The sequence below is a fragment of the Litorimonas sp. genome, assembly GCA_029936425.1.
Classification (GTDB): Bacteria; Pseudomonadota; Alphaproteobacteria; order Caulobacterales; family Maricaulaceae; genus Litorimonas.
On sequence record JAPYSU010000009.1, the window covers coordinates 1 to 115343 of the forward strand.

Below are 115343 nucleotides of genomic sequence, written 5' to 3' on the forward strand. Positions count from 1 at the left end.
CGTCCACTCATATGCCGAAATTTAACTCCATCTCGATTTCCGGATATCACATGCAAGAGGCCGGCGCGTCCGCCGATATTGAGCTAGGCTATACGCTTGCGGATGGTTTGGAATATGTCCGTACAGGCCTCAACGCCGGGATGAAAATTGACCGCTTTGCCCCGCGTTTGTCTTTCTTCTGGGCAATAGGCATGAATTATTTCATGGAGGTCGCAAAGATGCGGGCGGCGCGCCTCTTATGGGCACAGCTCATCAGTCCGTTCCAACCTAAAAATCCGAAATCGACTATGCTCCGCACCCATTGCCAGACCTCGGGCTGGTCTTTGACGGCGCAAGACGTATTCAACAATGTCGGGCGCACCGCCATTGAGGCCATGGCCGCAGTGGACGGAGGAACGCAAAGCCTTCATACAAATTCTCTGGATGAGGCTCTGGCCTTACCGACAGACTTCTCGGCCCGCATCGCCCGAAACACTCAAATATTCCTTCAGACCGAAGGCGGACATACGCGCCAAATCGATCCCTGGGGCGGGAGTCATTATGTTGAAAAACTAACGCATGATCTCGCGCAAAAAGCCTTGGGTCATATCCGGGAAGTTGAAGAGCTGGGCGGCATGGCCGCGGCTATCGAAGCCGGCATCCCCAAGCTCCGGATTGAAGAATCCGCCGCGCGAACTCAGGCCCGAATTGACAGCGGCGCGCAAACAGTTGTCGGCGTAAATAAATATCTCTCTGATGAAAAAGACGACATTCCGATTCTGAAAGTCGATAATGATACCGTCCGCAAAGGCCAAATAGCCCGTCTTAACAAATTAAAAGCGGAGCGCGATACAGAGGCCACTATGGAAGCACTCGACGCCCTCACACGCGCGGCAGATAGCGGGGAAGGCAATCTGCTAGAGCTGGCTATCGACGCGGCGCGAAAAAAGGCCACAGTCGGAGAAATGTCGTCTGCGCTGGAGAAAGTTTATGGCCGCTTTGACGCAAAACCGGCTGGCGTCACCGGCGTCTACTCTTCTTCTTTTGATGAAAATAATCCAGCCTTCAAAGACGCCAAGTCCAGGATCGACGCCTTTACGGAGCTTGAAGGCCGGAAGCCAAAAATCCTGATCGCCAAAATGGGGCAGGACGGGCATGACCGCGGCCAGAAAGTTGTCGCCACGGCATTTTCCGATATGGGCTTTGAGGTTGTTATTGGCCCTCTCTTTCAAACGCCCGAGGAAGCAGCCGAGCTTGGCATTAAATCCGATGTCGATGTCATTGCGGCCAGCTCCTTAGCGGCGGGGCACCTAAGTCTTGTTCCAAAGCTCCGTGACGCGCTCAGCGCTCAAAACCGCAAGGACATTATGATAATTGTCGGCGGCGTCATCCCGCCCGAAGATGTCGAAACGTTAAAAGAGATGGGCGCGAAGGCTGTCTTTCCTCCGGGGACAAATATCCCTGAGGCCATTCTCGAAGTGTTGGAGGTTGTGAACAGACGCGTGAGTCAGGGAAGCTAAACCCAAGAGGACATTGGTGCCCTTCGTATTTATTGCGAGCCTGAAACCGCCTCTTCTGAAATGGCGTTCAGAGTCATGTCGATTTTCTGGATCCGTTTCTCCTGATCCGTCAAGTCATATTGAGCGGCCAGAGCCTTTATATCGGTGCGGCGCAAACCAATTTCCCCTCGTCCGTTTTCAAAAATCAATATTTTCATTGGCAACTCCACCCCCATCTCGCGATTTGCCACCATTAACGGGGTGCCGGATTTCGGATTACCGAAAATAAAAAGTTTTGACTGACCTATATCCATCCCAACTGACTCTGCTCCTTCACCGTGATCGACAACGGTAAACAGTTTTAAGTCTCGCTTTTGTAAGGCTTGGCGAAGATTTTCTTCTACAGTTTCGAATGACATATTTTCTGTCATGGTGACCGCTGAAACAGATGTTGCCTTCGTCTGATATTTTCCATCAGACGGTGAGCAAGCCGAAACCAACGTGGTAAGGCAGAGTGTTGTAAACAGGTTTTTCATAAATCCTCCGAGTAGATCGCATCAGATTTACCCTCTTCACTTTGTTCTGTTCCCAACAAAAAACCCCGCCAAGGCGGGGCTTAATTTTAGTGTCTTTGGAAGTGACTAACCGCGAATGGTTAGCTCAAGTCCAATAACCCGACCTTTTTTGAGCGGGCTGAGCGTCCCGACTGCTGGGAAACGATCATAAGGACGGTTCAAACCGTTTGCGAGGTTTTGGGACCCCGGAATGAGCGCGCTAAGATTACCGCCAAAGGGAAGCTGTGTATCGTTACCGGCCTGGACTTCATCCAAGAGGTTTTGACCGTATAGTGAAAGCGATACGCCTTGGACGGGAGTATCCCATGTGAGGTTCGCATCCAGAATGTCTGCGGCCTGAATATAGCCGAAGTTTGTGTCTGTATAAGCGAACTCGTCACGGCGTTGGAAATTCACACGGGTTGTGAGCGCGCCTGATGCGCCCAAATCCAAGTCATGAATGACGCCTGCTCCGAAAGTAATGGGCGAGACACGCGGAATATCTAATGCTAAATCAGCCTCATCGACTACGCCGTCACCCGAAATATCGAACAGGACAGAGTCATAATCCCCGTCGAGCAAGCCGATATTACCTGTAAACAGAATGTTATCCGTCGCCTTTAAGCGGCCTTCAACTTCAAGGCCTTTTACAGTCGCGTCGGCTGTATTGATGATTGTCTGAAGAATACCTGAAACTGGATCCGAGAGGTTCAATTCCCGCTGCATATCCGAGATATCGGTTAAGAACACAGACGCATTAATTTGAGCCCGCCGGTCGGCAAAGTCTATTTTTGTGCCCAATTCATAAGAATCAACCTGCTCTTCATCTGTTGCCCGGTCTGATCCTGGCGGGAAAAGCGCCTCGAAAGGAGCTGGCGCCGTAATCCGGAAGTTATAACCGCCGGAGCGATACCCGCGGGTCCAATTTCCGAAGAACTGAGAATTGTCATTTGGCGTGTATTGGAAACCCACTTTAGGAGACCAGTTGGTCCATTTGTCGCTATCCGTAAAACCATTGTTTTGACCAGGGACAAAGGGGTTTGTTCCCGTTACCGGACATGTGCCGCCAACAACGCTACATTGCGGGCGAGGCTGGATATATGTAATTCCAGCATCTTTCTCTTCTTCTGAATACCGAATTCCCAAAAGAATTTTTAGTTTTTCAGTTAGGCTATAATCAACCGCGCCAAAAATACCTAATACTGTATGATTTTGAAAACCCCCGCCATAAAAGATAGGCAAAGGTGTAGGAAGGAGGTCGCGTTGAAGCTCTCGCGTCTCAGTGTAGGCCACATCCTGTTCAAAATAGAAAACGCCCGTTGTCAGATCAATTTTCCCGAAAGTACCGTTATAACGAAGCTCGTTTGAAATCTGATCTTGCGCGTATTCAGTCGTAGAGTGGAAGAGATTCAGCGGAGTGGAGTCAATATCGCCAATTGTAGAACCTTCTGTGTCCCGATAGCCAAAGATGTTTGTGATTTGGCCGTCTCCGAACGCGACATCAATTTCGGTTCTCAAAGTCCCGAAATAGGCTTCGGATTTATAATCGCCTTCTTCATCAATCGCAAAATCAAATGAGTCCCGTTCATATAAACCCCGGTTTTGGCCTGCGGGGCCTTGGCCATCACTATCGAAATACTCTCCTTTGGCGAGGAAACGAATATTATCAGACGGTGTAAAATCCAATGCACCACGCAGGATATAAGTTTCCGCTTTGCCGAAATTATTTCCTGTTGCGAGATTTTTGAAATACCCGTCATCATTATTATAGTAGGCGGCAATTTTACCGTTGAGTTTGTCTTCAACCAACGGACCAGACACAACGGCCTGCGCGAAAGTATTAATGCCGCCTCGGCCCTCGTCAACTGGACCTTCAACCGCAAATCGCGCGCTGTACTCGAACTCGTCGGTAGGATTACCTGTGTTGAGCAAAATTGCGCCGCCTGTTGTATTCCGGCCAAAAAGAATGCCTTGAGGACCACGCAAGACCTCAACACTGTCTAGGTCGAATACATCGAACACAACGCCGGTATTTGTCCCCAAATAAATGCCATCTACAAAAACACCGACAGTCGGATCAATCGACGGAATAGAAGAGTTTACCCCCAGGCCTCGAATAGAGAAGTTTGCGCCGCCTCGGGACGTCCCAATATCATCAAGGGACACGTTCGGAGCGGAAAAAGTCAAATCTTCAAGTGTCCGAACCTTTAAGGCTTCAAGGGTTTGTCCATTAAAAGCTGTAATAGAAATCGGAACGTCCTGGACGTTTTCAGCGTCGCTTTTCTTTGTGGCCGTTACGACGATTTCATCTGTAAGAGCATCAATTGCAGACTGGCGCTCTTGCGCATGAACTGCGCTCGTCGCGAGTAGTGAAGCCGTAATTGCAAGTACACTGGTTGTAAAAACGGAATGTTTGAACATGATTTCCCCTTATGATTTTGTTATAAACTTAGTTAAACTCATTTATTATTATCAAGCGATTAAAAAATGAAATGACCGTCTCTTTCTAAAAATTAGTGACAAATTCGCAACGGTTACAGTCAATTATGTTGCCATATAAGCTTAAAATTTAGGCGAAATAAACTTTGTGAATTGCCTCCATTCAATTTTATGCGGCCTAATTTAGTTCTCAGTTTAATTTCAATTTCAAATTCTTATCGAAACAGAAGGTTCAATCTTACAAGAAACTCTCTCTATTTCTGGTACAAAGGATGTTTGAGAAATTAAAAAAGCCCGCCCTGGGAAGGGCAGGCTAAAAACACATAATTCTTATAAAATCCGATTTTCTTGGCAAACCGCCAAATTACATCTGCATCGCCCAGCCCTCGATATCCATAGCGGCCTGACGGACGGCTTCAGATACTGTTGGGTGAGCATGACAGGTCCGAGCGAGGTCTTCGGAGGCGGCTTTGAATTCCATCGCTACGCAGACTTCGTGGATCATATCGCCGGCCAAGGGACCGATGATGTGGGCACCGAGAATTTCATCCGTTTCGGCATGGGCCAGAACCTTGGCAAAGCCGTCTGCTTCGTGATTACAGCGCGCGCGGGAATTGGCCGTAAACGGGAATTTCCCTTTTTTATATGGAATGCCCGCTTCTTTAAGCTCCTCTTCCGTCTTGCCGACCGTGGCAATTTCCGGATGCGTATATACGACCCCAGGGATAACGTCATAATTCACATGCCCGGCTTTGCCTGCAATGAGTTCGGCCACAGCAACAGACTCTTCTTCGGCTTTGTGGGCGAGCATTGGACCTGTTGTACAGTCGCCAATGGCCCAGACATTTTTGGCTGAGGTTTTGTGACCTTCTGTTTCGACAAATCCGCGCTTGTCCGTTTTGATGTCCAGAGTTTCAAGACCCAGCCCTTTGGTAAAAGGACGACGCCCGATGGACACGAGCACCACGTCAGCTTCAAAGCTTTTGGCTTTCCCGCCTTCAGAGCTTTCCGTCTCGACTTTCAATCCGGATTTGGACTTCGTAACTTTTGTCACTTTGCGGCTCAGCTCGAACTTCATCTTCTGTTTCTTGAAAGTCCGCAGAGCTTGTTTCTGTAACTCACTATCAGAGCCGGGCATAATAACATCCAGAAACTCAATGACGGTCACTTCTGCGCCAAGGCGGCGCCAGACGGAGCCAAGTTCGAGACCGATAACGCCGCCGCCAATAACGATCATTTTCTTGGGCGTTTCTTGTAGATCAAGCGCGCCGGTAGATGAAACAATCTGCTTTTCGTCAATTTCGACATTCGGAAGCGTGGCCACTTCGGAGCCCGTCGCGATAACGATATGTTTCGTCTCGTAAACTTTGCCGTCAACGTCAACTTTGCCTTCACCCGCGATCTTCCCGAAGCCTGTAATGTGATCGACATTGTTTTTCTTAAAGAGATATTCGATTCCTTGCGTCAGGCCGCCGACAATCTTGTTCTTGGCTTCAATCATGGCCGGCACGTCGGCTTCGACGGTGGCTTTCATGCCCATGGCCGGGAAGTCTTTTTGCGCGGTCTCATAAAGCGCCGTAGCGTGAAGAAGGGATTTTGACGGAATACAGCCGACATTGAGGCAGGTTCCGCCGAGGGTTTTACGGCTCTCAACGCAGGCTACTTTCAGACCGAGTTGTCCGGCGCGTATCGCGCAATTATAGCCGCCCGGCCCGCCGCCGATTACAATGATATCATACTTGTCTGACATGGATAACTCCGCACTTAAATCTGGTCTCCGTGACTTAGGGGCGCAAAGCTTTCAGGTCAATCAGACTTAGTGCAATAGACCTTTCTGAGCGAGGCTTCTGGAGACAAAATATTGCACGATACCCATAACGGCAACGAAAACCATGATGCCGAGATAGGCCCCGCCTAATATGGCAAAAGTTCCGCCAGTTATGTCTATGATCAGCGACAGAATTATAAAGACCAGACTAAAAAGAAATGCCTTGGCCGCCCAGGCTTTGCGAAGCAAAAACAACACGGCCCCGATCACACCCGGCCACACAGCTAAAGCGAATACAGCTGTATAATAGGCGGGCGCTTCCATCAGGAAGGCAATCTGCTCTTCCGTATAGCCTTGCGCGGCATAGCTTTCAGGATCTGCCATAACGCTCGTCAAATAATTCATAGCCCCCATTAGGTTCCAAAGCAGAAATACGACGCCCAATATCCAAAACCAAATCGGTGTTTTTGAAGTCTTATTCATAATTCCCCCGTTTTTCGAACTTTAAAATACCATAAAATTGAAATTTGAACAATTACGGAAAGACTCACTAAAAAAGGCCGCCAAAGGCGACCTTTTCGAAAATTATAAATCCAGAAGCAGTCGTTCCGGGTCTTCCAGACATTCTTTCACCCGCACGAGGAAGGTGACCGCTTCTTTGCCGTCAACAATACGGTGGTCATAGGACAGCGCCAGATACATCATGGGGCGGATAACAATCTGGTCATCTACCACAACAGGGCGTTTTTCAATCTTGTGCATGCCAAGTATGCCGGACTGCGGCGGGTTGAGAATCGGGGAGCTCATCAGAGAGCCGTAAACGCCGCCATTTGAAATCGTAAACGTACCGCCGGACATATCATCCATGGAGAGTTGACCGTCGCGAGCTTTTTCGCCCAATTTACCGATGGCTTTCTCAATTCCACCCAGCGACAGCTCATCGCAATCGCGCAAAACGGGCACAACAAGGCCTTTATCCGTGCCGACAGCAATCGAGATATCATAATAGTTTTTGTAAATGATATCTGTGCCATCAATTTCCGCATTGACGCTCGGGACGTCTTTAAGCGCCTGAACGCAGGCTTTGACGAAGAAGCTCATAAAGCCGAGCTTGATGCCGTGTTTCTTCAAGAAGAGCTCTTTATAATCGGAGCGCATAGCCATGATCTGGGTCATATCCGCTTCGTTATAGGTGGTGAGCATGGCCGCCGTGTTCTGCGCGTCTTTCAAACGGCGGGCAATTGTCTGGCGGAGGCGCGACATGCGAACGCGTTCCTCGCGCTCACCGACTTCACGAGGAGCAGACGGCGTCTTTGGCGCCGCATCCGATTTTTCAGAGGAAGACTTTTTCGCCGGCGGATTCTCCTTGGCCTTGAGCGCATCCGCTTTGGTAATGCGTCCGTCTTTGCCTGTGCCCTCAACGTCACCGGCGTCAATTCCGCTCTCTTTAAGGATGCGGGCTGCGGATGGCATGGCAACGGCGTCTGATGATCCAGAGTCTTTGTTCACAGACGGCGTTCCGCCAACCGCGCCCCCTTCATCCCCCTTGGAGGGCGCGTCAGGCGTGCCTTTGGCAGGCGCAGAATTGCTCTCGCCAAGGCGAGCAATCGTCTGGCCGACTTTTGCCGTATCGCCTTCGGCGACCAAATGCTCGACAATAACGCCGGAGCGCGGCGCGACGAGTTCCTGAGCAGCCTTATCCGTTTCCAGCTCTACAATAGGTTCGTCTTTTTCAACAGTGTCGCCCACCTGTTTCATCCAGGACGCGATGGTCACTTCCGAAACGGATTCGCCCACATTCGGCACATCAATATCCAGAGCTGGACCAGAATCACTGGCGTCATCAGAAGACGGCGCTTCGGTTTGCGATTTCGTTTCCGCATCACCCTTTTCGGCCTCATCCGACGTGTCTGCTTTTTTCTTATCTTCTCTTTTGGATGTCTCTTTCTTCGCGCCCTTACCGGAACCAAGCTTGGCAATCACTTTGCCAATTTCAGCGACATCCCCTTCCGCCACCAGAATTTCTTCCAGCACGCCGTCTTCGGGTGACACCAATTCCTGAGAGGCCTTGTCCGTTTCCAGCTCTACAATAGCTTCGTCTTTCTTGACGCTGTCCCCGGCTTTTTTCATCCAGCTCGCAATTGTGACTTCCGAAACACTTTCGCCGACATTTGGAATTTTAATATCTGTCATAATTTTCGTCTTACCTTTTAAGGAGCCGCCTATTTGGCAAACGCCCCGTCAAGAATGGCTTGTTGTTCTTTTTTGTGTTTAGCGCTGATACCGGTCGCCGTCGAGGCCGCAGCGCCGCGCCCGATATATCGAGGGCGTGTGTTCTTAGCGCCGATCGCCAAAAGGCTTTCCTCAAGAAATTCATGAATGAAAGACCAGGCGCCCATATTTTTAGGCTCTTCCTGACACCAAACCATATCGGCATTTTTGAACCGTTTTAGTTCTTCCTGAACGGCGTCATCCGGATAGGGGAATAATTGTTCCACCCGTAGGAGATAAACATCATTGATATTCTGCTTTTCGCGTTCTTCGAACAAATCGAAATACACTTTACCGGAGCAGATGATAACGCGTTTGATTTTAGAGTCAGAGACCAGTTTGATTTCTGTTGTCCCCGGACGGTATTCGGCATCATCCCAAAGCACGCGGTGGAATTCCGTATCCTTTGCCATTTCTTCCAATGTCGACACACAAAGCTTGTGGCGCAATAGGCTTTTCGGACTCATATTAATGAGCGGTTTGCGGAATTGACGTTTTACCTGACGCCGCAGGGCATGAAAGTAATTGGCCGGCGTTGAAATATTCGTCACCTGCATATTATCTTCGGCGCACATTTGAAGATAACGCTCCAAGCGCGCGGAACTGTGTTCCGGCCCCTGCCCTTCATATCCATGCGGCAAGAGCATGACGAGGCCCGACATGCGTAGCCATTTTTGCTCAGCCGAGGAAATAAACTGATCCACCATAACCTGGGCGCCATTGGCAAAATCTCCGAACTGAGCCTCCCAAATCGTCAGCGCTTTGGGCGCCGCCGTTGAGAATCCATATTCAAAGCCAAGAACCGCTTCTTCGGACAGATGCGAGTTGAGCACCTGATAATATTCCTGATCATCGGACAAATTATTGAGCGGGGTATATTTATGCCCGTCCGATTGATCGATGAAATGCGACTGACGCTGTGAAAATGTTCCGCGTTCCGAGTCCTGACCGGACAAGCGAACCGGATGACCTTCGAGGATAAGCGTCCCGATGGCAAGGTGTTCTGCAAGGCCCCAATCGATATTTTCGCCGGTTTCAATTTTTTCGGCGCGGGCTTTGATAATTCGTTTCAGCGTTTTATGAATATTGACGCTATTCGGAATAGTCGTGATTTTCTTGCCGATGTCCTTGAGAGTCTCCAAAGGAACATCCGTATCGCCGCGGCGCTTTCCGTCTTTTTTAGTCGGAAGGCTCAGCCCCTGCCAGACGCCCTGCAGCCAATCGGGCTGTTTGGTTTCATAGGTTTTGGCTTTTTCAAATTCTTCATCCAGATAGCCGTAAAAATCCTCAACCCGTTTTTCGTGATCTTCTTTGGTCAGGTCGCCTTGTTCGATTAGGCGCTCAGCATAAATCTCGCGTGTTGTCGAGCAATCCGCGATGGCTTTATACATGAGGGGCTGGGTAAAGGAGGGATCATCACCTTCATTATGGCCGTAACGGCGGTAACAGGTAATATCCAGAACCACGTCCTTGCCGAATTTCTGGCGATACTCCGTGGCGATACGGGCGGCGTAAACCACGGCTTCCGGGTCGTCACCGTTTACATGGAAAACCGGCGCTTCGACCATAAAGGCCACATCCGAACAATATTGACCGGAGCGGTATTCCCCGGGAGTGGTCGTAAAGCCAATCTGATTGTTGACAATAACGTGGATCGTCCCGCCGGTACGGTATCCAGTGAGTTGAGACATCTGGAAAGATTCCATGACGACCCCTTGGCCCGCAAATGCTGCGTCGCCGTGGAGTATAACTGCCATGACTTCTTCGGGTTTGTGGGAACGGTATGTGCCGGACGCCATTTGCTGCTTGGCGCGGGTTTTCCCGATAACCACCGGGGCCACCACTTCCAGATGAGACGGGTTCGGAGCGAGCGAGAGGTGAACGGAATTTCCATCGAATTCGCGGTCATCCGAAACGCCCAAATGATATTTCACATCCCCGGAGCCGAAGTCTTCGCCGCCGGCCGCAACGCCGCCCAGGAATTCATAAAAAATCGCGGAATAGGGTTTTTGCATGACGGACGCCATGACATTGAGACGTCCCCGATGCGGCATACCAAAATTAATGTCTTTGAGGCCAAGCTGACCGCCGCGTTTGATGATTTGCTCCAACGCGGGGAGAAGGCTTTCGGCGCCGTCCAGACCAAACCGTTTGGTGCCGGGGTAGCGTTTATGCAGGAGCTGTTCAAAGGCTTCGCCTTCAATCAGTTTTTGTAAAATCGCCAGACGGCCCTCTTTGGAAAAACTAATTTCTTTTTCAGGGCCCTCGAGGCGTTCTTGAATCCAGGCTTTTTCGTCCGGATTAGACACATGGGTAAATTGAACGCCGAGAGTTGAACAATAGGTACGTTTGACGACATCGATGATTTCGTTAACGGTCGCGTACTCCAGCCCCAAAACGCCGTCGATAAAGACCTCTCTGTCCCTATCTGATTCCTCAAACCCGTAAGTCGAAGGGTCGAGCTCGGGATGGTCGCCCGGCTCGGCAAGACCCAAGGGGTCCAGATTGGCAATACAATGTCCGCGAACCCGATAGGCCCTTATCAGCATAAGCGCGCCGATGGAGTCTTTGGCCGCCTGCTGAACTTCATCCTTGCTGAGATTTGGATTGGCGTGAGCTACCGCTTTTTCGGCGGCTTTGGGGTCCGCGCCCCAATCCCCGGTCAGAGCCGATGTCAGCTCGCCATTTTCCGCAACAGGCCAGTTCTTTTGTTTCCAGGCCGGGCCTTCCGCAACGTGCCGGGCGTTTTCGCTCTCCTCGCCCAAATCGGCGAAGTAAGCGCGCCAACTTGGATCGACGCTTTTCGGGTCGCGTGTATATTGGGCTTGTATCTGTTCCAGATAGGCGGCGTTTCCGCCGTCTAGGAAGAGGGTGTCCAGGAACTCCTGGTTTTGTTCGGAACGGCTCTTGTCCGCCATAGGTCGACCTCTGGGTCAGGTTAAAAGGCTCAAATGAGTTACGTCTGAGCCTTACATAAGTATCCGTAACTAACTGTTTAAGACGTCCATCATGGTTTCACCCAGTCTGGCCGGAGAGTCAGAGACGCGAATGCCAGCTTTTTCCATGGCCGCAATCTTGTCATCCGCGCCGCCTTTGCCGCCGGAGACAATCGCGCCGGCGTGACCCATGGTCCGTCCGGGAGGAGCGGTGCGGCCCGCAATGAAACCAACCATCGGCTTTTTGATGCCTTTTTTAGCCATATGCGCGATATATTCCGCGGCTTCTTCTTCGGCAGAGCCGCCGATTTCGCCGATCATGATGATTTGCTTGGTTTCGTCGTCATGCAGGAACAGCTCCAGACAATCGATGAAGTTGGTCCCGTTGATCGGGTCGCCGCCGATACCGATCGCCGTCGTTTGGCCAAGGCCGACCTGAGTGGTCTGGAACACAGCTTCGTAAGTCAGCGTGCCGGAACGGGACACAACACCGCATGTGCCTTTTTTGAAGATCTTGCCGGGCATAATCCCGATTTTGCACTCATCCGGGGTAAGAACGCCGGGGCAGTTCGGGCCGATGAGGCGGGATTTGGAACCTTGAAGCGCGCGCTTGACCGGGATCATGTCAGAGACAGGAATGCCTTCGGTAATCGCAATAATAAGTTCCATCTCGGCGTCAATCGCCTCAAGGATAGAGTCCGCTGCGAAGGGCGGCGGTACGTAAATCACAGAAGCGGTCGCGCCGGTTGCGTGTTTGGCCTCGGCCACCGTGTCAAAGTTCGGCAGATCCAGATGGGTCGTGCCGCCTTTACCGGGAGTTACGCCGCCCACCATTTTCGTACCATAGGCAAGGGCCTGCTCCGTATGGAACGTGCCGGTCTTACCGGTCATGCCCTGCGTAATGACTTTGGTGTCTTTGTTAATTAATACTGACATTTCGAGGTTTACCTCTTTTCCAATAGATTTCTGATGGCTTTCATCTCTGAAAGCATGTTTTTATTCAATTCGAGCGTTTCGCGACAAATCCGCATAGCTTCTTCTTGCTCTCCCATCGCCCGCTTCTGCATTTCAATGGATGTATCCATTCCAGTATGGCTCTTACGAAGCAAAAACCTAAGCCCAAAGAACATCAGCACCAGGAAAAGGATTAATGGTAGGAATCTCAAAGCAACTTCTACGAGTTGATCTGACATGACTACCCCTTCACCGCAGCAACAATCTTCTGTGCCGCATCATCCAAATCATCGGCGGCGATCACGTTCAGGCCGCTTTCATTGATAATTTTCTTACCGGCTTCGACATTTGTGCCTTCGAGGCGGACGACGAGCGGCACTTCAAGGCCTACTTCTTTGACCGCGTCCACAGTCCCTTGGGCGATGACGTCGCATTTCATGATGCCGCCAAAGATATTGATGAGGATGCCTTCGACTTTATCGTCGGAGGTCAGGATTTTAAACGCGGCCACAATATTTTCTTTTGTCGCGCCGCCGCCGACGTCAAGGAAGTTGGCCGGCTCTGCGCCGTAAAGCTTGATGATGTCCATAGTGGACATGGCCAGACCCGCGCCATTGACCATACAGCCAATATTGCCGTCGAGAGCCACATAGGACAGATCAAATTTCTTGGCCTGCGTTTCTTTTTCATCCTCTTCGGTGATATCGCGAAGTTCCTGAATATCAGGGTGACGGAAGAGCGCGTTTTCATCAAAGCTGATTTTTGCGTCGAGGCAATGCAGGCGGCCATCTTCGGTGACGATGAGCGGGTTGATCTCGAGCATGCTCATATCTTTGGCAAGAAAGCCTTCATAAAGCGTCTTGCCGAGCTTACCGGCTTGCTTTGCGAGATCGCCGGAGAGATCAAATGCTTTGGCCAAAGTCCGACCGTGATGCGGCATGAAGCCTGTCGCCGGGTCAATGTCGAAATTGACAACTTTTTCGGGCGTGTCATGCGCAACCGCCTCAATGTCCATGCCGCCTTCGGTGGAGACGATGAAAGAGACGCGAGAGGTTTCGCGGTTGATGATGATGGAGAGGTAAAGCTCTGTTTCAATGTCGGAGCCGTCCTCGATGTAAAGACGGTTAACCTGCTTGCCCTCATCATCTGTCTGGGCCGTGACCAAATGCGCGCCGAGCATTTGCTTGGCATTTTCGACGACGTCTTCCACAGAACGGGCCAAACGAACGCCGCCGGCCTCGCCCGCGCTTTCTTCGATAAACTTCCCCTTGCCGCGTCCGCCGGCGTGGATTTGGGATTTGACCACCCAGAGCGGGCCGCCAAGGGCCTCTGCTGCCTGTTGGGCTTCTTCCGGTTTGAAAATGGCAATACCTTTGGAAACTGGCGCGCCAATCTCCTTGAGGACAGCTTTGCCCTGATATTCGTGAATGTTCATGAAGTCGTGTCCGCTTTAGCTAGGGTTCCTGGACTTGGCCCCGTAAGAGGCCAAAAATCTCATACCGTATAGTCAGTGCAAACGGCCCCCGCAACCGTGGATTCTGCATAGCGGCGTTGAATTATTTTGCAGTGCAGGCGGAAATTGGTGCTCCAAAAGCGGTAAGTCGGCGTTAGGCCCCTTTCCAGGCGCCGTGAAAACCCAGAGGTAAAGCGTAAGGCAGTTCAAACACGGCGGTCGGGCCGTCGGATATCCGATCGGCGCGGAGCACGTTCAGACGGGTCACTTTATCTTTATAATCCAGACAAGTCCCGATGAGATAGCCATCATCTTCCGAGCTAGGATTTGCGGCGGAAATAAAGACGTGCTCCTCGACCAGGCAGTCTGGGCCGTAATCATAGAAGTCTATCTCGCTGGTACTCAGATCGTGCCTCAATATAGCGGTCTCGCCCGGGCGTCCGGCCACTGAATTCCCAACTGTATAGAGATAGCGTGCAGCCTTCCCTCCAAAAGCTGGATTAAACTGCGGGAAGTCATGACTGGCGAGATTATCGGTAACGGCTGCGAGAGACGCTTTTCCGTCAGCCTTCAAGATGACTTCTGACAAAATAGTCGGGCCGTGCTCCGGCAGGTCACCGCGCATCAGAGCCTTGGCGCTATGAGAGACAAATTCGTCCGCCTCCGTTTTGCAAAGCGTAAATCGGATATCGCCAGAGGTTTCCTGATAGGCATTGCCAAAATGAAACTGAAAGCCGGGCGGCAATTCGTAATCGCGGCGGTTGTCCAGATTATCCATATCCAGAACCACAACGCGCTGCGGGGCGTCCTTCTGATAATCGAACCGGCCCAAATAGGTCAGATCCTTTCGAACGGCGCGGAACGAATTGGCCACAAAGATGAGGTGCCGATCCGTGATGCAGAAGTCATGTATCATTCCGGGCGGCACATCTTTAATCAGCTTCGCCTCAAGCAAGTCTCCTTTTGGGTTCAGCTTGTAGATAATCAGAGCTTTCATATCCACGCTCTGACCGAAATTCCAGATATGGCCTTTTTGATCCACTTTCGGATGCGCCGAAAAGGGCATGCCATGTAACTTATCTGTCCATATTTTTGGCCCATAGGTTTCCAGAGTCTCTGAATCCAGACGATAGGCAGACCCGCCTTCCCAGAGGGCCCAGACCTCGTCCCCAACAGGAAGCACGCTCGTATTGGCGGCGTTAGCACTGTCCGGCCCGTTCAATGGATAGGGATCTGCAACACGTGTCCCAAACCCGCCGACAGTGAAACGACCCGCTTTTTCGTTTCGTTTGTAAAGCGCGGTCTCAACCGGACGGCCGATATGAGAGACTTGTCCCCCGCCGATCCGAAACGCCTGAACCATTCCGTCGCCGTCAAACCAGTGCGTCATCCGGACGCCGCCGCGTTCATGAATGGCCGGGCCATTGCGGTAAAACGTACCTGACAGATCAGACGGCAATGTCCCGCTAACCAATTTCAGTGACTCTGTCTGCAATTGTCGGCGGGCAGGGTTCTGCCATCCGATATGCCAGTCCGGCATTTTGGGGGCTTGAGCAAAAGCAGATTTCGGCAAGGCGGCTGTCGCTGTCAACGCGCCAAAGGCCTGAAGTATATTGCGTCGATTCAACTGGGGCATAGCGTCCTCCGGGGTTTGGGTCGGTTGGATTAAAAGGTGATGTCTTGAACAGCGCCGTCTTCGGTGACATCGAACTTGGCTTTGGACCACGGGGCCGGACCCATCGTGCCTTTCGCGTTATTTGAAAAAGCATAAGGTTCTGTCGGAATGCCGAAAACATTCATGTTCATTTCGCCGTTGCCATCTATGTCGTGATACATCCGGATGGCATAGGTTCCGACGGGCAGATTTTCGAATGTCAAAGTGACAGTGTCGCCTTTTACGGGTTTCATCGCGCCGCGAACGGGCTTGCCGCCGCCATAGCTTGCCTCATCCGACAAGGCGGCCATCACCGCACCTTGCTGAACTTCAAAGCCGGATACATTCACTGTCAATAGACTGGAAGCCGCGCTCATATTAGAGGGCGCAGTCTCGGCGGAAGAGGCGGCGACGGGGTCGGCTTTTGCCTCCGTCGTCGAACACGCATTCAACGCCAAAGCGCCGACTGCCGCGCTGATGAGAAATGTGTTTTTGATGAGATATGTCATGTTTAATCCTTTGAAATTTTGCGTCACGACCCGTTTGGGTATGAGCGAATACTGCACGGTAAGAGGGGGCAGGAAAGCTGAAATTCGTGAAGCGGCAAGCCTGCGTCGTGAATAGACGCGGATTTCGTTCACGGTCCGTCAAATGCACGGTTTATGTCTTGAAAAGCCCCGATGAACCGTTCACGATACGTCAATGACCGCCGATGTTTAAGGGATAGTCCACGTGAAAGCCGTGCTGAAACACTTTATTCCAATGATCATAACCTCGGCAATTGCGGGTGTAATCCTGTCCATTCTCGGCCCTTTCGGCACTATCCACATGCCTTTTACCGGGCGCTTTCTTTACTGGGTCGGACTGTGTGTCGCCGGAGGATTTGGCGCAGGAGCCGTCGAATTGATATCTCACAAATTCGGCCGGAATATAAAAATATGGCAAGAGGCCATAGGTCAATCCATAGGCGCAACGCTTTGCGTCGCGGCTCTCATCTTTATTCTCTTCCCGCCCAATAATTGGCAGAACATTGTTCTTACCTTTTTCTATGTCTGGCTGATTTCCATCATTCTATGCTCGATCGGCCTTTTACTCGGGAAGCAACGGTCGGAAAGCCGCCTCGAGACGCAGGCAACCCGGCCCCCGCTTCTCGACCGCCTCCCGCCGAAACTCCGCCACGCCGAAATTTACGCCATCAGCGCCGAAGATCATTATGTCCGGGTGCACAGCTCCGCCGGTGACGAAATGATTTTAATGCGGCTCTCTGATGCGGTGCGCGAAGCGGCGGCGCTTTCGGGGGTTCAAACACACCGATCCTGGTGGGTGGCCGAAAAAGGCGTTGAAAGCATCAACAAAACGGGCGGTAAAATCGACCTTGTCCTGAAAAACGGGCTCAGCGCTCCTGTCAGCCGATCCGGTCAAAAGCAGGTTCGCGACGCCGGCTGGATTTAATCCTTTTTTCGCGCGCCCCAATCTGCGCGGTTTTGCGCGTAAACCCAGCACAATTCGTCAGTAATGGCGGGAATGCCTTGCAGGGAATAGTCGCGTTTAGAGCCCAACGCCTCGGCGGTTTTCATACTCGCAATATTACCGTCCTGAATCGTGTGAATGACGCGGTCCCAGCCCAAGGTTTCAAACGCGTAGTCAATACAGGCCGCCGCCGCCTCTTTAGCGAAGCCTTTGCGCCAGTGGTTTCGGTGGATGGTCCATCCGATTTCCGGCTCGGGCCATTCTTCGGGATACCACGGACCGACACGCCCGACCCATTCCTTCGACGATTTTTCAATAACCGAGAAAAAACTATATCCCCTTATCTGTTGGTGACCGATCGCCGTTGCCATACTGCGCCAGGCTTGCGCGCGGTTATATCCCGGCCCGCCGCCAATATAGGTCATGGTGGATTTGTCCGCGAAACAATCCGCCCACGCCTCAAAATCTTTCTCGGGGTCAATGAGTCGGAGAAGGAGACGGTTCGTTTCGAGGGTAGTTTGGGTCATGAATACCTCATGCAGGGAAATGTAAAATCTGGCAAGTTTAGGTTTTCGCACGCGCAAGCGCTCCGCCAAGACGCGCTCGGCGGAGAGCGGTTTTTGGTGAGCCTCGGATACGGGGCGGCGCACGTGAGGCGTAGGCTTTTCCAGTGTCAGCTGGAACATTGTCATTTTGTGCCGGCTGAATGGGGGCGGGCCTTCGGTGGTATTGTATCCGCAGCGTGGCGAGGGCTCTCGGATCGGTGTCCGGAGCGATATGTTTCGGAGTTTCCTCCTCTACATAAGGCCGCACCTCGGCGGCCGCTCTGAACTCTTCCGGCCAGACGGTGATGGGGGTTTTAATACCTCTGAAATCGGCCATGCGTCTGGGATCGAAATCATAGTCGTAATCCGGATCGGCGATGGGATTTACCAATCGGGCTTGCGGGGGCAGCCGGAACCATCCGTCAAAATCCATGCGGCACGGGTCGCGCAGGATGAGCGGGTGGGCATTGGCTTTCATGAGCTCGCGCATATGGGCGCGCCGCGCCGTTTCTTCTTCGTCCGCCGCGGGGTGGCGTATTGTTTGATAGGTTTTCTCCGGCGGAGCCGCGTCAATCACGGCCTGGCGCTTTGTCCAGCGCCTTATCCGCTTCCATCCGCCGAGATCGGCAATCACCCGCTCCCGCCACTCGGGACGCAGGAGCATGGCTATTTTCTGGCGCCGCCGGAAATGGGCCTGCGAAGCTAGCACCATGACGCGGACATGCCGGCAGAGCTGACGCGCCAGAGAAAGCGCCGCCTCAGGACGGACAATGGCGGCGAGCAGCTGCGCGCAGAGAAACACGTAGTGCGTCCGAAGGGGCGCGAGGTCGGGGAGTGGTTCCCGTTGCGATATGCGGTCTTCAAACGTCACCAAGCTGAGTATAGGCCCGGTTTGGAGAGCGGGGACGGGATTGTTGAAAGCGGCGTAAAGTCAGAAGGTTAGGCAAGTATGAGAGGCGATCATTATCCCCTTTCACATAGTGTCATTCCGAGAGTGATCACCCAGCAACAAAAATAGGAACCACACCACCCCGTCATCCCCCGGCTCGACCGGGGGATCCATTTGGTGTCCTTGCCGGGATGGGAATTTACTCGTTAGGTACAATCTTTCAGATCAGGGGCATTCGCGACCTGACCAAGGGTTGGAGAAGCGCCGCATGGATTACCCGGTCAAGCCGGGTAACGACGTTATTTAGAAAGGTAAAAACAAACCCGCATAAAAAAACGGGCCCGGAGGCCCGCTTTTCACATTGGTTTTATCCGTCACGGCGAGCCGCGACGACGCTTATGGAAGATTAATCCTTAAGCTCCGGTTCCATCTCTTTACAATCGGCGATGATTTTCTCGACCGCTTCGACGGAGTTCATGAACATTTCGCGCTCGTCCTGTTTGAGACGGATATTCATGACCTTTTCCACGCCGCGCGCGCCGATCATGGCCGGGGCGCCGACATAGAGGCCGCGAACGCCGGCAATCTGGCCGGAGAGACGCACCGCGCAAGGCAGGATGCGTTTCTTATCGCGCAGATAAGATTTCGCCATTTCAATGGCGGATTCTGCGGGCGCGTAAAAGGCCGAGCCATTTCCGAGAAGGCCGACGATTTCGCCGCCGCCCTTACGGGTGCGCTCGACGATGGCGTCAACGCGTTCCTGCGTTGTCCATTTCATTTTAATCAGATCCGGCAGAGGCACTCCGTTGACGGTGGAGTAGCGTACGAGCGGCACCATTGTGTCGCCGTGGCCGCCCAGAACAGAGGCGTGAACGTCTTCGACAGAGCAGCCGAATTCATCGGCGAGAAAATAACGGAAACGGGCGCTATCCAACACGCCGGCCATGCCGACGACTTTGCGCGGCTGAAGGCCGGAGAATTTCTGCAAGGCCCAGACCATTGCGTCGAGAGGGTTGGTAATGCAGATGACAAAGGCTTTCGGCGCGTGTTCCTTGATGCCTTCGGCGACCTGTTTGATGACGCCCAGATTTTTGCCGATCAGCTCTGACCGGTCCATGCCGGGTTTGCGCGGGAAACCGGCCGTGATGATGCAGACGTCTGCGCCCGCGATATCGGCATAGTCATTTGTGCCTTTGAGGTTGGAGTCCTTGCCGAAAACCGGCGCGGCCTCGGAGAGGTCAAGCGCCTTGCCTTTGGCGGTGCCTTCGAAAATATCAAAAAGAACAACGTCCCCCAGCTCTTCGCGGGCCGCGATGTGAGCCAAGGTTCCGCCGATCATACCGGCGCCGATAAGGGCGATTTTTGCGCGTGCCATAGGGATCTCCGTTCAGGCGAGTGAATTTGGGCGTGGTTTAGCGGGGCGCAGCGGGCGTTGCAATGGCAAGTAAGCTGCTGAAAGCTTACGAATTTGCATATTAACTGTACCAATAGAAATCACAGCATCGAGACATTATACGCCTCGTGTAGAAAAGAAGGATAATAAAAACTCCACGGGAAACGTGTGACTCGTTTGCGCATGGACTTAAAGTGAGGTTCAGCTCGCTCAAAATCGTCTCGGTCAGCGAAGAATGCAGCCATCGCATTATGAGCAAAGACGTTTTCAAGTGCAGCGGTCTGTTTCAAGGCTAAAAGCCGCTCACTCTGCACCAAAACTTCATTCAATACAGATTTGTCAGCTCTGTAGGCCTCCCCACCAATCTTATCTTCGTCAAAATTGTCAAAAAATAATTGTCGTTCAAAATGTGCCAAGGCAATGAGCCCGCCCATATGCGGGTGCTGGTCGTAGTGTTTAATAGTTGCTCTTGCGAACTCGAACATTTCCTGATGAGATCCAGACCATTTTTCGCACACAGCCACCATATAATTATGCTCGCCGAACATGTGTGGACGCTCAAATTCTCTCAAACGTTTCAGATAAATTTGAGTTTGTTCAATTGGCTCTTCCAAGCCCATTGATATACGGATCAATCTGGCAGCAGCATTTTGGCCATAATCTGGTAGCTCTAAAAGTGGCAATAAAGAGCTTTCTGCCGCTTTGAGAGTTTCGTGCATTTTCTCTCCGGCAGCCTGATCCACATCCTCACCCCTTCCCCAACCACGATAATGCCAAGCCCTAACCAACAATAAAGACCCCCTGAGAAGGCATATCTCTTCCGGGCCATTACTATTATCGAACCACTTGTCATAAAAGTCATCCTCCGTAACAAGATCGCTTAGAGCTTCAACTAGATATGGCCGGTCTTCAGGAGTCACTTGTTGGAAAAGGCTTAATGCCGATTTCAAATCACCCGCATTCAAATGCGCAAGAAATGGAAGCGCCTGTCGATGAAGGTTTTCTGGATAGTAACCATACCTTTTCGGCGTTAGGAGCTCTGTAATTTTAGTGAAAAAATTCATGCCGACACTTTTTTACTCGGCTTCCTCTTCCCCCAGGCCCAGCGCCGAGAGCTTTGCCTTGTCCCATCTTTGCGCGCTAGAGTCGTAGAACGGGAAGGTGGCCGTGAAATTCCAGACGCACCAGGCGATACCCGCCTCTTCAAAAGCCTGTCTGGTATGTTTGGTATAGTTCACAACGTCTTCATAAGGCGCTTTTTCATAGGCGCCGGTTTCGCCCAGAAACAGCGGAATACCGGTTTCGTCCTGAACCTGTCTGGCGTAGGCGGCCGCGTCTTTAAGCGCCTTTTTATCTTCCGCGCTGCCCCATTTGACCACGCCGCTATCTTTTAAATCTGTCCAGCCCGCTTTTTGATGGGTGAATTCGAACGGGTCATAATAATGGAAGGTGTATACCTGATTGGGGTCTTCAATAGCCGGGATGCTCGGCAGGCTATCAATGCCGGACCAATTCTCACCGCCCAAAATTAAGATGCGTGTCGGATTGGTTTTCCGGATTAGCTGAAACGCCTCTATCAGCATCGTCCGCATCAAATCACCGCCGAGGTTCTGGTTGGGCTCATTCAGAATTTCGAAATAAACGCTGTCGGGGAGCGAGGCATAGCGCGCCGCGATCTGCGACCAAAGCGACATAAACTTTTCAAAGTTACCTTTGGGGTTTTCATTAAGCTCTTCAAAATGGTGGATATTGAGAATGACCTGTAAGTCCTGCGCGAGGGCCTGATCCAGCACCTCTGTCACGCGGGCAAAAAATTCGGGATCAATGGTGTAGTCCGGCCCTTCGGCGGTGTGGGCGCTCCAGCGGACGGGGATCCGCACCGTATCGAACCCGGCCTCTTTGATTTTGCGGAAAGAGCTCTCTTCAATTGTGTGGCCCCATTCGCCTTCGTTCGGCGCGTCCAGAGCATTACCCATATTGATGCAGCGCTCTGTCTCGAACGTGTCGGCATGGCTGGCTTGAAAGCCTGCCACCAGAGCGAGCGTGAGGCAGGTGCTTAAAAGATAACGGGTCATGTGGCGTCCTTTATGTTCGGGCAAGAGTAAGAATACTGTGCCTCTATATCAACGGGATTGTTATGGCTCTGATTTATTATCATCAGGCTTACTCATATCTGACGGCGAGGTTTCCATCTGGCGCCGCTCAGCCAGATAGTCATGGCTTCGCATTTCCATCAGGCGGCTGACCGTCCGTTCGAATTCAAAAGCGCCGTCGCCGTCCTGATAGAGGTCTTTCGGCTCAACCTCGGCGCTCATAATTAATTTGGTGCGCGTTTCATACAGGGCATCGATGAGCGTGACGAAACGTTTGGCCTCATTCCGGCTGTCTGGGCCCATTTGCGGGACGTTTTCCAGAATGAGGGTCTGAAAGGCATGGGCGAGACGCAGGTAATCCGCCGCGCCGAGCGTGTTGTCGCAAAGCCGAGCAAAGCCCGCGCGCGCCGTCCCCGCCGCTGTTTGTTTCAAAACCAGATCCCGCCCCTGCACGGACAGAACCGTTTCGCGCGGGCTCGCCCCGCCGATCAAGCGCTGCCAGGCGGCTTCAATGCCCTTATCCGCCTCCTCGCCCAAAGGCGAATAATAGACCGGCGCGGCTTCGAGCTGGCGGAGGCGGTGATCCGTTTCTCCGGCAAATTCGTGAATGATGAGGTATTTCGGCATGCGCTCTATAAACGGTTCGAACAAAGCGCGGTTAAGGCCGTTCTCATAGAGGTCCCGAGGCGGCCGGTTGGACGTGGCCACGACAATGACGCCTTCGGCCCAAAGCGCGTCGAACAGGCGCGACAGGATCATGGCGTCGGTAATATCGGTAACGTGGAATTCGTCGAAACAGAGCAGCTCCGCCTCTTTTGCAATCTGTTTCGCCACAGGCGCAATCGGATCGCCGTCATTGTCTTCGGATTGGCGGCGCGCATTGATCCGCGCGTGGACATCGAGCATGAAAGCGTGGAAATGCACGCGCTGTTTCGCGGCGACAGGCGCCTCTTCGAAAAACCAGTCCATCAGCATGGATTTGCCGCGCCCGACCCCGCCCCATAGATAAAGCCCTGTTACCGGCTCCGGTTTTTTACCGAAAATCTTACCCAGAAAATTGGGCTCCGGGCGGGTGTTGAGCCGCCCCAAAAGGGCGTCCAGCTTTTTGGCCGCTTCGATTTGGGCTGGGTCCTCTTCCAGCTCGCCGGCCGAAATGCAGGCTTTTAGCTTTGCAAGGACGCTCATTTCATACTCAGCAAAACAATCGCCAATGCAAGCAGGCCAAAAGAAAACAGGCACAGCCCGTAAAAGAGCGCTTTATGTCGAATAGGAGCCATAAAGCTCTCCTTGCTCACCCCTTGGCGAAGGTCAAGATAGTCTGGGATCTGACCCCGCCCTAAATGACTATTTTCAAGAATTTGGAACTTCGCCCGTGCTTCGACGTTGAATTTTTGTTAATGTTGTCGACAGGAGCCGGTTGCCCCGTGTTCTGAAGGACGCATTTTTATTTTAAGGGCCACAAGGCCCGGCTCTTACACAGCTTCTTTTTACTTTGGAGGGAACACTATCATGGAACAATTTGACCGCCTATTTGACGGCATGCCCCCGATTGTGGGCAATTCGATTTCCGCGGCAATTATTCTGCTTCTCGGCTTTATCATTGCTTTCATTATTAAATCTGTCGTCGCCGGCGGCATTAACCGCACAGGCCTTGGCAAAAAAGCCCAGACCAGCGGCGGGAATATCGGCAACGCCATTGGCCGCGCGCTATTCTGGCTCGTTGTTTTATACGCCGCCTATCTCGCGCTTGGCCGCCTCGGACTTTCCGAAAATCTCGGCCCCGTAAACGGCTTCTTTGACAATATCGGCAGTTACGCCGCCAATATCCTCGGCGCAGGTCTGTTGTTCATCATCGGTTATTTTCTCGCCAAAGTGGCGCAGAATGCCGTCACCGCGACATTAGAGGCCGCCCAGCTCGACTCGCTGGCCAATAAGTCCGGCTTCACCTCGGCCACCGGCTCTCAGGGCTCTATCGCGCGGGCGCTCGGAACATTGGTGTTTGTCGTGATTATCGCGCTCTTCTCGATTGCCGCGCTTGACGCGCTGGATATTTCGGGCGTCTCTGATCCGCTCAGCAGCATGCTCAGTGGTTTCCTGAACTTTATCCCTGAACTTATCGGCGCGGCCGCTATCTTGGCTGTGACCATTTTCATCGGCCGGTTCGTGTCGGAATTTCTGCAGGACTTCCTGCCGAGCCTCGGCTTTGACCGTTCGGTAAATGAAATCATGATGCTCGACGATGGGGAAGGCCTGAAAACCTCTCCGTCCAAAGCGGCAGGCTATGTTGCCTTTCTAATCATTCTGGTCATTGGCGTCTCTGCCGCCGTGAATCTGCTAGGCAATGACAGCCTGTCCTACGCCTTTGGGTCGGTTCAGGAATTTGGCGGATCGCTGCTTGAAGCCGCCATTCTGATTATCATCGGCGTCTTCCTGGCGAGTATTCTCGGCCGGTTCATGTCTTCGGTCATCAGCCCGCGCATTGCGACCTTTGTCAAATATGCGGTGATGGTATTGTTTATCTTTATCGGCCTGTCTTCCCTGGATCCCGAAGGTCAGATCGTCCCGATCGCTTTCTCCTCCCTGGTTATCTCTGCTGCTGTGGCCGCCGCGATTGCCTTTGGCGTTGGCGGACGGGACTGGGCCGCAAAAGTGCTCAACAACGCGCTGCCGCCCAGCAATGTCAAACCTCTTGGAAAAGACCAGGCGGCTTCCAAAAAAGCACCTGCCAAACGCAGCACGCGCAAAACTACAAAATAGACTTTTGACAGTCTGATTAATTATGAAGCCGCCTTTCGAGGCGGCTTTTTATTTGCTGATTTATGGGGACTTTTTTGCTGATTTATAGAAGCTTAACGCCGCCGGTAATTAATAACCCATCGGTCGGCCCACGCGCTCTCGGCCTCACCTTTGCCTTGCCAGCGCCAGGTCAGGCTGTCGGCTTTGATATCTTCAAACACCATGCGCGAAAACGGACCTTTATCGTTCAGGCGGTCCATTTCCAGAATAAACGTTCCGTCGTCCTGCAATCCGCCGTGTAAAGAGAAATAGCCGCCTTGGTTATCGACCCAGGTTTGACGCCATTTCCCGTGCGGTTTGGAGTAGGTTGAGACGCTCATCCCTTTGAGCGTATTGCCGGGGGCGCCGTCAAAGTTTTCGGTGATGACGCAATCGCCAAAGGGCGATCGCGTAATGACGTTCTGGCCGGACCGGGTCGTGCCGTCCGCCGCCTGCCACGTCAAGTCCCACTGGCCGATCCAAAAATCCATTTGCCTGTATTCGGCGGACTGACAGGGAGCCGGAGACTGAGTAGACGGATTTATCTGCGTTTGCGCCGTGGCGTTCGCCTCATTTGCAGTCTGCGCCAGAGCTGCGCCGCTCAGACAGATCAGCCCTATCAGGCTTGCGCTTAATTTCAGACGTTTCATGTTTAGTCCCCTTTTCTGATATTTATTCCTCATTTCCCTGCGGATTAAGACTTTTTATTTTGCCTTATATCGTCTTTATAGGCCCTCATGCATATTGTGGAACAATTAATTGCCGAACGGGCGCCGCATCTTATGGCCCGTCCCCGTCTGTTTCGGGCGGTACGCCCGGCGCTTTACCGCATGCTGGCCTATGACGCCGCCGTGTTTCTGGCCGATACCGTCCGCCATTTGACGGGGCGGGAGGCCTTTAAACGCGTGGCCAATCACATTAGTCCGCGGACCGCTGTCAGAGGGTTAAGCCGCGTTCCGAAAGAAGGGCGCTGCGTGATTATTTCCAACCATCCGACAGGGTTGGCGGACGGACTGGCCGTGTTTCAGGCCATTCGGGACCGCCGGCCCGATCACTGCTTTCTGGCCAATGCGGACGCTCTGCGTGTCATTCCCAAAGGCGAGGATATTATTATTCCTGTTGAATGGGTCAAAGATAAACGCAGCCATGCCAAGACCCGTGAAACTTTATTGTTGATGAAAAAGGCTCTCGAAGCCGGGCGCTGTATTGTGATTTTCCCCAGCGGGCGTTTGGCGAAAATGTCCTGGACGGGACTGAAAGAGCAGGAGTGGGAAAGTTCTGCCGCTATGGTCGCGCGGAAATATGACGCCCCGATCATTCCCCTGAACATCAAAGCCAGAAACTCTTCCCTTTATTATCTCTTCTCGAAACTCAACGCGGAGTTGCGGGACATTACTCTATTTCACGAATTGTTGAACAAGAAGGGTAAAACCTTCCGGCTGACATTTGGAGAGCCACTGGATCCGAGAGCCCTCTCCAAAAACGCTGAAAAAGCCACTGAACAGGTTAGATCCGTTGTCTCCAGGCTAAGAGGCTGAGCCAAAACAGCCCCTCTTCACGGCCCCGTTTCATTTACGGCGACCGTGGTTTCTGCATATCTATTCAATGAAATATTAAGGTCTATTGGTGATTTTACACGCGAGAATGGATTGGTCGGAACATGGCTGATCGCCGGCTGACGAGTGGAGCATGCTTCAAAAGACGATTATTTTAGGACTGGTGACGCTCGCTTTGGGCGCGTGTTCGGCTGCGCCCTCCTTTAAACCGGATCAAGGCCGCCTTCTGGCCACAGGCGCCGTCAGTCAAGTTGAAGGCTCTGCGGGCTCTGGGCTAACAAACTGGGCCGTTATCTCGGGCTATGGCAGCAATACCTCCTGGGGCGGAAACACGCATTACACACAGGTCGAGCTTCCGGACTTTCAACTCAGAAGCTATGGCGCGTCTGTCGGGATAAAGAACCGGGTTGAGCTGTCTTATGCCCGTCAGGATTTCGATCTCGGCGATACAGGTCCGAAACTGGGGCTGCGCGATGGATATACATTTTCGCAGGATATTGTTGGCGCGAAAGTGCGGCTGATCGGGGACGCCGTTTACGATCAGGACACGGCCTTGCCGCAAATCTCTATCGGCGCGCAATATAAAAAGAACCAGAATTCGGATTTGGTACAGGCCCTTGGAGCTGAAAGTGATGAGGGTGTCGATCTCTATGTCTCCGGCACGAAGCTATTACTCGATAAGAATCTTATTCTGACCGGAACGGCGCGGGCGACCAAAGCCAACCAGCTCGGCCTACTCGGCTTTGGCGGAGATCAGTCAGACAATTACCAAATCGAATTTGAAGGCTCCGCCGCCTATATGTTCAACAAACATCTGGCCGTGGGGGTCGATTACCGTACCAAACCCGACAATTTGGGGTTTGCCGAAGAAAATGACGGGGCCGCCGCTTATGTGGCCTGGTTCCCGACCAAGAATATTTCCCTTACGGCCGCCTATGTCGATCTCGGCGATATTGCGCTTCAGGAAAACCAGCGCGGGGCCTATGGCTCCATTCAGATAGGATTTTAATATGTTAAAACTCCGATACACACTTTCCGCTTTCTGCGTCATGTCTTTTGCCGCATTTGCGCCCCTTTCCGCTTCCGCCGATGAGGTGACCCTTTATGACAAGCTGGGCGGCCATGACGGCGTGACGGAAATCATCTCTGACATGCTGGATTACTCCTTGGCGAATCCACGCATTTCTCACATTTTTGATAATTCCAATATTCCCCGGCTTCAAAACCTGCTCGTCGAACACATTTGCAGCCTGACAGATGGCGGCTGCGTCTATACCGGGCAGGATATGGATAAATCCCATGCCGGGCTCGGCATTGAAAACAAGCATTTCAACGCCTTGGTGGAAGATTTGCAAAAGGCGATGGATGATAACGATATTCCATTCCGCACACAAAACAAACTCTTGGCCATTTTGGCCCCGATGCATGGCGATATCACCAAATATTCTGATTACTGAGCGCAGGACACAATGATGTGCTAAATAACGCTTTCAGAGTTTTAATATCCGTCCGGTCCAAGCTGTTTTTCAGCTTTCTGGCGATGAGTGCCTTATTGGCGCTGCTCGGAGGCTATGCCTTTCACGCTATTTCCACGACCGGAGCGGTGGTTGAAAATACCTTTGATCGACCGCTTATGGCGATTAATTATGCGCGCTCTGCCGGTCAGACCTTCACCCAGATGGAACTGGATCTGGTCAATGGCGCAGACCGGGAAAGCCTGTCGGAAACGTTTGAAACCTTTCAGAGCGATCTTACTGTTGCCAAAAACAGATCCATCTCTGACCGTTCCGTCCCTTTTTTCGAGGATGTAGAAAAACTGACGGCGCGCTGGGCCAGAATGGCAATGGCCGACCAAAGCGCGCTGACTGAGGCCGAGAGCCAGCAGCAAGCCGCGCTTGCCTCTGAAATCGAAGATAATCTCGATATTATCGTGGAGCTGCAAACCAATGAGAGTTTCCGAAACCGCGAAACGGCCCTTGAAGGAGTTGGCAAAGTTGAGAGCTACGCCCTCTGGGCGACAGGATTGGCCCTTGCGCTATCGGTCCTGCTGTCCGGCTGGCTGGGCCTGACGATCATCAAACCGCTTAAAGCCGCCGCTCTGGCGGCGCGAAAAATTTCCGCCGGAGACCTGAACACGAAAATTCCCGAAGGCGGCGATGACGAGACCGGAGCTTTGCTGAAAACGCTTGGCTCCATGCAGGAAAATATCAGGGGCCGTATGGCGCGCGAGCAATCAGCACGGGCGCTGGCACAAACCCGCTTGGCGGAATCTCTGGAAAACTCCAAGGACGCTATAATTTTGACGGATTCAAAGGGTCAAATTATCGTGGCCAATAATCAGGTTCAGACGATGTTCCCGGATTTGGAAAACACCCAGGTTTTGGCCTCCAATCTGGACGCCCTCTTTACCCGTCGCGGCGTTCCCAAAAATATTCCGCATATACATGACGAAGCGCAAAACGAAATCCGTTTCGAGGACGGGCGCTGGGCCCGAGTTAACGCCTCGGATACAGAGGAAGGCGGACGCCTGATTATCTGGACGGATATCAGTCAGGCGAAAGCCGCGCATCGAAACCTGATGATCGCCAAGGAACAGGCCGAAGCCGCCAACCGCGCCAAGACTCTTTTCCTCGCCGCGATGAGCCATGAACTGCGCACCCCACTCAATGCCGTTATCGGGTTTGCGGACGTTATGTCCATGCAACACCAACAAGGCGGCGATCCAAAGCAGCTGGAAATGTGCCAGCTCATCTCCAGAAATGGCGCCCAGCTTCTGAAAATTGTTCAGGACGTCCTGAATATTGCCGATACGGAAGACACCGAAATTTTGTCGACGAGCGAAGAGATTGTGGACCTTAAGGAGGTCGTGACCTTCTGCCTGAAAACAATCGCCGGAGAAATGCAGCCCAAACGCTTGCGGCTTATCTGGGATAGCCAGATGAGTCCGGTCCGTGTGCGCGGAGACCGCGTGCGCCTGCAACAGGCGGTTTTGAACCTTCTCTCCAACGCCATCAAATTCAACCAGGAAGACGGACGCATCAAGGTTGATATCCGCCTACAATCGGATGGCTCTGCCGCGATAGATGTGATTGATGACGGTATCGGGATTAAGTCCGAAAACCTTGCGCGCATGGTCGAGCCGTTCGAGCAAGCCGATAATAGCTATTCCAGACGGTATGAAGGCGCGGGGCTCGGCCTCTCCGTCGTGCAAAAGATCATGAAGCTTCATAAGGGCGAATTGCGTCTGAGGTCTGCTTACGGAAAAGGCACGTGCGCCACGCTCATACTGCCGGAAGCTCTGGTGAATCCGGCCGATAACCCGCAAGTTCAGCTGCAGGCCGAAGATTCCGAAAGTGTTAACATCTCTCAGCTAGGGTCCGCCGCATAACCTAAGATTGTTTTTAGAGTTCGGGCTTTAATCCAATCTTGCGACGGCGCCGTGGAGGGCTTGAAGATGAACATCAGGATATCAAGACTTCGGGATATATCGAAGCACCGGGCTTTTTGATGTGCTGAAAACTGTTTTCCGAGTTCTCATTTCCGTCCGCGCAAAGCTATTTTTTGTCTTTCTCATGATGGCCGCTTTTCTGGCTTTGCTGGGAGGATATGCCTATCACGCCATTTCAACGACCGGAGCCGTCGTTAAATATACCTATGACCGTCCCCTCATGGCGATTAACTACACCCGCGCCGCTGGGCAGACATTTAGCCAAATGGAAACGGAGCTGATCCGCGGAGCCGACCCAAGCACTCTGGCAAATCACCTCAAAGTTTTCCGAAGTGACCTCGCCGTCGCGAAGGAGAGGTCCATATCGGCCCGCGCCATAAGTGACTTTACGGATATAGAAACCCTGACCGCTCAATGGGTTGATATTTCTCTGGCGGGCAAGCTCCCCTTGACGGAACAGGAATTGGCGCAGCAGGCAGAATTGTCTTCGCAAATTACAGACAAACTCGGCGTCATTGCGGAGCTGCAGACCAATGAAAGTTTCCGAAACCGAGAAAGCGCCTTGGCGGGAATAGACAAGGTTGAACATTACTCTGTCATCGCAACGGGGCTCGCTCTCGCTTTGTCCATTCTTCTAGCCAGCTGGCTCAGTATGACCATCATCCGGCCGCTCAAAGCCGCCGCGCAAGCTGCGCGAAAAATTTCCGCTGGCGATTTAAATACGCAAATCCCCAAAGGCGGAGAGGATGAAACCGGCGCCCTGCTCAATACGCTCCGCTCCATGCAGGAGAGCGTGCGAGGGCGGGTTGACCTGGAACAGGCGGCGCGGGCGCTCGCGCAGATGCGGCTTGTGGACTCTCTGGAAAATTCCAAAGACGCGATTATTCTGACGGATGCGGATGAACGCATTATCGTCGTAAACCATCAGGTGCGAACACTTTTCCCGGATCTGAAAGGAGCGACGTTTTTGGGCGCGAAGCTGCAGACCTTTTTCCATCGTAGCGGCGTGCCCAAACACATTCCGCATATTTATGACGAAGTGCAGAATGAAATCCGGACAACCGACGGCCGGTGGGCGCGCATCAACGCCTTTGACACGGCCGAAGGCGGGCGCCTGATCCTCTGGACGGATATCACAGCGGCGAAAAAGGCGCATCAAAACCTGACCATCTCCAAAGACCAGACCGAAGTCGCCCACGCCAAAACGCTTTTCCTGGCCGCCATGAGTCATGAATTGCTGACGCCGCTCAACGCCGTTATCGGTTTTGCAGATGCCATGGCCATGGAGCACAAACAAAATGGGAGTGATCCGAAACATGTGGAAATGTGCCAAATCATTTCCAGAAACGGCGACCAGGTTTTAAAAATCGTTCAGGACGTGCTGAATATTGCCGATACGGCCAATGCTAGAATTCTTTCGGCTCATCAGGAAATAGTGGACTTGAAAGAGGTCGTGATTTTCTGTTTGAAAGTCATCGCCAAGGATATGAAACCAAAACGGATTCGCCTTATCTGGAACCCCCAAATGGCCCCTGTCAAGGTTCGCGGAGACCGTATCCACCTGCAACAGGCCGTTCTCAATCTTTTGTCAAATGCCGTCAAATTCAATCATGACGGCGGACGCATCAAGGTTGATATCCGCCTTCAGACCGATAATTCCGTAGCGCTTGACGTTATTGACGACGGCATTGGAATCAAAGCCGGGGATATAGACCGGATGATCGAACCCTTTGAGCAGGCCGATAACAGCTATTCCAGACGGTATGAAGGCGTCGGCCTCGGCCTGTCTGTCGTACAAAAAATCATGGCCTTTCATAAGGGCGAAATACGCCTGCGGTCTGCCTTGGGCAAAGGGACCTGCGCGACCCTTGTGTTTCCCCAGGCCTATACGGAAAGCGCCGATCAGAGCCGCTCAATAAATTCCGAGAAAATTAACAATTCTTCGATAGGGTCCGCTGCATGAAACTGAAACTGCCTCATGCCATCTGTCTTGTTAGCGTCATTGCCTTTCCAATCGGCGTTCTCGCTCAGGCCAATAGCGATATTGTGATTTCGCAAAAAAAGCGCACCTATGCGCCCGGTCAGGTGACAATTCAGGCCGGACAATCCCTGAAGATTGTGAATGATGATATTTTTCTCCACCACGCCTTTATTGACGCGGATCAGATGGAATTTGACTCCGGCTCCATGGAAGAAGGGGAAACCCGGACCGTGCAGTTTAACAAGCGCGGCAAGTTTCAGGTAAAATGCGCCATTCATCCGAAAATGAATCTGGACGTCACCGTCGAATAGACCGAATTTCCGATCTCATTGCATGTTTCCCCGAGGTCTGGTCTACGACCGATTTTTGTCATTTAACTGTTTTGAAACATCACTTGACGCCACCTTAACACTTTGCAACAAACTTCCTACGCGAAGGGAAGCGTCCGAATAAGATCTAGTTGATAGCATCGGGGCGGACGGCCAACTTCACACTCGCGAGGGGAAGCGTGTCCCGCCCAGGCCCGATAAGAGGCCATGGCATTTGACACGGCCAACTTCATAACATTGCCGGACCAACCTGCGACTAAATATGGCGCGAGGGGACATCTATTTTGGCACCCGGCGAAAGCAAAGGGAGGGTGTTATGACACTCTATTTAATTCTCGCAGCGGGCTTACTCGCTGTTATTTACGGCTTTGTGACCCGTGCCGGGCTCATGAAAGCCTCTACAGGCACGGAGCGAATGAATGAAATCGCAGGCGCGATTCAGGAAGGCGCGAAAGCCTATCTCAATAAACAATATAAGACGATTGCCATTGTCGGCGTCGTCGTAGCGATTCTGCTCTTTATTCTATTTGGAAACTGGATCGCCCCGGTTGGATTTATCCTGGGCGCGGTACTTTCAGGCGCGGCCGGTTATATCGGCATGCTCGTCTCCGTTCAGGCCAATGTCCGCACGACCGAAGCCTCTCGCGAGTCGCTCGGCTCGGGTTTGCGTGTGGCGTTTAAAGCCGGCGCGATTACGGGTATGCTCGTGGCCGGTCTGGCCTTACTCGGGATTGCCGGGTTCTTCTGGCTCCTAACCGAAGCTCTAGGCATTTCCTATGACTCCCGCGACGTGATTGACGGTCTTATCTCGCTCTCACTCGGCGCGTCTCTTATTTCCGTCTTTGCCCGTCTCGGCGGCGGTATCTTTACCAAAGGCGCCGATGTTGGCGGCGATCTGGTCGGGAAGGTCGAAGCCGGTATCCCGGAAGACGATCCCCGCAACCCTGCGACTATCGCCGATAATGTCGGCGACAATGTCGGTGACTGCGCCGGTATGGCTGCGGATTTGTTCGAGACTTATGTCGTGACTCTTGCCGCGACCATGGTGCTCGCCGCGATTTTGTTTGCCGGAGACGCCCTCACCGGTCTTCGCCGCGATATGATGATGTTGCCTCTTGCCATTGGCGGGGTGTGTATTGTGACCTCTATTATCGGCACATTCTTCGTCAAGCTGTCCAAAGGCTCCACCAATGTCATGGGCGCTCTTTATAAGGGCCTGATTGTGACGGGTGTTTTGTCCATTCTGGCCATAGCTGGCGTTATTTACACCATGTTCGGCTTTGGAGACATTCGCGGAACGACGATTTTCAATGGTATGGATTTATTTATCTGCGCAGTCATCGGACTCGTTATTACCGGTCTTATCGTCATGATTACCGAGTATTACACGGGCACGAAATACCGCCCGGTAAAATCCGTGGCCGAAGCCTCTGAATCCGGACACGGCACAAATGTCATCCAAGGCCTTGCCGTTTCCATGGAAGCAACAGCGGTTCCGGCCTTGATTATTATTGCCGGTATCATAGCCACTTATACGCTCGGCGGTTTGTTCGGGATTGCGATTGCCGTCACGGCTATGCTCGGCGTGGCCGGGATGATTGTCGCGCTCGACGCGTTCGGCCCTGTCACCGACAATGCCGGCGGCATTGCGGAAATGGCAGAGCTTGAGCCCGAAGTCCGCAATACAACGGACGCTCTCGATGCGGTGGGCAACACAACCAAAGCGGTGACGAAAGGCTACGCCATTGGCTCTGCCGGTCTCGGCGCACTTGTGCTGTTTGCGGCCTATACGCAGGACATCGCCTTCTTCTCCGGACAGACGGGCAATCCTCTGACGGGGGCGGTGGCTGATTTCAGCCTGACCAATCCTTATGTCGTGGTCGGTCTCTTATTCGGCGGCCTGCTGCCTTACCTCTTTGGGGCCTGGGCGATGCAGTCTGTCGGACGCGCGGCCGCCTCTATCGTTGAGGAAGTGCGTCGTCAGTTCAAATCCGATCCGGGCATTATGAAGGGCACATCCCGTCCTGATTATGCCAAGGCGGTTGATCTTCTGACCGGCGCCGCGATCAAGGAAATGATCAAACCGTCGCTCCTGCCTATCCTGTCGCCAATTGTACTGTTCTTTGCCGTTCAGTTCGTGGCCGGGACGGAAAATGCTCTGGCCTCGCTTGGCGCGATGCTCATGGGCGTGATCGTAACAGGCCTCTTCGTGGCGCTTTCCATGACCGCCGGCGGCGGCGCCTGGGACAATGCCAAGAAATATATCGAAGACGGAAATCACGGCGGCAAGGGCTCTGAAGCTCATAAAGCTGCGGTGACAGGCGACACAGTCGGCGATCCTTACAAGGACACAGCCGGCCCCGCCGTCAATCCGATGATCAAAATTACAAACATTATTGCAATTTTGCTCTTGGCAGTGCTCGCGCATTGATTTAACAAAAATGTCATAAAGACAGTCTCGCAAAGACGAGGGGAGAACGCCCCGCTTCCTTGGAAGCGGGGTTTTATTTTGGGATTTATCTATTGCCCCTGTTTCAGCCCTGCTTTTTACTCATTAGTACAAACTCAAAAAGCCCGTTAAATCTCTTAATGGGCTCCGCTTTAAATTAATTGTTTCAAGGTTGCGTCGTTATTCGGCAACCTCTTCCCTTACAGCTGCATAGAAAGCCTCCGGCTGATCCAGCATGATAAAATGGAAACTGTCTTCGATCACTTTCAGAGTGACATTCGGAGCGCTTTCATATTGCGCGGCATAGAGATTTTCCAGCTCTTCCAGACTGACGCCCATGACATCCGAATGAGGAATGAGAACGGTTGTTTCTAGAGTCAGGTCTGACATGGCGTTTCTCATATCGGTGCCCATCAACTCGCCCATCATGGTGGCGACCGTTTGCTGGTCAGAGGTTTTCCCCCATTCGGCCAGCTCCGGCATTGCTTCGGCATTGTTGGAAAGGCGCGCCAGTCCGGCCTGTTGCTGGGCGTCGAATTGCGCCCTCGGCAGGGAGGCGAGTTGTTGCGTCATTTGGGCGGACATGCTGGCCGCCTGCTCCGGTGTGGCTTCGGGCATATAGAGCCCGGCTAGATAAGGCAGGCTGTCCACGATAATCAGTTCGTCCAACTGTGCGGCGTCATCCAGCCCGGCTTTCAGCGCGACGAAACCGCCAAGCGAGTGCCCGATGAGCACAGTGTTATTTCCGGGCTTCTCTCTGAGATGGTTTGAAATGTCGTCAGAGATTTTCTCTGCCGAAATGTTGTCGACGGGTTTAGCTCCGGCAAACCCGGCGACCTGGACCACGCGCAGGTCGTAATCACTAAAGGCGTCAACCGTGCCGTCCCAAACGTCATCACTGGAGGCAAGGCCCGGAATGAGTACGAGCGTGCGGCCATCGGCATTTCCGGCGCGGGTGACCGTGATTGAAGAAGGCGCCTGCGCCTCTTGACTCTGCGCGTCGTCCATTGTGTCCGCCCGAGGCGTTGTGGCGCTCTCCGCCTTTTCGGCTTCGGTTACGTCATTGGCCTCATTCCCGGCGTCCGGGCTGCACGCCATCAGCAAACCCGCCATAGCGGTGCACAAAATTGTCGAATTTAAATAACGCATCATAATATTTTCCTTTTTTAATCTACTGGTAGGGCGGGTTAAGGTTCCGGTGTGAATATCGTCTCTATTGAGGCGCCAAAAACGCGGCCAATCTTGAAAGCCAGATCCAGGCTGGGGTCGTATTTTTCCCGTTCAATCGCGATAATCGATTGGCGGGACACGCCGAGCCGTTCGGCCAGATCCTGTTGTGACCAGCCCCGCTCTTTTCTCAGCTCTTTCAATGCGTTCTTCATTTGTAACGCCGCATTACAAGAGGCAGACACGCGCCCCAAAGACCGACCAGGGCAGGGCCAACCCAGATAGTGGGAATGGCGGGCCATCCGGCATTTTCTCCGAACCCCCAGATGATGGCGGCAAGTCCCAGAATTAACGCCCCCAGGGCAAAAGCCTCGGAATGGATGCGTTGGTAAAACTCATCCATCCGGCCATATTGGCGGATGATCGCCCAAAACCCGAGGAGCACAGGCAAAACCGGAAGAAGTTCCCAAATTCTCCATCCGCCTTCGGGCCGCGTCGCGACCACGCCGCACAGAATAATGACATAGAGGACCATCGACCCTCCGAATTCGATAAAATACGGCCTCATATTATTTGACGTTTTGTTCGTCATGATTTACCCCCTATTTGTAAAGTGACCTTTACATATAAGAGGTGCCGAAGAATGTAAAGGGTGCTTTACATAAAAAGACGCCGCTTTTTCAAACAGCGTCTGGACAATCTTATTTTATGTTCTTTATCCCCACATGTCGAAATAGATGATTTCGGCTTTATCTCCGTTTGTGAATTCCAGGTGGCCGCCTTTTTCAATCGCGAGCCCATCGCCGGTTTTTAGCTTTTGGCCATTGACGGAAAGGGCGCCGCGCGCGACTTGAATCCAGGCTCCGTGACCGTCCTCCAAAACCGTCTCAATGGACTGATGCCCCTCAAGGGTGGCGGCATAGATGTCAGCATTGGATTTGATCCGCATGGAGTCGCCCCGCCCGTCATGGGAGAGGAACAGAGCGAGCTTTCCGTCTTTTTCTTCGGGCGTCAGATCCTTGGTTTCGTAACGAGGCGTTTCGTTTTTCACATTTGGCAGGAGCCAGATCTGCAAGAGGTGTACCTGCTTCGTTTCGCTCGGATTATATTCGGAATGCCGCACGCCGGTGCCGGCGCTCATATATTGAACGCCGCCGGCCTTGACGGTCGAGCCATTACCCATGGAATCCTTATGCGCGAGCGCGCCGTCCAGAATGTAGGAGAAAATCTCCATATTGTCGTGCGGATGGGTCGGAAAGCCCTTCCCGCCATCGATATAGTCATCATTGATAACGCGAAGCGGGCCAAAGCCCATATGCGCCGGATCGTAATATTGCGAAAAGGAAAAACTATAGGCAGTTTTCAGCCAGCCATGATCGGCTTTGCCGCGCTCTTCCGCCGGGCGTAGATGTAATCCACCTGCCATAGCCGGGGCGTTTTCCTGTGTGACGTCAGTTGAAAGTTGAGGGGTCATAACGCGTTTCCTAATCTAATTCTTCGATAGCTTTAAGGGCGCTCGAAATCTTCTTGTCAGCCTCTTTGCCCAATCCGTCCGCCGCGATGAAGGTTACATCCGTGATTCCTATAAAGCTCAACGCATGGCGCAGGTAAGGCGTTGCGTAGTCAATCTCGCTGCCCATCGGCGTCCCGCCCGAGGCCAGTAAAATAATAGCGCGTTTGCCGTCCAATAAGCCGACCGGGCCGGACTCGGTATATTTAAAGGTCAGCCCGACGCGGGCGACCAAATCTATCCAGGCCTTGAGCGCCGCCGGGATGCCGAAATTGTAAATCGGTAGAGCGATGACGAGCGTCTCCGCTGTTTTGGCTTCCTCCACCAGGCCATCAGAGAAGGCCAATTTGGTCTTTTGGGCCTCAGTTCTTTGATCTGCAGGGGTGAAGTTCGCGCCAATCCAGGCCTCGTCGACGAAGGGCAGACCTTCGCTTAAGTCCCGCAGGTGAACTTTCACCGCTCTTTTCGCTGCCAGATGGTCGACGGCATGTTTTGCAAGCTTTCGGGAAATAGACCCCGTCTTCCGGCCACTGGCGTCAATTCTCAATATGTTTTCTATTTTGGACATGGTGTCTCCTTTCTATGGGCCAGATATAGTCTGTCTCGCAGAAAGGGATTAGAGGCTTGTTTTGAATTACATTGTTGCGTAAATCGAAACAATGAGCCGTTATGAGGAAATAGAAGCCTTTGTTCGAACCATAGAATCCGGGAGTTTCACCCAGGCCGCCAAACAATTGGGCCTGTCGAAATCCGCGACCAGCCGGCGCCTGTCTGATCTGGAAAACCGCCTTGGCACTCAACTCGTTCTTCGTACGACGCGGAGCCTGTCTCTAACGGAGGCGGGAGAGGCCTTGTTTCAGCGGGCGGTCGGATTACTCGCCGACTGGAACGAGGCGGAGGCCGACACGGCCTCTGGCAGCTGCGCCCTGGCCGGACGCATTCGGCTGGCGGCGCCTTTATCTTTCGGCGTTCAATATCTCGGCCCGGCCATTCTTGATTTTCTGGAGCTTCACCCAAATGTCGACTTCGATGTAGATTTTAGTGACCGGCAGACTGACCTTATTTCCGAAGGTATAGATATTGCCATCCGGATCGGGCAGCTCACGGATTCCACTTTGGTCGCGCGCAAGCTTGCCCCAATAGAGATGCTGGCGGCCGCCAGCCCGGCCTATCTCGACAGACAGGGCCGTCCCAAGGCGCCCCAGGACCTGAACGGTTTCGCCGAGTTACGCTATACCAATAAACCTCGAAAGGTATGGCGTTATACAGGCCCGAACGGCGTCAGCGGCGAGATTGAAATGATGTCTAGCCTGAAAGCCAATAATGGCACCTTTCTGACCGAGGCGGCGATTGCCGGACACGGGGTAACCATCGAACCGGCTTTTCTGCTCTGCGACGCCGTGCGCTCCGGCAAATTAGAAATCATCCTAGCTGATTATAGCTGGTCTGACGTGACAGTCTATGCCGTCTATCCACCAACCCGGCATTTGTCGCTCCGCGTCAGAACCTGGGTCGACTTTCTGGTGGAGCGATTCAAGGGCACACCGCCCTGGGCGATAGAAAATTATGGATTGAAATCCCGGTTTCGATAAGAGGATTTAATTTGCGCCCGCCGCTACGGATCGCCATATCTGCCTCCATGGACTCTGAAACTTTAACACCTGTTGCGGACAGACCGCAGCCCAAACGCAAGGGCGTCAAAGCTCCGGTCGCGGGCCGCCCGGCAGATTTGCTGGCCTGCCTCATTGCGTCTCTGGCGGCAATTTTGGCTGCTTTCGGCTCTCTCGTCTTTTTCCTGGGCTTTGCCGCCAATGACAGCGTTCTGGCCGGACTGATCTCTGCCTTTGTGTTCGCCGCTCTTCTGGGGGCATTCGCTGTCGGGCCCGCCCTCATCATAGCCTTTGTAGCGTGGCGGGGATGGAAATCGGGTCTGAGCCGTAAAAACGCGGTCTGGGTTATCGTGCTGACGATGCCCTGGGTTATTTTATCGGGACTGGCCTGGCTCAAAACCCCTCTGCCAAAGCTCCTCTCAGTCGCGGGCCTGGTCTTTTCCGGGCTTCTTCTAGGCTGGGCTTTGGCGACGCTCATTCTTAGCTTCAAACGGAACTTACGGTCTGGATAACAGTTAATTTATTTGAATACCTGCAACTTATGCTTATATTTTCAGCATGCGTTCAGGGACGGAGCGCTATAAATAGAATTATACTGACATGTACCAGTCTTTAAGGAGTCCCGCTATGTCCCCCTTTAAAACATTTATTTTAAGCGCCGCCTCGGTCGCTCTTCTGGCAGGCTGCGCGACGTCGACGCCGTACCAGCCGGCCTCCTCGCCAGGTGCTTATGACGGCTTTTCCCAAACCATGATCGAAAATGACCGCGCCAGAATTACCTTTGGCGGAAATTCTCTGACTAGTCGGGAAAGCGTTGAAAACTCTCTTTTATACCGGGCGGCGGAAATGTCTCTCGAGCGCGGCTTTGATTATTTTTCCTTAATTCAGCGCGATACAGAGGAAAATACACGGGTCAGAGTTTCTCCCGGACTGAATTCAAGCCTTTATGATCCGTATTTCGGGTATAGCTTTTACCGTCCGGGATTTGGCTGGAGTCGCGACTACCGCTTCTCCCGTTTCCGGGGCTTCCGCCGGGGATACGGTTTTGGTCGCCGCGGATTCTATGACCCCTTTTATGACCCGTTCTTTGACGATTACGATGTCCGCGAAATCACCAAATACCGAGCCACATCCGAAGTCCGGTTCGGGAAAGGCCCGACGCCCGAACGTGATAATGCGTTCGACGCGAGAGAAGTTCTCAGAAACCTCTCCGCTGTTATCGAGTTTCCCAAAGAAAAATCCTAAAGACAGTTTGGTCAATTGACTTAAGCCGCCCGTAACGGGCGGTTTTTTTATGCCTGAATGAAAGCGGGCGCGAGATCAAAAAAATCTGAATTTAAGAATGATTTGCAGTTGCGTATCATATTTCTTTCCCCTATAGAGCCGTCGTGAATGCGAATTGTTTGCAACAAACAGGGAAAAGCGAGGATGATGATACAATTGCAGTCCAAGGCCCTGGCAGCTTTATTGGCAGAAGAAGGCGGGCATTGCCGTCATGCCAACGCCATCAAGAAAGCTGTCCTGGAGGCGCGAGAGGCTGCCAAATCACCCCCTTTACCCCAGACAATCTGCAATGACAGAACGACTTTAAATTCCCAAATCCAGAAATAGAAACTCCTTCTCATGAAATACTTTACAACAGGCTGCGCCGCAGCCCTCCTTTCTGCGCTTGCAACACAGGCTATGGCCCAGACCTCCCCAAGCCTTCCTGATGACGAAATCGTCGTCAGAGGCCGTTACCTTTCCATAGATGAACTGAACGCCGTTAAAACCCCCACACCGATTATCAATATTCCGCAGAGCCTTTCGATTGTTACTGAAGATCAAATCCGGAATCAGGCTTTTACGAATTTCGGCGATATTTTGAAATACAGCCCCGGTCTGTCCATCAGCCAAGGTGAAGGCCATCGAGACGCAATAAATATCCGCGGGCAACAGACCACGGCAGATTTCTTTCTCGACGGCGTTCGCGATGATGTTCAGTATTTCCGACCTCTCTATAATATTGAACAGGTCGAAATTCTTCGCGGCTCCAACGCTTTGTTATTCGGACGCGGGGGCGCAGGCGGAATTATAAACCGCGTTACTAAAAAAGCCTCGACAGGAGAAAACTTCACAGGACTGACGGCCAGTGTCGATACATTTGGCGCGTATTCGGCGGCGATTGATACCAATTATGCGGTCAGCGAGACCGGAGCCGTCCGGTTGAACGGGTTTTTCGAAGGTCTGAACAATCACCGCGATTTTTTTGACGGAGAGCGTTTCGGCCTCAATCCAACAGGCCGGTTCGAACTGGGATCGCAAACGCGTCTTGATTTGTCCTACGAATATCTGGACGATGACCGGGTTGTTGATCGCGGTGTGCCGTCTCGCAATGTCGACGGAGGCCCTGACGTCCCGCTTGAAGGGTTCGATGATACATTTTTTGGATCGCCTGACGAGAACTTTACGACTTTGCAGGCTCACATCCTCCGCGCCCGGGTCGAACACGACTTCTCCGATACGCTGAGAGGAAACTTCACAGCGCAATATGCGGATTACGATAAACTCTATCAGAATCTGTTTGCCAGCGAAGAAGTGCAGCTCTCAAACGGCACCATTCCTCAGGTCGAACTGGACGGCTACCGCGATACAACGCAGCGGGAGAACGTCATTCTCCAAGGGAATTTGGTCGGTGAATTCGAAACCGGCCCTCTGGTCCATACCCTTTTACTCGGCGCGGAATATACGCAGCAGGACACGGCCAATGCTCGCAATGACAATGTCTTTGCGGCGAATGATGATGATCAGCTTTTCATCGACTTTACAGATCCGCTTGTCATTCCGGCCTTCAGCTTCTCAAGCCCGGCCCGCAACCGCATCTCCGATGTGGAAACAATGTCGCTCTACGCACAGAACCAGATTGATTTGACGGATCAGGTCAAACTCGTACTGGGCGCACGATATGACAGTTTTGATATTGGCGTTAACGACATCGCCAATAATGCGCAATTCCAGCGGAAGGATGAAGAAATCACGCCGCGCCTCGGCGCCATATATAAGCCGGTTGAAAATGTTTCCTTTTATGCCAGCTATAGCGAAACTTTCCTGCCGCGCTCCGGCGATCAATTCCTGACCCTTAATCTGGACAGCGAAAGCACCCGGCCGCAATTCTTCAAAAACAAGGAAGTCGGCGCAAAATGGGACATAAATTCCGCCCTGAGCTTTACCGCGGCTGTTTTCGAACTTGACCGGGAGAGTTTTACTTCGGTTGACCCGGAAAACCCAGACCAAGTTATTGTCATTGACGGATCTGAAACGCAGGGCTTTGAAGTTCAGCTCTCAGGAGAGCTGACAGATCGTTGGTCTGTTCAAGCCGGCTATTCCTATCTCGACGGCGAGGTCAATGTTGTCGACGGCTCCGGCTTTGACGGCAATGTCACACGGCAAACCCCTGAAAACATGTTTTCACTCTGGAATAACTATCAGGTCACGACAAAATTCGGACTGGGTCTGGGCGTAACCTATCAGGATAGTTATTTCGTGCGGGAAGATAATTCCGTGGAGGTTCCGGACTATACCCGCTTTGACGCCGCGGCATTTTATGATGTCTCCGATACATTGCGCTTGCAGGTAAATGTCGAAAATCTCTTTGACACCGATTACTTCCCGGATGCGCACAGCAATGATAATATTTCGACGGGAAAACCCTTGAACGCCCGCTTCACGGTTTCTAGCCGATTTTAATTAAGGCCCTCGGGCCTCCCATCCGCCCGTAAAAGAAATAACAGTTTCGCCCCCGCTTTTCAGACCGAAAGGCGGGGGTGCGTCTTTTTTGCAGGGACCTCTTGCTTTTTTCCTGACGCCCCCCGATATAGCGGCCAAATCCACCCCTCCTATAAATGCGAGATGATCGACCCTTATGAGTTTCCCCGGACAACAGAATTTTACCGACCGCTTGAAAGAACAACGTGAAGCCAAGCTGGCCATGTTGGAACGCGCCAAAGAAAAGCGGCTCGACCCGAAAGAAAAAGAACGCCTGATGAAAGAGCGGGCCGAGCGGAATAAACGCCGCGAAGAACGCGAAGCGAAAAAAGAAGCTGAGCGGAAAGCCGAGGAAAAGCGTCTGGCCGAAGAAAAGGCCGAGAAAGAGCGGAAAGCCAAAATCGCGGCCGAAGCAAAGGTCAAAGCACAGGAAGAATTGAAACGCGCTCAAAAAGCCCGGCGCGATGCAAAATACGCCGCGCGGAAAAAGCGGAAATAGTTTTTGCTTTGAATCTTACCAACCCGCTTTCTGGCGGGTTTTATTTTGCCTGACGCTAGGCTTAGCCAGCCATTTTCCGGGGTTCGTTCAGCCAGTTTTCCATCTTTTGAAGCAGAACATCCAGTTTGTAAGGCTTCGCCAGAAAATCATCCATTCCTGCTCTCAAAAATTTGTCCCGGTGATCATCTGACGCATGGGCGGATAAAGCGATGATCGGTGTTGCCTCCCGGGTTGTCTCCGTTTCAAACTTCCGGATAAGACGGGCGGCCTCTGTGCCGTCCATGACGGGCATGGAAATGTCCATTAAGACAAGATCGTAATCATTTCTCTGAAACATCTCAAAAGCAATCTCGCCGTTTACGGCAAAATCCAGAGCGTAACCTTTTGGATCGAGGCTCCGCTTCAGAACCTGTATATTGATGTCATTATCCTCGGCGATGAGAATGCGGCTATTGGACAGGACAGGGAGTGTCTCAGCTTCGGGCCGCTCATATATTTTTGTCGGTTTGGAAAACCCGTCTGCTTTCGGGCCGTCTGTCTCACGCTCCACCACACGGAGAATGGCCTGTTTGAGTGCGGCGGATCGAACCGGTTTAACGAGATAGCGGGACACATTCTGGTCTAGGAACGCCGTTTTCGTCTCTGTCGTATCTACAGAAGACAGCACAATAACGGGTATATCTTTCAAGACCGCCTGTTTTTGCAAAGCCCGCACAAATTGAAGGCCGTCGATATCGGGCATTTGATAATCACAGATAATGAAATCAAACGGCGTTTTATTTTTGATGGCTTCGACCAGCAGCCTCACCGCGGTTTTAGGGCCTTCCGCAGTGCTGACCTGCATGGAAAGCCGGGAAAGCTCCGAAGCCACAATGCGCCGGTTCACCTCTATATCGTCCACTATCAGAGCGCGGATATTGGAAAAGTCCTTCTGCGTATCAGAAGCGGGCGCGGCCTTTTCCTGGCCAGCGGAAAATGGCAATTTAATTGTAAAAGAAAATGTACTGCCTTTTCCGTAAACCGAGCTGACCTCTATATTGCCGCCCATTAATTCGACCATTTTCCGCGAAATGGCCAAACCCAATCCCGTACCGCCAAAATTCCGCGTTGTAGAGCCGTCCGCCTGTTCAAATTCGTTGAAAATTTTATTTAATTTATCTTCTTCAATGCCGATCCCTGTGTCCCGGACCGAAAAGTCCATGACGGCTTTGTCGCCTTCCACGCGGGAGTCGACATCGGCAATCACATAGCCTTTTTCCGTAAACTTGATCGCATTTCCGACCAGATTAATGAGAACCTGCCGCAATCGACCGACATCGCCAATCAAGGTCACAGGGGCGGCCTCTTTGACATTGACGATCAGCTCTATGCCCTTTTTATTTGCAGTTGAGCCGAGAAGAGCGGCGACATCCTCAACCGCTTCACGCAATTGGAACGGCGCTTCATCCAGTGAAAATTTACCGGCTTCGATTTTTGAAAAATCGAGAATATCATTGATAATGGTCAGAAGCGCGTCGCCGGAGCGCTGAATGACTTCAACCAATTCCGACTGTTCTTCGGAGAGAGATGTGCCGGATAGAACCTGTGTCATGCCGAGCACCCCGTTCATCGGCGTCCGGATCTCATGACTCATATTCGCCAGAAATTCAGATTTGACGCGCGCGGCCTCAACCGCTTTTTGCTGCGCGATCATCAGATCCTGTTCCCGGTTTTTAAGCTCGGTAATATCTGTAAGCACGCCAATCAGGAAAGGATCGCCCTGAGCATCTTCATAATAGGATTTAACGGATTCCACCCAGCGCACTTCGCCCTGGCTATTTGTGGTCTGCTCAATATTGGTATTGGATTCTTTTGACTTAAAGAGATCATTGTCTTTGTCCCAGAAAATTTGGGCCTGATCCGGCGGAGAGACATCAAAATCCGATTTCCCCAGAAGATACTCACGGGAATACCCCAGGAGCTCGCAAAAGGCTGTATTGACCTCGACCCAGACATGGTCTTTGTCTTTTACATAGACCGGGTTCGGCAATAGATTTATCACATCAATCAGAAAATCGATGTTTTTGCTGTCCCCGGCGAGCTTATCCACATTCGTAGAAATAAGAATCCCCTTATTTTTCGCCCCTCTTAACGGTAAAGGCGTGTGAAAGAGGTTAACAAATGGGGATTAAAGGCAAATTATTTCGTCAGTCTTCATTTCGGCTATCTTTATACCGCGCCAAGGCCCTTTCGCGGGCCATTTTATGTTCAACAAGCGGCTTGGGGTAAGTTTTGCCGAGAGTAACCCCGGCTTTTTCAAGAACGTCTTTCGGCGCCTCCCAAGGCGTTTGAATATATTTATTCGGCAGGTCTTTTAATTCCGGCACGAATTTCCGAACGTAATCGCCCTCTTCGTCAAATTTCTCGCCTTGGCCAAACGGATTGAAAATCCGGAAATAAGGCGCAGCGTCCGCACCGCTGCCGGCCACCCATTGCCAGCTGGCAGAGTTCGCGGCCGGATCCGCTTCGAGTAAAGTGTCCCAGAACCAGTCCTCTCCGTCGCGCCAGTCAATCAGCAAATGTTTGATGAGAAAGCTTGCCACGACCATTCGGACACGGTTGTGCATCCAGCCCGTCTGCCAAAGCTCACGCATACCCGCATCGACGAAGGGATAGCCTGTTTCGCCTTTCGTCCAAGCCTCAAAAGATTTTTTATCTGTTCGCCATTCAAAGTTATCGAAATCGGGTTTGTAGTTTTTCTCGGCAAGTTCGGGGTTGTGATAGAGAAGCACATAGGAAAATTCCCGCCAGCCAATTTCGGAGAGAAACTTATCGGCGTCGTGTTTTCCGTCCCGCGCGGCCTGCCAGATTTGTCTCGGCGAAATTTCTCCGGCCGCGAGATGCGGAGATAAGCGTGAGGTTCCCGTTGTGTTGGACGGAATGTTTCGGGCATCCGCATAGTCTTTAACTGGCCCGTCGAGGAAAGATTTTAGGCGACTCATCGCGCCGTCTTCCCCGGGATTCCAATCGGCCATCACTTTATCGTCCCAGTCCAGCTTATCCGGCAGGAGCTCCAACTCGTCCGTCGCAAGACTTTTCTTGAACGGCGTCAGAGACTTGGGCGCCTCTAGCGGCGGGTTGGCCGACATGCGCGGCCCGACAATCTGGCTGGCCGCGCGCCAATAGGGCGTGAACACCTTATAATAGCCGCCGGACTGAGTTTCGACTTCCCATGGCTCCGTCAGGAGCGAGCCATTAAACGAGTCTACCTCCAATTCACGGTCTTTTAGCGACGCCTTGATGTTGGAATCGCGCTCTATGCCGTCCGCTTCATATCGGCGGTTCCAGAAAACGGCTTTGGCGCCGCTCTGTTCGATGACATCGTCCAGCACCGCTTCGGCGGGTCCTTCGCGGAGCAAGAGCTTTCCGCCCTTTTCTTCGATGGATTTAGAAAGTGATTTCAAACTGTGATGCAGCCAGACATTTTTAGCCGCGCCGTAAGGGCGCTCCAAATCTGTTTCATAGATATAAAGCAGAATGAGAGGCCGCCCCGTTTCAACCGCGGCCGTAAGAGCCGGATTATCCGCCAGGCGGAGATCGCGGCGAAACCACATAATGGCCGGGGCGTTAGAAGTCTTCTCTTGGGTCATAAACATCCTCTCTCAAGGCTGTTTACGTCTGACCTCCACAATCGTGTCGAAAATTTTCAGTTTTTCTGAGAAAAAGAGGGAGAAAATAAACTCTCCCTCACGACGACTATCGACGGTCGCGGCGATTACTATCTTCGCGCAAAATAAACAGGCGCGGATCAAGACGGGCATTATAGCTCAGATTAGACAGCACAACGCGTGTCTGACCGCCAAAATCATCGGTAATTATCCATTCTTTCAAGGCGAGGTTTTGCGCATCGAAAACCATGGTTATCGCGCCGTCCATTTCGCCTGACCCGTCTCTGGCGGTAACGCTCCAATTAGTGGCATTCTTTTGCAAGGCGACAACTTGCGCGTCATTGGCCAGATTCAAATTCTCCTTGAGAAAATAGGACAGAGGCGTCGCCGAAAGCGGCACGCGGTCATAAGTCTGCAAATCCTTGTCATGCTGCACCAACATGCCGTTATCGGCCACAATCAAGAGCGGATTAGGCGCGTCATATTCAAATCGCAGATTTTCCGGGCGGCTGAGATAGACTTTCCCTGTCGCGACGCTGCCGTCCGGAGAGAATTGCTTGAAATCACCGCTAAATGTGGCGGTCGCATTCATCGCCCCATCAATACGGGCCAAATCGGCGCGGACACTTGACGGGTCGGTAAAGGCGGCCTGACCTGTCTGTTGCGCCGCTTGCGCGGAATTACCAGCCTGGTAAGTTTGCGCCAGACTGAGTCCAGCCATACCAGACGCAGCCAGAGTAGCTGTCGCGGCCATTAAAAACAGTTTTTTCATCTCACGACTCCATAGGGATCGGGTTTATTTCCTGTCTCTATAGGATGGTAGAGGTAAATCCAGCCTGAACACCCCGCTCAAATACATTACAAATGGGTGAGGTTAATCTTCCAACTGGATGGTCTTTTCCGGCCGCGCGCCGAAATGGGAAATCACTTCCGCCGCCGCGAGAGAGCCAAGATATCCCGCTTTGTCCCAGGACAGGCCTTTGGCGCGGCCTGCCAGAACCCCGGCCGCATATTGATCCCCGGCCCCGGTCGTGTCGACGACTTTGGCCACTGGCGCGGCCGGAATATCATAACGTTTGCCGCTATCTATAATCAAAGAGCCTTTTTCGCTCCGCGTTACGCACAAGGTGAGACCATCGCGCGCAAAGGCTTTTATGGCGGTCTCAAGATCATCGGCTTCGGCCAGGGCCATCATTTCATCTTCATTGGCAAAGAGGATATTCACATGATGATCCACGAGTTGTGCAAAGCTGGCGCGGTGACGCCCCACACAAAAACTGTCAGAGAGGGTGAGCGCCACAAGACGATCATTGGCCTGCGCGATTTCCGCCGCTTTGACAAATCCGGCTTTGGCAGACTCGTCATCAAACAAATAGCCTTCCATATAAATGGTGCCGGCGCGCTTGATTTCCGCTTCATTGATATCTTCCATACCAAATTCGGTATTTGTGCCGAGGCATGTGCTCATGGTTCTTTGGCCGTCCGGCGTCACGGCAATGAGGCATTGCCCGCTCGGCGTGCCAGTTGTGGAAGGGGTGGAGGAAAAATGCAGCCCGGCCTCGCGGTAGCCTTCGGCGAGGCGCGTGCCAACTCCGTCTTGGCCGATTTTCGCCAGATAGGCGGCTTTGACGCCCATTTTGGCGATGCCGACAACCGTATTTCCGGCTGAACCACCGGCAATTTCACGAGGGGTTTCAGAGGCGTTCTGAAACGCGCCGCCCAAGACTTTTACGCGGTCATTATCGATCAAGGCCATGCTGCCCTTCTCTAGGCCATGTTCGGATAAAAAGGCGTCGTCAACGGGGACAAGAATGTCCATCAAAGCGTTGCCGATACCCAAAACATCAAAATTAGTGCTCACGGTTTAAATCCTTCCGGTCGTTCCTATATGGCAATATTAGAAAAGGCTTATATTGGTAGCAGAGCGCTATCGGATTGGGCTGCATTATTCAATTCCTGTTTAGGATTTTTACCATGAGCCAAAACTCATCGCCTGACTCCGGTGTCGAGACACCGACAAACCCGCCGCGGGTGGCTATACTCGTCTCTGACAATATGATGCCGGGGGCGGATAACCTTCGCAGCGACCAGTTTGAGCTACAAGAACAAGTGGGAAAGTTAAAGCCGGCCTTTAAAGCCGAAGGCATTGAGCTTGAGCTTGTCCGCTGGCGCGGCGCCTCCGAGCGCGCTGAAGAATTTGACGCCGTTTTGCCTCTTTTTGTCTGGGATTACTTTGAGGGCAATGAGGACGAGTTTCTGTCGGAAATGGCCAAGATTGACGCCCGAACCAAATTATATAACGGCTTTGATGTTCTGAAATGGAATTCGGATAAAAGCTATCTTGAGGGGCTATCCCGCGAAGGCGCCCCTGTCATTCGTACGCTCCATGTCGAGCGCGCAACAGAACGGGCTGTGAACGCCGCATTTGAAACACTTGAAACGGACACGCTCGTCATCAAGCCTCAAATCGGCGGCGGCGCCTGGCGGCAGGCACTTTACAAAAAGGGCGATCCCTTTCCGTCCAAAGACAGCCTGCCCCCAGGCGCCGCCATGATACAGGCTTTCCTGCCGAGCGTTCAGACCGAAGGCGAATACAGCTTTCTCTATTTTGGCGGAAAGTTTTCTCATGCCGTTCTCAAAAAACCCAAATCGGGCGATTACCGCATCCAGTCCATGTATGGCGGCAGCGAAGACGCCTATATTCCGACAAGCCAGGAACGGGAAACCACGCGGAATATTCTGAACAATCTTGATTTCACGCCGCTTTACGCGCGAATTGACCTGCTTCGCGGAGAAGATGACAATCTGAAATTAATCGAACTCGAAATGATAGAACCTTATCTCTATCTTTCCCTCGCCGAAGGCGAAGGCGGAGACAATAAAGGCGCAAAAACCCTCGCGGCGGCTCTGGCTAAGAGGTTAAAACGCGCCTAACCCTCTTTCCCTTCACTATATCATAGTTTGGGCAGCTCTGTATAATTATCCCTAGGTCAAAGAATTTGGAGAGGCCCTATGAGCGTGGATTTAGAGACCGATTATGTGATTATCGGTAGCGGCGCGATCGGTATGGCTTTTGCCGACGAGCTGCTCCTCCAAACAGACGCGGATATTGTCATTATTGATCGTTTTGCCAAGCCGGGCGGGCATTGGAACAGCGCCTATCCCTTTGTCACCCTGCATCAACCTTCTAATTTTTACGGGGTCAGCTCCAAGGAATTGAGCCAGGGCCTGAAAGATCAAGTCGGCTGGAATAAAGGGCTCGGGGATTTAGCCTCCGGCCAGGCCATTCTCGCCTATTTCGAAGACGTAATGCGCCACACTTTTTTGCCCAGCGGTCGGGTGCGATATTATCCGCTTTGCTCTGTCGACGGAGAGATTGACACAGACGAGACCCAGAACGGGCGGATCGAGTTTCGCCACCATCTAAATGGGACGCGATTTACGGTAAAGGCCAAAAAGGTCGTGGATGCGACCTATCTGAAGACAACGGTGCCTTCGACCCACAAACCGAATTTCACTTTGGAGCCATCCATATGTTTTATGCCGCTCAATGATCTGCCTAAAATTACGCAGCCTCCGGAAGGCTTTATTGTTATTGGCGGCGGAAAAACGGGGATTGATGCCGTTTTATGGCTCTTGGAAAATCAGGTCGACCCGGACAAAATCACCTGGATAAAATCCCGCGACGGCTGGCTGCTCAATCGCGAAAACACCCAGCCTGCAGAAGAGTTTTTCTTCAACACGATGGGGGCGCAGGCCACTCAGTTCGAGGCCATTGCCGGGGCCAAGGACATGGACGACATGTTTGACCGCCTCGAAGCCGGAGGATATTTCCTCCGGCTTGATCCTGCGGTGCGGCCTACCATGTTTCACGGCGCAACGGTGAGCCCAGCCGAATTAAATGAGCTTCGGAAATTAAAAAATATCGTGCGCCTCGGACGGGTAGAACATATCGGCCTTTCGGAAATTACCTTGTCCCGGGGCCACATTCCGACAAGCCCAAAGCATGTTCATATTGACTGCTCCGCCTCGGCCATTTCCAACCTCGAAGAAAAACCCATTTTCAAAGGACATTTAATTACGCCGCAAACCGTGCGGTCTTATCAACCTGTATTCAGCGCCGCCTTCATCGCCATGATCGAGGCAAATTACGAGACGGAAGCCGAGAAAAATAAATATTGCGGCGTCGTGCCCTTGCCCAATAGCGAAGCCGATTATATGCGCCTGACGGCGGCGTTCATGATGAACCAATATCTTTGGGGACAAACGCCGCAAATCCGCGACTGGCTTTTACAAAACCGTCTGGACGGGTTTTCCAAAATGGTCGCAAATATTGGTGCGGAAGAGATAGAGAAAAAGAAAGTCATGAAACGCCTGCGTGATAATGCCATGCCCGCCGCCATGAAACTCAATCAATTTATCGCGGCGCTTTGAGTCTTGTATTTATTCCGGGTGAGCGTTGCCGCCGCGACCCCTGATAATATCAGCGCCGAAGCCGCCGCAAATCTAAATGTCAAAGGTTCCGCGACGAAAAAGACGCCGCCAAGGGCGGCAATGGCCGGAACGCTTAATTGGGCAATGCTTGCGCGGGTAACGGTTATGTCTTTCAGGACATGATACCAGAGCGCGTAGCCGAGAGCCGAGGTCACCGCCCCGGACGCAATCGCCAATGCCCAGCCCTTGGCGGTCGGCAAGGCCTCGGGCAGAACCCATAAGGCCGGGCCGCTAATCAAAATTAGAACCGCGCCCGCCCGGAGAAAATTTCCGGAGGTTCGGGCGGTGGGACGGCCTGCGCCCTTTCCCAATATGGAGTAAATTCCCCAGCCTATGCCGGAGCCCGCCATTAGGAACGCTCCTGTCAAAGAAGGCGCTTCTATTCCCGGACTTAAAAGATAAATCAGCCCCGCAATCGCCAGGATAAAGCCTGCCCACTGCCACCCACTGAGTCTTTCTCCCTTTGAGAAGCCGTATCCCAGCATGGTCAGCTGCACGGCGGCAAAGAGAATAAGCGCCCCCGTTCCGGTCGCGAGCAGAAGATACGCAAAGGAAAAGAACACCGCGTAAAGCAGGAGCGACCCTGCCCCGGCCCATGTGCCTTCCGAAACGCTGTCTTTTACGCCCGTCAGGCAAAGTAAAACGGCCGCCCCGGACACAATCCGGATGAGCGTATAACTCCACGCGCCAATGTCGCCGTCGACCAGAGCCAGCCGTCCGAGAACGGAATTGGCTGCAAAGGCGATGAGGGTCAGAACCGTTAGTCCAAAAATGATGAGCGCGCGCGGCATCCCGCTTCTCTATCAGAGCTTTCCGCGTGCCTCATCTTTTATTGCTCTTAAATTTACAAAGCCCCAATGGCGTGGCAGTCTGGGATAAGTGGCGGAACGGTTTAACAAATGTCCGCGTTAAAGTTTAGATTCCAGAGACTATCGAGAAATGAGTGAGTGTGGCTGAAAATTACATAAAACCTTTTCAGCCGCTTGGTGATTATGACTGGCCGAGCACGCCCGTAGATCACAATCTGGACAAGCTGAAAGAGATACTGAAAAAGCGTGTCTTCAGGCGTAATGATAAAGACGGGATAGATTTGGACAGGCTCGACCCCGCCGAGACGCGTCTTTTGGACGACATTGCCGCCCCGCCCGCCAATCACCCTTTGATGAAAGATCTTGATATTACGCTCTCCGAATGGATTGAATCAGACCCCCCGCCTGAAACCATAAAAACCATCATATTTCCGCCCTGTGACCGTGAAAGCTTTCTCAAAGCCTGGGCTGAAAAAAATAGTTACGCCGTTCTGGAAGTTGCAGAATTTGACCGGAAAATGAGTAAGTCACCCTCTAGGATCGGAGACTTATTTGAGACTGAATTGCTGGTCATTCCCCGGCTTGAGGACTGGTTCCGCCGATCTGAAACCCATCTTTCCAGTCTTCGCCTGCTTTTATCCGCGCTGGAAACTTATCCGCAAAAAGTGGTTGTCGGATGTAATAGCTGGGCCTGGCAATTTCTTCGAAAATCCTGCGAAATCGATTCCATTTGTGTTAACCCGATGACCTTTCAGGCCTTTGACGCCGAGCGATTGAGCCATTGGCTGGAAGAGCTTTCCGGGGGAATGAAAGGCCGGGATCTGAAATTCAAATCGGCAAAAAGCGGAGATGACGCGTTCGACTTGAAATCCGGCGCAGAATCAAAAACTGAGTTTATGTCGGATCTGGCCAGTCAAAGCCTCGGCATTCCCTGGGTAGCCTGGAATATGTGGCGCGCCAGCCTGCGGGTGAGTTCGGAAAAAGAGCAATCTATTTCAAAATCCCAAAAAGACGAGAGCCAGCTTCAAACGCTCTGGATTTCTGAATTGAAAAGCTTTTCCTTACCCAAACATCAGGATCAACGAGCTTTACTGGTCCTGCAGACCCTCTTGATTCATAATGGCCTCAACCGCGACGATATTGATCTGACAGTGCCAAACAGCCATTATTCAAATGTTCTTCCGGCCCTGATTAACGCCGGCCTGGTGGAGAAGGTGGACGGTATCTATCACTGCGTCCCCGCTGCCTATCCGTCGATCCGAGACGGGCTAAGAAGCGCCGGATATCCGATGGACGTGTTATAATGCAAGTGACCGAAACCCAGGAAAAAGCCGCCCAGCTCCTCAATGACTTTCAGGACATTAGCTTTCTGAAAATCGTATTTATTCTGGGGGCGAGCGTATTTCTTATTTGGCTTATCCGCCGCATGCTGCCCTATCTCGCTAATCGGGGGCCGAGCCAGTTACGGCTCTATATTTTGGGCGCAGTGCCTATTCTTCGCCTCACCATAATTCTGGCGGCGATACTCTGGATCATCCCTCTCATATTCAACATAACGGTTCAGAACTTCTTTGTGATTGCTGGCGCGGCCAGTGTCGCGATTGGTTTTGCATTCAAGGATTATGTCAGCGGGCTGATTGCCGGTTTTGTGGCTATATTTGAACGTCCTTACGGCCCGGGGGACTGGGTCGAAATAGACGGGGATTACGGCGAAGTTGTCTCCGTCGGGATGCGGGCTATCCGCCTCCGAACGGCGGCAGATGATGTGATAACCGTCTCTCATGACCGTATCTGGTCACAGAATATTTCCAATTCCAATACGGGTTCGCAAACCCTGATGTGTATTGCCCATTTCTATCTGGAGCCAAATCATGACGCCGTTCAAATGCGTAAAATTCTAACGGATGTCGGTCTGACCAGCGCTTATCTGAATTACAAAAAACCCTGTTTTGTTATCGTCAAACAGATGGAATACGGGACGCATTATCAGCTGAAGGCCTATCCCTTTGACCTTCGCGATCAATTCATGTTTATCAGTGATATGACCGAACGGGGCAAAGCGGCGCTGGCCCGCGCGGGCGCGCAGGAACTTTCACTTGCGCTCAACACGCTTCCCCGTAACGCCGCGAACGGGGCTTAAAAGGAGAATGAAATGAAAAAATTAATTCTAGGCTGCGCCGCCGCGCCCCTGATTTTTGCCGCAAACGCTTTGGCTCAGAACGACGCCCCGACCCGGCAGGACCGCGCTCTGGCGGCCGGGTACAAAGCCATGTTTACCTGTTCGGCGACCTTTAACGGCGGCAAAACCCCGGAACAGATCGCGCAGGACGAATTAAATAATATTTACGGCGATTACAGCGCCGCCATGGCGGAGGTCCCGGAGGCCGAAATCGACGCGGCCAAGCAAATGGTCAGCGTCTCTTTTGCAGACGACATGCCGCCCCGCCTTTCTGTGTGGAGAGAGCATTTGGGATGCACCGCTTTGCCGCAAGGCGCGACATTTGAAGAGGCAAAACATTTACCCCGTGTGAAATTAAAAGCGCCCAAAATTGATCCGGCCGAGCTGGCCTGGCCGATGGGCGACCGCCTCCCGAACGCGCCTCTGCCGTCAGGAATTAAATCTGAAGACTTAGACGCAGCGGTCGAGAAAGCGTTCCAATCCGGCTTTGGCGGCGCGACCTCTGCTGTGCTGATTGTGCAAAACGGACGGATCATTGCGGAAAAATATAAGGACGGATTTGATAAAGACACCTCCCAGCGCACTTGGTCAGTCGCCAAATCCATTGCCGCCTCTGTCATCGGCGCGGCGCAGCAGGACGGAATACTTGATGTCAAAGACAAGGCGGGGCTTGAGGCCTGGTCGCGCAAGGGAGACCCCCGCGCGGAAATAACCGTTGAGAACCTTCTGCAAATGGCCAGCGGGCTGAATAGCGACCCGGCAGGAAACCGCACAGATAATGTTTATTTCGGCGGCGGTCTGGTCGTTCAGAACGCGTCGAAAAATCCGCTTGAAGCGCCGCCCGGCGCGCGGTGGCGCTACGCCAATAATGATACCATGCTCGCCATGCGGTCGCTGCGCGAAGCTATGGGAAATGATAAGAAATATTTTGCTTATCCTTTCAAAGCGCTGTTTCATAAAATCGGAATGTATGACACAAATCCGGAAATGGATTGGGGCGGAGATTTTGTCATGTCCAGTCAGGTCTGGACCACGGCGCGCGATCTGGCCCGTCTCGGCACGCTTTATTTGAATGACGGCGTATGGGAGGGCGAGCGCGTCCTGCCCGAAGGCTGGGCCAATTACGTCGCGGCGCCCGCCCCGGCGCAACCCGAAAATCGTTTGGGGGAACTGGCAAGCGAGCCGGGGCGCGGCTACGGCGTACAGTTCTGGCGGTATGAAAACTATCCCGGCGTGCCAAACGATACCTATGCCGCGCTCGGCAATCGCGGGCAGTTTTTAATTATTATTCCCTCCCGCCAAACGGTCATTGTCCGGCGCGGTTATGATTGGAGAGGAAATTATTTCGACGGGCCCGCTTTTACGGCGGCCATCCTGGAAACGCTGGAATAGCGGCTCTAATCAGTCGTCGTAATAGGCGCGTTTATGGCTTTCACGCTTTTGGCGGCCTTTGGGTTTCTTCCCTTTGGGCGCCTCATACATAGACAAGTCGTAATCATAATCATTCTCCTCGGAAGAAGAGAATTCTTTGGTTTTTCTGTGACGTTTGGACATAATGCCTCCATGCAACGTCAGTTAAAATCGCGGCTCATGCCTGATAATAACTATAGTTTAGCCGCTAAAGCGGGTTTTTGAAAGTCAAAAATTCGGAGCGGGTCTAGAGCTGCGAAACTGACCTATAGAGATCCGGACGGCGGTCCCGGAAAAACCCGAAAGCCGCTCTTGCTTTTGTAATCTCGTCTAAGTCAAACGTGGCAACTCTATATCCGGTTCCGGTCTTGTCCATATCGGTGACAATTTCGCCGCGGTGGTCCGCAATAAAGCTCGTTCCGTAGAAAATCTGTCCGTCCTCGTCCCCAACGCGGTTGGAGGCGCAGACCGGCACAACATTGGATACGGCATGGCCGACCATGGCGCGGCGCCAGGGGCCACACGTATCGAGATCCGGCTCTTCCGGCTCACTGCCAATCGCCGTCGGGTAGAGCAGAATATCCGCCCCCATCAGCATCATCTCGCGCGCCGTTTCGGGAAACCATTGATCCCAGCATATTCCGACGCCGATATTGCCGAATTTGGTCTCCCAGACCTTGAAACCCGTATTGCCGGGACGGAAATAAAATTTTTCCTCATAGCCCGGGCCGTCCGGAATATGGCTCTTGCGGTACACGCCCATGAGCGACCCATCGGCATCGACCATGACAAGGCTGTTATAATAATGCGGGCCGTCTTTTTCGAAAATAGACAAAGGCAACACCACGCCGAGTTCCTTGGCCAACGGGGCAAGCGCCGTCACGACCGGATGCGTCTCCCACGGATAGGCATTGGCAAATTCCCGTTCGTCTTCGCGTTTGCAGAAATAGGGGCCTTGAAACAGTTCGGGCGGCAAGATGACTTGCGCGCCGTCTTTTGCTGCGTCGCGGATAAGGCGTTCTACTGTTTTAATGTTCGCGTCCATATCCGCGCCGAACGCGGCCTGGGTGATGGCGACTGAAATGGTGTTTGTTGTGCGCGTCTTGGTCATAACAAATATCCTAAGCCGGGACTTGTTGTGAAATGCAATGGAATGATCCGCCGCCGGTCAGAATAGCGGGGGCGTTGATGGAATAAATATCCGGACGGCCAATGGCCTCCGCCAGGAGGTCTGTCGCCTCATCTGCGACCTCCTGCTGAGCCTCTGTTTCGACATAGGTCGGAACAATCAGGGAATGATTGGCGATATAGAAATTCATATGGCTTGCAGGAATGACGTTCCCGTCTGCGTCCGTAATGCGGCCGGGCGACGGAATTTCGACAATTTCCAAACGGTGGCCATTGGCGTCCGTCGCCTTGGACAGCGTTTTGTAAATTGCTTTATAAATGTCCGCATTCGGGTCATCGTCCCCTGTCGGACGCATACACCCCACCACGCCGGGCGCGAGGAAGCGGGCAATATTATCAACATGGCCGTCCGTGTGGTCATTGACCAAACCGTCTTCGAGCCAGATGACTTTTTCCGTTCCCAAAGTGTCTTTCAGCGCGTTGTCAATATCGGCCTCACTGAGGCCGGGGTTGCGGTTTTTATTCAAAAGACATTGGCGGGTGGTGATTATCGTGCCCATTCCGTCCGTTTCCAAAGCGCCGCCTTCGATAATGAATTTATGGCGTGAATTGGAAACCCCTTCAAACTTGGCAACAATATCTGCCATTTCGGCGTCACTGCCGAGCAGGTATTTCCCGCCCCAACCATTAAACTGAAACCCGGTCGCCGCGAGTTTATTATTCTTCTGAACAAAAAGCGGACCAGTATCACGCAGCCAGATATCTCCGATATCCGCGTCGAATATTTCGGCGCGCTTATCAGCTATTAATTCGGCAAGCATTTTTTCTGCGCTGACGCGGGCTTCCGCGCCGCTCACCAGAACTTTAATTAATTCGCCGCGCAGCTCGGGCGCGTCCGGATCGGGGCAGGCGATGGCGTTGAAAAACAACGCAGCTTCTTCCCGCGCAGGGGCGAGATTATCTTCCCATAAATCGGCAGCACTTGGCCATGCCGACCAGACGGCTGAATGGGGTTCCCACTCAGCCGGAAAGCGAATATCCGTCATGACAGACCTTGGTTTGAAATGAGATTATGTCTCGAACAATTTGGCAAATTCACGGGCCGGACGGTTTTTCCAATCACAGGAATGATAGGCGTCGGAAGCGATCAAAGGCACAACGGTTCCGGCCTCGGCAAAGACCATTTGCTCCAGCGTTGTCTGAACCTTGCCCCAGCTGGCCGCTTCTTTCAGCGTTGAGCTTGAACACGCTCCGTCGCGCACATCAGCGACCGTGATTTGAACGGCGTACTTGTGCATCTCGGCTTCGACGCCGAGAATTTCCGCGCAAACAACGGTATCCTGAACAAAGTTTTTCGGCACGCCGCCGCCGACCATGAACAGCCCGGTCGAACCCGCCTTGATTTTGATGTCTGTCAATTCGCGGAAATCCGCAACGGAGTCGATAGAGACATAATTTCCGGGATTTTCCACCTGATGCTTCACAAGACCAAATCCGGCGGAGCAATCAGAGAAAGCCGGCACGAAAATCGGCACATTGTGATCATAGCACGTCTCGACCAGAGAGCCTTTTTTCTTGGCGTTGGTTTTCAGCCATTTACCCATTTCCCAGATAAATTCACGAGAAGAGTAAGGGCGGCGCTCAAGAGAATCCGTAATCTCTTTAATGACGTGGTCACAGGCTTGCAGCTCTTCTTCGTCAATATAAGTGTCATAGATGCGGTCGATATAAAGATCGCGCAGATCGTTATCATCAACCTGGCTGTCGGCCTGATAGTGTTTGTAACCAAGCGCTTCAAAGAAATCCATGTCAACAATAGACGCGCCGGTCGAGACGATGGCGTCAACCATGCCGTATTTCACGAGATCGCGATAAACATGCATACAGCCGCCTGCAGAGGTCGAGCCGGCAAGCGTCAGAATGACGGAGCAATCCTTGTCATTGACGGCTTGCTTAAAGATGTCAGAAGCGCGGCCCACATCGCGAGAGGAAAAGGACATCTTCCCCATCGCTTCGATAATCGGGCGGGCATCAATTTTCGTAATATCGATATGTTCAACTGGGGTTGAGAGCAGTTGAGCTTTGGTGTTTTTAGTCATGTTTGAAGCTTTCAGTTAGTCTTCGAGAATGGCCACGGTGTGGCTGGAATGAAATCCGTTAAATTGTGTGGCCAGGGTCTGGCCGTAAGCGCCGAGGTTTTGCACCTCAATCCAGTCGCCTTCGCAGGCATCGGCGGGCAGATAGAACGGCCCGTTCATGGTGTCTGCACTGTCGCAGGTCGGCCCGAAAAAGCGAAAGCCGATCTGATTGACTGCAGGCGCGGGCGGATGATTGCGGTGCAGACGGACAGGAAACTTCCATGCAAATTGGCCCGCGTCAAATAAAGACCCGTAAGTTCCGTCATTCAGATACAGGTCTTTGCCTTTACGAAGCTCAATGCGGGCCAGTGTGGCGCCGCCCTCGGCGCAAAGCGCGCGCCCCGGCTCGCCGTAAACTTCCAGCCCGTCAAATCCAGTATCGGTCAGGCTCTCGCGGATGGCGTCGAAATAGGTTTCCATCGGCGCAATCGGCATATCCGGATAGGCGACCGGAAAGCCGCCGCCGACATCGATGGAGTCGATTTGAACACCTGAGAGGTCGACCAGCTTGCGCGCATAACGCAGCGCCGCGTCATAGTTTTCGGCGTCGAGACATTGCGATCCGACGTGAAAGCAAAGACCAAGCTTGGCCGCGACCGGACGGGCGGATTTCAACAGCGCAAGGGCGTCGTCAAAACCGGCGCCGAATTTGCCGGAGAGCGGCATCGCCGTGTCTTTTTTCGGCAAAGCGAGGCGGAGGTGCAGATGAAGGTCTGCGGCCTCGTCCGTGCAATCAATGATTTTCTGAAGTTCGTCCTCGTGATCAAAGGACATATTGCGAACGCCCTGGGCATATGCGCCGGAAATGGTCGCGCGCGATTTGACCGGGTGCATCAAAAACAGTTCCGCCGCCGGAAACAGATCCCGCACAAGCGCAGCTTCGCGCAAGGACGCCACGTCGAAACGTCGCACGCCTTCATCCCAGAGGATTTGAAGAAGCGAGGGATGCGGGTTGGCTTTGACCGCATAGAGCACATGCCCCGGGAAACCACCAAGGAACAGGCGCGCCGCGGCCTCAATCTTGCGCGGATAGAGCGCATAGATTTGATCATCTCCGCGATAAGCCGCAATCGCCTCCGCAGAGGTGCGGAATGTCGGCAGGCCATAAGGCTGCAGAGCGGTAGGTTTTAACGAGGCTGCAAAATCAAAAACTGTGTTCATGGTCGGGGTCTTCAGTCAGGCCGGACAATCGTCCGGAAAAATACAAAATCTAACGAGACACTCGCCTCGTCGTGACGTATTTTCGGCGGGTCCCCTCTAAAACTTAGAGGGCCCGCACCACACTGATGAATTCCGCGATAGCGGCCAGATAATCTTGATGTTTAGACGACAGAAACGTGTCCCCTTGCTGCGCCTGCAAGGAGATGGATGCACTCAATTCGCGGTATATAGCAGTTTGTGCCATACCAGAGTTCTCAATCCCAATCGTGCCGGGCATTATCGCCCGAACCCAAACAAAACCAAGACGGTGGCGGCTATTAAAAGAGACAGGCTCTTTTCGGCTGACAGATTTCCCAAGCAAAACCGGTTAGGGCAAATGTTAAGGGCTCGCTGTAGCTCGCTTTTCGTCGAAGCGGCATTTAGGGCCAGTTTGACAATTACGCAAGGGGTTTTTTATGAATTTTATTCAGCGGTAGACCGGGCTTAAGGCGCTTCGGTTTTCGGGGTAAATTTGCAGATCCCGGAAATGGCGCAATTATAGCATTTCGGCTTTCGCGCAACGCAGGTATAGCGCCCATGCAGAATGAGCCAATGATGCGCGCCTAGCGCAAATTCTTCCGGCGTGACGCGCAGCAGATTGAGCTCGACCTCATATGGGTCCTTGCCCGGCGCCATCCCCGTCCGGTTTGCGACCCGGAAAATATGCGTATCCACCGCCATGGTGGGGTGGCCAAAGGCTTCGTTCATGACGACATTGGCGGTTTTTCGCCCCACCCCCGGCAGATTTATCAGCTCGTCTCGCGTCTGCGGCACGACAGACCCGAAATCGTCGATCAACATTTGAGAGAGCGCCACGACATTTTTGGCTTTATTCTTGTAAAGGCCAATCGTTTTGATGTGGTCGCGCACCACGTCCTCGCCGAGCGCCACCATCTTTTCCGGAGTATCGGCTTTGGCAAATAAAGCCGTCGTTGCCTTGTTCACGCCGACATCTGTCGATTGCGCCGACAGAGCCACCGCTACAACGAGCGTGAAGGGATTGAAATAGTTCAGTTCGGTTTTCGGAGAGGGGTCAAGACGGCGCAAATGCGCATATATTTCTGCGATTTGCGCGCGGTTCAGACGCGGGCGCGGCAAATCCTTATAGAGCTTTTCCTTCTTGGCCACGGATCTATTGAATCGCGGCTTTCTGCTTTATCCGCAGGAAGAGCGATGCCATCATTTTTTCTGCCAAGCCGGAGGAGGGCTCCGCCACCAAATGACCGTCTTCATCAAAGGCAGATGCCGCGTTGCCGACCCCGACCTGAGTCGGGACAACTTCGGTGCCAACACGCATCAGGATATAATTAAGCTGGCGCATACACATGATTCCGCTCATCGGGCCGGGCGTGCAGGAGGCAAGCCCCCAGACCGGGCCTGTAAAGTGATCGGTGCTGAAGGTTGAGGTCCAATCGATCGCGTTTTTCAAAAGCGGCGGGAGGCCGCCATTATATTCCGGCGTCACGACGATAACCCCGTCGCAGGCCGTCAGGTCTGTTACCAGGCGCTTGACGCCGTCCGGAAGCTCCAGATCCCCATGATAAAGCGGAAGGTCATACGCCCCGAGATCAATCCGGACCGGCTCCGCTCCATCCGCCTTAAGGCGTTTTTCCAAAGCGAGTTCCAGTTTTTTGTTGATTGAGTCCTTACGAAGGGACCCACAAATCAGGGCAATTTTGGGAGCGGACATGAATATCTTTCTACTGAAATTATTTCTTTTGCGATAAACAGGATGGGCACGCGTTGCAAGACGTCCCTGACTATAAGCTCATACGCATCGTCTTTGCGGCGAGATGTCAAAGCTCTCAGGAAAAATCTTGCACAGCAAGCGAAACGTTACCATATAACTCAAATGCCAGTCGTTCACGGAATTTCATTTGTCTGGGCCCTCGTTATTTTAGGGGCCATTATAGCTGTTTACGGCCTGCGCGCAGCGTGGGGCTATAGGACCGTGGCGCAGGACGCCCGCGATGATTACGATTATAAGATCCAGAACGGGATGTCAGTGCACGGCCTTTCCAAAGACGGCTATTTGAGCGTTTATCGCCGCCTGCATAATCCGCGCGCGCCGCTCTATGTGGCCGCAACATTGGCAGCAATCGTCCTGTCAACGCCGGTCCTGTTCGTGATTATTTCTTTTCTATTGGAACAGCTCTATCAATTTACCGGACGGTCTCGTGTCTTCGAGCCGGGTTTTCTCGTTTGGCAGTTTTCCATTTACATGTTGGTTCTCGCCGCCTGGGCAGGCATTGGCTATCTGGGTGCCCGCACTTTTCATCGCCGCGCGCCGGGCACGCTGAGCCAGGAAATTGCAAAAGAAATGGAAGCTCCGGCCGGATTAGAGGCCTAGCATATCTTTCATGTCATAGCGGCCCGCCGCTTGCTTGGCCGCCCAGATCGCCGCGCTCACCGCGCCTTTGGCAAAAACCGACCTGTCAAAAGCGGAATGGGACAGCGTCAGCATTTCCAGTTCCGAGGCAATTTTGACGGCATGTTCGCCGATGACCCCGCCGCCGCGTAAGGTGGCAAATCCAATCTCGCCTTCGGGTCTGGCCCCGGTCTGGCCTTCGCGGGAGAGTTTTTGTACCGTCTCCAGCTCGACATTGCGTCCCTTCGCGGCTGCGCGTCCCAACATGAGAGCAGTCCCGGACGGCGCGTCCACCTTGTGGCGATGATGCATTTCCAGCACATCAATATCCCAGCCTTCGCGTAACTTATTGGCGCCGAGTTCGACCAAGGCTTCAAGCATATTCACGCCGAGTGAAAAATTGCCGGATTGTAGCAGCACGATGCCCTCGCACGTCTTATGAAAAGCTTCTGATTGCGCCGCGCTCATGCCGGTGGTTCCGCTAATAATGGCTCTTACGCCGCTATTTTTGATGGCTTCCGCCGCGGTGAGGCTGGCCTTGGGGGCAGAAAAATCAATAATCACATCGCTCTTGCGCGCCGCCGTCATATCATCCGTCAGGATAACGGGCTCGCCTTTGGCGTCGGCCAGCGCCACACTGTCTTTGCCTAGATCAGCGCTTTCCGAATGGGTTAACGCCGCCACGAGTTTCACGCCCTCAGTCTCTGACAAAGCGGAAATAACGGCGCGCCCCATACGGCCATCTGCGCCAAGAACTGAAACTTTCAATAGGTCGGTCATGGGAACGGGTTTAACGGCCCCATCTGCTTGGGGGAAGTGTTTAGTTTAGTCCGCTCCGAAATCATAATTCGGCATGGACTGGAAGGCGGCCCGCAAGGATTCACCCCACCCCTTGGAGGTTTTCTGGAAATAGTCATCATCGGCCAAAATCCGGCGCGTTTTGCCGAGTTTCAGACTGTCTTTTTCATAGATCTGAAGATCCAGAGGCATCCCGACTGAGAGATTGGCTTTAATGGTCGAATCAAAGGAAAGCAAAAGCAGTTTGACGGCGTCTTCAAAGGACATATCCGGCGCATAAGTCCGGATCAGAATGGGCTTGCCATATTTTGTTTCGCCAATCTGGAAAAACGGCGCGTCGTCTCCGGCTTCGATGAAATTGCCTTCCGGGTAAATCAGGAACAGACGGGGCGCCATGCCCTTTATCTGGCCGCCGAGGATGATTGTGCCGTTAAAAGTGCTATCGGCCTTTTGCCCGGTATCCGCATTATCGGCGATAACTTCTTTCAATGTGCTGCCGACGAGCTTTGCCACCTGAAACATGGTCGGCAGTTTCAGAATGGACGGGTCGCGATTTTCCGGGGAAAGCGAGCGTTCATCCAACAGGCTGACAACAGACTGGGTTGTCGCCAAATTGCCCGCCGTCAAAAGCGTAATGACGCGGTCGCCTTCGACGCACCAGCTTCGTAGTTTTTTGACAGTGGACACATCATCGACGCCCGCATTGGTGCGGGTATCGGACATGAATACCAAGCCTTTTTTCAAGGCCAGGCCGACACAATAGGTCATGGGTTAGTCTCTTATATTATTGCTGTTGAACCTGAATATCCACACGCAGCGATTCGCCGCCCCCGCCGTAAATCATACCTGAAACCGGCGCCGCTTGACTATAGTCTAATCCAGTCGCGATGCGTACATAACGGTCGTCAGGGGAGATGCCGTTGGAGACGTCAAATCCGACCCAGCCGAGAGACGGGATGTGCACTTCGGCCCAGGCATGCGTCGCGTCCTGGTCAATGCGGTCATTCATCATAAGATAGCCGCTAACATATCGCGCCGGAAAGCCCGCTTCTCTCGCCGCGGAAATGAAAATATGGGCGTGATCCTGACAGACGCCTTTGCCCAGCCCGATAGCTTCCTCAGCGGTTGTCACAGAATCGGTTTCGCCGGTTTCATAATTCACTTTGGCACCGATCAATTTTGAAAGAGCATGAAACCCCGCGACCGGATCCTGTAAATCATCCCCTAGCTCTTTCAGAAGGGATTTTACGCCGGCTTTGGGTTCGGTCAGAGGCGTCTGCCTGTGAAAATACCAAAGCGGAGCAAACCCTTTTTGAGCGCCGATCACGCCGTGATTGTTTTCTATATCAAGCGTGCCGCTGGATTTGATTTCTATCTCCGTCGAATTCGGATCTATCGCCACCAGGTGAACACGGTTGGCGTTTTCATCAAGAAAGTCGACCTGTATCTCGCCGCCTGTGACCTCGAGACTCCAATCCAGCGTCGTCTGCCCCTTATTACTTTTCGGGGTGAGCCGGAGCTGCTGCAGGCCATAACTGGGCGAGTGTTTGAATTTGTAAATCGTGCTATGGGAGATGGAGAGCTGCATTAGGCGAAGAACCTGTAATCTGTCTCGATTTGTCCGGCTATGGCGATATTGCGCTGCAGAAACTCACCGATAAATTCATGAAGGCCGGAATCGAAAATCTCTTCGATCGTCTTTGATTTCATATCTTCCTTGAGGGCTTTGGCCAATTCAGACGCAGAAGACGTCTGGCCGTATTCCTGATTGAGATAGCGTAAATTCAAATCCATTTCCTTGACGCAAAATGTCAGCGACCTTGGCATGCACTGATCTAGAATTAGAAATTTGGCGATGGCTGACGCCGTTGGCTCGCCCTGATGCAGCCAGCGATAGGCCTGTTGGGCCGAGACGGAGCGCAAAATCGTCTCCCACTGAACATTGTCGAGTGAGCTACCGATAGAGGAAGCTGAAGGGAGGAGCACATAATATTTAACATCCAATATGCGGGCCGTGTTATCCGCTCGCTCAACGAACGTGCCGAGACGCGTGAAGTCGTAAATATCATTTCGGAGCATTGTGCCGTGCACCGCGCCTTGAACCTGAGCGCTTTGCCGCCGGATAATTGCCAAGATGTCAGGAATGCGTTCCTTGTCTCTAATGGAGTTTTTCAGGATATCACTGAGCTCTAGCCAAGAGGCGTTCACCGCTTCCCAGACTTCTCTTGTCAGCGCCGTCCGGGCGAGCCTGGCGTTTCTGCGCGCCTCTGCCATGCTCGACAAGACGCTGGAGGGGTTTGTCCGGTCCCGGAGAAGAAAATCGACGACCGATTTATTTTCGAAATCATCATATTTTTCTTCATATGATTCGAGCAGTCCCGCTGTCGTCAAAATAGAGGACCAGTCGCCGCCCTGTCTCTGAGAACGGGTAAGCGCCATACGAAAGCCGGCCTCGACAAGGCGGGCAATATTTTCGCTGCGTTCCAGATAACGGAACATCCAGAAGAGGCCATTTGCTGTTTTTCCTAACATATCTAGTCCTCCAACACCCAAGTGTCTTTGGTGCCGCCGCCTTGAGAGGAATTCACCACAAGGGACCCCTCTTTCATCGCGACACGGGTGAGGCCGCCCGGCGTAATATTGATATTGTTCGGGCTCACCAGAATAAAGGGACGCAAATCGACATGGCGCGGCGCCAGCTTCGATTTCGTGAAAACGGGTGTGGTGGAGAGGGCCAGGGTCGGCTGGGCAATATAATTGCCGGGCTTGGCTTCGAGTTTTTTCCGAAACTCCGCGATCTCCTTTTTACTTGCGGCCGGTCCAACCAGCATGCCGTAGCCGCCGGAGCCGTGGACTTCCTTGACGACGAGTTCGGGCAAATGCTCCAGCACATAGGCCAGAGACTCCGCTTCCGAACAGCGCCAGGTCGGCACATTTTCGAGCAAGGCTTTTTCGCCCGTGTAAAATTCAATAATGTCCGGCATATAGGAATAGATGGCCTTGTCGTCGGCGATGCCGGCCCCCGGCGCATTGGCAATCGTAATGCCGCCTGCGCGGTAAACATCCATTATACCCGGCACGCCCAACATGGACTCCGGATTGAAATTCAGCGGGTCAAGATAGTCGTCATCGACGCGGCGATAAAGCACGTCAATCGGCTCATACCCTTCAGTGGTGCGCATACAGACCCGACCGTTTTCTATTTTAATGTCATGTCCTTCGACCAGCTCCGCGCCCATCTGGTCGGCCAGAAAGGCATGTTCGAAATAGGCAGAGTTATGAATGCCGGGCGTCAGGACGCCGAGAACCGGCTTGCCTTTACAGGCCGGCGGCGCGCAGTCCGATAAGGACCGCCGCAGGGAATGAGGGTAATCGCTGACCTGCTGCACGCGGTTTTGCGCAAAGAGGTCCGGAAACATTTGCAGCATCGTCTCGCGGTTTTCCAACATGTAAGAGACGCCGGAAGGCGTGCGGGCATTATCTTCGAGAACATAAAAATCACTCTCGCCTGTTCGGACAATGTCTATCCCGACAATATGGGTATAGACGCCGCCGGGCGGGGTGACCCCGATCATTTGCGGCAAATAAGCTTCGTTGTTTTCGATAAGATGTTGGGGGATTCGCCCGGCTTTCAGAATTTCCTGCTTGTGATAAATGTCGTGAAGAAACGCATTTATGGCGCGAACGCGTTGATCAATGCCCTTGGTCAGTTTCGTCCACTCGCGCGCGCCAATAATTCTTGGCACGATATCGAATGGGATAAGACGCTCTTCCGCGTCTTTCTTGCCGTAGACATTAAAGGTGATTCCGGTCCGCCGGAAAACGGCTTCCGCCTCGGCGGATTTTCGTTTTAGGGCTTTTGGGTCCTGTGAATCGAACCAGTCTTTATATAACTGGTAGGGTTCTCTTGCCGAAATCTCATCGGCCATCATCTCGTTAAAAAACTTCATAAATCTCCCGCTATAATTAAATATACACGAAAGATGGAAATGTTCCACTTAATTAGAACAGGGGGTTAGCGACACGCTCCGGCGAACAAGTTTTGTGCGAACGTAATCGGCTTGCAACCAAACTCTTTAGAAAGCCTCTTGATCCGGCAAGAAGATTTCGCGTTTGCCGCCGGAGGCCGCTTCGCTGATCATGCCTTCGCCTTCCATACGCTCAATCAGATCCGCGGCGCGGTTGTAACCGATGGAAAGCTTGCGCTGAATATAGCTGGTGGACGCTTTGCGGTCGCGGGCGACGATGGCCACGGCCTGATCAAAGAGAGACCCTTCCTCATCCCCGCTGCCGGAGGAACTGCCGCTCGAATCATCTTCTTCCCGCTCGGTCGTAATATCCTCGAGATAGCTCGGCGCGCCCTGGGCTTTGACAAACTTTGCCACGCGTTCCACCTCGCCGTCCGAGACAAACGGCCCGTGGAAACGGCGCGGACGCCCTGTGCCCATATAGAGCATATCGCCATTGCCGAGGAGCTGCTCAGCGCCGTTCTCGCCGAGAATAGTCCGGCTATCAATGGTAGAGCCGACGCGGAAGGAAATCCGCGTGGGGAAGTTGGCTTTGATGGTTCCGGTAATAACGTCCACTGAGGGGCGCTGGGTCGCCGTAATCATGTGAATGCCTGCCGCCCGGGCCATTTGCGCCAGACGCTGAACCGAGCCTTCAATCTCCTTCTTGGCGACCATCATCAGGTCCGCCATTTCGTCAATGACGACCACGATATTCGGCATGGGCTCGAATTCCAGCTCTTCGGTTTCATATTCCGGCTCGCCCGTTTCCTTATTGTAACCGGTCATGGTGGTTTTGGTCAGGGTTTCGCCGCTGGCTTTGAATTCTGCAACTTGTTCATTGAAGCCTTCCATGTTGCGGACGCCGACTTTGGACATTTTGCGGTAGCGGTCTTCCATCTCCCGCACGGTCCATTTAAGGGCCACCACAGCCTTTTTCGGCTCTGTTACAACCGGGGCCAGCAAATGCGGCGCGCCGTCATAAACGGATAATTCGAGCATTTTCGGATCAATCATGATGAACTTACACTGATCGGGCGTCAGCTTGTACATCAGAGATAATATCATGGAATTGACGGCCACGGATTTACCCGAGCCTGTTGTACCGGCGACCAGCAAATGCGGCATCTTGGCCAGATCGGCAACAAATGGCTCTCCGCCAATATCTTCGCCCATGATCAAAGGCAGGGTCGCGTCGGAGTTCACGAATGTATCCGAGGCGAGCATGTTTTTCAGCCAGACGGTCTCTCGCCGTTTATTCGGCATTTCCACGCCCATGGCGTTGCGTCCGGGCACAACGGCAATCCGGGCGGATTTGGCGGACATGTTCCGGGCAATGTCTCCGGCCAAATTAATAACGCGCGAGCTTTTTACGCCGGGAGCAGGTTCAAATTCAAATAATGTCACAACAGGGCCGGGGCGCACGTCACGCATCTCGCCTTCAATGCCGTATTCGCCCATGACCTGATGCAAATGCTCTGCGGCCTTCTGCAGGGCGGCATGGTCATGATGATCCGCACGCGGCGGCGGTGTTTTGAGCAGGTCCAGTCCCGGCAGGACAAAATCCGAGCCTTCGGGGAAGTTGAACTCCGGCTGTTTTGGTTTGGCGGCTTTCTTTTTGGTCTTCTTTTTCTTTTTGGCAGGGGCGGGTTTAGGGGCGGACACTGGAGCCGCATAGGCCGGCGTTTTTACGGAGATCGGAGCCGGTTTTTCGTCCGGAATGTCCCGAAAGAGATTGGACGTTCCGGCGGGTTCTGCCAGATCATCGACATAAGCGGTTTTGAATAATTTGCGGAAAACTTTTGCGAGGAAAACCGCCACATGATCCAGGCCCATACGGATATAGGCCCAGACAAGACCCGCAGCGTCCATAACGTCGACGAGGTCCTTGGCCACGATCCGCATGAAACGACCCAGACAGAAGACAGCCAGAATAAAGGTGAGAGAGGCAATAATCGCGGGTGTGAAAGGAATGTTGAAAGGCTCGACCAATCCTCGCAGATTGAGGAAAATCAGATCGCCAATCCAGCCGCCAAGTCCCGTGGCCATGGGCCAGTTCTGCGAAATGGGGAACGCCGCCACGGTCGCGGTCCCGAAAATAATTGTTCCGGCCCAAAGACTGAAGCGTCGAAGTCTGTCCCATCTGTTCAAATAGGGGCGCGGACGAATAAGCGCCCGGACCCCGGTAAATAGCGTCAGAAGGCCCGCCAGGATTGAGCCGAGTCCCAGAAACTGCATGGCCCAGTTGGCAAAACCCGCCCCCGGCGTGCCCAGCCAGTTCGTAGTCTCGCCAATGCCCGCCGTATCCATTGTGTTGTCAAATGGATTATAGCTGATAACGGAGAGCAAAATAAACGCCGAAACCGCGATCAGGATAAGCGCCTTGGCCGCCCGTTGAAACGGGCCGATCTGCGCCGCCTCCAGCTCTGCCATCATGGCATGAACCATCTCCGGATCATAAGCCATCTCATTCTGGGCCGTGGCGGAAGGGGGTGGTGTCATAAGAAATTTGTCCTTTAATCTTAAGAGAGTGTGAAGGACGAGAGTAAAGGGTGGGTTAAAGCTTACGTATATTTTCTTCTCTCTTGCAGCCTGCCCTCCTGCTTTCGTGAGGCGCAGTTGAATTTCAGCCCTTGCTCCGCTTTGAAATTTCTGGCTAGTGTCGTTCAAATAAAAAAGTCGAAATAATCAGCGGCTTGAGGGCATGAGGCCTTTGGGGATTTAAAGGGATTAGAAATATATGTTGAAACGTCTTTATAACACGTCGCTTCTGCTTTTGGTGGTTGTGGCGGCGGGTCTCGCCTTTGGACTTTGGGCTTTGGGGGCCTCATTTCTCGCCGAGCCGATTATGGTTGGAAACGTAACCCTGGCCAAATCAATTGCCGCGCTGGCCAAAGACGCTCTCTTCGTTCCGCTTGCCCCTCTCATGTACGCTCTTATCATCATGAGTATTGCCAGTTCCGTTGCGATTTCGCGCGGCGGTATGGGCGCAAAGTTCATTCGGGTTTTAGGGTTTTTTGTCGGCTTCTCGCTCATCGGCATGACTCTCGCCATTCTTGGCTATTTTATCTTTTCAGGCTTAAACCCTCTGCCTGCCCCGTCTGCGACGGCCGGTAGCGGCGCCGGACTGGCGGCCACGCCCTTCGCGATCAAGATTTATAATGTCCTGACCTCTGCTCTGATGATTTCCATCTATGCCGGCCTTATTTTCGGTCTGGCACTGAAGAAAATCGACCTCGGAGAAAAGGCCGACCAGATGTCGGACCTCTTTATCGCCGGATTCCGAAAGTTCCTTCAGATCACGATTCCTCTCGCGGTTTTCGGCTCTGTTACGCTCGCCCTGAACAAACCGGGCGGTGTGGAAACGCTGACTATTCTCGTGTCAATTCTATTGCCCTATCTTTTTGCCATGGGCTTTATCTGGATAACCATGGTGCTGGTCACAGCCGCTATTCAGGGACACGGTATTGCTTTCGTCTTGCGGGCCGTCCTGCCGCAAGCCTTGGTGGCCTTTTCCACCTCCAGCTCTATCGCTACCCTTCCAGCTACGAAAGTCGCCTGTGATCAGCTGGGCGCAAATGGGGATGAAAGCACGCCGTTTTTCACCATCGGCGCGACAATCAATATGGTCGGCACCTTGATTGGACTGCTGCTTCTCTCGCTTTATACGATGAAAGCCTTTGGTCTTGAGTTCGGCCTGGGCGAAATGGTGGTTGTCGGCTTCCAGTCCCTCATTTTCGCAACAGCCGCCGCCGGGACGCCGTCCGCCTCTGTCGTTCTCTTGCAGGAAATTCTGGTCAGCCAGGGTGTTTCCGCTGAATATGCGACTTATGTGACGGGATTGATTATCACGATTGATACGCTGATTCTGGATCGCCTGCGGACCGTCATGAACACGCAATCCGACTCCATGAGCACGGCAAATGGGTTGAAACTCTATTATAAAACCCCGAAAACGCTTGAAGACGCTTAAATTTGGGTCAAGATTTGTGGTATAGTGTAATCATAAAGGCGGCAGAGTTTGGTTTGGTAACAAATTAAGGTGAGTATTATGAAGCGTTTATCTCGTCTCTCCGGGCTATCAACTCTGGCGCGTCAGGGGCGGCAGGCGGCCATCGCCCTACTCGCCTGTTTTTCGTTGAGCTTGAGCGCCGCCTTCTTTTCCGTCTCGGCTCAGGCCGCAGTTGAAATCGACGCGCCGCGCGTGCCGCTTCACACCATTCATTTTGTCGGCGGGAGATTGGTACAGGATTTGGACAATTTCGATGTCTGGACGGAATATGATTTCCGCGGGGCGGAAAGGTACCAGTTCAGAACGAAATCCTATGACACGCAGAGTTTGCGCTTGATAAATGACACGGGTCGTGTCGAACTTCTTATCCGGCTGGACGCGAAAACCATTTCAGGTCAGTGGCCGGGCCACCCGATGGCGCAGCTTTACCGCATCACCAAAATTGACCCAATTATGACGGCGGCGCAGGAAGGTCGCGGCAACCCAGTGGAGCGTATGCCGCCGCCAAATTACAGCCCGCCCGGCAAAAAAGTCCCGGCTCCAGGCCCGGCGAAAAAAACGCCAAGACCGGACACGCTTACCCGCGCGGCCTATCAAAATGGAGCTTTTGAAAAACGCGGTGCAAAGACCTGGATAGAACGCAGCGAGTCCGGCCAGATATTCGAGTTTCAACAGATTGGGCATGATAACGAGTCTATTTACCTGTTTGATATGAACCGCCAAATACTGATTGAATTGGATGTTCGTAACTCCATGTCCCGGATAAGCCACAATGGCGATCGGCTGAAAAAGCTTTACAGTCTCACCGCTTTATCGGCTCAGACTTTGGACCCTACTCAAACCCCGTCAGACCCCTTGACGCCGCCCATTCCTCCGACGCCTGCGCCGCCTCCGGAGAATGACAGAACCCTGAGCGCAGAGGACCGCGCCAAGTGCGTCTCTCAGGGCGGCTTTGTCGAACGCGCCGGAATTTTGGGCGCGGAGCGCTGCACCATGACCTATTCCGACGGCGGAAATATCTGCATCGACAGTTCCAATTGTCAGGGAAAATGCGTGACGGACGTCGGCGGCAAGGACAGCAACGCGGTGAGCGGCCAATGCCAGAAAACCAATAATCCCTTTGGCTGCTATTCCGAAGTGCTCGGCGGAAAAGTTCAGCCTGGCCTCTGCGTGGACTAAGCCGCCGCTGAACAAAAACAAAGGAAAGCGTGGGGCGGCCTCTTTTTCCTAACCCTCTTTTAAACCTTCGGCGCTACATGCTCTCTATGTTGAGATGGATTTTAATAAGCGCTCTGGCGCTCTTGCTTGTGGCCTGCGGTAGCACGCCAAAACGCGCCTCCTCCACAGCTGGCGTCGCCTCCCCCACCGTAAAACGCCCTCTGCAAAGCCAGACGGCCCTGCCCGACCGTGTGGCCTTTTACCAAAAGGATCGCCGCTGGGCGCATGAGCAGCTTGGCCGCTCTGACGGAACGCTAGGGGCCGATGGATGTCTCGTCACCGCCACCAGCATGGCCCTGGTCAATCTGGGTTTTAAAACCGATCCGTCTGATCTTAATCGGCGGCTGACGCAGGCCGATAGTTTCACGCCGCGCGGCTGGCTTATCTGGGACGGCATTCGCAAAGTCACCGATGGGCAGGCCAAGGCGAGGTTTTATAAAAGCGTGGATGCGGGCCTGATCAATCAGTGCATTGTAGACGGCTATTATCCGCTGGTTCAGTTCTACCTGCCCAATGGACGGTCTCACTGGGCGGTCATTCTGGACCGCTCCTCTCAGGGTTATCGTATGCGCGATCCTTTGCGGCATGCCGAGCAGCCTCTCATTTTTCCGCATGGCGCCGATAAGTTCCGGGCTTTGCGTTGTGTGGGCCTTGCTTAATCCGTTCAGTTTTTCATAAATCCCTTTAAATAAGTTCTTGATTTGTTCTTTTTGTTCTGCTTACTTTAAAGCGCAGAAAGGGCGCATCATGGTGGCACGGATACAAACAGTGGCTTTCGAAGGCGCAGAAGCGCGCCGCGTCGATGTGCAGGTTCAGGTCTCGTCCGCCTCTCGCCCCATATTCAATATTGTCGGACTGGCCGATAAAGCGGTGGCCGAATCACGCGAACGCGTGCGCGCCGCCTTTGCCTCGCTCGGTCTTTTCCTTCCGGGAAAGCGCGTGATCATTAATCTGGCGCCGGCGGATTTGCCCAAGGAGGGCGCGCATTACGATCTGCCGATAGCGCTCGGCCTTATGGCCGCGATCGGCGCTATACCCTCCGACGCGATTGAAGACTTTGTCGCCATTGGCGAGCTGGCGCTGGACGGCACGATTGCCCCTGTTCCCGGCGCGCTCCCGGCGGCGGTGATGGCCAATAGCCATGATTTCGGACTGATTTGCCCTGAGCCCAACGGGGCAGAGGCCGCGTGGGCAGGGGACCTTCCTTTGCTTGCGCCGCAAACGCTTGTCCAAATCATGAACCATTTCAAAGGCACGCAAGTGCTCTCACGGCCCCAGCCGGGTCAGATGCTGGACCCCGAAACAGGCGTGGACCTGCGCGACGTTCGCGGACAGGAAACGGCCAAGCGGGCGCTCGAAGTCGCGGCCGCGGGCGGGCATAATCTGCTGATGGTGGGGCCGCCCGGCTCTGGTAAATCCATGCTCGCAGAACGTCTGCCCGGTCTCCTGCCGCCGCTCTCGGCCAATGAACTTCTGGATGTGTCCATGGTGCATTCCGTGGCGGGGCTTTTAAATCGGGGGCAGCTGTCCCGCGCGCGGCCCTACCGCGCCCCGCATCACAGCGCCTCCATGGCGGCTATGGTCGGCGGCGGAAACAAGGCCAAACCCGGCGAAGCCTCTCTGGCGCATCGCGGCGTCTTGTTTCTCGACGAGTTACCGGAATTTACGCCGACCGTTCTGGACAGTCTGCGCCAGCCATTAGAGACCGGAGAAATTTCGGTCGCCCGCGTCAATGCTCATGTCCGCTATCCCGCGCGGTTTCAGCTTATTGCCGCCATGAATCCCTGCCGCTGCGGAAGCGGCGGCGCGGACGGCGTCGCGTGCCGGCGCGGCCTTCGCTGCGCGGCCGATTATCAGGCGCGCATCTCCGGCCCGTTCATGGACCGGATGGATATTCAAATTGACGTCCCGGCTGTCACGCCGGCCGACCTTGCCCTGCCGCCGTCCAAAGAGGGCACGAAAGAGGTGGCTGACCGCGTGGCCCGGGCGAGGCGAATTCAAATGGACCGCAATGGCGGCGTGACCAATGCCGAATTGCCTCAAGACCGTCTGGATCATGTCGCGGAGCCCGATTCTGATGGCCGAAAATTACTCATTCAGGCGGCAGAAACCCTGGGCCTTACTGCGCGCGGCTATCACCGCGTCCTGCGGGTGGCCCGCACTCTGGCCGATCTGGCCGGATCCGAACAAATCCGCCGGCTTCACATTGCCGAAAGCCTGTCCCATCGACGGGCGAGAAAAGGGTTAATCAGCGGGCAAAAGCTGGCTCATCCAGATGCGGGGCAATATGCACGCTCCGCTTCGCGGCATTCTAAAAACCCCTATTATTCCTGACGCTTTTTCGGGACATCACAAAAAAGTTAAGGTTTTTCCAGATTTAGTAACCTATTTTTTAGATTAAACAGGCACATTACATCCTAAATCACTCCTATTTTGGGGCAAGAAGGGTGCATATGTCATCACATGAATCCATCGCGGCGCAGTTCTGGCTCTGGCCAGATCCTGTCATGAAGCGCGATTCACAGGGCCGTATTCTCTTCATTAATGCTGCGTTTTTGCAGCTTTACGGAGGGACTGTCGAAGCCTGGACCGGAAATGTGCTGCAAGGCTGGCCGGCTCCGCAGCCGACCGAACCCGGGGCCTACCCCGTGCCCTACCGATTCGAAACCCGCATGCCGTCACAGGACCCGAATCAGTCCGAAGACATTTACGACTGGATTGAACAAAGCGCCCCTGATGGAACGGCGTTCGCTCTGGCAAGGAATGTTAGCCCTTTTGTCAGCGTAGAAGCGCCGCAACCGCAAACTCCGCAGTCTCAAGATTCGGCGCCGCACCAACTGGCCGCCCAGCAGCAAGCCTCGCACCAGCCCGCTTATGAAGAACCGGAGCCAGCCTCTTATCCCGACCCGGCATATGACACTGCGCCCGAGCAGCCTCATGACGCCCATGATAACGCGGCTCCGGCCGATACATCGCAGGAATATGAGCCTTTATCGACGCCCGCAGCGGCGCAGGAAACGTCAGAGTATCAAGACGCGAATGCGGTGACAGAGCCCGCCCTGCCGCCAAAGACAGAGCAGCCCCCGGTTTCTCAGGAACAGCAGGATTTTCAGGCGATTGCCAATATGGCGTCAGAAGACGCCCCCGCTGCAGAGGAAGAGGGCGCAAGCCAGGGACCTGAGGCCTCAAATCCGAACGCGCAGTCTCAAACGTCTTCCGAAACCGGTTATGCGGCTCAAACCTCTCCGTCAGAAGCAGAGAAGAGGGAACAACGCGATTTTGAACGACGCGCTTTACCTCTGGAAGAAAACAGCGCCGTTCTAGGGAATAATTGGCGGGACGCCGTCATTGCCAAGGCACTAGGAGTGGAAGAAGAGACGCCCCCCGCGAAAACCACGGCTCCGGAGACTAGCGGCGGAGAGAGCGCAGAAGTGCCCCAAACAGGGCCCGCGTCTGATAACGCCGCCTCCCAAGGCCCTGAAAAACGCATTCTTCTGGCCGAGGACAATGCCATTAACGCCCTTCTGACGCGGACCTTGCTCGAAGCCGAAGGCCATACCGTTGAAACGGTGGAGGACGGCGTATTGGCCGTCGAAGCCATGAAAAGCCAGAGCTATGATCTGATTTTCATGGATATGCGTATGCCGAATATGGACGGCCTGGAGGCGACCCGTAAAATCCGGGCTCTGCCGAATGTCACGAAAGAGCTGCCGATTATCGCCCTGACCGCCAACGCCTTTGATGATGACCGGAACGCCTGTTTTGATTCCGGCATGAATGATTTCATGACGAAACCCGTCAGCGCCGAAGAACTGACTCAGATGGTTAGAACCTGGACCGGAGATCAGGCTAAAAAAGACGCAGCGTAGTCGCGTCTCTTCTTTAACTCCAAAACTCACTGGACGCCTCTGTCTGAAATAGGCAAAGACAGGTCATGAGCACAGCGGATATGACGAAACCGAAGCGGAGTTGGCGCGAAGTCTTCCTCTCCTACCTGCAGCCAAAAATGCTCGGTATGATGTCGCTGGGATTCGCCTCGGGTCTCCCCTATATGCTGATATATTCAGAACTCGCCTTCTGGATGAAACAAGAAGGCGTCGATCTGGGAGTTATCGGTTTCTTCGCCTGGATCGGTCTTGCCTATACCGCCAAAGTCCTCTGGGCGCCTCTTGTCGATAATCTCAAGATTCCGCTTTTGACCCGCGCCATGGGCCATCGAAGATCCTGGATGCTCGCGGCCATTATCGGCACAATTTGCGGGATGCTGGTTATCGCGTCCTCGGATCCTGGGACGTCGGTCAGGTTTTTGGCGTTAGGGGCGGTCATACTCGCGACATCTGGCGCAACATTGGACATTTCGATTGATGCCTGGCGGATAGAGGCCGCGCCGGGCGACGGCCAGACGAATATGGCCGCGACTTATGTCCTCGGCTATCGACTCGCCATTATCGGCGCGGGGCTGTCCTATATCGTCGCCGGTCTGACGAGCTGGAATTTTGCTTACTTTTTTATGGCCTGCGTGATGGCGGTGAATGGCTGCATCGTCTTTTTCATCAAGGAGCCTCACCGGGACATTCGCCGGAAAATGGACTCCATCGGCGAGGCCAGCGTCGAGTATATCGTCAAACCCTTTTTCAGCTTTCTAACGCGGCTCGGAAAATGGACGCCCTTGGTGTTTCTGCTCGTGGCCACCTATCTCATCAGCGACAAGACCATGGGCCCAATGGCCAAGCCCATGTATCAATCTGTCGGTTTTACGGAAATTCAGGTTGGACTGGTCTCCAGCTTTTTCGGGCCTTGGCCGGTTATCTTTGGCGGATTTGTCGCCGGCGCGATTTCCATTCGGTTCGGCCTGATGCGGTGCCTGTTAATCGGCTCTATCCTGATGGTGATTACCAATGGCGCCTTTGCCTGGCTCTCGACCGTATCAGATCCTAAAACAGCCTATCTGTTCGTCACGGTCGGGGCGGATAATCTAGCGGCGGGCTTTGCCGCAACTATTTTCATTGCCTATCTCTCCTCTCTTTGTGATTTGAAATTTGCGGCGACCCAATATGCTTTCCTGTCCTCGATGTTCAATCTGGTCGGCAAGACGCTGTCAGGATTTACGGGGCTTATTGCCGAGAAAATGGGGTTTGAGCTTTTCTTTCTTTTCTCTGCGGCGCTCGGCATTCCGGCGATCATTTTCGCGCTTATTCTTCTCTTCTTTGGGCCAAACGCCGCCAAAGGCATAAGGGACAAGGAAATAGCGACGTAAATAACAGGCAAACGGGCTTGCGCCGCGCGCCGATATACGCGAATTTCCGCCCGTCATGAACGCCAATACCGCAACAGAGAAAGCGACGAAAGTCACGCCGATGATGGCCCAGTTTCTGTCTATCAAGGCGGATGTGGGACCGGAGGCTTTGCTGTTTTATCGCATGGGCGATTTTTACGAGCTTTTCTTTGATGATGCCGTGCGCGCCGCCGCTGCGCTTGATATTGCGCTGACCAAGCGCGGGAAACATGCCGGGCAGGACATTCCTATGTGCGGCGTCCCCGTTCATTCGTCTGAAACCTATCTTCAGCGCCTCATCAAAAAAGGCTTCCGCGTCGCGGTTTGCGAACAGACCGAGGACCCGAAAGAGGCAAAAAAACGCGGCAGCAAAGCCGTAGTCCGCCGCGAAGTGGTGCGCCTCGTCACGCCGGGCACATTGTCCGAAGATAATCTGCTGGAAGCGCGCGGCCGCAATATTATCACGGCGATTTCGAAAACCCTGGCCGGAGACTTTGCCCTTGCCTGGGCCGATATTTCCGACGGTCTGTTCTGCACCGCCGATATGAGCGGGCAGCGCGTGGCCACAGAGCTGGCGGCGCTACGCCCTCGAGAGCTTCTGCTTTCCGAATCGCTTTATCAGGACGCGGACTTTATGTCCGGACTGCCCTTGGACGGTATCTCTCTGACGCCGCAGGCGGGGACAAAGTTTGACGCCCGCGCCGGGGAGCGGCAATTGAAATCACAGTTTAATGTCGAGAGCCTGGATGGGTTCGGGAGTTTTTCAAAAGCGGAAATCTCTGCGGCTGGGGCTCTTCTGGATTATCTGGAACTGACGCAGGCCGGCAATCCCGTCCAGCTGTCGCCGCCCACGCGCCGCGCCACCGCCGGATTTATGGCGATTGATCCAGCCACACGGGCCAGCCTGGAAATTGACCGTACCCAGAAAGGCACGCGCAAAGGCTCGCTTCTTTCCGTCATTGACCGCACGAAAACAGGGGCCGGCGCGCGGGAACTGGCAGATCATCTGGCCCGGCCGCTAATAGACGTCTCCGAGATTAAAAACCGCCAAAACGCTGTGACTTTTTTTGTGGACCAGCCATCCCTTAGAGAGGCTATGCGCGCCCATCTCGCCCAATGCGGAGATTTGGCCCGCGCCGCCTCCCGCCTGAGTCTGGGGCGCGGCGGACCTCGTGACCTGGTTATTGTCCGGGACACGCTGGGCGTTGGCGAAGCGATTTGCGCGAAGTTTGCAAAACACCCTGACCTGCTTTTGCCTATTCACCTCGAAACGATTTTGAAAAATCTGAGTCTGAGTGATAAAGAACACCTCGCGGGGCTTCGCCGCGATCTGGGCAAAGCGCTGACCCCCGACGTGCCGATGCAGGCCCGCGACGGCGGCTTTATTGCCAAAGGGTGGCAGCCCGCGATTGATGAGCTGAAAACCCTGCGCGATGATAGCCGGAAAATTGTCGCCGGGCTGCAAGCGGATTATGCCAAGCAATCAGGCGTGCCGACCTTGAAAATCAAACACAATAATGTGCTCGGCTATTTCATCGAAGTCTCGCCGAAACACGCCGACACCATGTTGAACAAGGGCCCGGACAGTCCGTTTATTCACCGCCAGACTCTGGTATCGGGCATTCGGTTTACCACGACCGAACTGGCGGATCTGGACGCCAAAATTTCCGGGGCGGCGGATAAAGTCTGCGCTTTGGAGATCGAAGAGTTTGAAAAATTTGCGGCGCAGGCGCGGGCGCTTGCCGAAGATTTACGGCGCAGCGCCCAGGCCCTCGCCTTACTGGACGTGCAGTGCGGCTGGGCAGAGTGGGCCGCCGAAACCGGCGCGTCCTGCCCCGCAATTGATGACAGCCTTTGCTTTGACATCAAGGCCGGCCGCCACCCGGTTGTGCGCGACGCTCTGCAAAAATCCGGCGCCGCCGATTTCACCCCGAATGACTGCCAACTCAATGCGGAAGGACACGCCAGCCCCGTAGCCCCCGCCAATCGGCTGACCCTAATAACGGGGCCGAACATGGCGGGTAAATCCACCTATCTTCGCCAAAACGCGCTTATGTTCGTTCTGGCGCAAGCAGGCGGATATGTTTCCGCGCAGCAAGCCCATATCGGCGTGGCCGACGCCTTGTTTTCCCGTGTCGGCGCGTCGGATGATCTGTCCAAAGGCCGTTCAACCTTCATGACGGAAATGATTGAGACAGCGGCCATCCTTAATCAGGCCACAGAGAGAAGTTTTGTTATTCTGGACGAGATAGGTCGCGGAACCTCGACCTTTGACGGTCTGTCCATAGCCTGGGCCACAACAGAACATCTTCACAGCGTCAATAAATCCCGCGCGCTTTTCGCCACCCATTATCACGAGCTGACGGATCTGGCCGACACTCTCGACGCCGCCGGTAATGCCTCTTTACGGGCAAAGGACTGGGAAGGCGAGCTCGTCTTTTTACACGACGTGCGCCCGGGCGCGGCGGATAAATCCTACGGCGTGCAGGTCGCGCGGCTGGCCGGGCTGCCCCGCCTCGCAACAGACCGGGCGCAGGACGTCTTACGCAAGCTGGAATCTGAAAAGGACACCGGCGCTAAAGAGACGGACCTATTGGGCGGGCTTCCTTTATTTACGGCCAGTCCCGCCCCCAGCGCTCCGCCGCCGCCCTCAGAGGTGGAGCAGGCTCTGTCAGCGCTTGATGTAAACGACCTCTCTCCGCGGCAGGCCCTTGATCTTCTCTATGATCTGAAAGCGAAACTCTCCTAATGGCCCGCGCTCCGAAACTTTCCCTGCCTGATCGGCCCATCGCCATAGATAGCGGGCTGAATCGCGACGATTTGCGGGCCGCCCTGGACAAGATTGCAGAAGAAGGCGGCAAACAGAAACGCGAGCGGGTTCTGGAAGTTCTGCGCCAGACGCTTTCCACCGGGATGGCGCGCGCGGAAGAGCTATTTTCCAAAGGACGCCTTGGCGGATTGGAAATGGCCTCTCTGATTGCGGCGATCCACGATACGGTCATATTGGGCCTGTTCGAATATACACTCACCCACGAAGTCCCGGCGGCCAATCCAACCCCGTCAGAAAAGCTCGCTCTGTGCGCGGTGGGTGGGTATGGCCGCGCGGAAATGGCGCCGGAAAGCGATGTCGATCTTTTGTTCCTGACGGCGGAAAGCAAAGGCTCGGCCTATACCGAGCAAGTTACCGAATTCATGCTCTATATGCTGTGGGATCTGGGCCTGAAGGTCGGCCATGCGAGCCGAACGGTGGATCAGTGCATCAGCCTGGCCAAAGAAGATCAGACCATCTTGACCGCGCTTCTGGATTTGCGGTTTTTGCGCGGCGACAAAGCTTTGGCCGACACTTTATATACTAAATTCAGAAAAGACGTGACGCGCGGAAAAGGGCGCAATTATATCGCGGAAAAACTGAATGAACGCGATATGAGGCATGAGCGCGAAGGCAATTCCCGCTATGTGATTGAGCCCAATATCAAGGAAGGCAAAGGCGGATTGCGGGATTTGCATGTGCTTTACTGGATTGCCCGTTTTCTGGATAAGGAAAACCGCATCACCGACCCGCAACTGGCCGATAGCTATGTCGAACTGGGCCTGTTTGACGCGCAAGCCGCCACGCGGTTTAAACATGCTGCAGACTTTCTCTGGCGCGCCCGCATCTGGCTGCATCTCGTCTCAGGCCGGCCAACCGAAACGCTCAGTTTTGACAAACAGACAGAGCTGGCCCGAAAAATGGGCTATGCCTCCGGCCCGATCGAAATTGCCGTCGAAAAATTCATGCGCGAATATTTTACCAATGCCAAAGAAGTGGGCGCGCTGACCCGAATTGCCTGCGCCAAGCTCGAAGAAGAAAAAGCCCTGCGCCTGCCTTCCGGCCTCGAAGCGCTCCTGCCGCGCTCAAGACGCAATCTGAAGAACAAAAATCTGCGAATTGATTATGGGCGATTGAACTTTGCCGATCCGCTGCAAATTCGGCATAACCCGTCAATTATTTTACAACTCTTTGAAACCGCCGGACGACGGAATCTGGATATCCATCCCGACGCTTTCTCGGCCATCGATTTCCGCCGCAATATTATTGATACCGAGTTTCGTCGTAACCCGGAGAATGCGAAAATATTTAAAAATATTCTCCTCAAGGCCAAAGCGCCCTATGCCACGCTGAAAATCATGAATGAAGCCGGCGTCCTGGGGCGTTACCTTCTGGAATTTGGCGGCATTGTCGCGCGCACGCAGTTCAATATGCACCACGCCTATACGGTGGATGAGCATACGCTCCGCCTGGTCGATAATTTTGATAATCTCGAAGATGACCGCCTTAAGGAAGACCTGCCGATTGTGTCTGAAATCGCGGCGCAATTTACCAAGGAACAGCGCCTTATTATTTATCTGACGTGCTTGCTCCATGATACGGGTAAAGGGCAAGGCGACCAATGTATAGAAGGCGCGCAATTGGGACGCCGCGCCTGCCGCCGTCTTGGCATGAATAAAAATGTCACCGACACGGTGGCCTGGCTTATCCGCCGCCATCTGGATATGAGCGAAACCGCGCAAAGACGCGATATTTCAGACCCTGAAACCATTGCGGATTTTGCCAAACTTGTGGGATCATTGGAACGGCTGAACCTGTTATTCGCCTTGACAGTTGTCGATATCCGCTCGGTCGGCCCCGGCATCTGGAATGACTGGAAAGGCGTGCTGCTGCGCGGGCTTTATACGTCGACGGCGGCCTATCTCGAAGGTCACGAAGACCTGGCCCCCGCCGCCAAAGCCAATGCTGCCCGCGAACAGCTCAGCGAAAAACTTTCGCCAGAGATGAATGCAAGAATTTTTGACCGGCTGGAGGAGCTGACCCAGACCTATTGGCTGAATTTCGATATGGCCGATATGATACGGCATGCCCGCTTTTTCGATCAGGTGTCTCAGGATAAAGTGGATACGGCGGTTCAGACGCGGCTGACGCGCAATCGCGATATTACCGAATTATGGGTTCTAACGCGGAACCGCTCCGGCCTATTTGCCGATTTGACGAAAGCAATTTCAAGCTGCGGGGCGACAATTGCCGGAGCGCGTCTCCATACAGGAGAAAAGGGTCAGGTTTTCAATGTTTTCTATTTACAAAACACCGAAAAGCTCGCTTTTGGACGCCAGAGCCAACACGCGCTCGAGACGCTCAGGAAAAGAGCGCAACGCGCCGCGCTCGGAGATGTTAAGGATATGGTCATTCCCAAACCCATTGCGTCGCGGCGAGCCGGGGCAATTCCGGTCAAACCCCGCGTGAAATTCGTTAAAAACGACTCCGGGGATGTCACCATTTTGGAGATCGAAGGTCGGGACCGGCCGGGTCTTCTTTCTGACATTGCCTCTATATTCAGAGATAATGACGTTGAAGTCCTTTCCGCCCATATTGAAGTGGTCGGCGCGCGCGCGATTGATGCCTTTTATCTCTGCTTGCCGGGGACAGTGGATGGACGCCTTAAAAACTGCGCTTTGCCCAAAACCATCAGAAAACCTTTAAAAGAACAGATTACAGACCTTTTGTCCCCGCAGATTTCCCAAGCGGCTTAGGCCTGCAAACCCGTGAACCAGCAAAGATAAAGACGCGATGAAAGAGCAGCGCCTTTTAAAATCCACCGCCATCATCGCCTCCCTGACACTGGTCAGCCGGGTCCTGGGATTGGCGCGGGATATTCTCATTGCCGGCTTCCTCGGCGCCGGGGCGGTCAGTGACGCCTTCTTTACCGCTTTCAAACTGCCGAATGTTTTCCGCCGCATGTTTGCCGAAGGCGCGTTCAACGCCGCCTTTGTACCGCTTTATGCCAAGCGTATTGAGCAGGAAAGCGAAGCGGCAGCAGATGAATTCGCATCCGAGACAATGGCGGTGCTTTTTGTAGCCGTTGGGGCTCTGGTCATCCTCTTCGAGCTGACCATGCCGTGGTCTCTCAATATAATTGGCGGGGGGCTGGACAAGACCCCGCTCGAAAACGGAATCGCGCCCTATAGCCTCGCTGTGGCCTATGCGTGGATTACCATGCCCTATCTGCTGTTCATGTCGATGGCGGCGCTGTTTTCGGGTATATTGAATACGCGGGGCCTGTTTGGCGTCGCCGCCGCTGTCCCGATCATATTGAATATCTTCATGATTGGCTCGCTCTTGGGCCTGCCTCTTTTAGGAGTCGGCAAGTCAGGTCTTGGAATGGGCCTCGCCGTCGCCGTAACGCTCTCAGGAATTGCGCAGATGGGCGCCGTTCTCTGGGCCTGCCGCAAAGCCGGCGTTAAAATCGGCCTGCGCCGCCCGCGCCTGACCCCCGGCGTTAAACGTCTGGTCATTTTGGGAATTCCGGGGCTTTTATCCGCAGGCATCACCCAGATTAATCTGTTGGTGTCCCATACCATTGCCACGTTTCGCGACAGCGCGGCCAGCTGGCTGACTTATGCCGACCGCCTCTATCAACTCCCGCTGGGTATGATCGGTATCGCCATGGGCGTAGCGCTCTTGCCGGCTTTATCTCGTCGGATCCGCGCCGGAGACGAAATCGGGGCCAGGAATTCATTCAACAGAGGGATTGAAATTGCGGCTTTCCTCACCCTTCCGGCATCGGTCGCGCTTTTTGTCATTCCCGACTTCCTGATTGCGGGACTTTATCAAAGGGGCGAATTTGTTGCCGAGACGACCCTGCAAGTAGCCAAGGCCCTTCGATATTTCGCCCTCGGCCTGCCGGCTTTTGTCTTGATCAAGGTACTGACTCCGGCCTTTTTTGCCCGGGAAAACACGAAAGCCCCCATGGTATTTGCGGCCATTTCCGCGATCGTGAATATCATATTGGGGCTATTACTCTTCAATCTCATCGGCTTTGAAGGTCTGGCGCTTGCTACCTCTATCGCGGCTTGGGTGAATGTCGTCTGTCTGTCCCGATCGCTTTTCCGGACAACACATCTGGATCCGGACGCCCGTCTTATCAGCCGCCTGCCGCGCATCGGACTGGCCAGCGCCGTAATGGGCATAGGGCTATGGTTTGCCCTTCCCTTCCTCCCGGATTTCGAGGATTACGGCCTGATTATGGATTTGATTTTGCTCGCCCTTATCTGCGGCGCAGGCGGCGCGCTCTATATTCTTGCGGCTCTGGTCTTGCGGGCTTTCGGGGTCAGTGATATTCGCGACGCGTTTTCCCGCAAGCGCGCATAAGGACATAGTGTGACAGATCAAACTCCCTATCAGGGCCCTAATCGGGTCTTTTCCGGTGTTCAGCCCTCCGGCGCTTTGCATCTTGGCAATTATCTCGGCGCCCTGAAAAAGTTCGTCGACCTTCAGGACGAGATGGAGTGCGTTTACGCGATTGTAGATTTGCACGCCATCACGGTCTGGCAAGATCCGAAACAGCTGGCTGTTCAAACCCGTGAAATCGCGGCGGCTTTTCTGGCCTCCGGCGTCGATCCCAAAAAAGCCATTGTTTACAACCAATCTGCTGTGCGCGCCCATACAGAACTTGCCTGGTATTTTAACTGCGTCGCCCGAACGGGTTGGGTTAACCGGATGACTCAATTCAAAGATAAAGCCGGGAAAAATGCAGAGAAGGCCTCCGTCGGCCTTTACACCTACCCGGTCTTGCAAGCGGCAGATATTTTGGCCTTTAAAGGAACACACGTGCCTGTCGGGGAAGATCAGAAACAACATCTGGAATTATCCCGCGATATTGCGACCAAATTCAACCATGACTTTGGCGTTGATTTCTTTCCTTTACCGGAACCCCTTATTAAAGGGGCAGGCGCTCGGGTGATGAGCCTGCGGGACGGCACGGCCAAAATGTCCAAATCCGACCCGTCAGATAATTCGCGAATTAACCTCACGGATAATGCCGACACAATTTCCAAGAAAATTCGCAAGGCGAAAACGGACGGCGGAATGATGCCGGAGACGATGGAAGAATTGGAAGGCCGGCCCGAAGTCAAAAATCTGGTCGGGATTTATGCCGCCTTGTCAGAACGCAGTGACGCCGACATTGTCGCCGAATATGCGGGACAGGGTTTCGGCGTGTTCAAACCCGCTCTCGCTGATTTGGCGGTAGAAACCCTTGCCCCGATTACGGAGCTTATGAACCGCTATCTGGCCGCACCGGATGAGCTGGACCGAATTTTGTCGAATGCCGCCGATCAGGCGTCTGAAATTGCCGATCCGATCGTGGCCGACGTGCGGCGGATTATCGGATTTAGTGGAGCTTAAAATGAAATATCTTATATTAGCCGCGTCTGCTCTGGCTCTGGCTGGCTGTGGGTACGCCGAAAGTCCCGCACCAATTCATGAGCCTCTCACGGCCACGACGACCCCGGATAGACTGGACGGGGGTGTTGTCGTCTCTTCAATTTACGTCCAGCCGCCTTTTCCCGGCCGGGATATAGCCGCAGGCTTTTTCTCTTTGACGAATAACGGAGAAGATGACCGTCTGGTGTCCGTCAGCAGTCCAATTAGCGAAAATGTTGAAATCCACAATCACATTGAAGAAGACGGCGTGATGAAAATGCGTAGAATTGACGGAGTCGATTTACCGAGTGGAGAGACGGTCAATTTCAAGCCCGGTAGCTACCACATCATGATGTTTGGCGCGAACATTCCGGAGAACGCGGAAGAGGTTTCTGTGACGCTGACTTACGAAAATGCGGCGCCGGCAACAATGACCATGCCGATAGGCGAACCTGACGAAGACAGGGAAATGAGCGACAAAATGGATCACGGCTCGGGTCATTAATTCCAGGGCCTAGTCAAAGTCCAAGTCTTTTCCGGCCCGTTTCAAGTCATTGAGGCGGACCTGTTCCTGTCTGAAATTTTCATATCGCTCATTTATCGCGGGATGACTTTCCGAATTATCCTGAAGTTTACGGTGTGGATGAGCAGCCTCCGCCCAATAGGCAATCGCCGCGTCGATATCATATCCGGCGCGGTCCATTAAAACCAGCGCCATCCGGTCAGCCTCCAGCTCAAGCTCTCGCGTCGGAGTTTCCTCTATATGTCCGGCCATGGCATGGGCCATTTCATGTGCCACGATCAGAGCCAGATTTACATCATCCGGCACCACCCGCATAAGTTCGGAAGTTATGTAAATCTCCCGCCCATCCGTGTGGCCGTTTATCGCTTGAGAATAGAATACGCGGGTTGGATAGTCACACGCCGTCGCGGGTTGCAGGCGGGTCTCGTAATCCTGTCCTTCTGGAGACCGCAGGGTGAGCTTTGTGTTGCGCGCCCCAAAGGCGCTCCGCGATAGGGCGCTGTAAAACCGCCTCATGGTTGAGCCGCCTGGCACGGCCTGCCCGTTCAGACGCAGAACTCTGTCCCCGACCTGAATGTCGGCTTCATCCGCAGGCGAGCCGCGGCGCACACTGCGCACATAGATCGCCTCCGGCTGTACCCCCATCAGTCTTTGCGCCACCTGACGAAGTTCCTCCGGATAATCTTCAAGTGAATGGGCATGAAATCCTGGATCCCGAAAGGTCTTTTGACACAGCGGCGCATTGGCCAAGCGCAAGGGCGCACTAACGCGGTCCAGTCGGTCATTCATGCGTCGATATTCATCCAGAAGATGCGAAAAATCTGATAACTCCAAATCTGGCTCCGGCAGATCAGGGACAAGGGACGGCGCCGGGCTGATCTCCTCTGCGTCTTTATCCTCAGGCCCATTGCTTTCTGCCTCGGGCGCCGAGCAGGCCAAAAGCCCCAAAGCCAGGCAGAATGTGAAAACGCGCCGAATCATGACGAGGACGCGTCTTCGGAAGACGAACCTTTGAAATTCGGCACCAGTGTTTCCCCAGCCTCTTCCTTGGCTTTTATTTCAGCCCGCGCGGCCGCGAGGCGAAGATAGCGGCTTGGAAATGTCGGGTGGCTTTTGGCCCGTCCGACATTCCGCGGCTCTGCCTTGGCCAGACGCCTCCAGAAATCTTCAACGCCGTCAATTTCATATCCCGCCCGGCGGGCATAATAGAGACCGACATAATCGGCTTCGGACTCAAAGGGGCGCGTATAACGCGTCGCCAGGCCGGAAAGGATCAGATTGACAATCACTTTTCGAATATGTCCCATCGTATTATGAGCCAGTTCATGGCCAATAATCAGCGCCAGTTCCTCGTCATTTTCGACAAAGCCCATCATTCCGGTTGTCACCGTAATATTCCGGCCGTCCGCATAGGCATTGACATCTGAACTCTGTTTCAAGCGAAGCCGATAGGCGCAGGCCTTATCCGGGGTTACACGCAAGGGGAGCTTGTCCCCGCCGCTCTCCAGCGTCAGTCTCTTATTGTCTTCGAGCGCTTTTTGAATGTCGCGGACATCCAGTTCATCGCCGTCCTCATCCCGAATGATATCGCCGCGCGAAAGACCGATTTTCTCTGCCGGACTGCCCTGGGCAATTTGAAACAGCTCTGTTTCGTCTCCGATTCCGAGTTCACGCTTTGCCCCGTCCCGCAGCCGCTTTTCATAATTGTCCAGCTCATGCGTCAGCACGCCGATATCCGGCCCTGTTTTCGGGCAGAGGCCCTGATTGGCGACCAATATCGGACGGCCCACGGATAAAAGCCGGGCGGCCATCTCGTCCCATTCCGTCAGAGCGAGGTTTTCCTGAAACTGTTTTTCCGCTTTTAACGCGGTCTGGTCGATGCCCGGCAAGCGCGTATCAAGGCTGGTACACCCCAGAAGGAGGGCCGAAAGCGCCGAAACGGCGATAAATCGGGCAGGAGACGACATGTATTAACTCATGCAAATTTGTGGCCGCGGCGTCAATGCGTCTTGAACAGAGACAGACAAAGGGCCACATTAGAGATATGTTTATACAGACCGAAGATACGCCCAATCCCGCGACACTGAAATTCCTGCCCGGACGGGACGTGGTCGGCAAGGATGGCAAGATGCTCGAATTTGCGCGCGGCGAAGATGTTTCGCGTGCGCCTCTGGCCGAAATGCTGTTCATGATCCCGGATGTCGAGCGGGTCTTTTTCGGGACGGACTATGTCTCTGTCACCCGGGTTGACGACGCGCAATGGAAGCACCTGAAACCGGCCGTTCTCGGCGCGATTATGGATTTCTATGTTGCTGGCGGCAAACCCCTGCTGGAACAAATTCAGGACTCCGAAGCCGAAGACCGCGTCTATGAAGGCGAAACGCTGGAAATTGTGGAACAGATCAAGGAATTGATCGAACTTCGCGTTCGTCCTGCCGTGGCGCAGGATGGCGGCGATATTGTGTTCCGCCATTTCGACGATGATGACGGGTCTGTCTATTTGGAAATGCGCGGCGCCTGCGCCGGATGCCCGAGCTCGACCATGACGCTGAAAAGCGGGATTGAAAACCTGCTCAAACATTACGTCCCCGAAGTGACCCGCGTAGAACAGGCTATCTAATTGCTGACTCTGGGGCTGGATACGACAGGCAAGGCCTGTTCTGCCGCTCTGGTCGATGAAGGCCGCATTATCGCGCACGTCTCCGAACCGATCGGACGCGGCCACGCCGAACGCCTCGCTCCCCTCGTAAAAGACATGATTTATCACGCCGGACGCAATATTTCTGACGTCTCGCGTGTCGGCGTTTGCACAGGTCCCGGCAGTTTCACCGGACAACGCGTGGCGCTGTCTTTTGCCAAAGGCTTTGCCTTGCCGCGAAAGCTCCCGGTCATCGGTCTGTCATCTCTGGAAATCTGGGCGCGGGAATCCGACCCCGAACAAGAAAAGTGTGTGGTCAGCGTCGCCGATGTGCGGCGCGGAGAGCTTTGCTGGGCCGCGTGGAAAAACGGAAAAGCCAAAATTGCGCCTGTCACCCATAAAGCCGAAGAAGCTGAAACCCTGATTGAGGCGCTCGGCCCCGATATTATTGTCCGGGACAGGCCGATTTCCACAATTTTACTGGCCTGGCTTGCCCAGCATGAGACGCCGCATTCCGCGCCCGCTTTGCCGCTCTATTCGCGGGGGCCAGACGCCAAGCTTCCCGGCGGTCTGACGCCGCCCGCAATCGCCTTATGATACGCCAATTAGGGCCGTCTGATGCGCCCTTAATGTCCACAATTCACCGAAAGTCTTTCTCCGCCGGTTGGCCGCCAGCAGAAATGCGTCTACATATAGACAAGGATTTATGCCTTGGCCTCGGCGATCCGCTTACCGCGTTTATTCTGGTGCAAATTGGCGGGGATCAGGCCGATATCCTGACCATCGCCACACATCCCGACCACCGCAGAAAGGGCTTGGCCCGGCAGCTCCTGACGGAAGCCGAAAAAATCCTCCAGACCGACGGAGTAGAAACGCTGTTTCTGGACGTATCGGAATTAAACGATAGCGCCAAATCGCTCTATAAATCCTGCGGCTATCAGGCGGTCGGCCGCCGCCCCCGATATTACCGCACCCCGAATGGCCGCGTGGCGTCGATTACCTTTTCAAAATCCCTATAAGGCTCTGGACGTCGGGGTTTATGGGTAGTAAACCCAAACCATGCCAAATTGGATTGAAAAAAAATGTGCAGAACGCGGGCTTCGGATGACGGATCAGCGCCGTATCATCGCGCAGGTTCTGTCTGACGCGGATGATCACCCCGACGCCGAAGAGCTTTACGCCCGCGCCTCGGATAAGGATCCGAATATTTCGCTCGCGACCGTTTACCGGACCGTCCGCCTCTTTGCCGATGCCAATATTATCGAAACCCATGACTTCCGCGATGGCCGCGCGCGCTACGAAACGGCCGACGCCGACCACCATGATCATCTGATCGATGTCTCCTCCGGCGAAGTGATTGAGTTCATGGATGAAGAGATCGAAAAGCTTCAGCACAGGATTGCCGAAAAGCTCGGCTATGAACTCGTCGATCACCGTCTGGAGCTATACGGGAAAAAGAAGAAATAGGGTGTGCCCGAGGCTCCGGCCAGGCGGCCTGTTCGGGCCTTTTTACTGACGCCTCTATTTTATATTCTTTGCTGCCTTCTGCCTGTTTATATATGGAATTTTTATATTTCTGAGCCCCCCATAATGGGCGGAAAAGATATAGAAAACCTGTTAAGCTGGGGCAAAATAATTATAGTTTATGGCGGGATCATTATTTATACCTGCCTACTGTTTTTAAGTCCCGTTTATTTTCTCGCCAGGCGCACGCGTTTCGAACATCCGATCCTGCCAATAGGTTTAGGTTTTTCGGTGACGGCTTTCGCATGCTTACTCATGGGAAACCCAATTAATTTGGCCTTCTTTATTTACGTTCTTTTAGGCACATTTTCAGGCCTATTATTCTGGCGGCTATATTCCGGCAAATGGTGGGGGCGGATAGAGACGTCCTGACTTCACTCCGCCGCCAAGAGCGCCTCAGCGTCCCTTAATTCCTTCTCAAAATAAGCCTCATCCAGTTCCCGCTGACCATGGGGCTGTGTGTGCAGGATTTCCCAGCGCCCGTCATGGTGCTCGACCAGCGCGGTGCAGCTCTCGACCCAGTCGCCATCATTCATATAGGTAATGCCGTCAATGTCGCGCATTTCCGCGACATGGATATGGCCGCAAATCGCGCCGTCAAAGCCTTTGCGCTGACAGTAATCGGCGACCTGTTCTTCGAAGCTGTGAATGAAGTTCATCGCCCGTTTGGTTCGCTTTTTCAGACTTTTGGACAATGACCAGTAAGGTAGGCCGAGCTTGCGCCGGATGAAGTTCAGCTTCGTATTCACCCACAGCAAAAGGTTATAGGCGTTATCGCCCAGATGCATGATCCATTTACGGTCGGCCCGCATCAGCCCGTCAAACATATCGCCGTGAACAACCAGATAGCGTTTGCCGTCCTCGCCAATATGCACTTCGCGATTGGAGAGTTTGACTTCGCCGAAATTGACCTTGAATTTCAGAAAGCCGCGCAGAAATTCGTCATGATTTCCGGCGATATAACGGACATCGCTCCCGCGTTTGCTCGCCGTCAGAATGCGGCGGATGACATTGGTGTGCGCCTGCGGCCAGAACCATTTCTTCTTGAGCCGCCAGCCATCGATGATATCGCCGACCAGATAGAGCGTCTCGGCATTATGGTGTTTAAGGAAATTACAGAGCGCGTCGGCCTGACATCCCTTGGAGCCGAGATGGACATCGGAAATAAACATCGCCCGATAATCCGGTTTCGGAAAAGTCTTTTTCGAAGCTTTGCGAGGCGTCCCCATAATCCGCGCCCTAAGGGGATTCTGTGACGTAAGTGTGACGTATTTTTTACGTTTATTCGTCAGTTTTCTCATTTGCTTTACGGGCTTCGCGTCGCGCTTTCCACTCTTTGAGTCGCCTATCGGACATTTCGTCTGCTCGTGCTAGCTCAGCTTCGATGCTCAAATAGTAGCAATTCTTAGGGTCTTGCGGATTAGCTATTTGTTCTTCGGAGCATTCGTTCCAAGACGGAATATAAACATCTTCGCCTTTCTCGAAATAATTTAATAAAGTGATTTCATCAACTGCATTCAATGTACATGAATTTGTAACTATTTTATCACCTTCCCCTTCGTAGGCAGTAACGAAATCTCGCTCGCCCATAGCGAAATTCATACCACAAGAATTTCCCGTGCTACTGTGTTTAATCTTTATCTCTCCAAGAGGAGCTTTTTTCAGCGGGGTAAGAACTCGGAATGTAGTTTCGGCATCATTCAAACGCGGCCGTCCATTCTCGGCCACATACTCCCCTAACCATTCGGATTTCAAAACCTGCCCTCTAAACACGACTTTATTTTGCACAAAATCGCTCACCCAATATCCGCCGTAACTGCAAGAGCAGGCGTATGCCGAGTTTGCTATTGCGGCGAAAAACAGAACGATAAGACTAAATAGAAGCTGGCGCATGTTATGTTGTTACTCTCAAGCTCGCCGCAGAGCAAGCTTGCTCAATCTCCGCGGCTCGCCTATAGGCCGACCACCAAACATCAGTGAGAATAATCATGACGACGTCACCCCGCGAAAAAAACGCGCCCCGTGACATTGACGCTCCCGCAATTATTGCGGCCAAGCCCGATGTGACCAAGGCAAATTCCAAAAAAGTCTTCATCAAGACCTATGGCTGTCAGATGAATGTCTATGACAGCGAGCGTATGGCCGATGTGCTGGCGCCGATTGGTTACGCCCCGACCGACGCGCCGGACCACGCTGACCTCGTCATTCTCAATACCTGCCACATTCGCGAAAAGGCCGCAGAAAAAGTCTATTCAGAGCTTGGCCGCATTCGAAAATATAAAGAAACCAACAAACCGGACATGAAAGTCGCCGTGGCGGGCTGCGTCGCGCAGGCCGAAGGCGCAGAGATCATGTCCCGCGCGCCGGTCGTCGATATGGTGCTCGGCCCGCAAACCTATCACAAGCTCCCGGAAATGATTGCCAAGGTGCATCGCGGCACAGGGCAGGTTCTGGAAACCGAATTTGATACGCTGGAAAAATTCGACGAGCTGCCCGAACTACGCCAGCCCAAAGGGTTTTCGAGCTTTCTGACCATTCAGGAAGGCTGCGATAAATTCTGCACGTTCTGCGTGGTGCCCTATACGCGCGGCGCCGAAGTCAGCCGCTCTGTCGCCCATGTCGTGGCCGAAGCGAGGCAGCTCGCCGCCCATGGCGTTCGCGAAATCACCCTTATCGGGCAGAATGTGAATGCCTATAACGGCATCGGCGAAGACGGTAAGGAGTGGACGCTGGGCCAGTTAATTCGTCATGTCGCCCTCATCGGCGGAATTGACCGCATCCGCTTCACGACCTCCCACCCCCGCGATATGGATGATGACCTCATTGAAACTCTGGGGAATGAACCCAAGCTGATGCCCTATCTGCATCTGCCGATTCAGGCCGGCTCGAACAAGGTTCTTCATGCCATGAATCGCGGCCACACTTATGCCGAGTACAAAGAATTAATTGCGAAAATCCGCGCCGCCCGACCCGACATTGCCCTCTCCGGTGATTTTATTGTCGGCTTTCCCGGCGAGACCGAGACCGATTTTCAGCAGACCATGAAATGCGTCGAAGAAATCGGCTATGGCAGTTCTTTCAGCTTTAAATATTCCGTCCGCCCCGGCACGCCGGGCGCAGGCCTGCCGCGCCAGGTTCCCGAAGACGAAAAACAGGACCGCCTCGTCCGCTTGCAGGCGCTGCTGTATCAACAGCAGCAGGATTTCAACAAATCCCTTATCGGGCGGACCTTGTCGGTTCTGGTTGAAGGCGTCGGCCGCAAGGATGATCAACTCTTTGGCCGCAGCCCGTATTTGCAAGGCACGCATTTTGACGGGCCCAAAGATCTGGTCGGCCAGATCGTGGACGTCAAAATTACGGATGCGGGACGCAATTCTCTGGTCGGGGAACTGGCCACCTAGCAAAGACTTGAATAAATGAGGCTTGCACGCCGGAATTAGTTCCTTAAAACTAATTCCATGCAAGATACATCCCAAGACACTCCACAAACCGAGACGCAGGACGCGCCCCCTCCGCCGCAAGTCGCAGACGAAAACGGCGAGGAACTGGCCAATCAAACTCCGCAGGAAATCTTTTTCGATTTGCGGGATTGGGCGATAGACACATGGGATCAACTTTTATCTCTGTCCACGATCTGGCAAATTCTTGCTGTAATTGCCGCGATCTGCCTTGGCTGGATCGCCTCGCGCAGACCGCAAAAGAGTCTGGAAGCCCGTCGGGATAAGCGCGACAGCACCGATATTATCTACCGCATTTATAATGCTCTAGCCGGCGTCATGTGGCCGGTTTGCATTGTTGTCTTCCTTTGGATCGCCGTCCTAATCTTTGGCGCCGCTGGTTTGCCGGATGATATTTTACGTATCGTCGCCAGCCTGACCAATGCCGCCATTATTGTGCGCCTTCTGACAAAGAACATGGCGGAAGGTCCGCTTCGTACCCTGATTGCTCTGACGGCCTGGGGACTTGCCGCGCTCTATATCCTTAAACTTTTGGATCCTGTCACCAACGCGCTGGACAGCGCCGCGCTCTCCGTTGGCGGAACTCGCATTTCTGTACTACAGGTCATCACAAGTATCATCCTCGCCATTGGCGCTCTCTGGATTGGCCGCATTGCCGGTGACGCTGCGCAGAGTCAGTTAAAGTCATCCGACCGTTTGACCCCGTCCATGTCGGGGCTTTTGGGACAAGTCGCTAAGATCGGCCTGATGATATTGGCCGTGATCGTGGCGCTCGGCTCGGTCGGAATACCAATCACCGCCTTTGCGGTTCTGGCCAGTGCCATTGGTGTTGGTATCGGTTTTGGACTCCAGTCGATCTTCTCCAACTTCATCTCGGGCATCATCATCCTGTTTGAAAAGTCGATTAAGGTCGGAGACTTCATCGAATTGCAATCGGGCGTCCGCGGTCAGGTGCGTGAAATCAACATTCGCTCCACACTCGTCACGACGAATGACTCTGTCGACATTCTTGTCCCGAACGAAGAGTTCATCAAAGCCCAGGTCATCAATTGGACGCTCCGCGACCCCCGGCGTCGCTTGCGAGTTCCCTTCGGCGTGGCATATGGCGTGGACAAAACCATTGTGAGAAAAGCCGGTCTCGAGGCCGCGGCGGCGGTCGAATGGACAGATATGGACACGAAAGGTCATGAACCTCAGGTCTGGCTCATCGAATTTGGCGATTCCAGCCTGAATTTCGAGCTTGTCGTCTGGCTCAAAGAGGGAGCCGTCAAACGCCCCGCCCGCGTCGAAGCCGATTATAACTGGGAACTACATACGGCACTGGCCAAATATGATCTGGAAATTCCGTTCCCGCAGCGCGATATCAATATCCGCCAACCCGCCGAGCTGACCGTGCGCATGGCAGAGGGTTCGAAAAAGGACGAGAAGAAGAAACCTGCAAAGAAAGCGAAAGAATAGAACGCCACCAGAGAAGCTTAAGTCTTCTCCTCTGACGCCGCTTTTGCTTCTTTCTTTTTCCTCCAAGGCGCGCCGATGAGCTCGAAATAGGTCGCCCAAAAATAAAGTCCTATCAGCAAGATTACGCCGATGCCTATCAGTATCTTGATAATGGCTTGAATTGGGCTGAGCACGACAACCGCCCTGTCGGCTTCAAAACGAACGTCTTTCAACGCCAAGCTGGCTAAAGACCCTTTATAGCCCGCCGAGGTCAGGTCATAAATCGGAACCGTTTCAAAAAACCCATAAGTTGCAGAGACGGCATTTCTTTAAGTTTCGATTCGCCGTCACCCAAAACTCGGTTCAATGAGTCTCTCACCTCGTCGTTCGAAGCTTCCTCTTTCTGCCGGTTTAAAAAATCTGTTGCTATGTTCGTAAGGTCATCAATCTTTTGCTGGGTGGCTGAATCGAAATTCGTTTCAAATTCAATTGGCTCCAGATCGGCAAGATAGACTTTGGGAGAGTCATAGCGAAGTCCCGAAGCGAACTTTCCGGTGACGCCCCCCGAATAACTAAGCCCTTCGGCTTCAAAATCTACGCTCAATAGAGCCGTATTATTCTCCCGAAAATCCACACTTGCCGAATTGATTGTCAGAAGGACGCCGCGCGACTCTATCGGGCCACGCTCTATTTGCGCCTGTATAGAATCTTGAATCTGCGTCTCAGAAATATCGATTTCAAAATCTCTCAAGAGAACGAAACTTAACACAACGACAATTGCAAAAGTCGCAAGGGCAAATATGGGGAATAACTTTTTCATTGTGCTAGACTAGCTTGATAGTTGAGAGGAGACAATCATGTTGCGGGTGATGTGAATCGCGTCATAAAACGAATACAGAATCGCTCTCGCCTTTTGCAGTCATCCCCCCTATCTAGGGACTATGTCGAAACAAACCGAAATTCTCGAATTCAGCGATGCTGACCTTGTGCGCCGGCTTTGCGGCCCGAACCATGCCAATCTGGCGCTGATTGAAGAGGCCTTTGGCGTCTATCTCGAGGCCCCGGGCACGGACGTTCATATCAACGGGGACGCGCCCAGCCGGGCGCGGGCCGGAGAGCTTATCAAGGAAATCTATCAGCGTCTGGAACGCGGCTGGCCCTGCGGTCCGTCCGATATCCGCGCGCTTATCCGCGCCATGGGCAAGGGCAAGGTTAAAGCCGCCAGCGTCGAAGCCATTATCCCGTTTCCGCGGCGCTCTCCCATTATTCCGAAAACGCCCCGTCAGGAAAAATTCATCAACGCCTTGCGCGATGACACGATTATCTTTGGCGTCGGACCGGCCGGTACGGGGAAGACATTTCTCGCTACGGCTTATGGGGCGTCGCTCCTGGCACGCGGCGAAGTTGCGCGGTTTATTGCCTGCCGCCCTGCTGTTGAAGCAGGCGAACGCCTCGGCTTTCTTCCGGGCGATCTGAACGAAAAAGTGGATCCCTATATGCAGCCGATCTGGGACGCGCTTCATATGGTTCTGGGACGCGACGAGGTGGATCGCCGTAAAGCCGCCGGAGATATCGAGGTCGCGCCGCTCGCTTTCATGCGCGGACGGACGCTGTCTGATGCTTTTGTCGTCATTGACGAAGCGCAGAACGCGACCATTCCGCAAATGAAGATGGTGCTGACGCGTTTGGGCGAACGGGCCAAATATGCGGTCACGGGCGACCCGAGCCAATCCGATCTGCCTTATAATCAAACCTCCGGTCTGGCTCATGCTTTGACCATTCTGGGTGACATCAAAGGTATCAGTCAGATTGAATTTCTGGCCAGCGATGTGGTGCGCCATCCTCTGGTGGGTAAAATCGTCAATGCTTATGAAAAGGACTCCAAGTCTAGTGAGACAAAACGCAAGGCGTAGCATTCTGATCGGCCTTGTCTGAAATAATAAAGTTCATGACCCCCATTCCGTTTGAAATAGATGTCTCCCGCCAGGCCGGCGACTGGCCGGACTGCGACCTGTTGGTGCAAAAGGCGATTACCGCTGTCTGGAACGTCCTTACCGTGCCGCGCGTCGGGGAATTATCCGTCGCCCTGTCAAATGATGAGCTAGTGCAGGCTTTAAATCGGGATTACCGGAAAAAGGATAAACCGACCAATGTCCTGTCTTTTCCGGTCGCGGAACCAACCCCACTGCTTGGCGATATTGTTTTGGCGATCGAAACCGTGCAGAGGGAAGCCCATGAGAAAGCTATCTCTTTTGAGGACCATCTGACGCATCTTTTGATTCACGGATTTTTACACCTTCAGGGCTATGATCACGAAAATGATGACGACGCCCAAATTATGGAAGCTCTTGAAATCCGGGCTTTAAGCGCTTTGGCAATTGACAATCCCTACAAAACTGACGAATTTTAAAATATTATGAGTGACGCACCCTCTGAACCCGGACTTTTGACACGCCTTTTCGGGCGGTCAGCGCCGGAGGATACGCCGGATTCCGAAGACGGAGACAGTCCTTCGGGACGATCGGCCCAACACCAGGAATTGATGATGAGTGCGGCGGAGCGGTTTCACCTGCTCCGGGTTGATGATGTCATGGTGCCCCGCGCCAATATCGTCGCCGTTGAAAACGGCGCCACTTTAACAGAACTGTCCCAGGCTTTGAAAGACGCCGGACATTCCCGCCTTCCGGTCTATAAAGAATCTCTCGATGACCCTGTCGGCATGGTTCATATAAAGGACGTTCTCCCTTATCTGATGCTCAACGCCAAGGGGCGTTCGGGCAAGACTTATCCGAACAAGAAAATCATTCAGTATATTCGCCGCCCGGTTCTGTTTGTGCCGCCATCCATGCTCGCGCAGGATCTCCTGCGGCGTATGCAGGCGCGGCGCTCTCACATGGCGATTGTGGTCGACGAATATGGCGGAACCGATGGTCTCGTGACGATTGAGGATCTGATCGAGCCGATTGTCGGCGATATCGATGACGAACATGATGAGCTGGAACCGCAAGTTCAGCGCATTGCCGGCCAGAACGGCAAGATTGTGTGGGAAGCAGATGCGCGGATTTCCATCGATAATTTCGAAGAGAAGCTGGGGCGCGAATTTGCCACGCCGGACGAAGAAGAAGATGTCGACACATTAGGCGGCCTTGTCTTTACCATGGCCGGGCGCGTGCCGGAGCGCGGCGAGATTATCAAACATGCCGACGGTCTGGAATTTGAAATTACCGATGCCGACCCCCGGCGGGTCAAAAGCCTTCGGATTACGGATACGCGCGAAGACGATTCAGATCCGGTCGAGGATAGCTCCGCTCCCATTCTGCCCGTGACTTAATTTAATTTTCCCAAAGCGATCTTTATATGAGTGACAGAGCCGCCCCCCATCCGAACCCGCCGTTTTTCTTAAAAACCTCCGGATGGTCTGGTCGATTTGTCAGCTTCGCCCTTGGCGGACTCTCCGTTTTAGGGCAGGCGCCCCTGCATTTCTGGCCCCTGGCTCTCATCGGGTTCGGGCTTTTATTCATGCGGCTGCAATGGGCGTCCACATCGGCCCGGCCGGGCTGGGCCGGTTTCGGCGCGGCTTTCTGGTTCGGGATAGGTTATTTCGGGATCGGTACATTCTGGATTAGCGAAGCCTTTATTGCCAGAGGGCCAGCCTTTATTCCGGCCATTATCCCCTTGGTTTTCGGGCTTGCCGCCTTGCTCTCCTCTATCTGGGGGTTGGCAGGTCTGGCGATGGGCAAAGGCCGGTTCAGGCCCGGATGGGCGCAGCTCGCCTTTGTCGGGTTCTTTATACTGGCCGAATATGTGCGCGGGCATTTATTCGGCGGCTTTCCGTGGAATATGCCGGGTTATATTTTCCCGGCAGGCGGCGCCTTTTCCCAAGGCGCGGCGCTGTGGACGATTTACGGCCAGTCTCTTTTCGTTCTCGCTGTCAGCGCGGCCTTGGCGACGGCCATTTTCTCTTCCAGAAAGATAGCGCCCGCACTCATATTTGTAGTGGGTCTCGGCGGACTTTACGGGCTTGGATATCTACGATTGTCCAGCGCGGAGGTCACCTTTCAGGACGATGTCACGCTCAGAATCGTGTCTGTTCCCTTCACCCAGTCGGAACGATTTGACGACCAGAGAAGCAATCAGATTGTCGAGGCCTTTATCGCGGAAAGTTTGCGGGACGACATAGAGAATCCTGATCAAACCCGCTTGAGCGAGGTCACGCACATTATCTGGCCCGAAGGCGCGATAAATGGTCTGGCCATAGAGAACGGACCTTTTCTGAATTATATGGGCGAGAGCCTCGCCATGCGCCTTGACGGCGATCTACCCGTCTGGATTCTGAATTCGCTGCGTCGAGAGATTAATCCGAACTCCACGCCAAGCCGCCCTATTGATGATTTTTACAACAGTTCCGTTGCGATAACATTTGACGCCCAGGGAAATCCGTCTTTCGCCGGATATAATGATAAGAAAAGATTGGTTCCGTTTGGGGAATTCATACCTCTTGGAAAATGGATGGAGAGCCGAAACGTCCCGGTTATTTCCAGTACGCTCATGTCCATTTCTCCAGCGCGCGAGAAAACCCTCACCCAATATCCCGGCCTCCCGCTGGGTAGCCCGCAGATATGCTATGAAATAATCTTTCCGGGCCTGACGCCGCGTCCTGGGAACGACGCCAAAGCCAAGTTCATTCTCAACCAATCCAATGATGCCTGGTTCGGACAGAGCTGGGGCCCCAAGCAACACGCCAATATTGCGCGCTACCGCGCCATAGAAGAAGGCCTGCCCATTGTGCGCGCCGCCTCTAACGGCGTCAGCGCCGTCATTGACCCTTACGGGCGGATTGTCGCTCAAACCGACCAGAATAAATCGTCCCATATTGATACAGCCCTGCCTAAACCTTTGAAATTTCAACTAAGTTCGAAGGGGGTGATCTGGCTCATTTTCTTGATAATTATAGCAATTTCCCTATTATGTGGGCTCTACGGGCGGTCGAGGGACAGGACCGCTATTATTTAATCGTTCGACCCGAAACTGGTGGGGGCACCACAGGCACCGAACTTTCAAGGGAACCAATTATCGTGAAAGATCCGAAACACGCGCCGCGCGCCGCCAATCCGGTGGATGTGCATGTTGGCACTCGCGTTAGATTACGTCGACAGATTCTAAAAATGAGCCAGGAGAAATTGGGGGATAAACTTGGCGTCACATTCCAGCAGGTTCAGAAATATGAACGCGGCTCCAATCGGGTAGGGGCCAGCCGTCTCTGGAAAATTTCGCAGGTTCTGGATGTGCCGATCAGTTTCTTTTTTGACGGGCTTTCCGATAATTATAAATCCGGGCAATTTGCCGAGGATGACCAGATGCCGATTGTGTACGACTTCATCAATAGTACGGACGGCGTGTCCCTGGCCAAGGCGGTCAGCCAGATAAAATCCAAAGCCGTCCGGCGTCAGCTGTTAGAGCTTGCCCGCGCGATGGCGAAGGCCAGCTCAGATGATGACGAGGATGAATAGATAAGCCAGAAGGTTTATCACAATCTCGTCTGAACAAGCCTCTGGTTTTCCCGAAAGCGTTTCGCTATGGGCGCGGCCATGACTTATAATCGCGAGACGGAACAGTTCCGTACCTTTGGGCGCACCAAGGGGCGGGCGCTGACACCCACCCAACAGGAAATAATGGACCGGATTTATCCTAAAGTCCGCTGGGATAGCGAAAAAGACGGCGCCCAAGACAGAACCCGCCCGCTCTGGCTGGAAGTTGGCTTTGGCGGCGGGGAGCATCTCGCCCATCAAGCCAAACTAAATCCGGATGTCGATATTCTGGGCGCGGAACCGTTTCTGAACGGCGTAGCCAAAGCGGTGAAACATATTGAGGAGAATAATCTAGAAAATGTTCGCCTCTATCAGGGCGATGTCCGCACGGTTCTGAATGATTTAAATGAGAATTCCCTCGACAGAGCCTTTGTCCTGTTTCCGGACCCCTGGACGAAAACCCGGCATCACAAACGGCGGCTGATAAATGAAGACTTTCTCGACAGCCTCCACCGCGTGTTGAAACCCGGCGCAGAACTGCGCTTTGCCAGCGATATTATCCATTATGTCGATTGGACGCTGACCCGCCTCCATAAAATGGGAGGCTTTGACTGGCCCGCGCGCCGGTCAAGTGATTGGCGCGTCCCGCCCCATGACTGGTGCCCCACACGATATGAAGCCAAAGCCAAACGCGAAGGCCGGGAGTGTCATTACTTCCGCTTCGTCAAAAAATAGAATTTATTATCGATTTCCCTGATTAGGGGCTGGCGTCGACCGAATACTCATGCTGTATTTCTCAAAAAGGGAATGGATCATGATTAAATCTATTATTTTAAGCAGCCTTCTGGCCCTTGCCAGTCTTTTCCTTCCCCTTGCTGTGCAGGCCCAGGACAAGGTCTTCACGCAAAAAAAGGCGCTTGTCGGAGGCACTCTGGTTGACGGTCTGGGCGGGTCACCGATTTATGACAGCGTCATTTTGATTGACGGCAATATGATTACAGAGATCGGAACGCAGGATTCGGTTCCGATCCCCGAAGGATATGAAGTCATTTCCACCGAAGCCATGACCGTCATGCCGGGCCTGTGGGAAATGCACGCCCACCTCATGCTCAACGGACATAGTGATTACGCCCACTGGGACAAAACCTATATTGATCGCCTGTCTGACGAAATCATGCCTGCCTCGGCAGAACAGCTTTTGCTTGCCGGTGTCACGACGGCCCGGGATCTCGGCGCGCCTCTGGAGGATAGCATTTCTGTCAAATCCCGGATCACATCCGGCGAAATCGCCGGACCGCGCTTGTTCGTGTCTGGCCCCTTCATTCAGGATGAAGCCTATCCCGGCACAGAAGCATTCAGATGGGGCGTAGACAGTCCCGAAGACGGAAGCCGGAAAGTCAGGCGCCTGGCCGAAGCCGGCGTCGATGTGATCAAGCTGATTGATCAGGATGTGATGAGCCGGGCCAAGGTCGTCGCCGTTGTCGAGGAGGCCCACAAACAGGGTCTGAAAGTGGTCGGCCATTCTCATAAGCCGGATGAAATCCGTATCGGCCTGGAGGTTGGAATTGACAATTTTGAACATACAGGCCTGACCACAGCCCCTGAATATCCCGAAGACATTATGAAGGCTCTGAAAGAACGCACGGCAAAGGGACGAATTGCCGGCGGTCCGCTCTACTGGACACCGACAGTTGAAGGTCTTTGGAATTTTGAAGATACAAGGGACAATCCGGAAGAGGTTGACAGCGATTGCTGGCATAGAGGGTTAAAACAGGACACGATTGAAGACATTAAAGCCTCTATACAGCACCCTAACCGACTGGATTATTTTCAGCTTACGCCAAAGCGCAAACCCACATTGAAACGAAAGTTCCATCAATTGCGCGATGCCGGGGTTGTTCTTCTTATCGGAACGGATAGCGGCATTCCCCTTAAATTTCATTGCCAGTCCACATGGAACGAAATTGATGTCTGGACCCGCATTATGGGCGTTCCGATTATGGAAACAATTCAGGCCGCAACTTACTGGCCCTCGAAAATGATGGGAGTGGAACAGAAATGGGGCACAATCCGGCCCGGCCGTTATGCCGATGTTATTGCCATTGACGGGGACGCCTTAAAATATCCGGCGCTTTTCCAAGACGTTGATTTTGTGATGAAAGACGGAATTATATATAAAAAAGAAGGTCAGCCTGTTGAAGAAAATTTCAATTAGAAAAATTTCAAATAGAAACGGGGCGGTCCGACAGGTTTTGCTTGCTCGAAAGGCATTTCCGTCTCACGAAGACCTTCTGACGACTTAGCTTGTGAGCGGACTCATGCGTTTTTTATTTCTTTTTCTCTGCTTCTTTTTTTCGATCCAGACTTCGGTTTACGCGCAAGACACGCCTGAACCTCAAGCGACGATTGACGCGGAAGACACGGCTCAGTCAGATCAGAAGATCGAACAACGTCTCTCTTCTATTTTTGAAAAAGTTGCCGGCACGGAAGAGGTGGAGGTCGATGTCAGCGCCGGCGTTGTCAGCCTGTCAGGCGATGTTGCCAATGAAACGGCGGCGCGGGACGCTCTGGATATTGCCAGCCGGACAGACGGGGTTGTCACCGTCGAGGACAATATAAACCGAACGCTTGACGTCCGCGGAAATGTCGCCCCTGTGCTGCAAGGCTTTCAGGACGATTTGCGAAATGTCTACCGCGCTCTTCCGCTCATTCTTCTGTCTTTGGTCGTCTTTATCGCCTTTGGCCTGTTTGGGGGTTGGCTGGCCCGCCGTAAATCGCTATGGCAGCGCGTCTCCCCTAATCCTTTTCTGGCAGAAATCGTGGCGCAGATTGTCCGGCTTGCCTTTTGGGCTATCGGCGCGATTATCGCGCTTAATCTGATTGGCGCGTCGAGCCTTATTGCAACTATTCTGGGCGGGGCCGGGGTCATCGGCATCGCCATTGGCTTTGCCGTTCGCGACAGTCTGGAAAATTATATTTCCTCTATTATGCTCAGCCTTCGCCAGCCGTTCCGGGCGCAGGACCATGTCGTCATTAACGATCTGGAGGGCATTGTTGTGCGGCTCACCTCCCGCGCGACAATCCTGATGACATTGGAAGGCAATCACCTTCGCATTCCCAACTCGACCGTCTTCAAGGGCACGATCCTGAATTATACCACCAATCCGGAGCGGCGTTTTGAATTTGATGTCGGCGTGGACGGCGCGGACGATCCTGTCTCTGCCATGCAAACCGGGTTGGAGGCGATGAAACGACATGACTTTGTTCTGGCGGATCCCCTGCCCGGCGCCATCATTGAAACAATCGGCGATTCCAATATCGTCATCCGCTTTACCGGATGGGTCGATCAAACGGTGACGGATTTCGGCAAAGCCCGAAGCTATGCCATTCGATCGGTTATCAATACACTGGATGAAAACGGCTTCACTATGCCGGAGCCGATTTACCGCTTACGCTTTGACGACGATTTGAAAGGCGCGGCTGACAAATTATCATCTTCCCCCAAAAAGGGTCCCAAATCGGCTTCCCTCTCCGAGAAAACGCCCAAATCCCCGGCGGCAGGCGCCAAGGCGCCTCTTCTGGATGTGTCCAAAGACACGCATTTAGAAGAAAAGGTCGCCGAAGAACGCGAACAGACCGGAGAAGATGATTTGCTCGACGAAAACAAACCCAAGGAATAAATGGCACAGTGGGGCGTGATTGCGTTGAGTTACGGGTTTTGACGTAAGATCAACTTTACAATTTATACGCGATTAAATTTATGGTATTATATAGGAAATATGAATTTTAAGACTGCATAATTATGAGTGTATCTAAAACCCAAAAGCTAAATGACAAACTCGACAGAATTTGGGAAGACCTTACTAAATATTCTGAAAATCTTTTGACTCCATTATATTTTGAGGACGTTAAAAAAAGAGATATAGTCTTCGTCGGAATGAACCCTTCATTCAATGAAGGCGCAATCAGAAAATGGTTTCAGTCTAATGAATGGAGTGAAGAGCCCAGAGATTATTATCAATGGAGGAACCGAGACGCTTATTCGGTTGAGCGAGAAACCTTTACCCGGCAACATTTCCTGAAAAATTATCCGTTTTTTAAACAACATCATGACCTGGTTCAGAAGCTCGGTTCTCCGAGTTGGTGCCATCTAGATTTATTTCCTTACAGAGAAACCAAACAAAAAAATTTGGTTGAATTATACGAAACGCAGCCAAAGTTTAAAAATGAATGCTTGGGTGTTTTCGACGAGGCATTGAGAGCTTCAGACCCTAAAATGATTATCATCTGGAACGCTAAGGCCTCTAAAATATTCTTTAAAAAATATTCTAAGAATTTTGATGAAAAGATAGGCACATTTCGATTGCATTCCAATAGCTTAAAATGTCCAGTTTTTGCATGTTCAGTGGTTACTGGCCGGAGAGCTCTTGATGTTTTTTCGCGGGAGCGGATGTTCTGGCATGTTAAAAAGGTTTATTCTGACCCTAAATGGGTATTTGGAAGAAATTAAAGCATACTCCTGATACTATTGAATGCTATCTTGTATATTAGTACATCGGGGTAGATAGATAAGCAAATATGTGTGAAGTATGTGCCAAAAAGTCAATTTTAATGACGCAATCCAAAAAAATAAAAGGGCTATATTAGGTCACTGTGGATATTGTTAATTCCTAACGTATTTAGGTTAGAAAGATTACTTGATAGAGGCATTCTCTCACATCCCCTCTTGCCAACTGCCCTCACTTCGCCTACATATTGCTCAACAAAAAGACGCCAGCTGCACAGGATGCGGAACAGGCGGCCCCGAGGGGCCGTTTTTTTTATGCCTTGAAACGGCATTATCCTGTCACATTGGCTCGATAGACTTGCGCCTGGCGGCGCACAAATATGAGCGACTATGAAAACCAAAACGCATATGGATGAACGGGTTCTGGCCTTGGCTGAACCAATCGCCGAAGATCTCGGCCTTCGTATTGTGCGCATCCGCGTCATGGCGGGCAAGCGCAAGACGGTTCAGGTCATGGCCGAGCGTGTGTCCGACAATCAGATGGCGGTCGAAAATTGCGAGGCCTTGTCGCGCGAGCTGTCCGCCGTGATGGAAGTCGAAGATCCGATTTCGGATGCTTACGTCCTCGAAGTCAGCTCTCCGGGACTGGACCGGCCTTTGACCGACCTTGAAGATTTCACGACCTATGAAGGCTATAAAGCCAAGCTGGAGCTTGACCGACTGGTCGAGGGCCGCAAACGCTTTCGCGGCATTCTAGCCGGCGTCGAAGACGGCCATGTCGATATCAATCTCGAAGGCGAAGAGGACTTTACGGCCTCTCTTCCCTTTGAGTGGATAAGCGAAGCCAAGCTGATGATCACGGACGAGCTGATCGAAGCCGGGCAAAAGGCCAAAGAGGCCACGAAAAAGGCCGCCCAAGAGGTCGCCGAAGTGGCCGCCGCCAAAACTAATACTACCAACCCTTCAGACGGAGACGCGTAATGTCCACAAATGGAATTGCCGCTAACAAACTCGAACTCTTGCAGATTGCCAAAGCGGTCGCAGACGAGAAATCCATTGATCAATCCATCGTTCTGGAAGCCATTGAAGAGGCGATCCAAAAAGCCGCGCGCCTGCGCTATGGCGCCGAGCTGGACATCCGCGCCAAGCTGGACCCGAATACGGGCGAGCAGACCTTGCGCCGCGTCATCACAATTGTCGATGACGAGACGGAAATCGAAAATGAAAGCATACAGACGCCGCTTTCCACGGCGCAGCTGGATAATCCTGACGCCGAGGTCGGCGACTTGATTACGACAGAGCTTCCGCCGCTGGAATTTGGCCGGGTTCAGGCGCAAATGTCCAAACAGATTATCATGGGTAAAATCCGCGACGCCGAGCGCGCCCGTCAATATGCCGAGTTTAAAGACCGCGTCGGCGAAATCATCAACGGCATCGTCAAGCGCGTCGAATATGGTCACATCATTGTCGATCTGGGCCGCGCCGAAGGTGTTATCCGCCGCGATCAGGCCCTGCCGCGTGAAAACGTCAAAGGCGGCGACCGCATCCGCGCCTATATCATGGACGTCCGGGAAGAGCCCCGCGGGTCACAGATCTTCCTCTCCCGCGCCCATCCGCAATTCATGGCGCAGCTTTTCGCTCAGGAGGTTCCGGAAGTTTACGAAGGCGTTATTCAAATCGTCTCTGTCGCCCGCGACCCGGGCTCCCGCGCGAAAATCGCGGTTTACTCCTCTGACAGCTCCATCGATCCGGTCGGCGCCTGCGTCGGTATGCGCGGCTCCCGCGTTCAGGCCGTTGTCAACGAGCTGCAAGGCGAACGTATCGACATCATTCCTTACACAGAAGATATGGGGACCTTCATCGTCAACGCGCTTCAGCCCGCCGAAGTCACGAAAGTGGTTATCGACGAAGCTGACGGCCGTATCGAAGTCGTTGTGCCCGAAGAGCAATTGTCTCTGGCCATTGGCCGCCGCGGTCAAAATGTCCGCCTGGCCTCACAACTGTCCGGCTGGGCCTTGGACATCCTGACCGAAGCGCAGGAATCCGAACGCCGCCAGAAAGAATTCCAGGAACGCTCCGAACTGTTCATCAACGGTCTCGATGTCGACGAAATGGTCGCGCAGCTTCTTGTCTCCGAAGGGTTCGAGACCATGGAAGAGGTCGGCTATGTCGCGCTGGATGATCTGACCTCTATTGACGGGTTTGACGAAGAAACGGCTGAGGAGCTTCAGACACGCGCCCGCGAATATCTCGACAAGATCGCCGCCGAACAAGACGCGGCCCGTATCGAAGCCGGCGTGGAAGATGAAGTTCTGGAAATCGAAGGCGTCACATTGCCTATGGCCGTTATTTTCGGTCAGAACGACATCAAGACTGTCGAAGATGTGGCGGGCCTCGTTCCGGATGATCTGAACGGTTATACCGAATATAAAGACGGCGAGCGCGTTCACGAAGACGGCATGATTGAGCATATGGGCCTGACCAATGAAGAGGCGACAAACCTCATCATGCAAGCGCGCGTTCAGGCCGGCTGGATCGAAGCCTCTGCTCTCGAAGAAGAGGATGACGTCGAGCTTGATGAAGAAGGTAATCCTGTCATCACCGCCGAAAACCTTTTCGAGAGCGCGTAACGCGCGAGACCGGGGGCCAGATAGATGACGCCCGAAGAAGAAATCGAAGAATTTGGCCCCGATCGTCGGGGCCATAAATCGCGCGAACGTAAATGCCTTGCGCGAAATGAGGTGCGCGACCCGGCGGATATGATCCGTTTTGTCCGCGACCCTGAAAATAAAGTCGTGCCGGATATCACCGGGAAATTGCCCGGACGAGGGGTTTGGGTCAGCGCTGATCTTGAAAATCTCGAAAAGGCGATTAAATCAGGAGCATTCCCTCGCGGCTTTAAATCCAAAGTCACTGTGCCGGACGATTTGGTCGGGCTGGTCGAAGATGGGTTAAAGAGATCCGTTCTCGGATTGCTGTCCATGGCCAAGAAATCGGGCCGGATCGCTCTGGGGTTTGATCAGGTGATTGCCTTGGCCCGCGACGGAAGTCTCGGCCTGAGAATAGAGGCGCAGGACGGCGCCGCTGACGGACGCGGGAAAATCCGGACTCTGTCGCGCGCTGTGGCCCGCGAACTGGAACGAAAGGACCCGCCTGTCATTGGCTGTTTTACAGCGCATGAATTGGGCGATATAATGGGCCGAGATAAACTGGTTCATGCGGGTCTTGGGCGGGGCAAATTAAGCCGGCGCCTGAGAGAAGAAGCGCACAGACTTTCGGGTTTTGTCGCGCTGGTTCCGACCGATTGGGCCGATTATGCCCATGAAGTGAAACCAAAAGAAGAATAAAGCGGCCCAAAAGCCGCTTTTGAGTGTTGAATTTGCGAGTGCGGGCGTTAGGTTACGCGCTCTAAAAAAGGCCGGAAAAACCGGACCCATCCGAAGGCAGCGGAGTTATGACCGTCCCCTTCAACAGAAAGATACTGATGAACGATACATCTGATAATAAACCGGCGGATAAAAAACCTGCAAGACGACCGCTCACGCTCAATAAGGGCGGACGCGGGCCGACACGGGGTCGCACCTCTGCCGTTGTCGTCGAAAAGAAGAAAAAGATTCTGGTCAAACCTGGCGCGAAAAAGCCGGGCGCGTCCAATGCCGGGCCAAAAATAAAGCCCAACGTGCCGACGGTAAACAAGGAAGCGGACGCAGAAGGCGCGAAAAAGCCGGCTGAGACAAAGCCAGCGGTTCCGAATATCGAACGTCCGAAGCCTATTCCCCGTCCCAAATCGAATAAAGTCGAGCGGGACGAGACCCCAATTGCCAAAAAGACGGAAAAAGCCAAAGCGCCCGAACCCAAAGAGCCGGCGCCGAAGCTCAAGCCCGCCGTGGCCCCGCCTCCGCCCAAACCTGTGGATGTAAACGCCGCGGCCCGCGCCATGGGCGTCTCTGTGGCCGAATATAAACGCCGCCAGGCCGCGCTGCAAAAAGCGCAAGCTGAACAATCCGAACGTCAGGCCCGCCGCCAAGCCGAAGAAGAAGAGCGGCAGAAGCGTATGCGCGAAGAGCAGGAATCGCTTGAGCGGAAGAGGCGCGAAGCTGAACAGGCTGAACTTCGCCGCATGGAAGAAGAAGAGGAAGAGCGTCGCCAGAAAGAGGCCGAGGCCCGGAATGCGCGTAAACCTGTTGGCTCCCCGCTGAATCGGGACAAATCCGAAGAAAACATGACCGAGCTGGAAAAAGCCGGCGGCCGCGTCAAGAAAAAACGCGGCAATGCGCCGCCTCCTGCCCGTTCCAAAGGTGAGCAAAAACGACGTCGCGGAAAATTGACTATTGTGTCTGCCCTGTCCGGTGATGATGAGCGTCAACGCTCTCTGGCCTCCATGAAACGTGCGCGCGAGCGCGAGAAGCAGCGTCAGAAAGGCGGCGGCGGACAACGCGAGAAAGTTCAGCGCGAAGTCACGATTCCGGAAGTCATTTCCATTGCCGATCTGGCCAATCGTATGGCCGAGCGCGGCGCCGATGTTGTCAAATATTTGATGCAACAAGGTCAGATGATGAAAATCAACGACATGATTGACGCCGATACGGCTCAGCTTATCGTTGAGGATTTCGGTCATACCGTCAAACGGGTTGCCGATTCTGATGTTGAAGAGAACTTCATTATTGATGATACGCCGTCCGATGAAGCGGATCGCAAGCCAAGAGCGCCAGTGATTGCTGTTATGGGTCACGTTGACCACGGCAAGACCTCTCTGCTCGATGCGTTGCGGTCTACGGATGTCGCCGCAGGCGAAGCCGGCGGGATTACCCAGCATATCGGGGCTTATCAGCTGAAACTTAAATCAGGTGAAGCCATTACGGTTCTGGATACACCGGGTCACGCGGCCTTTTCCGAAATGAGGACTCGCGGCGCGGAAGCCGTGGACATCGTCGTTCTTGTGGTTGCCGCCGATGACGGCATCATGCCGCAAACGATTGAATCCATTAAATACGCGCAGGCCGCAGAGAAGCCGATCATTGTCGCCATTAACAAAATGGACGCCTATGAAGCGGACGCCAAAAAGGTCGAAACGGATTTGTTGCAGCATAATGTGATTACCGAAAGCATGTCAGGGGAAACCCAGGCGGTTCAGGTCTCTGCGCTGAAGAAAACCGGTCTGGAAGACCTGGCCGAAGCCATTACGATTCAGGCAGAATTGATGGAATTGAAAGCCAACCCTAAGCGCAATGCAGACGGCCTGGTCATTGAATCCAAAATTGAAAAGGGTCGCGGCGCTGTCTCGACGCTTTTGGTCAAACGCGGCACACTGAAACGTGGCCAGATTGTTGTGGCCGGCGAATATTGGGGCAAGGTCAAAGCCCTCAGTGATGAGCGGAATAAAAAGCTGAAACAGGCCGGGCCTTCGACTCCTGTCGAAGTCATGGGTCTGGACGGCGCCCCGCAACCGGGCGAGCCTTTCGCGGTCGTCGAATCCGAGCCTCGCGCCCGGGAGCTGACGAATTACCGGAAACAGCTGGCCAAGGATAAAGCCGCCGCCGGACCGTCTGCCATGGCCTCCATGGAACAAATGATGGCGAAACTGAACAATAATGAAGTGTCTGAAATGCCGCTTCTGGTGAAAGCCGATGTTCAGGGCTCTGCCGAGGCGATCAAGACCTCTCTGGAATCTATGGGCAATGAAGAAGTCATGGCCCGTGTGGTCTATGCGTCTGCGGGCGGTATCTCCGAATCCGACGTACAGTTGGCGATGACATCGGGTGCGCCGATTATTGCCTTTAACGTTCGGGCCAACCGTCAGGCCAAGGATCTGGCAGAACGCGAAGGCGTGGAAATTCGTTATTATTCCATCATTTACGATCTGCTCGAAGAAATTAAGGGCGCGCTCTCCGGTATGCTGAAACCGGAACGCCGCGAAACCTTTATCGGTTACGCCGAAGTTCTTGAGGTCTTCAACATCTCCAAGCTCGGTAAAGTCGCCGGGTGTAAAGTCACTGAAGGCCGCGTGGAACGTGGGTCCGGCGTGCGCTTGCTGCGCGATGACGTTGTCATCCACGAGGGCGAGCTTTCGACTCTGAAGCGTTTCAAGGACGAAGTACCGAAAGTTCAGGCCGGTATGGAATGCGGCATGGGCTTTGAAGGTTATCATGACCTTCGCAAAGGCGACCAGATCGAGTGTTTCACAGTCGAAATGATTGAACGCGACCTGGAATAGCCGCCACTCTAAGATTTGAACATTAAAGCCCTCCCTTGCCGGAGGGCTTTTCTTTTTGCGTGTTTCTGCTACACTGCACCAATAGTATGAAAGGCGACTCTTATGGGTATGGTTAGAAAAACCATTAGTTTGAGCGAAGAAAATGACGCTTGGGTGAAATCCAAAGTCGCGTCTGGAAAATTTGCTTCAGACAGCGAAGTCCTCCGCACTGTCGTTCAGCATTATATGGAAGCGGAGCGCCATAAAGAAGCTATACTAACTAAGATTCAAGCGGGCCGGGACAGCGGCTATTCCGAGGCAAGTTTCAATGAGATTGTCGCCAGAGGCAGAAAAAAGGCCAAATCCGTCTTAGCCTCGAGGCAGAAAGGTGCAGCTTAAATACTCGTATCAAGCCCAGTTCGATCTTGAAAATATCGCGTTCGAAGGCGATATCCGGTTTGGAGAAGCCCGAACGGATTTATATCTAAAGTCGATTGATGAAACGGCTAAAATAATTCAAAGCTTTCCCGAAATTGGAAAAATTCCTTTTCCTGACTTGGATCCCGACACGCGGGCTCTTCGGTCAGGGATGCACATTATATATTACGAAGTTACCGAGACAGAAATCCTGGTGAATGCCATCATTCATGCCAGAGCAAATTCACAGGAAATTCTCGCCTCGCGACAAAACACGAAGGCCCCGAAATGAGCAACCCCAAACCCCCGTCCCAGCGCCAACTCAAAGCCGGAGAATTAATTCGCCGCGCGCTTGCCGATATCCTGAACAAGGAAACTCTGCGCGACCCCGACCTCAAAGGCGTCAGCGTGACCATTTCCGAAGTCCGGGCCTCACCTGACCTCAAACACGCCCTCGTTTTTTGCGCGCCTTTGGGCGGCGGAAACGCCGAAAAGACCGCCGAAGCCCTCACCCGCGCCGGATCGTTCCTGCGCGGACGGTTGGGCCATGAAATGGAAATGAAAGCCACGCCGCGCCTGAAATTCGTTCCGGATGAAAGCTTTGACAATGCCGAAGAAATCCAGAAACTTTTGGATCAACCGAAAGTGAAACAGGATTTGGATTAGTAAAACACCAGAAAGGGCGTTCTTCCGAAATTTTTGAAAACGCTCTTGCTCCCACAAATAAGGCACCTATAAGTTGTGAAGAACAAGTAAGAAGGGAAATGTTCAATGAAAAAATTAGTTTTGGCGACAATCACGCTCAGCGCACTTGTTGCTACAGGTTGTGAAACAACATCTTCACGGCCTTATACTCCGTCCACTAATAATATTGTGATGATGAAAGACACCGTTGGTGCAAGTGGAAATAAAATTGGTCTCAATAATTTTTCTGCTGCTTCTGACGTTGATACAGAATTAACTTGTCGCGCAATGGGGGCGATTGATGTGGCATCAGGAAAAACACCTGTAGAATTTATCGAAGAGGCATTCAGAACCGAAATGTTTCAAGCTGATATATATAGCAATGATGCCAAGAATAAAATTTCCGGTGTTCTAACAAAATTTGAAGCAGATTCATGGGGAACTGGCAAATGGGACGTCGCTCTCAAGCTTTCATCTGATCAGTACCCTACAGGTTATGAAGTTACTACACGCTATGAGTTTAAATCCAGTTTTTCTGCTTTAAGCGCCTGTCAAAATGTAGTTGATGCTTTTACGCCGACTGTTCAACAACTTATCAATGATGCAATTACTCATCCTGATTTCGACAAATTAGCAAATTAATTTTGATAATATTCAAACTTAAAGGCCTCTTTTCAGAGGCCTTTTTTATTGCGATGTAATTTTATGGCCCGTAAACGCAAAGGCAATCCTGTTCATGGTTGGGTAGTGCTCGACAAACCTTATGGCCTCGGCAGCACGTCTGCCGTGGGGAAAGTGCGCTGGCTCTTTCAGGCGCAGAAGGCGGGCCATGCCGGCACGCTTGATCCTCTGGCGTCCGGCATTCTCCCTATAGCCTTGGGCGAGGCGACCAAAACCGTGCCTTTCATGATAGACGCGGCGAAGTCTTATGAATTCGAGCTGAGCTGGGGCGCAAATACAATGACGCAGGACGCGGAAGGGGAGATTACCGAAACCTCTGACAATCGGCCGGCGGAAGCTGAGATACTGGCCGCGCTCCCGCAATTCATCGGGGATATAGAGCAAGTCCCGCCAAAGTTTTCCGCCATCAAAATTGACGGCAAGCGCGCCTATGATCTGGCGCGGGCCGGAGAAGAGGTCGAGATTAAACCCCGCCCCGTGCGCGTGGAGGATGTCCGCCTTCTCGCCGCCTCGAACGACGCGGCGAGTTTTGCTGTAGATTGCGGCAAAGGCACCTATATCCGGTCTCTGGCGCGGGATCTCGCGGCCGCGCTCGGCACTTGCGGACATGTGACCGCCCTCCGACGCACCCGCGTCGGCCCGTTTACCCTGCAACAGTCAATAACGCTTGCCGAGCTGGAGCAAACCTGCGATAGGGGCGCCGTGAGTGAGGCTTTGTATCCCCTCTCGACCGCGCTGGACGACATCCCGGTGCTGGCCGTAGCGGATCAGGACGCAAATGACTTGCGACACGGTCGGGCCATCGACCCCAACCCTTCCGACATTTCCCCGTCATCTGACTGGGTTCTGGCTATGGAAGGCAAGCGGGAAGTGGCCCTGTGTGAAATGCGCGATGGCCGATACTGGCCCAAACGTGTTTTTAATTTGTAGTTTAAAACGGAGAACACGATGTCGATTACCCCAGAGCGCAAAGCTGCGCTTATTTCAGAGCATGCCACCAAACCCGGTGATACAGGCTCCCCCGAAGTCCAAATCGCAATCCTGACAGAACGGATTGCCAATCTGACCGAACATTTCAAAACCAATAAGAAAGACAACCATTCCCGCCGCGGGTTGTTGTCCATGGTGACTTTGCGTCGCCGTCTTCTGGATTATTTGAAGAAAAAAGATGAAGGCCGTTACAAGTCGCTCATCGAAAAACTGGGTCTGCGCCGCTAGGCCCGTCCCTCTAAGACTTTAAAGGCTGCCCCCTCGGCAGCCTTTTCCGCATCATGGTGATGCAAAAAACGGCGCAAATGGCGTCAATTCGAAAGCGCAATAAGGCGCTATAAAACAGGGTCAAAGACGGCCCTGATATGTACGTAGAAGAAAGAAACTGTACGATATGTTTGATAAACACACTGTAGAAATGGATTGGGCCGGACGCCCTCTCAAACTCGAAACCGGCGGCATGGCCCGCCAAGCCGATGGCGCGGTTCTCGCCACTTACGGCGAAACTGTCCTTTTGGCGACAGTCTGCGCCGCAAAATCCGAAAAACCCGGTCAAAGCTTTTTCCCGCTGACCGTCAACTATATGGAAAAATTCTATGCCGCCGGTAAAGTTCCGGGCGGATATTTCAAACGCGAAGGTCGCCCGACCGAGCGCGAAACCCTGATTGCGCGTCTGACAGACCGCCCAATCCGTCCGCTTTTCCCAAAAGGCTTCAAGAACGAAGTTCAGGTCGTCATCACGGTTCTGCAACATGATCTTGAAAACGAGCCGGACATCATCGGCATGATCGCCGCCTCTGCGGCCTTGTCTCTCTCAGGCATCCCGTTTCAGGGCCCGATCGCGGCGTCCCGCGTCGGTTTGATTGACGGCGATTACGT

At 53.3% G+C, this 115343-nt stretch carries 106 protein-coding genes and 1 pseudogene (1 of these 107 running past the window's edge); 59 read left to right on the plus strand and 48 right to left on the minus strand.

What is annotated here, in order from left to right:
- The coding region (locus ACN0IC_RS09370; protein ID WP_416878517.1) for a methylmalonyl-CoA mutase family protein at nucleotides 1-1499 on the plus strand (1499 nt) is incomplete at its 5' end.
- A gap of 29 nt (nucleotides 1500-1528) precedes the next feature.
- On the opposite strand, the gene ACN0IC_RS09375 is transcribed toward ACN0IC_RS09370, so the two are convergent.
- From ACN0IC_RS09375 to ACN0IC_RS09425, 11 genes are all read right to left on the minus strand, one after another.
- A complete protein-coding gene (locus tag ACN0IC_RS09375) occupies nucleotides 1529-2014 on the minus strand; it encodes a DUF302 domain-containing protein (RefSeq protein ID WP_416878518.1) in 486 nt (161 codons plus the stop codon).
- Between the two features lie 105 nt (nucleotides 2015-2119).
- On the minus strand, nucleotides 2120-4453 hold the full coding sequence (locus tag ACN0IC_RS09380; RefSeq protein ID WP_416878519.1) for a TonB-dependent receptor: 2334 nt from the start codon (nucleotides 4451-4453) through the stop codon (nucleotides 2120-2122).
- Nucleotides 4454-4835: 382 nt separating this feature from the next.
- Nucleotides 4836-6221, minus strand: a complete 1386-nt coding sequence (gene lpdA, locus ACN0IC_RS09385; protein ID WP_416878520.1) for a dihydrolipoyl dehydrogenase — start codon at nucleotides 6219-6221, stop codon at nucleotides 4836-4838.
- A gap of 66 nt (nucleotides 6222-6287) precedes the next feature.
- Nucleotides 6288-6722, minus strand: coding sequence for a hypothetical protein (locus ACN0IC_RS09390; protein ID WP_416878521.1), 435 nt, complete (start codon nucleotides 6720-6722; stop codon nucleotides 6288-6290).
- Between the two features lie 102 nt (nucleotides 6723-6824).
- Nucleotides 6825-8432, minus strand: coding sequence for a 2-oxoglutarate dehydrogenase complex dihydrolipoyllysine-residue succinyltransferase (gene odhB, locus ACN0IC_RS09395; RefSeq protein ID WP_416878522.1), 1608 nt, complete (start codon nucleotides 8430-8432; stop codon nucleotides 6825-6827).
- Nucleotides 8433-8461: 29 nt separating this feature from the next.
- Complete coding sequence (locus tag ACN0IC_RS09400) at nucleotides 8462-11428, minus strand: 2-oxoglutarate dehydrogenase E1 component (protein ID WP_416878523.1); 2967 nt, start codon at nucleotides 11426-11428, stop codon at nucleotides 8462-8464.
- 69 nt (nucleotides 11429-11497) lie between these two features.
- The gene (gene sucD, locus ACN0IC_RS09405; protein ID WP_416878524.1) at nucleotides 11498-12382 is read right to left on the minus strand and encodes a succinate--CoA ligase subunit alpha; all 885 of its coding nucleotides are present in this window, start codon (nucleotides 12380-12382) and stop codon (nucleotides 11498-11500) included.
- 8 nt (nucleotides 12383-12390) lie between these two features.
- Entirely contained in the window at nucleotides 12391-12639 is a 249-nt protein-coding gene (locus ACN0IC_RS09410) for a hypothetical protein (protein ID WP_416878525.1), read from the minus strand.
- Nucleotides 12640-12641: 2 nt separating this feature from the next.
- Complete coding sequence (sucC, locus tag ACN0IC_RS09415) at nucleotides 12642-13835, minus strand: ADP-forming succinate--CoA ligase subunit beta (protein ID WP_416878526.1); 1194 nt, start codon at nucleotides 13833-13835, stop codon at nucleotides 12642-12644.
- Nucleotides 13836-14007: 172 nt separating this feature from the next.
- Nucleotides 14008-15489, minus strand: coding sequence for a carotenoid oxygenase family protein (locus ACN0IC_RS09420; protein WP_416878527.1), 1482 nt, complete (start codon nucleotides 15487-15489; stop codon nucleotides 14008-14010).
- A 29-nt stretch (nucleotides 15490-15518) separates the two neighbouring features.
- The gene (locus tag ACN0IC_RS09425; RefSeq protein WP_416878528.1) at nucleotides 15519-16016 is read right to left on the minus strand and encodes a DUF2141 domain-containing protein; all 498 of its coding nucleotides are present in this window, start codon (nucleotides 16014-16016) and stop codon (nucleotides 15519-15521) included.
- Between the two features lie 223 nt (nucleotides 16017-16239).
- On the opposite strand from ACN0IC_RS09425, the gene ACN0IC_RS09430 reads away from it, so the two are divergent.
- The gene (locus tag ACN0IC_RS09430) at nucleotides 16240-16959 is read left to right on the plus strand and encodes a LytTR family DNA-binding domain-containing protein (protein ID WP_416878529.1); all 720 of its coding nucleotides are present in this window, start codon (nucleotides 16240-16242) and stop codon (nucleotides 16957-16959) included.
- On the opposite strand, the gene ACN0IC_RS09435 is transcribed toward ACN0IC_RS09430, so the two are convergent.
- The 6 genes from ACN0IC_RS09435 to zapE form a co-directional block, all read right to left on the minus strand.
- Nucleotides 16956-17504 (minus strand): GNAT family N-acetyltransferase, encoded by a 549-nt coding sequence (locus ACN0IC_RS09435; RefSeq protein ID WP_416878530.1) that lies wholly within the window; start codon nucleotides 17502-17504, stop codon nucleotides 16956-16958. The two genes, ACN0IC_RS09430 and ACN0IC_RS09435, sit on opposite strands and share 4 nt — an antisense overlap.
- A 37-nt stretch (nucleotides 17505-17541) precedes the next feature.
- Nucleotides 17542-18393 (minus strand): hypothetical protein, encoded by an 852-nt coding sequence (locus ACN0IC_RS09440; RefSeq protein ID WP_416878531.1) that lies wholly within the window; start codon nucleotides 18391-18393, stop codon nucleotides 17542-17544.
- 424 nt (nucleotides 18394-18817) lie between these two features.
- On the minus strand, nucleotides 18818-19786 hold the full coding sequence (mdh, locus tag ACN0IC_RS09445) for a malate dehydrogenase (RefSeq protein ID WP_415811745.1): 969 nt from the start codon (nucleotides 19784-19786) through the stop codon (nucleotides 18818-18820).
- A 119-nt stretch (nucleotides 19787-19905) separates the two neighbouring features.
- Entirely contained in the window at nucleotides 19906-20868 is a 963-nt protein-coding gene (locus ACN0IC_RS09450; RefSeq protein ID WP_416878532.1) for a hypothetical protein, read from the minus strand.
- A gap of 12 nt (nucleotides 20869-20880) precedes the next feature.
- Nucleotides 20881-21879, minus strand: coding sequence for a glycoside hydrolase family 5 protein (locus tag ACN0IC_RS09455; protein WP_416878533.1), 999 nt, complete (start codon nucleotides 21877-21879; stop codon nucleotides 20881-20883).
- 60 nt (nucleotides 21880-21939) lie between these two features.
- Nucleotides 21940-23082, minus strand: a complete 1143-nt coding sequence (zapE, locus tag ACN0IC_RS09460; protein WP_416878534.1) for a cell division protein ZapE — start codon at nucleotides 23080-23082, stop codon at nucleotides 21940-21942.
- 324 nt (nucleotides 23083-23406) lie between these two features.
- On the opposite strand from zapE, the gene ACN0IC_RS09465 reads away from it, so the two are divergent.
- A complete protein-coding gene (locus tag ACN0IC_RS09465; protein ID WP_416878535.1) occupies nucleotides 23407-24654 on the plus strand; it encodes a mechanosensitive ion channel in 1248 nt (415 codons plus the stop codon).
- 92 nt (nucleotides 24655-24746) lie between these two features.
- Here ACN0IC_RS09465 and ACN0IC_RS09470 read toward each other — a convergent pair whose 3' ends face one another.
- A complete protein-coding gene (locus ACN0IC_RS09470; RefSeq protein ID WP_416878536.1) occupies nucleotides 24747-25322 on the minus strand; it encodes a hypothetical protein in 576 nt (191 codons plus the stop codon).
- 87 nt (nucleotides 25323-25409) lie between these two features.
- Here ACN0IC_RS09470 and ACN0IC_RS09475 point away from each other — a divergent pair, with 87 nt between their 5' ends.
- From ACN0IC_RS09475 to ACN0IC_RS09505, 7 genes are all read left to right on the plus strand, one after another.
- On the plus strand, nucleotides 25410-26210 hold the full coding sequence (locus tag ACN0IC_RS09475) for a 1-acyl-sn-glycerol-3-phosphate acyltransferase (RefSeq protein WP_416878537.1): 801 nt from the start codon (nucleotides 25410-25412) through the stop codon (nucleotides 26208-26210).
- 151 nt (nucleotides 26211-26361) lie between these two features.
- A complete protein-coding gene (locus ACN0IC_RS09480) occupies nucleotides 26362-27237 on the plus strand; it encodes a DUF3034 family protein (protein ID WP_416878538.1) in 876 nt (291 codons plus the stop codon).
- Between the two features lies 1 nt (nucleotide 27238).
- Nucleotides 27239-27685 carry a group I truncated hemoglobin gene (locus ACN0IC_RS09485; protein WP_416878539.1) on the plus strand — a complete coding sequence of 149 codons (447 nt, stop codon included), beginning with the start codon at nucleotides 27239-27241 and terminating at the stop codon, nucleotides 27683-27685.
- Nucleotides 27686-27702: 17 nt separating this feature from the next.
- Complete coding sequence (locus tag ACN0IC_RS09490; protein ID WP_416878540.1) at nucleotides 27703-29616, plus strand: ATP-binding protein; 1914 nt, start codon at nucleotides 27703-27705, stop codon at nucleotides 29614-29616.
- A 121-nt stretch (nucleotides 29617-29737) separates the two neighbouring features.
- Complete coding sequence (locus ACN0IC_RS09495) at nucleotides 29738-31639, plus strand: ATP-binding protein (RefSeq protein WP_416878541.1); 1902 nt, start codon at nucleotides 29738-29740, stop codon at nucleotides 31637-31639.
- A complete protein-coding gene (locus ACN0IC_RS09500; protein ID WP_416878542.1) occupies nucleotides 31636-31968 on the plus strand; it encodes a cupredoxin domain-containing protein in 333 nt (110 codons plus the stop codon). Before ACN0IC_RS09495 ends, ACN0IC_RS09500 begins: the two co-directional genes overlap by 4 nt.
- 334 nt (nucleotides 31969-32302) lie before the next feature.
- Complete coding sequence (locus ACN0IC_RS09505; RefSeq protein ID WP_416878543.1) at nucleotides 32303-34417, plus strand: sodium-translocating pyrophosphatase; 2115 nt, start codon at nucleotides 32303-32305, stop codon at nucleotides 34415-34417.
- Nucleotides 34418-34615: 198 nt separating this feature from the next.
- On the opposite strand, the gene ACN0IC_RS09510 is transcribed toward ACN0IC_RS09505, so the two are convergent.
- From ACN0IC_RS09510 to ACN0IC_RS09530, 5 genes are all read right to left on the minus strand, one after another.
- The gene (locus ACN0IC_RS09510; protein WP_416878544.1) at nucleotides 34616-35587 is read right to left on the minus strand and encodes an alpha/beta fold hydrolase; all 972 of its coding nucleotides are present in this window, start codon (nucleotides 35585-35587) and stop codon (nucleotides 34616-34618) included.
- 35 nt (nucleotides 35588-35622) lie between these two features.
- Complete coding sequence (locus ACN0IC_RS09515; protein ID WP_416878545.1) at nucleotides 35623-35817, minus strand: helix-turn-helix transcriptional regulator; 195 nt, start codon at nucleotides 35815-35817, stop codon at nucleotides 35623-35625.
- Nucleotides 35814-36194, minus strand: coding sequence for a hypothetical protein (locus tag ACN0IC_RS09520; protein WP_416878546.1), 381 nt, complete (start codon nucleotides 36192-36194; stop codon nucleotides 35814-35816). The genes ACN0IC_RS09515 and ACN0IC_RS09520 overlap by 4 nt, the downstream gene beginning before the upstream one ends.
- A gap of 123 nt (nucleotides 36195-36317) precedes the next feature.
- Nucleotides 36318-37076, minus strand: a complete 759-nt coding sequence (locus ACN0IC_RS09525) for a pirin family protein (protein WP_416878547.1) — start codon at nucleotides 37074-37076, stop codon at nucleotides 36318-36320.
- A gap of 10 nt (nucleotides 37077-37086) precedes the next feature.
- Nucleotides 37087-37680: an FMN-dependent NADH-azoreductase gene (locus ACN0IC_RS09530; protein WP_416878548.1), complete on the minus strand. Its 594-nt coding sequence runs from the start codon at nucleotides 37678-37680 to the stop codon at nucleotides 37087-37089.
- 91 nt (nucleotides 37681-37771) lie between these two features.
- Between ACN0IC_RS09530 and ACN0IC_RS09535 the strand changes: the two genes are divergently transcribed.
- From ACN0IC_RS09535 to ACN0IC_RS09560, 6 genes are all read left to right on the plus strand, one after another.
- Nucleotides 37772-38704, plus strand: a complete 933-nt coding sequence (locus tag ACN0IC_RS09535) for a LysR substrate-binding domain-containing protein (protein WP_416878549.1) — start codon at nucleotides 37772-37774, stop codon at nucleotides 38702-38704.
- 11 nt (nucleotides 38705-38715) lie between these two features.
- Nucleotides 38716-39234, plus strand: a complete 519-nt coding sequence (locus ACN0IC_RS09540; protein WP_416878550.1) for a hypothetical protein — start codon at nucleotides 38716-38718, stop codon at nucleotides 39232-39234.
- Between the two features lie 115 nt (nucleotides 39235-39349).
- Nucleotides 39350-39967: a CC0125/CC1285 family lipoprotein gene (locus ACN0IC_RS09545; protein WP_416878551.1), complete on the plus strand. Its 618-nt coding sequence runs from the start codon at nucleotides 39350-39352 to the stop codon at nucleotides 39965-39967.
- A gap of 183 nt (nucleotides 39968-40150) precedes the next feature.
- The gene (locus ACN0IC_RS09550) at nucleotides 40151-40333 is read left to right on the plus strand and encodes a hypothetical protein (RefSeq protein ID WP_416878552.1); all 183 of its coding nucleotides are present in this window, start codon (nucleotides 40151-40153) and stop codon (nucleotides 40331-40333) included.
- Between the two features lie 12 nt (nucleotides 40334-40345).
- Nucleotides 40346-42448 carry a TonB-dependent receptor gene (locus ACN0IC_RS09555; protein ID WP_416878553.1) on the plus strand — a complete coding sequence of 701 codons (2103 nt, stop codon included), beginning with the start codon at nucleotides 40346-40348 and terminating at the stop codon, nucleotides 42446-42448.
- 175 nt (nucleotides 42449-42623) lie between these two features.
- Entirely contained in the window at nucleotides 42624-42965 is a 342-nt protein-coding gene (locus ACN0IC_RS09560) for a DUF6481 family protein (protein ID WP_416878554.1), read from the plus strand.
- Between the two features lie 61 nt (nucleotides 42966-43026).
- Here the strand turns inward: ACN0IC_RS09560 and ACN0IC_RS09565 are convergent, their stop codons facing one another.
- From ACN0IC_RS09565 to ACN0IC_RS09580, 4 genes are all read right to left on the minus strand, one after another.
- Nucleotides 43027-45054: a response regulator gene (locus ACN0IC_RS09565; protein WP_416878555.1), complete on the minus strand. Its 2028-nt coding sequence runs from the start codon at nucleotides 45052-45054 to the stop codon at nucleotides 43027-43029.
- A gap of 97 nt (nucleotides 45055-45151) precedes the next feature.
- Nucleotides 45152-46594, minus strand: coding sequence for a cryptochrome/photolyase family protein (locus tag ACN0IC_RS09570; RefSeq protein ID WP_416878556.1), 1443 nt, complete (start codon nucleotides 46592-46594; stop codon nucleotides 45152-45154).
- Between the two features lie 106 nt (nucleotides 46595-46700).
- The gene (locus ACN0IC_RS09575; protein ID WP_416878557.1) at nucleotides 46701-47384 is read right to left on the minus strand and encodes a LolA family protein; all 684 of its coding nucleotides are present in this window, start codon (nucleotides 47382-47384) and stop codon (nucleotides 46701-46703) included.
- 102 nt (nucleotides 47385-47486) lie between these two features.
- Entirely contained in the window at nucleotides 47487-48473 is a 987-nt protein-coding gene (locus ACN0IC_RS09580; RefSeq protein ID WP_416878558.1) for an adenosine kinase, read from the minus strand.
- Nucleotides 48474-48586: 113 nt separating this feature from the next.
- On the opposite strand from ACN0IC_RS09580, the gene ACN0IC_RS09585 reads away from it, so the two are divergent.
- Nucleotides 48587-49546, plus strand: coding sequence for an ATP-grasp domain-containing protein (locus ACN0IC_RS09585; protein ID WP_416878559.1), 960 nt, complete (start codon nucleotides 48587-48589; stop codon nucleotides 49544-49546).
- Nucleotides 49547-49624: 78 nt separating this feature from the next.
- On the plus strand, nucleotides 49625-51046 hold the full coding sequence (locus tag ACN0IC_RS09590; protein ID WP_416878560.1) for an NAD(P)/FAD-dependent oxidoreductase: 1422 nt from the start codon (nucleotides 49625-49627) through the stop codon (nucleotides 51044-51046).
- Here the strand turns inward: ACN0IC_RS09590 and ACN0IC_RS09595 are convergent.
- Nucleotides 51025-51897 (minus strand): DMT family transporter, encoded by an 873-nt coding sequence (locus ACN0IC_RS09595; protein ID WP_416878561.1) that lies wholly within the window; start codon nucleotides 51895-51897, stop codon nucleotides 51025-51027. The genes ACN0IC_RS09590 and ACN0IC_RS09595 overlap by 22 nt on opposite strands.
- 152 nt (nucleotides 51898-52049) lie before the next feature.
- Between ACN0IC_RS09595 and ACN0IC_RS09600 the strand changes: the two genes are divergently transcribed.
- From ACN0IC_RS09600 to ACN0IC_RS09610, 3 genes are read left to right on the plus strand one after another with little or no spacing between them, the layout of a single operon-like run.
- Nucleotides 52050-53219, plus strand: coding sequence for a hypothetical protein (locus ACN0IC_RS09600; protein WP_416878562.1), 1170 nt, complete (start codon nucleotides 52050-52052; stop codon nucleotides 53217-53219).
- A complete protein-coding gene (locus ACN0IC_RS09605; protein ID WP_416878563.1) occupies nucleotides 53219-54055 on the plus strand; it encodes a mechanosensitive ion channel family protein in 837 nt (278 codons plus the stop codon). The genes ACN0IC_RS09600 and ACN0IC_RS09605 overlap by 1 nt, the downstream gene beginning before the upstream one ends.
- A 12-nt stretch (nucleotides 54056-54067) precedes the next feature.
- Complete coding sequence (locus ACN0IC_RS09610) at nucleotides 54068-55486, plus strand: serine hydrolase domain-containing protein (protein WP_416878564.1); 1419 nt, start codon at nucleotides 54068-54070, stop codon at nucleotides 55484-55486.
- 9 nt (nucleotides 55487-55495) lie between these two features.
- On the opposite strand, the gene ACN0IC_RS09615 is transcribed toward ACN0IC_RS09610, so the two are convergent.
- The 8 genes and pseudogenes from ACN0IC_RS09615 to ACN0IC_RS09650 form a co-directional block, all read right to left on the minus strand.
- A complete protein-coding gene (locus ACN0IC_RS09615) occupies nucleotides 55496-55648 on the minus strand; it encodes a hypothetical protein (RefSeq protein WP_416878565.1) in 153 nt (50 codons plus the stop codon).
- An 84-nt stretch (nucleotides 55649-55732) separates the two neighbouring features.
- Nucleotides 55733-56615, minus strand: a pseudogene (gene aguB, locus ACN0IC_RS09620) (N-carbamoylputrescine amidase).
- A 10-nt stretch (nucleotides 56616-56625) separates the two neighbouring features.
- Entirely contained in the window at nucleotides 56626-57678 is a 1053-nt protein-coding gene (locus tag ACN0IC_RS09625) for an agmatine deiminase family protein (protein WP_416878566.1), read from the minus strand.
- A gap of 24 nt (nucleotides 57679-57702) precedes the next feature.
- Nucleotides 57703-58731 carry a 1,9-bis(guanidino)-5-aza-nonane synthase gene (locus ACN0IC_RS09630; RefSeq protein ID WP_416878567.1) on the minus strand — a complete coding sequence of 343 codons (1029 nt, stop codon included), beginning with the start codon at nucleotides 58729-58731 and terminating at the stop codon, nucleotides 57703-57705.
- Between the two features lie 15 nt (nucleotides 58732-58746).
- Nucleotides 58747-59931, minus strand: a complete 1185-nt coding sequence (locus ACN0IC_RS09635) for a type III PLP-dependent enzyme (RefSeq protein ID WP_416878568.1) — start codon at nucleotides 59929-59931, stop codon at nucleotides 58747-58749.
- A gap of 103 nt (nucleotides 59932-60034) precedes the next feature.
- A complete protein-coding gene (locus ACN0IC_RS09640) occupies nucleotides 60035-60175 on the minus strand; it encodes a hypothetical protein (RefSeq protein ID WP_416878569.1) in 141 nt (46 codons plus the stop codon).
- 239 nt (nucleotides 60176-60414) lie between these two features.
- Entirely contained in the window at nucleotides 60415-61098 is a 684-nt protein-coding gene (gene nth, locus ACN0IC_RS09645; protein WP_416878570.1) for an endonuclease III, read from the minus strand.
- 4 nt (nucleotides 61099-61102) lie between these two features.
- The gene (locus ACN0IC_RS09650; RefSeq protein ID WP_416878571.1) at nucleotides 61103-61660 is read right to left on the minus strand and encodes an NADPH-dependent FMN reductase; all 558 of its coding nucleotides are present in this window, start codon (nucleotides 61658-61660) and stop codon (nucleotides 61103-61105) included.
- A 162-nt stretch (nucleotides 61661-61822) separates the two neighbouring features.
- On the opposite strand from ACN0IC_RS09650, the gene ACN0IC_RS09655 reads away from it, so the two are divergent.
- Nucleotides 61823-62320, plus strand: coding sequence for a hypothetical protein (locus ACN0IC_RS09655; RefSeq protein WP_416878572.1), 498 nt, complete (start codon nucleotides 61823-61825; stop codon nucleotides 62318-62320).
- On the opposite strand, the gene dapB is transcribed toward ACN0IC_RS09655, so the two are convergent.
- The 6 genes from dapB to ACN0IC_RS09685 form a co-directional block, all read right to left on the minus strand.
- Nucleotides 62309-63118: a 4-hydroxy-tetrahydrodipicolinate reductase gene (dapB, locus tag ACN0IC_RS09660; protein WP_416878573.1), complete on the minus strand. Its 810-nt coding sequence runs from the start codon at nucleotides 63116-63118 to the stop codon at nucleotides 62309-62311. The genes ACN0IC_RS09655 and dapB overlap by 12 nt on opposite strands.
- A 45-nt stretch (nucleotides 63119-63163) precedes the next feature.
- Complete coding sequence (locus ACN0IC_RS09665) at nucleotides 63164-63904, minus strand: peptidase (RefSeq protein WP_416878574.1); 741 nt, start codon at nucleotides 63902-63904, stop codon at nucleotides 63164-63166.
- Between the two features lie 16 nt (nucleotides 63905-63920).
- A complete protein-coding gene (locus tag ACN0IC_RS09670) occupies nucleotides 63921-64724 on the minus strand; it encodes a transglutaminase family protein (protein ID WP_416878575.1) in 804 nt (267 codons plus the stop codon).
- Nucleotides 64724-65668, minus strand: a complete 945-nt coding sequence (locus ACN0IC_RS09675; protein ID WP_416878576.1) for an alpha-E domain-containing protein — start codon at nucleotides 65666-65668, stop codon at nucleotides 64724-64726. Before ACN0IC_RS09675 ends, ACN0IC_RS09670 begins: the two co-directional genes overlap by 1 nt.
- Before the next feature lie 2 nt (nucleotides 65669-65670).
- Complete coding sequence (locus tag ACN0IC_RS09680) at nucleotides 65671-67086, minus strand: circularly permuted type 2 ATP-grasp protein (RefSeq protein WP_416878577.1); 1416 nt, start codon at nucleotides 67084-67086, stop codon at nucleotides 65671-65673.
- A gap of 126 nt (nucleotides 67087-67212) precedes the next feature.
- Nucleotides 67213-69645 carry a DNA translocase FtsK 4TM domain-containing protein gene (locus ACN0IC_RS09685; RefSeq protein ID WP_416878578.1) on the minus strand — a complete coding sequence of 811 codons (2433 nt, stop codon included), beginning with the start codon at nucleotides 69643-69645 and terminating at the stop codon, nucleotides 67213-67215.
- A 238-nt stretch (nucleotides 69646-69883) separates the two neighbouring features.
- Between ACN0IC_RS09685 and ACN0IC_RS09690 the strand changes: the two genes are divergently transcribed.
- The 11 genes from ACN0IC_RS09690 to ACN0IC_RS09740 all read left to right on the plus strand — a co-directional run bounded on the left by ACN0IC_RS09690 (nucleotide 69884) and on the right by ACN0IC_RS09740 (nucleotide 86389).
- Entirely contained in the window at nucleotides 69884-71116 is a 1233-nt protein-coding gene (locus tag ACN0IC_RS09690; RefSeq protein WP_416878579.1) for a dicarboxylate/amino acid:cation symporter, read from the plus strand.
- A 78-nt stretch (nucleotides 71117-71194) separates the two neighbouring features.
- Complete coding sequence (locus ACN0IC_RS09695) at nucleotides 71195-72334, plus strand: hypothetical protein (RefSeq protein WP_416878580.1); 1140 nt, start codon at nucleotides 71195-71197, stop codon at nucleotides 72332-72334.
- A gap of 29 nt (nucleotides 72335-72363) precedes the next feature.
- Nucleotides 72364-73032, plus strand: coding sequence for a hypothetical protein (locus ACN0IC_RS09700; RefSeq protein WP_416878581.1), 669 nt, complete (start codon nucleotides 72364-72366; stop codon nucleotides 73030-73032).
- An 88-nt stretch (nucleotides 73033-73120) separates the two neighbouring features.
- Complete coding sequence (locus ACN0IC_RS09705) at nucleotides 73121-74707, plus strand: YifB family Mg chelatase-like AAA ATPase (RefSeq protein ID WP_416878582.1); 1587 nt, start codon at nucleotides 73121-73123, stop codon at nucleotides 74705-74707.
- A 119-nt stretch (nucleotides 74708-74826) separates the two neighbouring features.
- Nucleotides 74827-76242 carry a response regulator gene (locus tag ACN0IC_RS09710; protein ID WP_416878583.1) on the plus strand — a complete coding sequence of 472 codons (1416 nt, stop codon included), beginning with the start codon at nucleotides 74827-74829 and terminating at the stop codon, nucleotides 76240-76242.
- Nucleotides 76243-76307: 65 nt separating this feature from the next.
- Nucleotides 76308-77630, plus strand: a complete 1323-nt coding sequence (locus ACN0IC_RS09715) for an AmpG family muropeptide MFS transporter (protein WP_416878584.1) — start codon at nucleotides 76308-76310, stop codon at nucleotides 77628-77630.
- Between the two features lie 55 nt (nucleotides 77631-77685).
- Nucleotides 77686-80397: a DNA mismatch repair protein MutS gene (gene mutS, locus ACN0IC_RS09720; RefSeq protein WP_416878585.1), complete on the plus strand. Its 2712-nt coding sequence runs from the start codon at nucleotides 77686-77688 to the stop codon at nucleotides 80395-80397.
- Nucleotides 80397-83213, plus strand: a complete 2817-nt coding sequence (locus ACN0IC_RS09725; RefSeq protein WP_416878586.1) for a [protein-PII] uridylyltransferase — start codon at nucleotides 80397-80399, stop codon at nucleotides 83211-83213. Before mutS ends, ACN0IC_RS09725 begins: the two co-directional genes overlap by 1 nt.
- 37 nt (nucleotides 83214-83250) lie before the next feature.
- A complete protein-coding gene (gene murJ / locus ACN0IC_RS09730; protein WP_416878587.1) occupies nucleotides 83251-84831 on the plus strand; it encodes a murein biosynthesis integral membrane protein MurJ in 1581 nt (526 codons plus the stop codon).
- A gap of 9 nt (nucleotides 84832-84840) precedes the next feature.
- Nucleotides 84841-85866 carry a tryptophan--tRNA ligase gene (gene trpS, locus ACN0IC_RS09735; protein WP_416878588.1) on the plus strand — a complete coding sequence of 342 codons (1026 nt, stop codon included), beginning with the start codon at nucleotides 84841-84843 and terminating at the stop codon, nucleotides 85864-85866.
- A gap of 1 nt (nucleotide 85867) precedes the next feature.
- Nucleotides 85868-86389 (plus strand): copper chaperone PCu(A)C, encoded by a 522-nt coding sequence (locus tag ACN0IC_RS09740; protein ID WP_416878589.1) that lies wholly within the window; start codon nucleotides 85868-85870, stop codon nucleotides 86387-86389.
- Between the two features lie 9 nt (nucleotides 86390-86398).
- Here ACN0IC_RS09740 and ACN0IC_RS09745 read toward each other — a convergent pair whose 3' ends face one another.
- Nucleotides 86399-87388, minus strand: coding sequence for a M48 family metalloprotease (locus tag ACN0IC_RS09745; RefSeq protein WP_416878590.1), 990 nt, complete (start codon nucleotides 87386-87388; stop codon nucleotides 86399-86401).
- Complete coding sequence (locus tag ACN0IC_RS09750; protein WP_416878591.1) at nucleotides 87385-88374, minus strand: M48 family metalloprotease; 990 nt, start codon at nucleotides 88372-88374, stop codon at nucleotides 87385-87387. Before ACN0IC_RS09750 ends, ACN0IC_RS09745 begins: the two co-directional genes overlap by 4 nt.
- Nucleotides 88375-88451: 77 nt before the next feature.
- Here ACN0IC_RS09750 and ACN0IC_RS09755 point away from each other — a divergent pair, with 77 nt between their 5' ends.
- The 4 genes from ACN0IC_RS09755 to ACN0IC_RS09770 are packed head-to-tail and all read left to right on the plus strand — an operon-like array spanning nucleotide 88452 to nucleotide 90512.
- Nucleotides 88452-89027 carry a NifU family protein gene (locus tag ACN0IC_RS09755; protein WP_416878592.1) on the plus strand — a complete coding sequence of 192 codons (576 nt, stop codon included), beginning with the start codon at nucleotides 88452-88454 and terminating at the stop codon, nucleotides 89025-89027.
- Nucleotides 89028-89642, plus strand: a complete 615-nt coding sequence (gene tsaB / locus ACN0IC_RS09760) for a tRNA (adenosine(37)-N6)-threonylcarbamoyltransferase complex dimerization subunit type 1 TsaB (protein ID WP_416878593.1) — start codon at nucleotides 89028-89030, stop codon at nucleotides 89640-89642. It begins immediately after the preceding gene.
- The gene (locus ACN0IC_RS09765; RefSeq protein ID WP_416878594.1) at nucleotides 89639-90064 is read left to right on the plus strand and encodes a GNAT family N-acetyltransferase; all 426 of its coding nucleotides are present in this window, start codon (nucleotides 89639-89641) and stop codon (nucleotides 90062-90064) included. Before tsaB ends, ACN0IC_RS09765 begins: the two co-directional genes overlap by 4 nt.
- A 40-nt stretch (nucleotides 90065-90104) precedes the next feature.
- Complete coding sequence (locus ACN0IC_RS09770; RefSeq protein WP_415811696.1) at nucleotides 90105-90512, plus strand: Fur family transcriptional regulator; 408 nt, start codon at nucleotides 90105-90107, stop codon at nucleotides 90510-90512.
- 431 nt (nucleotides 90513-90943) lie between these two features.
- Here ACN0IC_RS09770 and ACN0IC_RS09775 read toward each other — a convergent pair whose 3' ends face one another.
- Both ACN0IC_RS09775 and ACN0IC_RS09780 read right to left on the minus strand, forming a co-directional pair.
- Nucleotides 90944-91798, minus strand: a complete 855-nt coding sequence (locus ACN0IC_RS09775) for a UDP-2,3-diacylglucosamine diphosphatase (protein WP_416878595.1) — start codon at nucleotides 91796-91798, stop codon at nucleotides 90944-90946.
- Between the two features lie 52 nt (nucleotides 91799-91850).
- Nucleotides 91851-92462 carry a hypothetical protein gene (locus tag ACN0IC_RS09780; protein WP_416878596.1) on the minus strand — a complete coding sequence of 204 codons (612 nt, stop codon included), beginning with the start codon at nucleotides 92460-92462 and terminating at the stop codon, nucleotides 91851-91853.
- Between the two features lie 95 nt (nucleotides 92463-92557).
- Between ACN0IC_RS09780 and miaB the strand changes: the two genes are divergently transcribed.
- Complete coding sequence (gene miaB / locus ACN0IC_RS09785; protein ID WP_416878597.1) at nucleotides 92558-93970, plus strand: tRNA (N6-isopentenyl adenosine(37)-C2)-methylthiotransferase MiaB; 1413 nt, start codon at nucleotides 92558-92560, stop codon at nucleotides 93968-93970.
- A 57-nt stretch (nucleotides 93971-94027) separates the two neighbouring features.
- Complete coding sequence (locus ACN0IC_RS09790) at nucleotides 94028-95485, plus strand: mechanosensitive ion channel family protein (protein WP_416878598.1); 1458 nt, start codon at nucleotides 94028-94030, stop codon at nucleotides 95483-95485.
- A gap of 17 nt (nucleotides 95486-95502) precedes the next feature.
- Here ACN0IC_RS09790 and ACN0IC_RS09795 read toward each other — a convergent pair whose 3' ends face one another.
- Nucleotides 95503-95703, minus strand: coding sequence for a hypothetical protein (locus ACN0IC_RS09795; RefSeq protein ID WP_416878599.1), 201 nt, complete (start codon nucleotides 95701-95703; stop codon nucleotides 95503-95505).
- Between the two features lie 32 nt (nucleotides 95704-95735).
- Entirely contained in the window at nucleotides 95736-96284 is a 549-nt protein-coding gene (locus ACN0IC_RS09800; protein WP_416878600.1) for a hypothetical protein, read from the minus strand.
- Between the two features lie 121 nt (nucleotides 96285-96405).
- Here ACN0IC_RS09800 and ACN0IC_RS09805 point away from each other — a divergent pair, with 121 nt between their 5' ends.
- From ACN0IC_RS09805 to pnp, 20 genes are all read left to right on the plus strand, one after another.
- Nucleotides 96406-97377 (plus strand): PhoH family protein, encoded by a 972-nt coding sequence (locus ACN0IC_RS09805; protein ID WP_416878601.1) that lies wholly within the window; start codon nucleotides 96406-96408, stop codon nucleotides 97375-97377.
- Nucleotides 97378-97412: 35 nt separating this feature from the next.
- A complete protein-coding gene (gene ybeY, locus ACN0IC_RS09810; protein ID WP_416878602.1) occupies nucleotides 97413-97874 on the plus strand; it encodes an rRNA maturation RNase YbeY in 462 nt (153 codons plus the stop codon).
- A gap of 6 nt (nucleotides 97875-97880) precedes the next feature.
- Nucleotides 97881-98795 carry a hemolysin family protein gene (locus ACN0IC_RS09815; RefSeq protein ID WP_416878603.1) on the plus strand — a complete coding sequence of 305 codons (915 nt, stop codon included), beginning with the start codon at nucleotides 97881-97883 and terminating at the stop codon, nucleotides 98793-98795.
- A 26-nt stretch (nucleotides 98796-98821) separates the two neighbouring features.
- Nucleotides 98822-100477, plus strand: a complete 1656-nt coding sequence (gene lnt / locus ACN0IC_RS09820; protein WP_416878604.1) for an apolipoprotein N-acyltransferase — start codon at nucleotides 98822-98824, stop codon at nucleotides 100475-100477.
- Nucleotides 100478-100539: 62 nt separating this feature from the next.
- Complete coding sequence (locus ACN0IC_RS09825; RefSeq protein ID WP_416878605.1) at nucleotides 100540-100974, plus strand: helix-turn-helix domain-containing protein; 435 nt, start codon at nucleotides 100540-100542, stop codon at nucleotides 100972-100974.
- 78 nt (nucleotides 100975-101052) lie between these two features.
- A complete protein-coding gene (gene trmB, locus ACN0IC_RS09830; protein WP_416878606.1) occupies nucleotides 101053-101727 on the plus strand; it encodes a tRNA (guanosine(46)-N7)-methyltransferase TrmB in 675 nt (224 codons plus the stop codon).
- A gap of 79 nt (nucleotides 101728-101806) precedes the next feature.
- Complete coding sequence (locus ACN0IC_RS09835; RefSeq protein WP_416878607.1) at nucleotides 101807-103207, plus strand: amidohydrolase family protein; 1401 nt, start codon at nucleotides 101807-101809, stop codon at nucleotides 103205-103207.
- A 103-nt stretch (nucleotides 103208-103310) separates the two neighbouring features.
- On the plus strand, nucleotides 103311-104672 hold the full coding sequence (locus ACN0IC_RS09840) for a mechanosensitive ion channel domain-containing protein (RefSeq protein WP_416878608.1): 1362 nt from the start codon (nucleotides 103311-103313) through the stop codon (nucleotides 104670-104672).
- A gap of 122 nt (nucleotides 104673-104794) precedes the next feature.
- Nucleotides 104795-105502, plus strand: coding sequence for a hypothetical protein (locus tag ACN0IC_RS09845; protein ID WP_416878609.1), 708 nt, complete (start codon nucleotides 104795-104797; stop codon nucleotides 105500-105502).
- Nucleotides 105503-105889: 387 nt separating this feature from the next.
- Complete coding sequence (gene rimP, locus ACN0IC_RS09850) at nucleotides 105890-106480, plus strand: ribosome maturation factor RimP (protein WP_416878610.1); 591 nt, start codon at nucleotides 105890-105892, stop codon at nucleotides 106478-106480.
- Entirely contained in the window at nucleotides 106480-108129 is a 1650-nt protein-coding gene (gene nusA, locus ACN0IC_RS09855; protein ID WP_416878611.1) for a transcription termination factor NusA, read from the plus strand. The genes rimP and nusA overlap by 1 nt, the downstream gene beginning before the upstream one ends.
- Nucleotides 108130-108153: 24 nt before the next feature.
- Entirely contained in the window at nucleotides 108154-108846 is a 693-nt protein-coding gene (locus ACN0IC_RS09860) for an RNA-binding protein (RefSeq protein ID WP_416878612.1), read from the plus strand.
- 137 nt (nucleotides 108847-108983) lie between these two features.
- Nucleotides 108984-111713 (plus strand): translation initiation factor IF-2, encoded by a 2730-nt coding sequence (gene infB, locus ACN0IC_RS09865; RefSeq protein WP_416878613.1) that lies wholly within the window; start codon nucleotides 108984-108986, stop codon nucleotides 111711-111713.
- Between the two features lie 102 nt (nucleotides 111714-111815).
- Entirely contained in the window at nucleotides 111816-112091 is a 276-nt protein-coding gene (locus tag ACN0IC_RS09870; protein WP_416878614.1) for a type II toxin-antitoxin system ParD family antitoxin, read from the plus strand.
- Entirely contained in the window at nucleotides 112081-112401 is a 321-nt protein-coding gene (locus ACN0IC_RS09875) for a type II toxin-antitoxin system RelE/ParE family toxin (RefSeq protein ID WP_416878615.1), read from the plus strand. The genes ACN0IC_RS09870 and ACN0IC_RS09875 overlap by 11 nt, the downstream gene beginning before the upstream one ends.
- On the plus strand, nucleotides 112398-112775 hold the full coding sequence (rbfA, locus tag ACN0IC_RS09880) for a 30S ribosome-binding factor RbfA (protein WP_416878616.1): 378 nt from the start codon (nucleotides 112398-112400) through the stop codon (nucleotides 112773-112775). The genes ACN0IC_RS09875 and rbfA overlap by 4 nt, the downstream gene beginning before the upstream one ends.
- A 105-nt stretch (nucleotides 112776-112880) precedes the next feature.
- Nucleotides 112881-113435 (plus strand): hypothetical protein, encoded by a 555-nt coding sequence (locus tag ACN0IC_RS09885; RefSeq protein WP_416878617.1) that lies wholly within the window; start codon nucleotides 112881-112883, stop codon nucleotides 113433-113435.
- A gap of 63 nt (nucleotides 113436-113498) precedes the next feature.
- On the plus strand, nucleotides 113499-114404 hold the full coding sequence (gene truB, locus ACN0IC_RS09890; RefSeq protein ID WP_416878618.1) for a tRNA pseudouridine(55) synthase TruB: 906 nt from the start codon (nucleotides 113499-113501) through the stop codon (nucleotides 114402-114404).
- Nucleotides 114405-114422: 18 nt separating this feature from the next.
- The gene (rpsO, locus tag ACN0IC_RS09895) at nucleotides 114423-114692 is read left to right on the plus strand and encodes a 30S ribosomal protein S15 (RefSeq protein WP_416878619.1); all 270 of its coding nucleotides are present in this window, start codon (nucleotides 114423-114425) and stop codon (nucleotides 114690-114692) included.
- A 166-nt stretch (nucleotides 114693-114858) separates the two neighbouring features.
- Nucleotides 114859-115343, plus strand: partial view of a polyribonucleotide nucleotidyltransferase gene (pnp, locus tag ACN0IC_RS09900; RefSeq protein WP_416878620.1) — the 5' end (the start) only. Its footprint extends 1717 nt past the window's final position; 485 of the gene's 2202 nt are visible here — the first part of the coding sequence; its start codon is at nucleotides 114859-114861; the stop codon falls past the right edge of the window.

What these genes read in the sequence shown, in the direction of transcription:
- ACN0IC_RS09690 (WP_416878579.1), top strand. Translation starts at nt 69,884, where the DNA reads ATGTTGAAACGTCTTTATAACACGTCGCTTCTGCTTTTGGTGGTTGTG.
- lpdA (WP_416878520.1), bottom strand. Translation starts at nt 6,221, where the DNA reads ATGTCAGACAAGTATGATATCATTGTAATCGGCGGCGGGCCGGGCGGC.
- ACN0IC_RS09550 (WP_416878552.1), top strand. Translation starts at nt 40,151, where the DNA reads ATGATGATACAATTGCAGTCCAAGGCCCTGGCAGCTTTATTGGCAGAA.
- ACN0IC_RS09560 (WP_416878554.1), top strand. Translation starts at nt 42,624, where the DNA reads ATGAGTTTCCCCGGACAACAGAATTTTACCGACCGCTTGAAAGAACAA.
- sucD (WP_416878524.1), bottom strand. Translation starts at nt 12,382, where the DNA reads ATGTCAGTATTAATTAACAAAGACACCAAAGTCATTACGCAGGGCATG.
- ACN0IC_RS09375 (WP_416878518.1), bottom strand. Translation starts at nt 2,014, where the DNA reads ATGAAAAACCTGTTTACAACACTCTGCCTTACCACGTTGGTTTCGGCT.
- dapB (WP_416878573.1), bottom strand. Translation starts at nt 63,118, where the DNA reads ATGACCGACCTATTGAAAGTTTCAGTTCTTGGCGCAGATGGCCGTATG.
- ACN0IC_RS09635 (WP_416878568.1), bottom strand. Translation starts at nt 59,931, where the DNA reads ATGAACACAGTTTTTGATTTTGCAGCCTCGTTAAAACCTACCGCTCTG.
- ACN0IC_RS09510 (WP_416878544.1), bottom strand. Translation starts at nt 35,587, where the DNA reads ATGATGCGTTATTTAAATTCGACAATTTTGTGCACCGCTATGGCGGGT.
- ACN0IC_RS09835 (WP_416878607.1), top strand. Translation starts at nt 101,807, where the DNA reads ATGATTAAATCTATTATTTTAAGCAGCCTTCTGGCCCTTGCCAGTCTT.
- ACN0IC_RS09530 (WP_416878548.1), bottom strand. Translation starts at nt 37,680, where the DNA reads ATGTCCAAAATAGAAAACATATTGAGAATTGACGCCAGTGGCCGGAAG.
- ACN0IC_RS09525 (WP_416878547.1), bottom strand. Translation starts at nt 37,076, where the DNA reads ATGACCCCTCAACTTTCAACTGACGTCACACAGGAAAACGCCCCGGCT.
- ACN0IC_RS09450 (WP_416878532.1), bottom strand. Translation starts at nt 20,868, where the DNA reads ATGAATTTTTTCACTAAAATTACAGAGCTCCTAACGCCGAAAAGGTAT.
- ACN0IC_RS09505 (WP_416878543.1), top strand. Translation starts at nt 32,303, where the DNA reads ATGACACTCTATTTAATTCTCGCAGCGGGCTTACTCGCTGTTATTTAC.
- odhB (WP_416878522.1), bottom strand. Translation starts at nt 8,432, where the DNA reads ATGACAGATATTAAAATTCCAAATGTCGGCGAAAGTGTTTCGGAAGTC.
- rimP (WP_416878610.1), top strand. Translation starts at nt 105,890, where the DNA reads ATGAAAACCAAAACGCATATGGATGAACGGGTTCTGGCCTTGGCTGAA.
- ACN0IC_RS09545 (WP_416878551.1), top strand. Translation starts at nt 39,350, where the DNA reads ATGTCCCCCTTTAAAACATTTATTTTAAGCGCCGCCTCGGTCGCTCTT.
- ACN0IC_RS09615 (WP_416878565.1), bottom strand. Translation starts at nt 55,648, where the DNA reads ATGTCCAAACGTCACAGAAAAACCAAAGAATTCTCTTCTTCCGAGGAG.
- ACN0IC_RS09805 (WP_416878601.1), top strand. Translation starts at nt 96,406, where the DNA reads ATGTCGAAACAAACCGAAATTCTCGAATTCAGCGATGCTGACCTTGTG.
- ACN0IC_RS09885 (WP_416878617.1), top strand. Translation starts at nt 112,881, where the DNA reads ATGAAAAAATTAGTTTTGGCGACAATCACGCTCAGCGCACTTGTTGCT.
- nusA (WP_416878611.1), top strand. Translation starts at nt 106,480, where the DNA reads ATGTCCACAAATGGAATTGCCGCTAACAAACTCGAACTCTTGCAGATT.
- ACN0IC_RS09755 (WP_416878592.1), top strand. Translation starts at nt 88,452, where the DNA reads ATGTTTATACAGACCGAAGATACGCCCAATCCCGCGACACTGAAATTC.
- truB (WP_416878618.1), top strand. Translation starts at nt 113,499, where the DNA reads ATGGCCCGTAAACGCAAAGGCAATCCTGTTCATGGTTGGGTAGTGCTC.
- ACN0IC_RS09585 (WP_416878559.1), top strand. Translation starts at nt 48,587, where the DNA reads ATGAGCCAAAACTCATCGCCTGACTCCGGTGTCGAGACACCGACAAAC.
- ACN0IC_RS09630 (WP_416878567.1), bottom strand. Translation starts at nt 58,731, where the DNA reads ATGACTAAAAACACCAAAGCTCAACTGCTCTCAACCCCAGTTGAACAT.
- miaB (WP_416878597.1), top strand. Translation starts at nt 92,558, where the DNA reads ATGACGACGTCACCCCGCGAAAAAAACGCGCCCCGTGACATTGACGCT.
- ACN0IC_RS09840 (WP_416878608.1), top strand. Translation starts at nt 103,311, where the DNA reads ATGCGTTTTTTATTTCTTTTTCTCTGCTTCTTTTTTTCGATCCAGACT.
- ACN0IC_RS09650 (WP_416878571.1), bottom strand. Translation starts at nt 61,660, where the DNA reads ATGTCCGCTCCCAAAATTGCCCTGATTTGTGGGTCCCTTCGTAAGGAC.
- ACN0IC_RS09625 (WP_416878566.1), bottom strand. Translation starts at nt 57,678, where the DNA reads ATGACGGATATTCGCTTTCCGGCTGAGTGGGAACCCCATTCAGCCGTC.
- ACN0IC_RS09570 (WP_416878556.1), bottom strand. Translation starts at nt 46,594, where the DNA reads ATGACCCAAGAGAAGACTTCTAACGCCCCGGCCATTATGTGGTTTCGC.
- ACN0IC_RS09640 (WP_416878569.1), bottom strand. Translation starts at nt 60,175, where the DNA reads ATGGCACAAACTGCTATATACCGCGAATTGAGTGCATCCATCTCCTTG.
- ACN0IC_RS09535 (WP_416878549.1), top strand. Translation starts at nt 37,772, where the DNA reads ATGAGCCGTTATGAGGAAATAGAAGCCTTTGTTCGAACCATAGAATCC.
- ACN0IC_RS09515 (WP_416878545.1), bottom strand. Translation starts at nt 35,817, where the DNA reads ATGAAGAACGCATTGAAAGAGCTGAGAAAAGAGCGGGGCTGGTCACAA.
- ACN0IC_RS09800 (WP_416878600.1), bottom strand. Translation starts at nt 96,284, where the DNA reads ATGAAAAAGTTATTCCCCATATTTGCCCTTGCGACTTTTGCAATTGTC.
- ACN0IC_RS09555 (WP_416878553.1), top strand. Translation starts at nt 40,346, where the DNA reads ATGAAATACTTTACAACAGGCTGCGCCGCAGCCCTCCTTTCTGCGCTT.
- lnt (WP_416878604.1), top strand. Translation starts at nt 98,822, where the DNA reads ATGAGTGACAGAGCCGCCCCCCATCCGAACCCGCCGTTTTTCTTAAAA.
- ACN0IC_RS09715 (WP_416878584.1), top strand. Translation starts at nt 76,308, where the DNA reads ATGAGCACAGCGGATATGACGAAACCGAAGCGGAGTTGGCGCGAAGTC.
- ACN0IC_RS09485 (WP_416878539.1), top strand. Translation starts at nt 27,239, where the DNA reads ATGTTAAAACTCCGATACACACTTTCCGCTTTCTGCGTCATGTCTTTT.
- ACN0IC_RS09455 (WP_416878533.1), bottom strand. Translation starts at nt 21,879, where the DNA reads ATGACCCGTTATCTTTTAAGCACCTGCCTCACGCTCGCTCTGGTGGCA.
- ACN0IC_RS09790 (WP_416878598.1), top strand. Translation starts at nt 94,028, where the DNA reads ATGCAAGATACATCCCAAGACACTCCACAAACCGAGACGCAGGACGCG.
- ACN0IC_RS09380 (WP_416878519.1), bottom strand. Translation starts at nt 4,453, where the DNA reads ATGTTCAAACATTCCGTTTTTACAACCAGTGTACTTGCAATTACGGCT.
- ACN0IC_RS09685 (WP_416878578.1), bottom strand. Translation starts at nt 69,645, where the DNA reads ATGACACCACCCCCTTCCGCCACGGCCCAGAATGAGATGGCTTATGAT.
- ACN0IC_RS09575 (WP_416878557.1), bottom strand. Translation starts at nt 47,384, where the DNA reads ATGAAAAAACTGTTTTTAATGGCCGCGACAGCTACTCTGGCTGCGTCT.
- ACN0IC_RS09590 (WP_416878560.1), top strand. Translation starts at nt 49,625, where the DNA reads ATGAGCGTGGATTTAGAGACCGATTATGTGATTATCGGTAGCGGCGCG.
- ACN0IC_RS09845 (WP_416878609.1), top strand. Translation starts at nt 104,795, where the DNA reads ATGAGTGTATCTAAAACCCAAAAGCTAAATGACAAACTCGACAGAATT.
- ACN0IC_RS09770 (WP_415811696.1), top strand. Translation starts at nt 90,105, where the DNA reads ATGCCAAATTGGATTGAAAAAAAATGTGCAGAACGCGGGCTTCGGATG.
- mutS (WP_416878585.1), top strand. Translation starts at nt 77,686, where the DNA reads ATGAACGCCAATACCGCAACAGAGAAAGCGACGAAAGTCACGCCGATG.
- ACN0IC_RS09480 (WP_416878538.1), top strand. Translation starts at nt 26,362, where the DNA reads ATGCTTCAAAAGACGATTATTTTAGGACTGGTGACGCTCGCTTTGGGC.
- ACN0IC_RS09780 (WP_416878596.1), bottom strand. Translation starts at nt 92,462, where the DNA reads ATGCGCCAGCTTCTATTTAGTCTTATCGTTCTGTTTTTCGCCGCAATA.
- sucC (WP_416878526.1), bottom strand. Translation starts at nt 13,835, where the DNA reads ATGAACATTCACGAATATCAGGGCAAAGCTGTCCTCAAGGAGATTGGC.
- ACN0IC_RS09695 (WP_416878580.1), top strand. Translation starts at nt 71,195, where the DNA reads ATGAAGCGTTTATCTCGTCTCTCCGGGCTATCAACTCTGGCGCGTCAG.
- ACN0IC_RS09435 (WP_416878530.1), bottom strand. Translation starts at nt 17,504, where the DNA reads ATGACCCAAACTACCCTCGAAACGAACCGTCTCCTTCTCCGACTCATT.
- ACN0IC_RS09465 (WP_416878535.1), top strand. Translation starts at nt 23,407, where the DNA reads ATGGAACAATTTGACCGCCTATTTGACGGCATGCCCCCGATTGTGGGC.
- ACN0IC_RS09745 (WP_416878590.1), bottom strand. Translation starts at nt 87,388, where the DNA reads ATGATTCGGCGCGTTTTCACATTCTGCCTGGCTTTGGGGCTTTTGGCC.
- ACN0IC_RS09420 (WP_416878527.1), bottom strand. Translation starts at nt 15,489, where the DNA reads ATGCCCCAGTTGAATCGACGCAATATACTTCAGGCCTTTGGCGCGTTG.
- ACN0IC_RS09860 (WP_416878612.1), top strand. Translation starts at nt 108,154, where the DNA reads ATGACGCCCGAAGAAGAAATCGAAGAATTTGGCCCCGATCGTCGGGGC.
- ACN0IC_RS09400 (WP_416878523.1), bottom strand. Translation starts at nt 11,428, where the DNA reads ATGGCGGACAAGAGCCGTTCCGAACAAAACCAGGAGTTCCTGGACACC.
- ACN0IC_RS09410 (WP_416878525.1), bottom strand. Translation starts at nt 12,639, where the DNA reads ATGTCAGATCAACTCGTAGAAGTTGCTTTGAGATTCCTACCATTAATC.
- ACN0IC_RS09775 (WP_416878595.1), bottom strand. Translation starts at nt 91,798, where the DNA reads ATGGGGACGCCTCGCAAAGCTTCGAAAAAGACTTTTCCGAAACCGGAT.
- ACN0IC_RS09710 (WP_416878583.1), top strand. Translation starts at nt 74,827, where the DNA reads ATGTCATCACATGAATCCATCGCGGCGCAGTTCTGGCTCTGGCCAGAT.
- ACN0IC_RS09750 (WP_416878591.1), bottom strand. Translation starts at nt 88,374, where the DNA reads ATGTCGTCTCCTGCCCGATTTATCGCCGTTTCGGCGCTTTCGGCCCTC.
- ACN0IC_RS09605 (WP_416878563.1), top strand. Translation starts at nt 53,219, where the DNA reads ATGCAAGTGACCGAAACCCAGGAAAAAGCCGCCCAGCTCCTCAATGAC.
- ACN0IC_RS09475 (WP_416878537.1), top strand. Translation starts at nt 25,410, where the DNA reads ATGCATATTGTGGAACAATTAATTGCCGAACGGGCGCCGCATCTTATG.
- ACN0IC_RS09725 (WP_416878586.1), top strand. Translation starts at nt 80,397, where the DNA reads ATGGCCCGCGCTCCGAAACTTTCCCTGCCTGATCGGCCCATCGCCATA.
- ACN0IC_RS09680 (WP_416878577.1), bottom strand. Translation starts at nt 67,086, where the DNA reads ATGAAGTTTTTTAACGAGATGATGGCCGATGAGATTTCGGCAAGAGAA.
- ACN0IC_RS09425 (WP_416878528.1), bottom strand. Translation starts at nt 16,016, where the DNA reads ATGACATATCTCATCAAAAACACATTTCTCATCAGCGCGGCAGTCGGC.
- ACN0IC_RS09500 (WP_416878542.1), top strand. Translation starts at nt 31,636, where the DNA reads ATGAAACTGAAACTGCCTCATGCCATCTGTCTTGTTAGCGTCATTGCC.
- ACN0IC_RS09815 (WP_416878603.1), top strand. Translation starts at nt 97,881, where the DNA reads ATGAGTGACGCACCCTCTGAACCCGGACTTTTGACACGCCTTTTCGGG.
- ybeY (WP_416878602.1), top strand. Translation starts at nt 97,413, where the DNA reads ATGACCCCCATTCCGTTTGAAATAGATGTCTCCCGCCAGGCCGGCGAC.
- ACN0IC_RS09655 (WP_416878572.1), top strand. Translation starts at nt 61,823, where the DNA reads ATGCCAGTCGTTCACGGAATTTCATTTGTCTGGGCCCTCGTTATTTTA.
- mdh (WP_415811745.1), bottom strand. Translation starts at nt 19,786, where the DNA reads ATGGCACGCGCAAAAATCGCCCTTATCGGCGCCGGTATGATCGGCGGA.
- ACN0IC_RS09670 (WP_416878575.1), bottom strand. Translation starts at nt 64,724, where the DNA reads ATGCAGCTCTCCATCTCCCATAGCACGATTTACAAATTCAAACACTCG.
- ACN0IC_RS09595 (WP_416878561.1), bottom strand. Translation starts at nt 51,897, where the DNA reads ATGCCGCGCGCGCTCATCATTTTTGGACTAACGGTTCTGACCCTCATC.
- ACN0IC_RS09390 (WP_416878521.1), bottom strand. Translation starts at nt 6,722, where the DNA reads ATGAATAAGACTTCAAAAACACCGATTTGGTTTTGGATATTGGGCGTC.
- ACN0IC_RS09705 (WP_416878582.1), top strand. Translation starts at nt 73,121, where the DNA reads ATGGTGGCACGGATACAAACAGTGGCTTTCGAAGGCGCAGAAGCGCGC.
- ACN0IC_RS09675 (WP_416878576.1), bottom strand. Translation starts at nt 65,668, where the DNA reads ATGTTAGGAAAAACAGCAAATGGCCTCTTCTGGATGTTCCGTTATCTG.
- rpsO (WP_416878619.1), top strand. Translation starts at nt 114,423, where the DNA reads ATGTCGATTACCCCAGAGCGCAAAGCTGCGCTTATTTCAGAGCATGCC.
- ACN0IC_RS09765 (WP_416878594.1), top strand. Translation starts at nt 89,639, where the DNA reads ATGATACGCCAATTAGGGCCGTCTGATGCGCCCTTAATGTCCACAATT.
- ACN0IC_RS09665 (WP_416878574.1), bottom strand. Translation starts at nt 63,904, where the DNA reads ATGACCTATTGTGTCGGCCTGGCCTTGAAAAAAGGCTTGGTATTCATG.
- ACN0IC_RS09740 (WP_416878589.1), top strand. Translation starts at nt 85,868, where the DNA reads ATGAAATATCTTATATTAGCCGCGTCTGCTCTGGCTCTGGCTGGCTGT.
- ACN0IC_RS09470 (WP_416878536.1), bottom strand. Translation starts at nt 25,322, where the DNA reads ATGAAACGTCTGAAATTAAGCGCAAGCCTGATAGGGCTGATCTGTCTG.
- infB (WP_416878613.1), top strand. Translation starts at nt 108,984, where the DNA reads ATGAACGATACATCTGATAATAAACCGGCGGATAAAAAACCTGCAAGA.
- ACN0IC_RS09520 (WP_416878546.1), bottom strand. Translation starts at nt 36,194, where the DNA reads ATGACGAACAAAACGTCAAATAATATGAGGCCGTATTTTATCGAATTC.
- murJ (WP_416878587.1), top strand. Translation starts at nt 83,251, where the DNA reads ATGAAAGAGCAGCGCCTTTTAAAATCCACCGCCATCATCGCCTCCCTG.
- rbfA (WP_416878616.1), top strand. Translation starts at nt 112,398, where the DNA reads ATGAGCAACCCCAAACCCCCGTCCCAGCGCCAACTCAAAGCCGGAGAA.
- trmB (WP_416878606.1), top strand. Translation starts at nt 101,053, where the DNA reads ATGACTTATAATCGCGAGACGGAACAGTTCCGTACCTTTGGGCGCACC.
- zapE (WP_416878534.1), bottom strand. Translation starts at nt 23,082, where the DNA reads ATGAGCGTCCTTGCAAAGCTAAAAGCCTGCATTTCGGCCGGCGAGCTG.
- ACN0IC_RS09610 (WP_416878564.1), top strand. Translation starts at nt 54,068, where the DNA reads ATGAAAAAATTAATTCTAGGCTGCGCCGCCGCGCCCCTGATTTTTGCC.
- ACN0IC_RS09870 (WP_416878614.1), top strand. Translation starts at nt 111,816, where the DNA reads ATGGGTATGGTTAGAAAAACCATTAGTTTGAGCGAAGAAAATGACGCT.